This window comes from Mesorhizobium sp. L-2-11 (genome assembly GCF_016756595.1).
Taxonomy (GTDB): Bacteria; Pseudomonadota; Alphaproteobacteria; order Rhizobiales; family Rhizobiaceae; genus Mesorhizobium.
In genome coordinates this window covers 516,415-629,718 of record NZ_AP023257.1, presented here as the reverse complement: position 1 = coordinate 629,718, position 113,304 = coordinate 516,415, and the positions used below count along the sequence as shown (strand labels likewise).

The following is a 113,304-nucleotide window of genomic DNA, read 5'->3' as shown; positions in this document are numbered from 1 at the left end:
CGACCCCACCGTTGCGGCAGTGGGCACGCTGCTCTTCATCGTGACGTCGCTGGTGATCGGGGCGGGGCTGCTGATCGGTTCGAGACAGGGAAAACGTTGACATGGCCTCACCATCGACCCGCGGCGCAGCCATAGATCTCAAATCCGTCAGCAAGCACTATGGTGGCTTCATCGCCCTCGACAAGGTCTCGCTGCGCATCGAGCCGGGGGAGTTCATGACGCTGCTCGGACCCAGCGGTTCGGGCAAGACGACGACGCTCAACGTCATCGCCGGCTTCACCGAGGTCAGCTCGGGTTCGCTTGATGTCGGCGGCAAGAGCGTCATCGGCGTACCCGCGCACAAACGCAATATCGGCGTGGTCTTCCAGCACTACGCGCTGTTCCCGCACATGACGGTCAGCAGGAACGCCGCCTATCCACTGACCTTGCGCGGCATCGCCAATCCCGATCGCGCAGCCCGGGTGCGCAAGGCGCTGGAGATGGTGAAGATGGCCGATTTTGGCCACCGCTTCCCCAGCGAGCTCTCCGGCGGGCAGCAGCAGCGCGTCGCGCTGGCGCGTGCCATCGTATTCGACCCGCCGCTGCTCCTGATGGACGAGCCGCTCGGCGCACTCGACAAGAAGCTGCGTGAATGGCTGCAGCTCGAGATCAAACGGATCCACAGGGAATTGGGCACCACCTTCGTCTACGTCACGCACGATCAGGAGGAGGCGCTGGTCCTCTCGGACCGCATTGCCGTGTTCAACCAGGGACGCATCGAGCAGATCGGCAGCGGTCGCCAACTCTACGACGAGCCCGAGACGTTGTTCGTCGGAAAGTTCGTCGGCGACTCGACGATACTGCGTGGCACAGCCTCCACCTCCGGCAACGAAACCGCCATCGACGTAGCCGGACGGAAAGTGGCGGCCGCCAAACGCCTTACCAACGGCGCCAAGCCGGTGATGCTGCTGCGGCCGGAAAAGCTGAGCCTCGCCAGGCGGGGAAAGGGCGGACAAGATCGAAACACCCTGCCCGGGCGCATCGGCGAGGCCATCTACCTCGGATCTGGCTCCAAATACGAGGTCGTGCTGGCCGACACCTCGAAGGCGATCGTGCGCTCGACGCTGGACGCCGAGACCTTCGCCATCGGCGACGAGGTCGACCTCGTATTCGCGGGCAGCGATGTGAAGCTGCTGGCCGACGACGAGAATGCCGATTTCACGCTGACCTGAATCCTGGGAAAATCGCGACAATGGACGTGAAGAAGAACGGCGACGTTTCATTCTGGTATGCCGACATCGGCGGCGTGCCCGGCTATCGGCCGCCGCTGCAGGGCGATATCGTGGCCGACGTCTGCATCGTCGGGGCCGGCTACACCGGCCTTTGGACCGCCTATTACCTGAAGCAGGCAGCCCCTCACCTCAACATTGTCATCGTCGAGAAGGAGTTCGCCGGCTTCGGTGCTTCGGGGCGCAATGGCGGCTGGCTGTCCGGCGGGTTCTCATGGTCACGCGAGAAATATGAGAAGGCAACTTCGCGCGCTGGAGTCATTGCCATGCAGGCGGCAATGACGGGCACGGTGAACGAGGTCATATCGGTTGCGGAAACCGAAGGCATCGACGCCGACATTCGCCGTACCGACGAACTGCTGGTCGCAACCAACGAGGCGCAGGAGCAGCGCGCCAAGGCGATGTATGCCCATGCCAGATCCTGGGAACTGACCGACGAACGGGTGGGGTATATCGACGCTACGGAGATGCGCCAGCGCATAGCGGTACACAACGCGCGCGGCGCCTTCGTCATCAGGAAAGTAGCACGGGTTCAGCCCGCAAAGCTGGTGCAGGGGCTCGCCAGGGCAGTGGAGCGGCTCGGCGTCCCGATCTACGAACAGACCACCGTGCTGTCGATCGAGAAGGGCAAGGTCGCAACCAGCCGGGGCGTGGTGCGGGCCGAAAAGATCGTACGGGCGACCGAGGGTTTTACCGCGGGAATTGCCGGCCACGAGAGACTTTGGTTGGCGCTCAACAGCGCCATCGTGGTCACCGAGCCGTTGTCCGACAAGTTATGGGGCGAAATCGGCTGGGATGGTTACGAGGTGCTTGGCGACGCCGCGCACACCTACTGCTACGCCCAGCGCACCCGGGAAGGACGCATCGCCATGGGCGGACGCGGGGTGCCCTATCGGTTCGGCTCGAAGACCGATGTTCGAGGCGTCACCCAGCAGGCGACGATCGACAAGCTGCATAAAATCCTGACGACGCTTCTGCCGCAGAGCAAGGGGCTCATGCTCGACCACGCGTGGTGTGGAACGCTGGGCGTGCCGCGCGACTGGTGCACGACGGTGGGCTTTGACAGGCAGACCGGAATAGGCTGGGCAGGCGGTTATGTCGGCCTCGGCGTTTCCACCTCGAATCTCTCGGGGCGCACGCTGCGCGATCTGCTGCTGGGCAACGACACCGAGCTGACGCGGCTTCCCTGGGTCAATCGAACCGTGCGCAAGTGGGAGCCAGAGCCGCTGCGCTGGCTTGGCGTCCATTCGATGTATCAGCTCTATCGAATTGCCGACGAGCGGGAAGCAAAGGGGCTGCCGCGCACGTCGCGGCTCGCCGCCCTGGCCGATCGCATCACCGGACACTGACCCGCATCACTTCGAGGATTTAGCAATGATCGACTTCAAGACCTTCGCCCACCTGGCGCATATCGACCTCGGTGAGCCCCAGCCGAAACCCACCTCGCTGGAGGGCGATCAGCTGGAAGCAGCCAACACGCTTTGGACTTCGCAGGATGGCAAGATCGAAGTTGGTGTCTGGGAATGTTCGCGAGGCCGGTTCACCGCGCGCCGCGACAGGAATTCCGAGATTTGTCACATCGTGTCCGGCCGCGTGACGCTGCACGGTCCTGGTGGCGCAGCCAAAGATGTCGGACCCGGCGAATTGCTCGTCCTGCCGCTTGGCTGGGAGGGCGAATGGACCATCCACGAGAAAACGCGCAAGCTTTATATCCTGCATGCGGTCTGACCGACGCAGCGGGGCAAGTTAGCGACGTTTGCGATAAGGCCACGCACGCCACGGCGGTTGCCGCTGAGCTAAAGCCCCTCGACCAGCACGATCTCGCCGTCGGCTACCTTCTGGCGGATCGCGACCGCCCGCTGATACTCCGGCGAGTGATAGCAATCATGCGCCGCAGCCAATGACGGAAATTCGATGAGCACGTTGCGGTCGCGGCCCGGCCCTTCTGCTTTTTCATGCGCACCGCCTCGTGCCAGGAAAACGGCGCCGAAACGATCGAAAGCCGGTTTGGCGGCAGTGACATAGTCCTTGTAACCTTCCGCATCACGCACATCGACGCGGGCGATCCAGTATCCCTTGGGCATGCGTCTTCTCCGAATTGTTAGGCCGAGCGCATTTCGTCAAGGATGGCTTCCGCGATGGCCCGCCTGTCGGTGGCGCCGACGATCGGCCGGCCGACGACGAGATGGCTGGAGCCGTTGCGGATCGCCTGCGCCGGCGTGACCACGCGTTTCTGGTCGCCATGGTCGCTGCCCTTGGGCCGTATCCCCGGCGTGACGACCGCCATGTTGGGGCCGACGATCCGGCGCACCGCTTCCGCTTCCTCGGCCGAACAGACGATGCCGCCCATGCCAGCATGCAGCGCCTGTTCGGAGCGCCTCAGCACCAGCGTATGCGGGTCATGCTCATAGCCGGCGTCGATCACGTCCTGCTCGTCCATCGAGGTCAGCACGGTGACGCCAAGCAGGCAGAGATCGCTGCCCCTGGCGGCCTCGACCGCTGCCTTCATCGCCTTCGGATAGGCGTGCAGCGTCAGCATGGTCATGCCCATCCTGGCAATGGCCTCGACGCCCTTGGCCACCGTGTTGTCGATGTCGAGCAGCTTCATGTCGAGGAAGATCCTGGTGCCGCCGCTGGCGAGCTCGCGGGCGAAGTCGAGGCCGCCGGCGAAGGCGAGCTGATAGCCGATCTTGTAGAAGGAGACGACCCCATCGAGTTCGCGCACCACCTTCTCGGCATCCTTCAGCGTCGGCACGTCGAGGCCGACGATCAGCCTGTCTTGCATGGTGCTGGCGCGCTCCTGGATCACGCCTCGATCCGCGTCGACAGCAGGCGCGAGGTTTCGATCAGCGTGCGGCATAGGTGCTCCATCGATCTGTGCAGTCGCTCGTCCCTGAAATTCCCGTCCTCGTCGAAGGCGTTGCCGCCCTCCGGGACAGAACACTCCGGCGTCACCACCTCCATCTGGCAGCGCACCAGCACGGCGCGCAGATGGTTGATGCAGCGTACCCCGGCGAAATGTCCTTTGGAAGACGAACAAAGGCCGGCGGGCTTGCCGGTGAACGGCCTGAACGACCGCCCGTCATCCTTGCGCACCCGGCTCACCCAATCGATGCTATTCTTGAGCAGCGGCGGGATCGAGCCGTTATATTCGGGCGTCGCGATCAGCAGCCCGTCATGGGCCGCGATTAGCCGGGCAAGCCTGATGGCGTTCTCGGGAATGCCTTTCTCCTTTTCCAGATCCTCGTCGAGGATCGGCAGCGGATAGTCGGCAAGCGAGATGCGGGTCACCTCGGCGCCCTGCATGGCGAGTTCCTTCCGCGCCACATCGGCGGTCCTGCCGCTGTAGGCGCCAGAGCGAATCGAACCGGCGAAGACGAGAATTTTCGGGATCACTGCCATCGGCCCCCTTGTTCCCGGACAGGTACAGCCAAGGATCGGTTAAATCAACGCACCGGCCAAAAATCGAAAAGGGAATTGGGGGCACATGCGTGAAGGGTGTGATGAGATTCAGGTCAGGCCGGCTTCACCTGAATATCGGCACACCCTACTGCGCTCCGCGCCGATAGATCCACAGCTGCGTTGGCGGGATGTTGCGGATGACGAAATGGAAATGCTCGACCGTGTAGTCGCCGCGGCCGGGCGGGATCGGCGACAGCGGGCCGTAGGTCAACTGCACGACCGGGCGGCCTGTCGGGATGCAGTCGAGAAGGCTTTCGACGTAGGCGACGCGCTGTTCGACCGGGAAATTGAGCAATGGCACGCCGGAGATGACCGAATCGAAGGTCAGGCCGCTCTCATCGCCGAGCGTCGCATCGAGATTGAAGGCATCGCCCTCGATGACGTTGACGCCGGGATAGAGCTGGCGCAGATGGCGCACGAAATCGGGGGAGTATTCGACTGCGTAGAGATTTTCAGGCTTCACGCCCTGGGCGAGGATGGCTCGGGTAATGACCCCGGTGCCGGGCCCGACTTCGAGCACCGGCAGGCCCGACATCGGGTTGACGACGGAGGCCATCTTGCGGGCCGTGATGGAACTGGTCGGTACGATTGAACCGACTGCCTTCGGCTTATCGATCCAGCCCTTGAAGAACTTCAGTTCATCGTCGAACTTCTCTGCCAGCGTCTTTCGCAGTCCGGGACCATGTGCCATGCAAGTTCTCCTGAACGGTCCCCCGAGAGTGGCTACTTAGCAGCTACGGGCTTCAAGGCAAGGCGGACGCCGGTATAAGGTGTTGATGACGCTAGGGGAGCTTCCGCTCGCTTATATCCTACACCCGATCGGCGACAGTCGCCATCAGCGCTCGCCGAAGGTCTCGAAGAAGTCTTTCATCCGGGCGAAGAAGCCGCTCGACTGCGGCGAATTATCCTTCGAGGAAAGCTGCTCGAACTCCTCCAGCAGCTCGCGCTGGCGGCGGGACAGGTTCTGCGGCGTCTCGACCGCGGTCTGGATGTAGAGATCGCCGACATTGTGCTGGCGCAGCACCGGCATGCCCTTGCCCTTGAGGCGGAACTGGCGGCCGTTCTGGGTGCCTTCCGGCACCTTGACCTTCGTCTGGGTGCCATCCAGCGTCGTCACCTCGAAAGAACCGCCAAGGGCAGCCGTCGTCATTGAGATCGGCACCTTGCAGTAGAGATCGGCGCCGTCGCGCTGGAAGAATTCGTGCGGCTTGACCGCCAGGAAAATATAAAGATCTCCCGACGGGCCGCCGCGCAGGCCGGCTTCGCCCTCATTGGCAAGGCGGATGCGGGTGCCGTCCTCGATGCCGGCCGGGATGTTGACCGACAGCGAGCGCTCCTCGGTGACGCGGCCCTGGCCGGCGCATTTCGGGCACGGCTCCTTGATGGTCTGGCCACGTCCCTGGCATTGCGGGCAGGTGCGCTCGATCGAGAAGAAGCCTTGCGTGGCGCGCACCTTGCCGTGGCCGTTGCACATCGAGCAGGTGACGGGCTGGGTACCGGGCTTGGCGCCGCTGCCGGAGCATTCCATGCAGGAGATCGAGGCCGGCACGTGGATCTGCGCCGTCTTGCCGGTAAACGCCTCCTCCAGCGTAATTTCCATATTGTAGCGCAGGTCGGCGCCGCGCTCGCGTCCGCCTGACGAGCGGCGCTGGCGCCCGCCCATCATGTCGCCGAAAATATCCTCGAAAATGTCGGCGAAACCGCCGGCGCCGAAGCCGTGTGCGCCGCCGTTCATACCGCCCTGTTCGAAGGCGGCGTGGCCGAAACGGTCGTAGGCCGCGCGCTTCTGCGGGTCCTTCAACGTCTCGTAGGCTTCGTTGATTTCCTTGAACTTGTGCTCGCAGGCATGATCGCCAGGGTTGCGATCGGGGTGGAACTGCATGGCCAGCTTGCGGAAAGCGCTCTTGAGCTCCTTCTCGTCGGCCCCCTTTTGCACGCCCAGCGTTTCGTAGAAATCAGCTTTCATCTTTTCCCGCAGTCCGGATATTCAACGTCTTGAAGCATTTTGCGTCGTTCGCCGGCACGCTGTTCCGATTTAGGTGCGATGGAGCCGGGATGCCAGTGTTGACACGGGCTTGCCCTCACTTTTTCGATCAGGCGCGCACTTTTTCGGCCAGAGTTGCAAAAAAGCCCGGCTTTACGCCGGGCTTTACTACAGCGCCGCACATCTCGTTGGACACGCAAACGACGCTATAGCACTTTGATTTATGCGCATGATCCTTTCCGGAAATCGATTCCGATTTCGGGGTCATGCGCCTAACCCTGCCGTCAGGCCGCTCAGGCCGACTTTTTCTTGTCGTCGTCCTCGTTGATTTCCTCGAAGTCGGCATCGACCACGTCGCTGTCCTTGGCGGCGTCCGCCTTGGCGTCAGCTTCCGCGGCTTCCTTCTGCGAAGCCTCGTACATGGCCTGGCCGAGCTTCATCGAGGTTTCGGCGAGCGCCTGCGTCTTGGCTTCGATCTCGGCCGCGTCGTCGCCTTCGGCAGCGGTCTTCAGCGCCGCGATCGCATCGGCGATCGCCGTGCGGTCGGCCTCGGAAACCTTCTCGCCATATTCCTTCAGCGACTTCTCCGAGGAATGCACCAGCGCCTCGGCCTGGTTGCGGGCCTCGACCAGCGCGCGCCGCTTCTTGTCGGCCTCGGCATTGGCTTCGGCGTCCTTCACCATCTTCTCGATGTCGGCGTCCGAAAGGCCGCCAGACGCCTGGATACGGATCTGGTGCTCCTTGCCGGTGCCCTTGTCCTTGGCCGAGACGTTGACGATACCGTTGGCGTCGATGTCGAAAGTGACCTCGATCTGCGGCACGCCACGCGGCGCCGGCGGAATGCCGACCAGGTCGAACTGGCCGAGCGCCTTGTTGTCGGCGGCCATTTCACGCTCGCCCTGGAAGACGCGGATGGTCACGGCCGATTGTGAATCCTCGGCAGTCGAGAACACCTGACTCTTCTTGGTCGGGATCGTCGTGTTGCGCTCGATCAGCCGCGTGAACACGCCACCCAGCGTCTCGATGCCGAGCGACAGCGGCGTCACGTCGAGCAACAGCACGTCCTTGACGTCGCCCTGCAGCACGCCGGCCTGGATGGCGGCGCCCAATGCGACGACCTCATCCGGATTGACGCCCTTGTGCGGCTCCTTGCCGAAGAACTGCTTCACGATCTCCTGGATCTTGGGCATGCGGGTCATGCCGCCGACCAGGACGACCTCGTCGATTTCGCCGGCCTTCAAGCCGGCATCCTTGAGCGCCGCCTTGCAGGGTTCGATCGTGCGCTGGACGAGATCCTCGACCAGGCTCTCGAACTTCGCTCGCGTCAGCTTCAGCGTCAGGTGCTTGGGGCCGGTGGCATCGGCGGTGATGAAGGGCAGGTTGATCTCGGTCTGCGTCGTCGACGACAGCTCGATCTTGGCCTTTTCGGCCGCTTCCTTGAGGCGCTGAAGCGCGAGCTTGTCGCTGCGCAGGTCGATGCCCTGTTCCTTCTTGAACTCGGCCGCCAGATATTCGACCAGACGCATGTCGAAATCCTCGCCGCCGAGGAAGGTGTCGCCATTGGTCGACTTCACCTCGAAGACGCCGTCGCCGATTTCGAGCACCGAAATGTCGAACGTGCCGCCGCCAAGGTCATAGACGGCAATGGTCTTGCCCTCCTTCTTGTCGAGGCCGTAGGCAAGTGCGGCCGCGGTCGGCTCGTTGATGATGCGCAGCACTTCAAGGCCGGCGATCTTGCCGGCATCCTTGGTTGCCTGGCGCTGGGCGTCGTTGAAATAGGCCGGAACGGTGATCACCGCCTTCTCGACCTTCTCGCCGAGATAGGCTTCCGCCGTTTCCTTCATCTTCTGCAGGATCATTGCCGAGATCTGGCTGGGCGACTGCTTCTTGCCGCCGGCCTCGACCCAGGCGTCGCCATTGTCGCCCTTGACGATCTTGTAGGGGACAAGCTTCTTGTCCTTTTCGGTAACCGGATCGTCATAGCGGCGGCCGATCAGGCGCTTGACCGCGAAGATGGTGTTTTCAGGATTGGTGACCGCCTGGCGCTTGGCCGGCTGGCCGACGAGGCGCTCGCCGTCGCTGTTGATGGCGACGATGGATGGGGTCGTGCGCGCGCCTTCCGCATTCTCGATGACCTTCGATTCCTTGCCGTCCATGATGGCGACGCAGGAGTTGGTGGTCCCCAGATCGATACCGATTACTTTTGCCATTTTTCTAATCTCTCCGCTAAGCAGGCTCTCAGGACCCCTACAGGCGTTCCGATGAAAGCCCCTGTTCACAAGAAATTCCGCTTCGGCAACCGGCATTTCGGCGCCGAACGGCTTGGCGCGTATATAAGAACAGGCTACGCGGCGCGCAAGCATTCTGCGCAAGGCATCCAACACATCCTTTTCTCGGGCCGGCCAGGGTCCTCCGGGCCCATGAACCTTTCCGCGTCGGTTCGCGACTGACACCAGATGCGCCGCGTCGTGCGGCCCTGGAAAGGAAAGGCCATGACTGGAAATCCAGACTCAGTTCGACCACCGCTTTCGGGGTGGGTTCGCCATGCCGGGCGTTCCGCTGGTTCCGTTGACCCTGCCTGAGAGCCGGCATATCGTGAATACGAGGAAAGCAGACAATTCGATCAGGGAAAAACGTGCCGGAACGTCGCGCCTTGCCCTGACTCGCGCGGAAACGCCGGATGTTTCTCCCGTCGCCCGCTGGGGGAGCTCCATGTCATGCGACCACGGCGCGTTCGTGCGCTCTCGTGCTGGCCGTTTGCGCCGTGCGATGCAGTTAACCAATAGATTCCTGGCAACCGGCGGCTTTCCGACGTTGGCGCTCGCCATCATCCTGTGGCTTGGCGGTGCCGTGCAGGCGCAGGAAACGCAGATTATCTATCCAGGCTCGATGGCGGTGACCGGATTTTCCGGTACCGTCATTCGTGATTTTGAGGAGGGCCTGCCGCCCGGCGTCGACCCGGTCGATAAGACCTTTATCGACACGACGCGCGCAACCTTGCGCGTGTTTGACGTTTCAAGGCTGGGCGGGCGGGCCTCCGGCCAGCTCGTCTTCACGCCGCCGCCCTTCGAAGTGACGGCCGGGCAGATCGGCCAGGTGTTCGGCATCACCTATGACGACGGGGCTCCCTCGGGCATCGCGAACCTCTATGCCGGCGCCACCTCGCTGCATGGCGTCCGCATCGTCACATCAGACCAAGACGCGGACGGTCGTCCCAAGCGGCAGCGTCGCGGTGCTGCCGGCGCCACTTTCATGGACGGCCAGTTCGGCACCGAAAACGGTGGCGGACCGGGCACGATCTGGAAGATTGACGGCACCACCGGCCAGGTCAGCAAATTCGCCGACCTCGACACCAACAGCGGCCCTGGCATCGGCGACCTCACCTTCGACAATATCCGCCGCCAGTTCTTCGCCAGCGATCTCGACACCGGTCTCATCCATCGCATTGACGCCAATGGTACGCTGGTCGACACATTCGACCACGGCGTTGTCGGGCGCCCGGCGCACGGGGTGGCCCCGCTTGCCGACGATGGCTTGGCGATGGACATCGAGGGCGCTGCCTTCGACAGCGAGGACTCCGACAGCTGGGGTTATACGCAGGATGAGCGTCGCGTCTGGTCCGTCGCCTATCACGGCGGCCGCCTCTATTATTCAGTCGGTGAAAAGGCCGAGCTCTGGTCGGTGGGGGTTGCCCGCGACGGCAGCTTTGCTGGCGACGCGCGCTGGGAACTGACGGTCAAGGCCGACAACGACCACGCGGTCACTGACATCGCTTTCGACATCAGCGGCTTCATGTACCTGGCCCAGCGCGGCCCGGTGGAAAACCGCTACGACGACAGCCGGTTCGCCGATACCGGCACGGGCGAGGTCTTCCGCTACAGGCGCGAAAGCCCTGACGATCCGGCGACGGAATCAATCTGGGTGGAAAGGCCGCAGGACTATGCGGTCGGCTTCCCGCAAGACAACCGGCAGTCGGCTGGCGGCCTCGACCTGCAATATGGCTATGACGCCGATGGCAATCTCGACGCGAGCGCTTGCACCGAGACGCTGGTCAAGTCCGGCGACAAATTGCGTGATAACCCGGGGCTTGCCGAACAGCTTGCCGGCGGCGGGCCGCTCGCCGTGCACGGTGTGCAGATCACGCCGACGGCGCTGGTCAAGCCGGCCAACGCGCCGCCTTTCGGCGCGTGGTTCGTCGACTTTGACGGCTATTTCGGAGACCCCGAGGCAGACGGCCATGTCGGCGACGTCGAAGTGTGGCATCCCTGCGAAAGCCGTGCCGGTTATGACGAGCAGATGCCGGGCGGCGGCGTGCCTCCTTGCCTCGACCGCGGCTGCGCCTCGATCCCAAACTGCCGGCGCGGCGACCGGGACCGCGACTGCCGGTCGCCGGTCGAAAAGAAGGTCGATCTGATCCTGAAGAAGCGTACCCGCACGCCGGTCTGCACGGCAGATGGTGTCTGCACCTTCGTGCTCGACATCATCAACAACGGCAGCGTCCTCTACGACGGGCCGCTGACGGTCACCGATACCTATCCGTATGGCGCGCCGGCATCGTCGACCTTCGGCCCGACCCCGCCCTGGACATGCGGACCGAACGGCCCCGGCAAGTTCCGCTGCGACAATACCGGCATCGTGCTCTCGCCGGGCGCTTCGACGCCGATCTTCGTCAAGGCGGTGATGCCGGTCGGTTACCGGCCAAACACGGTCGAGAACTGCGCCGAGGTGAAAGCCGTCCCCGGCGAGAACGACCTCACCAACAACAGGGCCTGCGCCAGGCAACGCATCCGTCATTTCGACAGCGGCAAGCCGGCCATGCGCATCACCAAGATGTGCAGCGGAGCGCTGGCCGGTGCTGCGGCCGTCACCTGCCGCATCACGGTCGTCAGCATAGGCACCAGTGCCCCCACCGGCCCGATTTGGGTCAACGATGCCGCCACGCTGGTGGCCGGCGGCAGGCCCGTCCAGATCCAGACCGTCACTCCCGACGGCGTGGAATGGACGTGCGGACCGGTTCCGGCCAGTGCGTTATCGTGCCAGATTCCCGGCGCCGTCATGACGCCTGGAACCAGCCGCCAGTTCGACGTGACGGTTGCCGGCAATGGCGTGTTCGAGAACTGCGCACGCGGCTCCTACGGCCCGGCGCCAGGAGACGACGTCGTCCATCCCATCGGCAGGGTCTGCGCCCAGGGCGGCGGCGCCTCGACCATTCGTGTCGTTAAGACCGGCGATGCCGATTGCCGGATCGGCCAGCCCTGCTCGTTCGAGATCACCATCGCGAACGATGGGAAAAACGCCTTCTCCGGTCCGGTTCGCATTGGCGATGCGATCGGCGTCGAAGGTCCCGGCCGGCTGGAAGGCGTTGCGATTACCTCGATCAACCCGCCCTTCGGCTGTGCGCCGGAACCGGCGAACTTGCCTCTATCCTGCATCGCCAACCTGACGCTCGGCGCCGGGGAAAGCCACGTTCACCGGGTGACCGTGATCATACCCGACGCCGGCCGCCTGGCCGATCTGCAGGGCACCGTCGGCGGCCAGAACTGCGTCGGCGTGCTGTCCCCCGACACGCCGGTGCGAGGTGCGGGCAAAATGCTCTCCGGCGACCCGACCAGCGTGCAGGGCGATCGCGGCAAGGCCTATGCCTGCCATCCCTTCACGATCAAGAATGAGGCGAAGAAGGCGTGCTCGCGGGGCCTCGTCATGAACGACGCCGGCCGCTGCGTCTGCCCGCAAGGCACCACTTTCCGCAACGGCCAGTGCTCGTCGGATGGCGGCAAGGTCATCATAGCGAAGCCGAAGGAGCGCTGTGTGCTGCTCAAGGGCCAGATCCGTACCCAGGATGGCGATTGCATCTGCCCGAGAGGGACGGAACTAAGGGGCAATGCCTGCCGACCGATCCGAAAAAAGCCGCCGGTCGTGGAGCAGTGCAGGCTGCTGCCCGGTCAGATACGCACCAAGAACGGCGCCTGTGTCTGCCCGCGCGGGACCGAGCTGATCAGAGGCGCATGCCGCCGGGCGCAGCTGGAGTGCGCGCCTGGCTCACGGCTGATCAACGGCCGGTGCCTGCCGATCGTCAAGCGGCGCTGCCCGGTCGGGACAGTCGGACAATATCCGGACTGCACTCCGATTCGCAGGGCACCGACGCTGCAGATCAATCCGAACCTGCTGCTGAACCCGAACATCCTGCAGCAGCCGAGGCGCAGGCCGCGGGCTCTGCAGTAGTGACCCGTCAACGATCCTTCGCGCCCCCTCTGTCCTGCCGGACATCTCCCCCACACGGGGGGAGATCGGCAGCGTCGCCGACGGCGCCTGTTTGTCAACATTGAAGTGGCGAAAGCGGAGCCAATCTCCCCCCTAGGGCCCTAGGGGGAGATGTCCGGCAGGACAGAGGGGGGGCGCTGTCCCGCCGCTGTCTCGCAAGGCCACACAAACCGGCTTCCCCTTATCGGGATCATGGTCTAGCAGTCGATCCAGACGACGTGCTCGAAACCACGGGCGCCTGGAAAGGCCGCATCATGAGCAAAAAGACCCTGATCGCGCCATCTGTGCTGGCGTCGGATTTTTCGAAGCTGGGCGACGAGGTCGAGGCGGTGGTGGCGGCCGGCGCCGACTGGATCCATCTCGACGTCATGGACGGGCATTTCGTGCCCAACATCACCTTCGGCCCGCCGGTGATCAAGGCGATCCGCAACCGCACCAAGGCCTTCTTCGACTGCCATCTGATGATCGCGCCGGCCGATCCCTATCTGCAGGCGTTTGCCGAAGCCGGCTGCGACGGCATGACGGTGCATGCCGAGGCCGGGCCGCATCTCGACCGTTCGTTGCAGACGATCAGGGATCTCGGCAAGCAGGCCGGCGTGTCGCTCAACCCGGCGACACCGGAAACGGCGATCGAATACGTGCTCGACCGGCTCGATCTGATCCTGATCATGACTGTCAATCCGGGTTTTGGCGGCCAAGCCTTCATCCCGGAGGTCGTCGACAAGGTGAAGCGGGTGAAGGCGCTGATCGGCAGTCGGCCGATCCGGATCGAGATAGACGGCGGCATCTCGCCGCAAACAGCACCTTTGGTCACCGCCGCCGGCGCCAGCGTGCTGGTCGCCGGCGCGGCTATCTTCAAGGGCGGCAGCGTCGAAGCCTATCGGGCGAACATCGAGGCGATCAGGACAGCGGCCGACAGGGCGGCCGGCTGACGCTGCCGGCGCGACGTCACCGGCACGCGCTGTTCTCCCCAGCCGGTCAGGAGTTCGTTGGCCGAAGCCGGTGCGCTTGTGCTCGTGACATGCGATCCCCCCAGCCAAAAATGACCCTGTCCATTTTTGGCGATTTTATTGGTATATCCAAAACTACCATCCATATTCTCTGTCTCACCCTCATGCCTCTCCGGACCCTCCCGCAGGCTCCTCTTCGACGGTCGGATCGATGAACCGCAGCCCTTTCTTCGCTGACCTGCTGAACACCATCGCCGACCGCGGCCGGATGATGCTGAACCTCGTGCGCGGTGACGAGCCGGTTTCGGCCGACAGCCTGGCCCGTCTGTGCGTCCGTCTGCTTTCCAGCCAGGGCGAGGCATCGGGCGTCGCCTATGCAAGAGAAATACTCGATCGCTGGCGCAGCCTCGGCGCCGACGGCAGGCTGGCTTTCCTGCATGTGCTGCGCGATCGTTTCGGCACCGATCACGCCAGGCTTGCCGCTGCGGTGGATGCCTATCGCGCCACGCCGGACGATCGCTCGGCACTTGCCCTGCACGACGCCTCCGAGCCGGCCAGGCAGGAGCTGCTGCGCCGCCTGAACCTGGCGCCCGGCGGCATCGAGACGCTGGTGCGCATGCGCGAGGATCTGCTTGCCCGGCTGCCCACATCGCCCGATCTCGCCATCGTCGATGCCGACTTCACCCATCTCCTGTCGTCGTGGTTCAACCGCGGCTTCCTGGTGCTGCGGCGGATCGACTGGTCGACGCCGGCCAACATCCTGGAAAAAATCATCCGCTACGAGGCGGTGCATGCCATCCACACCTGGGACGATCTGCGCCGCCGGATCGAGCCCGCCGACCGGCTCTGCTATGCGTTCTTTCATCCGCAGCTCGGCGACGAGCCACTGATCTTCGTCGAAGTCGCGCTGACCCGGGCGATGCCGACGACGATCGCCGAGCTGCTCGCCGACGAGCGGCCGCCGGTGCCGCCGCGGCAGGCCACGACGGCGGTGTTCTATTCCATCTCCAATTGCCAGGAGGGCTTGCGCGGCATCTCCTTCGGCAATTTTCTGATCAAGCAGGTGGTCGAGGATCTGCGCCGCGACCTTCCCGGCCTGACCGATTTCGTCACCTTGTCGCCGGTCCCGGGCTTTGCTCGCTGGTTGGCCGAGCAGGCCGAAACCATCCCCTCCGCCGCCGATGTGTTGGACCTCGTTGCCGACGAGGGTTGGCATGCGGACGCTGCCGCTCGCGACCGCGTCGGCCCGGCGCTGCTGCCGCTCGCGGCACAGTATTTCCTCGAATCCCGCACCGCTTCCGGCAAAGTGATCGACCCGGTCGCCCGGTTCCATCTCGGCAATGGCGCGCGGCTGGAGCGCATCGACCTTTTCGGCGACCTGTCGCCCCGCGCCTTGCGTCAGGCGCATGGCCTGATGGTCAATTATCGCTACAAGCTCGACGACATCGAGAAAAACCACGAGCTGTTCGCCGCCAGGAACGATGTGGCGGCCGCCCCCGCCGTGCGCCGCCTGCTGCCGAAAATGGCGAGACCGTCTGCACCACGGCTTCCGGCGCCAGCCCAGGTGATTGGGGACAAGAGGGACAGTTGAGTCAACCACCCGCTTCAGGCTGCGGGCCGAGCGGCTGATATCTTAGGCGCCCTTTGCGACACCGGCCTCGAAAACCCTGTCGCCTTCTATCCAGACGCTCTTGACGTCCAATTCGTCCGACAGCGCAACGATGTCGGCGGCGGTGCCGTTGGCGAAGCGGCCGAGCCGGCGCGATTGGCCGATCGCCTGCGCCGGATAGAGCGAAGCCATGCGCAGCGCCTCCGACAGGTCCAGTCCGACGACGCGGTTGACGAAGCGGACGGCGGCGATCATGTCGAGATCGGCACCGGCCAGCGTCCCATCGGCAAGCCGCAGGCTGCCGTCCCTGCGGTAGATGGCGCGGCCGTTCAGCGTGAATGAGGTCATGCCGGTGCCGATCGTCGCCATGGCGTCGGTGACCAGGAAGATCTTTGCCGGGCCTTGCTTGGCGCGCAGCGCGATGGCCATGGTGGCGGGATCGACATGGATGCCGTCGGCGATGATGCCGGCAAACAATGTGCCGGTATCGATGGCTGCACCCGCCAGACCCGGCTCGCGGTTGCCGATCTGGCTCATGGCGTTGAACAGATGGGTGACCATTGTTGCGCCGGCATCGGCAAACGCGCGCGCCTTGGCATAGCCGGTGTCGGAATGGCCGAGGCTGACGACGATGCCGGCCCCGACCAGCGCTGAAACCCTCGCCGGCTCCACCGATTCCGGTGCTACAGTCGTCAGCAGCACCGGCAGGGTTTTCCGCGCCGCAATCAACATCGCCTGGTCGGCATCCAGCATCGGCCGGATCAGCGCCGGATCGTGCGCGCCCTTGCGGGCGATCGACAGATGCGGGCCTTCGAGATGCAGACCCAAAAAGCCCGGCACCTTCTGCTGCGCGGCCTCGGCCCCGGCGGCAACCGCCGCTGCGGTGATCTCAGGCGTGTCGGTGATCAGCGTCGGCAACAGTGCGGTCGTGCCGAAAGGCGCATGCGCCCGGCAGATGGTCTCGATCGAGGCGACATCGGGGTGGTCGTTGAGCATGACGCCGCCGCCGCCATTGACCTGCAGGTCGACGAAGCCCGGTGCCAGCATGCCGCCGCCGGCTTCGATCCGCTCGACGCCGGACGGAACGGCTCCGGCGGCGACGATGGCCTCGACAAGGCCGTCTCGCACGACAAGGGCAGCGTCGTCGTGCCAGTCGTCGCCGTCAAAAATCCGGGCGCCAGTCAGGGCAAAACGGTCGCTCATATGGTTTCCGTCACCTTGCGCAGATTGGGCGGCGTGTCCGGATCGAGACCGCGATGGCGGGCAAAGGCCTCGACGAAGCCATAGAACGACACGATCAGCGCAAGCGGGTCGGTCAGCGGATGGCCGGTGGCGACATGCGGCAGGTGCTGAGCGCTTGTCGCCTTGTCCGAAGTCACGAAGACCGCCGCGCCCTTGCCCGCTAGGCTGTCTGCGGCCTCTGCGACCGACGGCTCGGAAGCATCGCGGGCGGCGAGCGCCAGCACCGGAAAACCAGGCCCGACCAGCGCCAGCGGGCCATGCATGACTTCGGCTGCACTATAGGCCTCGGCGTGCATGGCGCAGGTCTCCTTGAATTTCAGCGCCGCCTCATTGGCGATCGCCGCGGACGGGCCACGACCGAGGATGAACAGAGAGTTCTGCGTCTCCAGCGCACCGGCCAGCGCCATCCAGTCGCAGGCGATCGCCTTGCGGAAATGCTCCGGCAAACGGGCGAGTGCCGCCAGCAAATTGTCGTCGCCGGTGCTATGCGCCATCAAGGCAAGGCCGGCGACGGCCGAATTGACGAAGGTCTTCGTCGCCGCGACGCTGCGCTCCGGGCCGGCCAGGATGTCGATCGCATAATCGCAGGCCCGCGCCAGCGGCGAATCGGCGGTGTTGATGATGGCGACGGTCAGCGAACCGCCGGCTCTCGCGGCTTGCGCCATGGCGACGATGTCCGGGCTCTTGCCCGACTGCGAGATCGCCAGGCAGGCCGAGCCGCCCAGCCTCAGCCTGGCGCCATAGATCGAAACGATCGACGGGCCGACCGACGCGACGGCAAGGCCGGCGGTCAGTTCCACCGCATACTTCATGAAGGTGGCGGCATGGTCGGAGGAGCCGCGCGCCACGGTGACGACGAAATGCGGATCGCGCTCGCGAATGCCGCGCCCTGCTTCTGTCAGCACCGCTGCCGAGCCGTCGAGCAGGCGCGCGGTGGCCTCCGGGATCTCCTCGATCTCACGCCGCATATGGGTGGTCCCCATTTGGCTGTTTACTGCGCTCATGGCCGGCCCTCTTCGCCCGGCCCGCTCAGCCGGAGCTCGGCGACGAAATCATAGGCGTCGCCCCTGTAGATCGAGCGGGTGAATTCGATCACCTTGCCGCTCGCCAGATAGGAAATACGCTCGATGTGCAGGCCGGCAATGCCTGGCGGCACTTCGAGCAGGCGCGCGTCGTCGTCGCCGAGATTGGCGGCGGAAATGCGCTGCACCGCCCGCACCGGCCGATGGCCGGTGGTTTCCAGCGCCGCGTAGAGCGACGACCCTATTCCCGCCGGGTCGGGCAGCACGCTGGCAGACAGTGCCGCGCGCTCGATCGCCAGCGGCGTGTCGTTGGCAATGCGCAGGCGCGCCACCCGCGCCACCAATTCGTTCGACGACAGGCCGAGCACCATCATCTCGTCCGGCGAGGGCGCATAGAGGCCGCGGTCGAGCCACGCCGAATGCACCGCCATGCCGCGCCGCGCCATGTCCTCGGTGAACGACGTCAGCCGCGACAGCGACTGCTCGACGCGCTCCATCCGCGGCGCGACGAAGGTGCCGGAGCCGTGGCGCTGGACAAGGATGCCGCCCTTGACCAGATCCTGCACCGCCTTGCGCACGGTGACCCGCGAAATGTCGGCCTTGCTGGCGATGTCGCGCTCGGACGGCAGCGCATCGCCCGGCCCGATCAGGCCGCGATTGACGGCATCCTCGATGCTCTTCCTGAGCTGCAGATAGAGCGGTGCGCCGCTTTGCGCCGACTGTTTCAGCATGGCGAAGATCTGGTCGGCGGCTTCGCTCATCGCGTTGCCTCCGCTGCTTTGGCGAAGACACGCACCGCCATCTGCACGGCGCCGCCAAGCGCATCGTCGAGCGGCGGCTTCAGCAGCGCCCGGTAACGCGCCGACAGCCGCGGCGCATAGAGCGGCGCCAGCCCGCCAAGCAGGCAGAGCGGAGCGTCGTCGCCGAGATCGAGCACGCCAAGTGCTGCCTCGACATCGGCGACCGCCTTGTCGAGGATCCAGTTGGCGACGGTGTCGCCCTTTTCGGCATGCTCGAAGACCTTTGGCGCGAAGCCGCCGAAATCGCCGGGTTTTGCGTTGGTGGTGAACTCGACCAGATCCTCGGGATTGTCGCGGAAGATGGCGAGCATGGCCTGCGTCAGCGGCGATCCCTGGCGGATGCCGTCATAGGCGAGCAGCGTCTGCTCGAGCAGGTCGCGGCCGATGCGGGCGCCGCTGCCCTGGTCGCCGACCTGGAATCCCCAGCCGCCGATGGCGCGCGACTTGCCGGCCTTGCGCGCCATATAGGCGGTGCCGGTGCCGAGGATGGCCATGGCGCCGTCACCGGAGCCGACTGCGCCCTCAAGCGCGATCTCGGCGTCGGTCTCGACACGGCTGATGCTGAACGGCAGGATGGCTTCGAGCTGCTGCCTGTAAGTGCCGACATTGGCGCCGGCGAGGCCGAGGACGGCCGGCGTCTGCGGGATCAGTTCGGGGTTTTGTCCGGCGGCGACAAAGGCCTGCCTTGCCGCCTCGACGATGTTGGGTCTGGCGCCGGTGAGATCGGTGCGGATGTTGGCCGCACCGCTCTTGGCGCGGCCGACGACAGTGCCGTCAACTGTTGCAAGAGCCGCCCTGCAGCTGGTGCCGCCGCCATCGATTCCAAGCACGAATTTCACGCGATGTCTCCTCCGGGCGGATAATACCAATAAAATACCAATAGCCAAGGATTAATTTCCGTTTCAAAAAGATTAAGGCGTATTTGATTGAAAAACCTATGCATTTTGTCGGAGCGGCGATTTCAGGGCAGAGAAGTCGCGAATGCGTGTGGACAAGTGGTATTTTTTTGGTATTGTTTTGCGGATTGGAGGGAAAGCGGATGGCGCGAAACGCGCACCGAAGCGCTTCACCAGAATGCCGAGGGGCTGGACATCCAGGCCCCGGACGCCATCCTTTCCTCTTTGGCCAACGCGCAGATCGAGGCCGCCAAGGCGGTGCGCGGCGCCATTCCCGCCATCGCCCAAGCCGCCGAGATCATCGCCAGCCGGTTGAACAGCGGCGGCAAGCTCGCTTACGCAGCAGCCGGCAGCTCGGGCCTGATGGCGCTGGCCGATGCGCTGGAACTGCCGGGCACTTTCGGTATCAAGCGCGACCGCATCGCCATCCTGATCGCCGGCGGCGACGATGCCTTCAAGACGCTGTCCGGCGGGCCGGAGGACGATACCGACGAAGCCTCTGCCGCGGTTGCCGCTGCCGGCATCGCGGAGGGCGACTGCCTGATCGCGGTCTCGGCCAGCGGCTCGACGCCCTATGCGGTCAGGGCGATCGAGGACGCCAAGCGCTGCGGTGCGGCGACCATCGCCATCGCCAACAACAAGGATGCGCCGCTGCTTCGGCTGGCCGACATCGCCATATTGCTCGAAACACCGCCGGAGCTGATCGCCGGCTCGACGCGCATGGGCGCCGGCACCGCCCAGAAGATCGCGCTAAACATGCTGTCGACGCTGGCCGCCATCCATCTTGGCCATGTCCATGACGGCTATATGGTCAATCTCATGGCCGACAACATCAAGCTGCGCGAGCGCGCCGCCCGCATCGTTGCCGCCATCAGCGGACGCGACAGGGACGATGCGGCACGCCTGCTCGAGAACAGCGGCGGCGCCGTCAAGACAGCCATTCTACTCGCCGCCGGCGCCGCCAGCGCCGATGCGGCGCAGAAGATACTGGAAGGCACCGGCCACAAGCTGCGCCCGGCGCTTTCCGCGATCGAGGGGAGCATGGGGCGCAAAACCTCTGTTCTCAAAACCGAACCTGAAAAAGGTCAACAGGGAGACTGAGCATGACAACCAAACTACTGACGGCACTGCTTCTCGGCACCAGCATTCTCGGCTCGGCCGGAATGGCCTATGCCCAGGACGTAACGCTCAACATCGAAAGCTGGCGCGGCGACGACCTTGCCATCTGGAAGGACAAGCTGATCCCGGCTTTTGAGGCCAAGAACCCGGGCATCAAGGTGGTGTTCGCGCCGTCGGCGCCGACCGAATATGACGCGGCACTCGGCGCCAAGCTCGCCGCCGGTTCGGCCGGCGACCTGATCACCTGCCGCCCGTTCGACAAGTCGCTGGAACTGTTCAAGAAGGGCAATCTTGCCGATATCTCGACGTTGCCCGGCATGGAGAATTTTTCCGACGTCGCCAAGGCCGCCTGGCAGACCGACGACGGCAAGGCGACCTTCTGCGTGCCGATGGCTTCGGTCATCCACGGCTTCATCTACAACAAGGACGCCTTCGACCAGCTCGGCATCAAGGTGCCGACCACCAATGAGGAGTTCTACGCCGCGCTCGACAAGATCAAGGCCGACGGCACCTACATCCCGATGGCGATGGGCACCAAGGATCTCTGGGAAGCCGCGACCATGGGCTACCAGAACATCGGCCCGAACTACTGGAAGGGCGAGGAAGGCCGCACCGCGCTGATCAAGGGCGAGCAAAAACTGACCGACCCGCAGTGGGTCGCGCCCTTTGCCGAACTCGCCAAATGGAAGCCCTATCTCGGCGACGGCTTTGAGGCACAGACCTATCCGGACAGCCAGAACCTGTTCACGCTTGGCCGCGCCGCCATCTACCCTGCCGGCTCGTGGGAGATCGCGCTGTTCAACACCCAGGCCCAGTTCAAGATGGGCGCCTTCCCGCCGCCGGTGCAGAAGGCCGGCGACACCTGCTACATCTCCGACCACACCGACATCGGCATGGGCCTCAATGCGGCGTCGAAGAATGCGGATGCGGCCAAGACCTTCCTGACCTGGGTCGCCTCGCCGGATTTCGCCACCATCTACGCCAACGCGCTGCCGGGCTTCTTCAGCCTGAACAACACGCCGGTGAAAATGGAAGACCCGCTGGCCCAGGAATTCGTCTCCTGGCGCGACAAGTGCAAGTCGACGATCCGCTCGACCTACCAGATCCTGGGGCGCGGCACGCCGAACCTCGAGAACGAGACCTGGGTTGAATCGGCCAACGTCATCAACGGCACCGTCACGCCGGAAGCTGCCGCCAAGAAGCTGCAGGACGGCCTCGACAGCTGGTATAAGCCGGCGAAGTAAGAACGAGCGCTATCTCCCCCCTCGAGGGGGAGATGTCGCCGAAGGCGACAGAGGGGGTCGGTGGAGACGGGCCGCAACCTGATCGTTGCCGGAAGGCGCGGTCGAAACGATGGCGCGCTGCCTTGACCGACCCCACCCGCCTCGCTTCGCGAGGCACCCTCCCCTCGAGGGGGAGGGAGGCGCCGCACCCTTTGGCGGCAAGACCTGATCAGCAGAGACCGAACGCATGGCCGCAGCACCGAAACGACCGTTCCGCTGGCATATCGGCGTCTTCCTGGCGCCGGCGGTGCTGGTCTATACGGCGATCATGATCCTGCCGCTGGCCGGCACGCTGCAGCTCTCGCTGTTCCGCAACATCGACCAGTCCCAGGTCTTCGTGGGACTGGCAAACTTCCGCACGCTGTTCGGCGATCCGAACTGGTCCGTGGGCTTCTGGAACGCGCTGAGGAACAATGTCTGGTTCTTCATCATCCACATGCTGGTGCAGAACCCGATCGGCGTGCTTTTGGCCGCACTTCTGTCCAGCCCACGGCTGAGATTCTCCGCCTTCTACCGCACAGCCATCTTCGTGCCGACGATCCTGTCCTTCGTCATCGTCGGCTTCGCCTGGAAGCTGATCCTGTCGCCGCTGTGGGGCGTGGCGCCGAACCTGATGGATCTCGTCGGCCTCAAAAGCCTGTTCACGCCGTGGCTCGGCAAGGAGCAATATGCGCTGACCACGCTCAGCCTGATCTCGGTGTGGCAGTTCGTCGGCATCCCGATGATGCTGATCTATGCCGCGCTGCTGTCGATCCCCGACGAGGTGATCGAAGCCGCCGAATGCGACGGCATCACCGGCATGTCGCAATTCTGGAAGATCAAGCTGCCGCTGATCCTGCCGTCGATCGGCATCATCTCGATCCTCACCTTCGTCGGCAATTTCAACGCCTTCGACCTGATCTACACCGCGCAGGGCGCGCTGGCCGGGCCGAATTATTCGACCGACATTCTCGGCACCTTCCTCTACCGCGCCTTCTTCGGTTTCCAGCTGCAAATCGGCGATCCCAACATGGGCGCGGCGATCGCCACGATGATGTTCCTGATCATCCTTGGCGGCGTCTGCGTCTACCTCTTCCTCGTCCAGACGCGCCTGCGTCGCTACCAGTTCTAGGGGGCGCGATGTCGAGCTTGAACACCCCCCTCTGGCCTGCCGGCCATCTCCCCCTCAAGGGGGGAGATTGGACTGCCGCATCGCTTTCGCTACTTTTCAACGTTGCAAGAGAAGTCGCCAGGCTGAAGCTGCCGATCTCCCCCCTTGAGGGGGAGATGTCCGGCAGGACAGAGGGGGGTGCCTTGGCGCCATCCATTGGAAATGCAGCTCGTCAGGAGACTTTCCAATGAGCACGGCCACCCATTCCCTGCCCCGCACCATCGGCGCCCATGCGGTGCTGTTGACCTACACGGTGATCGCGCTGTTTCCGGTGATCATCGTCATCATGAATTCGTTTAAATCCCGCGCCGGCATCTTCGGCGCGCCGCTGACGCCGCCGACCCCGAAAACCTTCGACCTGATCGGCTACACCACCGTCATCGGCCAGGGCGATTTCATTCACTATTTCCAGAACAGCCTTGTCGTCACCGTCGCCTCGCTGTTCTTCGTGCTGTTGTTCGGCGCGATGGCCGCCTTTGCGCTGTCGGAATACCGCTTTCGCGGCAATTCGCTGATGGGGCTTTATCTCGCCCTCGGCATCATGATCCCGATCCGCCTCGGCACCGTCGCCATCCTGCAATTGATGGTGGCGAGCGGGCTGGTCAACACGCTGACGGCGCTGATCCTGGTTTATACCGCGCAAGGCCTGCCGCTCGCCGTCTTCATCCTGTCGGAATTCATGAAGCAGGTCTCCGACGATCTGAAGAACGCCGGCCGCATCGACGGCCTGTCCGAATACACCATTTTCTTCCGGCTGGTGCTGCCGCTGGTGCGGCCGTCGATGGCGACGGTCGCCGTCTTCACTATGATCCCGATCTGGAACGATCTGTGGTTTCCGCTGATCCTGGCGCCGTCGGAAGAGACCAAGACGGTGACGCTCGGCGCCCAGCTGTTCCTCGGCCAGTTCGTCACCAACTGGAACGCCATCCTGGCGGCGCTGTCGCTGGCGATCATGCCGGTGCTGATCCTCTACGTCATCTTCTCGCGGCAGCTGATCCGCGGCATTACTTCGGGAGCGGTCAAGTGAGCTCGCAAAAACCTCTTCGCGTCGTCGTCGCCGGGCTCGGCAATATGGGCCGCAGCCATGCGCTGGCCTATCATATTAATCCGGGCTTCGAGATCGCCGCACTGGTCAACCGTTCGGACGTGCCGCTGCCGGCCGGGCTTTCCAGCTATGGCATCAGGCGCTCCTTCGACGAGGCGCTGCGCGACGAAAAACCAGATATCGCCTGCATTGCCACCTATTCCGACAGCCATGCCGACTATGCGGTCAAGGCGTTCGAGGCCGGCTGCCATGTCTTTGTCGAAAAGCCGCTGGCGACGACGGTGGCGGATGCCAAACGCGCCGTCGCGGCAGCCAGGGCCAACGGCAGAAAACTGGTGATCGGCTACATCCTGCGCCATCATCCGTCCTGGATCAGGCTGATCGCCGAGGCGCGCAAGCTCGGCGGCCCCTACGTGTTCCGCATGAACCTCAACCAGCAATCCTCAGGCCATAGCTGGGAGACGCACAAGCAGTTGATGCGCACGACGTCGCCGATCGTCGATTGCGGCGTGCACTATCTCGACGTCATGCTGCAGATCACCGACGCCAGGCCGGTCGAGGTGCGCGGCATGGGGCTGAGACTGAGCGACGAGATTGCGCCCACGATGTACAATTACGGCCACCTGCAGGTGCTGTTCGACGATGGCTCGGTCGGCTGGTACGAGGCCGGCTGGGGGCCGATGATCTCGGAGACGGCGTTCTTCGTGAAGGACGTGATATCGCCGAATGGCTGTGTGTCGATCGTCATGAAGGAGGGCGTCAAATCCGACGACATCGACACCCACACCAAGACCTCGACGCTGTGCCTGCACAGCGCGGCGACCGGCGCTGACGGAAAATTCGCCAAGCCGGATGAGATGCTGTCGATGGAGGGCGAGCCCGGCCATCAGGATCTCTGCGACCGCGAACAGGCTTTTCTGCTCAAGGCGATCCGCGAGGATATTGATCTCACCCGCCATATGGACGACGCGGTGAAGTCGCTCGCCGTCTGCCTTGCCGCCGACGAAAGCGTGCGCAGCGGGAAGGCGGTGCAATTGTGATAGGGGAATTTTTGCAAGTAGTGGCGCTCTACGGCGCCCCCCTCTGGCCTGCCGGCCATCTCCCCCTCCAGGGGGGAGATCAGATGTTGGTACTGCCTTCGCTAGCTATCAACGCCGCAAAGTGGCGCGCGGCCTCGAAGCTGCCAATCTCCCCCCTTGAGCAGGGCTGTCCGGGGAAAGTTATTCATAAATGAAGGCCATCTGATTGGGAGAGGCTCGGTCCCTTGGTCGGCTTGGATTGACCGGTGGCGGCTTATCGATGGTGTGCAGTTTCCGCCGCCCGAACAAGTATTGAGCGACCAGTTCTGTGAACCTCAAGATAGGAATAGTGACGCGGCGGGTGCGCGCGACAATGCGCAGCAGCGCAAAGGCGATCATTGCGGCAAAGAGTTGCAGGCGGATTGCATTGCCGTTGTTGCCGAGGAACTTGCGGATCTTGAGGTGCTGCTTGATCCATCGGAACAGAAGCTCGATGTGCCAGCGGCCTTTGTAAAGCCGTCCAATCTCGACGGCAGAGCGCTCCAGATCGTTGGTCAAAAGCGTGATGGTGTCGCCCGTTTCGCGCTGAACGCGCAGGCGACGCAGCCGCATCGGCAGCTTGCAAGCAGCCTTGCTGACCAAGCTTACCTCACTGTCTTCCACAACCAGGAAGCCGTCGCCCTGCGGCTCGGCTATAGGGCGATCACGCAGCAGCGCCAGCCTCATGTTGGATTTGGGCCGCGTCACGAAGATCGATCCGGCTTCGGCGATCGCCGTCCACCAGCCATAATGGCAGTAGCCCTTGTCGAACACGTAGGTCGCTCCAGCTTCGATCGTGATCTGGCGACCGACCTGGGCGTCGTTGACGTTGGCGTCGGTGATGTCGAGGATGCGCGGACAGTCGGTCTTCGGGTCATAGACGACATGCACCTTCATGCCGCGGATGCGCCCGTTCGACTTGGCCCAATCGCACAGTTTGCCGAGCGGAATGGGGGTCGAGTCGATCAGCCGCAGCATCGCTTCGCCCTCGCGCCGCATTTGCCTGTCGAGCAGGTTCGCCACCAGACCGAACGCCTCGGCAAAGATGGCGACCGGACGCCGTCTGTTGGCATCCGACAAGGTCGAACGCATCAACGGACCGCTGCCCAGGTGATAATGATGCTGGCTGTTGGCGTTCCAGCCGGCTTCCAGGCCACGCAAGCTGCTGCTGCCGCAGAACTGGGCATAGATCAGCGCCACCAGATGATCCCAGCTTCTGAACGATTTGTCGTACGCATCCCCGTCGTGGCGATCCACAATTGCTTGGAATTGACGCCGATCGATGGGTTCAAGAAGCTGCCCGAAGATGCTAGGTGCAAAGCGCATGCCCCGTTCCTTTTCTGAGTCTCGACAACCAGAGAAAAGACGGACAAACCCCGTTTTACGGGGCATGCACATGTGGCATTTCGATTCACTCAAAACTTTCCCCGGACAGCCCTGCCCCTTGAGGGGGAGATGCCAAGTTTTGGCAAAGAGGGCAGGACAGAGGGGGGTGCCTTGGCGCCCACATCCCAATCCGGAGGAACAAAGTGGGCGCACTGAACATCGAGAACGTGAAAAAAGCCTTTGGGCCGGTCGAGGTGCTGAAGGGCATCGACCTCGAAGTGACCGATGGCGAGTTCGTCGTCTTCGTCGGCCCCTCCGGCTGCGGAAAATCGACGCTGCTCAGGGTCATCGCCGGGCTGGAGGATTCGACCTCGGGCCGCGTGGTCATCGACGGCGCGGACGTCTCCGCCACCCCGCCGGCCAAGCGCGGCATCGCCATGGTGTTCCAGACCTACGCGCTCTACCCGCATCTGACGGTGAAGAACAATATGGGCCTCGGCCTCAAGCAGGCGGGCACGCCGGCGGCCGAGATCGACCGCCGCATCGGCATCGCCTCCTCGATGCTGTCGCTGGAGCCCTATCTCGCCAGGCGGCCGGCCGAGCTGTCCGGCGGCCAGCGCCAGCGCGTCGCCATCGGCCGCGCCGTGGTGCGCGAGCCCAAGCTTTTCCTGTTCGACGAGCCTTTGTCCAACCTCGATGCCGCACTGCGCGTCAACACCAGGCTCGAGATCGCGCAACTGCATCGCCGGCTGAAGGCGACGATGATCTATGTCACCCACGACCAGGTCGAGGCGATGACGCTGGCCGACAAGATCGTCGTGCTCAATGCCGGCAGGATCGAGCAGATCGGCGGACCGATGGAACTCTACAATGCGCCGGCGAATGAGTTCGTCGCCGGCTTCATCGGCTCGCCGAAAATGAATTTCGTCGACGGCGCCAGGCTTGGCGAAACGGCCAAGACCATCGGCGTCCGGCCCGAGCACCTGACCGTCGACGCGAAATCCGGCGCCTGGAAAGGCACGGTCGTCCATGCCGAGCACCTCGGCGCCGACACCAACCTCTATCTCGACTGCGAGAAGGCCGGGCTGATCACCGTGCGCATTTTCGGTGTCTACAACGCCGAACCTGGCGCCACGCTCTACGCGACGCCGGATCCGGCAAGGACCTATCGGTTTGGGACTGATGGCAAGGTGCTGAAGTAGCTGGTGCCGACTCCCCTTCTCCCCTTGTGGGAGAAGGTGGCCGAGCGAAGCTCGGTCGGATGAGGGGTGTTGGAAGGATTGCTACGCTGAAGGCATAAGCGACTAAAATCCTTCGATGTTTTCCCGCCGCGTTTCTTCCAGCACCCCTCATCCGTCTCGGCGCTGCGCGCCGATCCACCTTCTCCCACAAGGGGAGAAGGAAGAGCGCCTACGCGTCCGCCTTGAACGTCTGCTTCTGCATGCCCAGCCCTTCGATGCCGAGCTCGACGACGTCGCCGGGTTTTAGGAACACCGGCGGCTTCATGCCGAGCCCAACGCCGGGCGGCGTGCCGGTCGAGATGATGTCGCCCGGATGCAGCGACATGAACTGGCTGAGATAGGCGACGAGATAGGCGACGCCATAGACCATGGTCCTGGTCGAGCCGTTCTGCATCGTCTTGCCGTTGACCTTCAGCCACATCGGGATGTTCTGCGGGTCCTGGACCTCGTCCTTGGTCACCAGCCACGGGCCGATCGGCCCGAACGTGTCGCAGGACTTGCCCTTGGTCCACTGGCCCTGGCGCTCGGCCTGGAAGGCGCGCTCGGACACGTCGTGTGCGACGCAGTAGCCGGCGACATAATCCAGCGCCTCGGCCTCGGTGACGTATTTGGCTTTTCTGCCGATGACCACGCCAAGCTCGACTTCCCAGTCGGTCTTGACCGAGCCGCGCGGGATCAGCACGTCGTCGTTTGGCCCGACGATGGCCGAGCTTGCCTTCATGAAGATGATCGGCTCCGGCGGCACGGTGGCGCCGGTCTCGGCGGCGTGGTCGGAATAGTTGAGACCGATGCAGATGAATTTGCCGGTGCCGGCAACGCAGGCGCCGATGCGCGGATTGCCGGAAACCGCCGGCAGCGATTGCGGATCGAGCTTCGACAGTTTTTCGAGCGATGCCGGGTCGAGCGCCTCGCCGGCAATGTCGGTGACATGGGCGGAGAGGTCGCGGATCGTTCCATCCGCATCGAGCAGTCCGGGGCGTTCGCTCCCCGCTTCGCCATAGCGCAGCAGTTTCATTCTTTTTCTCCTGATTGCGGCCCAGGGGCCGTTTGCAGAGTTTTCAAATGGCCTCTTAGATCGACCAGCCACCGTCGATATTATAAGCCTGTCCCGACGTATAGGTGGCTCCAGCCAGATAGACGGCGAGATCGGCGATTTCCTCTGGTGTGCCGAGACGGCCCATCGGCTGGCGGGCGATGAAGGCGGCGCGCGCCGCCTCGTAGTCGCCCTGCGCATGCATGCGGTCCTCCAGCGACGGGCTTTCGACCGTGCCCGGGCAGATGGCGTTGCAGAGTATGCCCTTGCCGACATAGTCGGCGGCGACCGATTTGGTCAGGCCGATGACCGCCGCCTTGGTCAGCCCATAGACGAAGCGGTTGGGCACGCCCTTGGTCGAGCCGGCCAGCGACGCCATGTTGATGATCGAGCCGTCGCCGCGCTCCAGCATGCCGGGCAGCACGGCGCGGATGGTGCGGATCATCGAGCGGACGTTGAGATCCAAAGCGAAATCGAGATCGGCGTCCTTCATCTCGAGGATCGAGCCCGAATGGACGAAGCCGGCGCAGTTGAACAGCACGTCGACGGCGCCGATCTCGGCAAAGGCTTTTTCGACCGCCTCGTCGTTCAGCACGTCGAGCTTGCGGGTTTTGATGCCGGCCGTCTTGCCGAGTTCGGCGAGCAGCACCTCGTTGATGTCGGTGGCATGGACGACGGCGCCCGCCCTGGCGAAAGCCAGCGCGCTCGCCCGGCCGATGCCTTGCGCCGCCGCCGTGACGACAACGATCTTGCCCGCCAGATCCGCCATGATTTTTTCTCCCTCTGTCGCCGCCCGGGCGCTATTCTCCTAGGGGCCGGCAAATGTTTTTTCTCGGTAAAGAACATCTTTTGGCCCGTCAAGTCGGCTTCTTTCTCCCCGTCACTATACGGGGAGAAATGCCCGGCTGTCCGAACCGGATAGATAGGTAACAGAGTAGACCGATTGCATAGGTGACAGTTTTCTTGTCCGCCGGGAGGTACCGGCGATGGTTTGGCGAGAGACTGACATCATGGACGAGCGGTTGAGGTTTATAGTGGATTGCCTTTCGGGAGAGGAGACGATGACGGCTGTTTGCGAGCGGTACGGGATATCGCGCAAGATCGGCTACAAGTGGCTTGGTCGTTACCGGGAGTTCGGCCCGGAAGGTTTGCATGATCTGCCGCGAGCGCCGCTCAATCACGGCCGCGCGACCGCTGCCGATCTGGTTGAGCGGATCGTTGCGCTGAAGGAGGCGCATCCGGCATGGGGGCCCAAGAAGATCATCGGGCGGCTCAAGCGTGAGGCGCCGTCGCACCCGTGGCCGGCGATCTCGACGGCCGGCGAGATTCTGAAGCGCCACGGCCTTGTCGGCCGGCGGCGGGGGCGCTGGAGAGCTGTGGGCAACGGCCCCTGGCCAGATGCGCAAAGGCCGAATGCGGTGTGGACGGGCGACCACAAGGGCTGGTTCCGGACCCGTGACGGGTGGCGCTGCGAACCGTTGACAGTGCTGGATGCGTGGAGCCGCTACCTGTTGGCGCTCGAAGCGACGGGTTCGACGGCAGATGAGGAGGCCTGGCCGGTGTTCGAACGGCTGTTTGAGGAGCATGGTCTGCCGGATCGGTTCAGAAGCGACAATGGTTCACCCTTCGCGTCGGCCGGCGTCACCGGGCTGACGCCGCTTGCGGTGCGCTTCATCAAGCTCGGCATCGCGCTGGAGCGGATCGCGCCCGGCAAGCCTCAGCAGAACGGCTGCCACGAGCGCTTTCACCTGACCATGTTGCCGCTGGCCAAGGCGCCTGAGATCGACAGACAGGCGCAGAGCCAGGCTTTCGACGCCTTCCGTCGCGAGTACAATGAGGAGCGTCCGCATGAGGCGCTCGGCATGGACACGCCGGCCGAATACTACCGCGGTAGCGAGCGGCAAATGCCGGCCAACGTGCCCGAGCCCGACTATCCGGCCGAGGCCGCAGTCAGGCGCGTGCGCAACAATGGCGCGATCAAGTGGCAGGGCGGCGAGATCTATGTCTCGGCCTCGCTTGCCGGCGAGCCGGTCGCCGTCGAAGAAACCGAAACCGGCGAATGGGCCTTACGCTTCTACGCCCACCCGCTCGGCCACATCGATCTCAAGCGAATGCGCCTGGTCCGCCGCAGCGCCTTGCAACCCCGACCAGCCGGCGCTGCGGCGGACACCACTGCGCAGGAGAAGGGGGGAAAACTGTAACCTATGTATCCGGTTCAAACTGTTACCTATCTATCGGCTGGACACCCGGCAGGGCAATGAGGGGCGGCGCCGACGTCGACAATTGCAATCGACACGCTCAGTCGCCGTAGGGCACCCAGACGTTCTTGACCTCGACGGCACGGCGCAGCAACGCATCGCCGGCCGCCTCGGCCGACGTCCAGTCGAGGCTGCGGCCGTTGCCGGTCCAGACACGCTTGAGATTGCCGACGGAGTCGGCTTCGGCCCTGGCGCAGGTCTCGGCATCGGCGAACAGCCAGAGCCCGTCGACATCGTCATGCTTGGCCAGCACGCCGGCGAGCTCGGCGCTGCGGCCGGTGACGATGTTGATGGCGCCGGCCGGGACGTCGGAATATTCGATGATTTGGTAGAGATCGGTGGCAAGCAGCGGATATTTTTCCGACGGCACCGCGACCACCGTGTTGCCCATGGCCAGCGCCGGCGCCACCAGCGAGATCAGGCCGAGCAGCGGCGCATTGTCGGGCGCTATGATGCCGACGACGCCGACCGGCTCGTGCAGCGCCAGCGTGACGGCGCGGGCCGGTGGCTGGTGGACACGGCCTTCGAACTTGTCGGCCAGGCCGGCATAGAGGAACAGCCGCTCGATCGACATCTCGACCTCGTCACGCGCCGTCTTGCCAGTGGCGCCGGTAAGCTCCGTGAGGCGCGCGGCAAATTCATCGGCACGGCCGGACAGGTTTTCGGCCAGATAATACAGCACCTGGCTGCGGTTATAGGCGGTCGCCTCCGGCCAGGCCTTGCAGGCACGCGCAACCGCAACGGCATCGCGAACATCCTTGCGGCTGCCGAGGCCGACCTCGCCGGCAAGCTTGCCCTTGGCAGTGGCTATCGCCAGCGAATAATTGCCGTCCGGCCTGACCTGCTTGCCGCCGATGAACAGCTTTGCCGTGCGATCGATGGCATCGCCTTCCGCCCGCTCGATCGACCGGGCCGGTGCCGGTGCCGGCTTGATGGCCGGGCCGAGCGGCAGTTCTGCCGAAAAATATTCGAGCATGCCCTCGCGCCCGCCTTCCCTGCCAAAACCGCTCTCGCGATAACCGCCGAAGCCGCAGGCGGCGTCGAACATGTTGGTGCCGTTGACCCAGACGACGCCGGCCTTCAATTGCGGCGCGACGTGCAGCGCAAGGTTGACGTTCTCGCTCCACACCGAGGCGGCCAGGCCGTAGCGCGTGTTGTTGGCGAGTTCGATCGCTTCCTCGGTGTTGCGGAAGGTCATGGTCGCCAGCACCGGCCCGAACACCTCCTCCTGCGCCAGGATGTTGGCCGGCGAAACGCCTGTCGCCAGCGTCGGCAAATGGTAATAGCCGGAGGACGGCAGCGCCACGTCCGGCTGCCAGCAGACGGCGCCCTGTTTGGCGCCTGCGGCGACCAGCCCCTTGACGCGATCGAGCTGGGTCGGGTCGACCAGCGGGCCGATATCGGTGTTCTTGTCAAGCGGGCTGCCGACGCGCAGCCGGCTCATCCGCGTCTTGACCTTGGCGATGAAGGCATCAGTGATGCCTTCCTGCACCAAGAGGCGTGAGCCGGCACAGCAGACCTGGCCCTGGTTGAACCAGATGCCGTCGACCAGACCCTCGACGGCGCTGTCGAGGTCGGCGTCCTCGAAGACGACGAAAGCCGACTTGCCGCCAAGCTCCAGCGAGATTTTTTTCCCCGACCCGGCAGTCGCCTTCCTGATGATCTTGCCGACCTCGGACGAGCCGGTGAAGGCGATTTTTTGGACGCCGGGATGATTGACGATTGCCCCACCCGCCTCCGGCCCGCCCTGGACGATGTTGACGACACCTTTCGGTACGCCGGCGCGCTGACAAATCTCGGCGAACAGGATGGCAGTGAGCGGTGTGAATTCGGCCGGCTTCAGCACCACCGTGCAGCCGGCGGCAAGCGCCGGCGCGATCTTCCAGGCCAGCATCAACAGCGGAAAATTCCACGGGATGATCTGGCCGACGACACCGACGCCCTTATGGCCGGGGAAATCCTTATCCAGCGCCTGCGCCCAGCCGGCATGGTGGATGAAATGGCGGATGGCCAGCGGCACGTCGATGTCGCGGCTTTCGCGGATCGGCTTGCCGTTGTCGATCGATTCCAGCACCGCAAACAGCCGCTGGTGGCGCTGCATGGCGCGGCCGATGGCATAGAGCACTTTCGCGCGTTGGTAGCCGGTGGATTCGGCCCATTTCGGCAGCGCTTTTGTCGCGGCCGAAACCGCCGCGTCGATATCGGCAGCTCCGGCATCCGAGATTTTGGCCAGCAATTTTCCCGAAGACGGATCGCTGGTATCAAAAGTCTTGCCGCCGGCGGCTGCCTTCCAGTCGCCGCCGATGAACAGCGCTTTGGAAAAATCACGCGCGGCAAGCCAGGCATCCGCCTCGTTGCGGGCCTCCGGCGCCGGGCCGTAATCCATGGCATGATAGCGTTCGAGAATGTTCATGGGGCGCTCCCAAAAATCACGCCATCGCGTGGCGATGATTGGCCGAATAACGACCGGTCAAATGATGCTCCAGCTGGCGCTCGATGTCGGTCAGAAGGCTCGACGCACCGAAGCGGAACAGGTCCGGCTCCAGCCACCGCCGTCCCAACTCCTCCTTCATCAGCACCAGCCAGTCGAGCGATGCCTTTGCCGTCGAAATGCCGCCGGCCGGCTTGAAGCCGATGAGGGTGCCGGTCTCCTCGAAATAGGCGCGGATGGCGCGCACCATGGCAAGGCCGACCGGCAGCGTCGCGTTGACGCTTTCCTTGCCGGTCGACGTCTTGATGAAATCGGCGCCCGCCATCATCGCCACCATCGACGCCAGCATGACGTTTCGCAGCGTGGCGAGATCGCCGGTGCCGAGGATGACTTTCAGATGCGCCTCGCCGCAGGCGGCGCGCATCGCAACGATTTCGTTATAGAGCTCCTGCCATTTCGCGGCAAAAACCAGGCCGCGCGGAATGACGACGTCGATCTCGTCGGCGCCGTCGCTCACCGAGGCTTCGATCTCCTGCAGCCGCGTCGACAGTGGCGTCAGGCCGTGCGGGAACGCTGTGGAAACGGCGGCGACATGGATGCCGCTGCCGCGTAGCGCATCGACGGCGGTAGCGACGAAGGGATGATAGACGCAGACCGCCGCCGGGCGGATCTTTTCACCTGATATGCCAAGGCCTTCGACGATGTCGCGGCGCAACGGATTGACCGCCTTGGCGCACAGCCGGCGCACGCGCTCGTCGGTGTCGTTCGAGTTCAGCGTCGTCAGGTCCATGCAGGCGACGGCCCGCAGCAGCCAGGCGGCCTGGTTGTCGGCCTTGATCGAGCGCCGCTTGGTCAGGCTGGCGACACGCCGTTCCAGCGCCGAGCGGTTGACGCTGCGCATCGATCCCATGAAGCCGAGATCGAGCCTCATGCCGGGGTTGCGGGCAATGCCGTGCGCTTGCGGCGCCGGCGCATTGGCGGCGCTGCGCGCCGGCAGCGGCGTGATCTTGGAAGGTCCCAACCTGTCGACACCAGGATCGGCTTCGCGAAATGTGCTGCTCATCTCCTGCCCTTTCGTTCGACGATTTGCGACGAAGATAGCCCGTGAAGCAGCGCTTCACGAGTCCTTCAGGCGGTCATAACGGAAAAAGCCTGCCGTGCCATCAGCCGAACAGCGCGGTTCTTCCTTCTCCCCTTGTGGGAGAAGGTGGCCGCGAAGCGGCCGGATGAGGGGTGTTCCAGCTTGGCGCCGCCGCGCTCCGTCCAGCACCCCTCAACCGTCTTGGCGCTGCGCGCCAATCCACCTTCTCCCACAAGGGGAGAAGGAAAGACGCGCGATCACCAATCGAGAAAACTACCCGACAAACGCCCGCTCGACGACGAAGCTGGCTGGATGATGCAGCGAGCCTTCCTCGAAGCCGAGGCTTTCGGCCAGTTCCTTGACATCCCTGAGCATGTGCATCGAGCCGCAGATCATGATGCGGTCGGTCTCGGGATTGAGCTTGTCGATGCCGAGGTCGGCATAGAATTTTCCCGAGCCGATCAGCGCGGTGATGCGGCCCATGCGCTGCGAAATTTCGCGCGTCGTCGAATTGTAGAGCGTGACGCGGCCACTGGTCAGCTCGCCGATCAGCGGGTCGTTCTCCAGCTCTGCAACCAGCTCCTGGCCGTAGGTCAGTTCGGCATTGTCGCGGCAGGTGTGGGTCAGCACGACCTGCTCGAATTTCTCAAAAGTGTCGGGGTCGCGCAGCAGGCTGGCGAAGGGCGCGATGCCGGTGCCGGTCGAGATCATGAACAGGCGCTTGGCCGGAGTCAGCGCGTCGACCACCAGCGTGCCGGTCGATTTCTGCCGCATGATGACGGTGTCGCCAATCTCGATTTTTTGCAGCTGCGAGGTCAGCGGGCCGTCCGGCACCTTGATCGAAAAAAATTCCAGCTCGTCGTCCCAGGCCGGGCTGGCGATCGAATAGGCGCGGAACACCGGCTTCTCGGCATTGGGCAGGCCGATCATGACGAACTCGCCGGAGCGGAAGCGCAGCGACTGCGGCCGGGTGATGCGGAACGAAAACAGCCGGTCGGTATAGTGCTTCACCGAGACGACGGTTTCGGCATAGACATTGGCCGGAATCGGGAACTGCAGCGGCCGGGCGCCGGCGGTGTTGAGCGCGGATGTGGTGTTCATCAAATCTAACCTTCTGGCCAACCCGAGGGCGCTGGCACCAAATTCTCTGCTGCGCGCCCGAACCGATCAGGTTCCAGCGTGCCGTTCGCCCACGACGAAGCGGTAAGCTCTTGTCTCCGGAATTTATTAGTATACAAATGATATTTGCGTCAAGATGCTAGGCTGAAACACCTTTCCAAACTGAGACATATCTGTAGTCCTGACATTTCGGGTTTCGACAATGGAAGAGAATTTTTCGGCGCAGACGCTGGATTCCTCGGGCAGCGTCGTCGCCGGCATCGATGTCGGCGGAACCTTTACCGACCTGCTCCTGATCGACGGGCGTGACAGTGGCAAGGTTCATATCGCCAAGACCCCGACCACCATCGACAACCAGGCTTTTGGGGTCGTTTCGGCGCTCGACGCCACCGGTTTTCCCATCCGCGGCATCGACCTCATCGTGCACGGCACCACCACCACCACCAACGCAGTGCTCGAGCGCCGGCTGGCCAAGACCGGCATGATCACCACGCGCGGCTTTCGCGACGTCATCGAGCTGGGCCGGCGGACGCGGCCGCAGGCCTATGGCATGACCGGCAGCTTCGTTCCGATCATTCCGCGCAATCTGCGGCTTGAAGTATCGGAGCGCGTCGAAGCCTCGGGCGCGGTGCGCACCCCGCTCGATGAAGCCGAAATGCGCGCGGCGATCTCGCAGCTGATCGCGGCCGGCTGCGAATCCCTCGTCATCCATTTTTTGCATTCCTACGCCAATCCGGCGCATGAGCGGCGCGCCGCCGACATCGCCGCCGCGCTTTGGCCGAACGGCTATATCACCACGGGCCATGCGCTGCTGTCGGAAGCGCGCGAATTCGAGCGCGGAGTCACCGCTTCGGTCAACGCCTCGGTGCAGCCGATCCTCGAGCGCTATGTCGAGCGGCTGCGCAAGGAATTGGGGTCCAAAGGCTACGCCCGCGACTTCCTGATCATGAACGGCAATGGCGGCATGATCTCGGCCCGGTTTGTCACCCGAGAATCGGCCAAGACCGTCATGTCCGGCCCGGCCTCCGGCGTCATCGCCGCCGCCTATACCGGAAAACGCGCCGGCTTCGAAAACCTGGTCACCTACGACATGGGCGGCACCTCGACCGACGTGGCGCTGATCCGCAATGCCGAACCGGCTGTGTCGAACGAGATCGAGATCGAATATGCGATGCCGATCCATGTGCCGATGGTGGCGGTGCACACCGTCGGCGCCGGTGGCGGCTCGATCGCTCGCGTCGACGCGGCCGGTCTGATCCAGATCGGCCCGGAAAGCGCCGGCGCCAATCCCGGCCCGATCTGCTATGGACGCGGCGGCGTTGAACCAACCATCACCGATGCCAATCTAGTGCTCGGCCGGCTGGCGCCGAAAAAGCTGCTCGCCGTCGAAAACCCGGTCACCGTCGAACACGTCACCGGCATTTTTGAGGACAGGATCGGCCGCCCCACCGGCCTGTCCGGCGTCGAGGCGGCGGGCGCGGTGCTGCGGCTCGGCAACATCAAGATGGCCGGCGCCATCCGCATGGTCTCGGTGTCGCGTGGCCACGACCCGCGCGATTTCGCCCTGTTCGCCTTCGGCGGCGCCGGGCCGCTGCATGCCACCGCACTGGCGCGCGAACTTGGCCTGCCAAAAGTGCTGGTGCCGGCGCGGCCTGGCATCACCAATGCGCTCGGCTGCGTCGTCGCCGATCTCAGGCACGATTTCGTCAACACCGTCAACCAGCCGGTGGCGGGACTCGATGAAACCCGGCTTCACGCGATATTGGAACGGCACCGAAACGAAGGCGAGGAGCTGATCGGCAAGGAAGCGGTGAAACCGCAGACGATCCGCGTCACCCATTCCGCCGACATGCAGTTCGTCGGCCAGACCCATATCATCAACGTGCCGCTGCCGTCGTCCGCGGTGACGCGCGAGATCCTGCAGCAGCTGTTCGAAAAGGCCTATTTCGCCCGCTTCAAGGTCGAGCTGCCGGAAATCCGCGCCAATCTGGTCAACCTCAACACCTCGATCACCGGCGTGCGGCCGGCAATCGATCTTTCGCGGCTGATCGACCCGGCTGGCCGCGCCAAAACGCTCGATGACGCCCGCCGCGAAATCCGGCCGGTCTGGTACGGCGGACGCTGGCACGACACGCCGGTCTATAGCAGGGAAAAGCTGCCGCTCGACGCCATCGTTGAAGGGCCGGCGATCTTCGAACAGATGGACGCCACCACAGTGCTCGAGCCCGGCGACCGGGCGCGCTCGGACGCCGACGGCAACATCATCATCGACATCGGTGAGGCCTGAGATGCAAAAGCTCGACGCCATTACGCTTTCGGTCATCCAGGCGGCGCTGCAGCAGGTCTGCGACGAGATGGACCTGACGTTTTCGCGCGCTGCCTTCTCGCCGGTCATTGCCGAGGCCAATGACCGCTCCGACGGCATCTATTCGGCCGTCGATGGATCGCTGATCGCGCAGGGCAGCCAAGGCCTGCCGGTATTCGTCGGCGTCATGCAGTATTCGACCAGAACGGTGATCGAGATGATCGCCGACGGTCGCTGCTTGCCGCCCGAGCCAGGCGATATCTACATCGTCAACGACCCCTATCTCGGCGGCACTCACCTGATGGACGTACGCTTCGCCATGCCGGTCTACAGGGAAGAAAAAATCTTCTGCTGGCTGTCGAACACCGGCCACTGGCCGGATATCGGCGGTTCGGTGCCGGGTGGCTTTTCCGCCTCGGCGACGGCGGTCGAGCAGGAGGGCCTGCGGTTGCCGCCGGTAAAACTGTTCAAGCAGGGCGTACTCGATCGCGAGATCTACGCCATCATCTGTTCGAACATCAGGGTTGCCGACCAGCGCATCGGCGATATCCGCGCGCAGGCGGCGGCACTGCTGATCGGCCAGGACCGGCTCAACGGAATCCTGGATCGTTACGGAGATGAAACAGTCGTCGAGGCGATCGCCGAACTGCGTCGCCGCGCCGCCGAGCAGATGCGCGCCAACATATCGGCCATTCCCGACGGCATCTATCGCTCCAGGGCCTTCGTCGATTCCGACGGGGTGGTCAACGAGCCGCTGACCATCGCGCTTGCGGTGGAGAAACAGGGCGACACGCTCACTTTCGATTTTTCCGGCTCGTCAAAACCCTGCGCCGGGCCGATGAACAGCGTTCTGGCGACGACCTTGTCCTCGGTCTACCTCGCCATGCGCCATATTTTCCCTGACGTGCCGATCAGTGCCGGCGCCTTCGAGCCGCTGATCGTCAAGCGGCCGGAAGGCACTTTCCTCGACGCCAAATATCCGCGCCCGGTATCGGGCTGCGCGGCCGAGGTTTCGCAGCGCATCGCCGAGGCGGTGTTCGCGGCGATGGTGCAGGCGCTGCCGGACAAGGTGACGGCGGCGCCGGCCGGCTCCAGCGGCAATTTCGCCCTCGGCGGCAACGATCCGGCCCGCGGCCGCGATTACGTCATGTACCAGATCTCCGGCGGCGGCTATGGCGGCAACGCCGATCATGACGGCCTGAGCAATGGCTGCTCGACCATCGGCATTTCCAAATCGCCGCCGGTCGAGATCATGGAGCAGGCGTTTCCGGTGCTCTACCGTCATTACGCCTTGCGCGAAGGCTCGGGCGGCGCCGGCAGGCATCGCGGCGGTTTTGGCCTCGCCTATGAGGTCGAGATCCTGCGCGGCGACGCCCGCGCCTCCTTCGTCATGGACCACGGCCGTTTCGGCCCGCAGGGCGCGCTCGGCGGCAGCGACGGCGCGGTCAACACGGTGACCGTTTTTCGCGACGGCAGTGAACATGTGCCGCCGCACCTCTCCAAGGAGCAGGACATCGCGCTGAAGGCCGGCGACTGCGTGCGCGTCGGCACGCCGGGCGGCGGCGGCTATGGCGACCCCCTGCAGCGCGACCCGGAACTGGTGCTGCGGGATGTCAGGCTGGGGTACTATACGCCCGAGCAGGCCAGCGAGAAATTTGGCGTCGTTTTTTCCGCCGACGGGTCGGCAATCGACCGAGCCGCAACCGAGCGGGCACGAGCAGCCGGCTGACCGCCGAAGAGCGTCTTTCTCCCCGTCACTATACGGGGAGAAATGCCCGGCAGGGCAATGAGGGGCAGCGCCGACTTCGACAATTGGCGGCACCGACATCGACAATTGGTGAAGAAGCATCATGCCCGAAGGGCAATACCCTTTCTACAATAGCATCGTCGGGCTCGGCGCGACGATGGGTCGGGTCGGCGGCGATTTCATTTCGGCCAGATATTACTCCGGCATCGCCGACGAGCATCTGAACACCCACAAGAATGTCGGTGTCTCGTTTCGGCCACAGACATTCACGATTGACCGAAGCCTTCCTCCACTTCGTCATCCCAGGGCAAGCAAGGAGCGAAGCGACGCGCGCAGACCCTGGGATCCATATGTGGACGGCGCCCTGCCTGCAACGGTTGTCTTGCGTCGTTTTCGATCGCTTGCGTCCATATGTCCGGCCTTTGAGCGCGGTCCGTGCGGCCGCTGGCCAAGGTGGGGTTCGCGACGCCCGTTCCAATCATGCCAGCGGTTTCGTTGGCCAATGGATCCCTCGGCGTTTCGCGCGTCACGGATCGATCGATCACGTCCATCTTCCTTCCGTTGCAAGAGCTTGTGTTCGGTGTTCCTCCGTTGCGGCCTATCCGGGCATGTCAGCGCCGTGCTGAGCCGCGGTCAGGGCTGGCCGCAGGCCACCGCCGTAGGCGGCGCGAAGCGGCCTTGAGGGCGGCGAGGAGGCGTCAGGCTGCCCGGATGGGCCGCAACGGTACGGCTCGCCGGTGATCATCATCTTCCAGGCCATGCGGGCGGTCTTGTTGGCGAGCGCCACAGCCGCCAGCTTCGGCGGCTTGCGCGCAATCAACGCCGCCAGCCACGGCGAGGCCTTGGCGCGGCCGCGACGCACCTGCTGGATGTGGGCCGTCGCGCCCACCACCAGCGCCTGCCGCAGCATCTCGTCGCCGGCCCGCGTGATCACCCCCAGCCGGTTCTTGCCGGCGGTCGAATGGTTCTTCGGCGTCAGCCCCAGCCACGCCGCGAAGTCGCGTCCCGAGCCGAACGCTGTCGCATCAGTGACCTTGACGCCGAGCAGGCTCGCCACGACCGGCCCGACGCCGGGCATCGCAGCCAGTCGCTGTCCAGTCTCGTCCTTGCGGTGATGGGCCAACAGCTTCTTGTCGATTGCCGCGTATCGCGCGCACACCGCGCGGTATTCCTCGCCGAGCGTCTCAAACAGTTCCTTTGCCAGCGCCGGCACCGTCGCGTCGCCGGCAATGCGGGCCAGCAGTGGCTCGATGCGGGCAAGGCCTTGTGCGGCCACCAGGCCGAATTCGGCTGCGTAGCCGCGGATCGTGTTGGAAAGCTGCGTGCGCCGCCGCACCAGCTGCTCGCGCACCCCAAACAGCATCTGCGCCGCTTGCTGCTCGCCGCTCTTGACCCCAACAAAGCGTGTCCTGGGCCGGCTCATCGCCTCGCAGGTCGCCTCGGCGTCAGCCGCGTCATGCTTGCCGCGCCGCACATACGGCTTCACGTGCTGCGCCGCGATCAGCACCACCTCATGACCCAGCCCCGACAGCGTGCGCGCCCAGTAATGCGAGCCGCCGCACGCCTCCAACCCGATCCTCACTGGCGCAAGCTTGGCGAAGAACGGGACTACCGCCCGCCGTCGCAATTTACGCACCAGCACCGGACGCTCCGCAGCGTCGACACCATGCAGCTGAAAAACACTCTTGGACGTATCCATGCCAATACGGATAAGCTGTTCCACGGACGGCTCCCTTGTTTGAGATCTCAACGAACTCATTCTGGCACATCCGATGCCGTCGGGCGCCGTCCACCCCATCATGCCGTAACCTTAGCCGGCAGCGGAGCAGAATTCTGCACCGCAACAATGCTCTGAAGTCATGGCATGGATCCCGGGGTCTGCGCCGCGTCGCTTCGCTCCTTGCTCCGCCCCAGGATGACGAAGCGATGGGCGGTTCCGCCAATCGCCAAGGCATGCGTCCCTCAACGCAAGCGACCCGTCAAAACTTCTGCGCCGAGGAATAGCCCGCTCACTCATTACACTCGGCGGTCCAGCCTCGCGACCAGCCGGTCGCCGGCGCATTGGATGCCGCAGACCAGGATGATCATGACGATGACCAAGGCGACCATGACACTGGTCTCGAAGCGTTGGGAGCCGTAGCGGATGATGAGGTCGCCAAGCCCGCCGGCGCCGATAACCGGGCCGGGCTTCCGGCACCAGCACGAGACCCCTTCGCGCCAGCAGATGCAAACCGGGTCACTTTCCCGGCCCTCACTTTCCCGCTTGACTGACCCGCCGTACGGAATACGCTGATGGGGAAAATACCGGCTCCGACCGCCGGGCGGTAAAAATGCCTCGTATGCCTCGCCTTCCGCGGCGGCGGCTGCGGGGCATTGTTATTTTGGGGATCTGCTTGGGACGGCGTATCGAAATCGGCATCCTTTACTCGCGGTCGGGCAACTACCAACTGCTGTCCGAATCCTGCCGTTCGGGTGCGATGACGGCCATCGCCGATGTCAACGCCGATCCCGCCATCCCGATCGAATTCGTTCCGGTGGAGCGCGATCCTCAAGGCAACATCGACGGCTACGCGACGGGCTGCGCCGACATTCTCGCCAACAGCGGCGCGCGCCACATCATTGGCTGCATCACGTCATGGAGCCGCAAGGAGGTCATTCCGATCCTCGAGCGCGCCGGCGGCACGCTCTGGTACGCCTGCCCCTATGAGGGCTTCGAAGCGAACGAGCATGTCGTCTACATGCACGCTTGCCCGAACCAGCATCTCGTCCCGCTGCTGGCTCATGTCGTGCCGCGCTTCGGCGCTAATGGCTTCCTGCTCGGCTCCAACTATATCTGGGGCTGGGAGACCAACCGTGTCGCCCGCGACCTGATTGCCGACGCCGGCGGCAAGGTTTTGGGCGAGCGCTATCTGCCGCTCGGCGAGGCCGATGTCTCCAGGCTGATCGCCGAGATCCAGGCGACCCGGCCGGATTTCGTCCTGAACAACCTGATCGGCTCCTCGTCCTACGCCTTCATCGCTGCCTATGCCGAACTTGCCGCACGCGACCCGCACTTCAGCCCGGAGCGCTGCCCGATCCTGTCCTGCAATCTCACCGAATGCGAGTTGCCGGCGCTCAACGAGGCGGGCAATGGCCACCTTTCCGTCGGACCGTATTTTCACGACATCTCGGCTGCGGATCGCCAGGGCAATTCGGCGCCCTCCATCATGCCTGCCTCGTCCTTCGAGGCGGCGGCCTATGCCTCGGTGCGGACGCTTGCCGAAATCCTCGCTCGCAATCCCGGCGCACAATGGCCGGACCTTCCCCGGGCTTTTGCCGGAACCTCGTTTCGAACCCCGCTCGGCGACATCTCCATCGATCCACAAACCCAGCACGCCACCTTGCCGGTGCAGATCGGGCGCATCGAGGGGACCGCATTCAAGACCGTCACGGTGACCGAGGGTGTCGCGCCCGATCCTTATCTGTCCCGCTATGACCGGACCGAGACGTTCGGCCGCCCACGCTTGAGGGTGGTATCGTGAGCAAGGTCCCGCGCATCCCGAATCTCGGCGGCGCCAGGGCCTTTGTCCTGCATCGTCCGCATCCGACGGTGCAGGCGATCACGCGGCAACTGTCGGCAATCGGGCTCGAGACAGTCGGCTGCTGGCCGGAACTGCCGGCCGAGGCGCTCGCGGCGGATTTCGTCTTCTTCGATGCCGATCTCGGCTTCGACGAACAATTCCCCTGGGCGCCGGGTGAGGCGCCGATGCCGCTGGTCGCGCTGATCGGCTCCGAAGCGCCAGGCCGCATCGAGTGGGCGCTGTCGCACAAGGCCGACGCCCAGTTGCTGAAGCCGGTCGGCAATGCCGGCGTCTACAGCGCTCTTTTGATCGCGCGGCAGAGTTTCGACGCGCGAAAGCATTTGGCAAGCGAGATATCGTCGCTTCGCCTGCGCGTCGCGGAGCGCCAGACGATCGTGCGCGCGGTGGAGGCCTTGTCGAAAGGTGCTGAGGACGGCCGCGCCTATGCGCAACTGCGGTCGCTGGCGATGAGCTGGCAGATCAGCGTCGAGGAGGCCGCGCGCAGGATCGTGGCGATGACGGAAGAAGGCGGCGATGATCAATCCCATCGCGCCTGATCTCCCCGCAACCGGGCGCGTGCCGGCCAGGCCGCGCGCCGGCGTCTGGCGGCGTCTGGTCAAGCGTCCCCTGGCATTGATAGGCCTGGGGATCGTTGCCGTGGTCGTGGCCGGCGCCATCCTGGCGCCGTGGCTGACGGGCTACGATCCGAACGAGCAGATGTTCGACGGGCTGACGCTTGAGGGCGCGCCCTTGCCGCCGAACGCCACCTTCTGGCTGGGCACGGATCTGCTCGGTCGCGATCTGCTGACCCGCATCCTTTTCGGCGCGCGCACCTCGCTGATCATCGGCATCGTCGCCAACGGCGTGGCGCTTTTGATCGGTACGCTGGTTGGCGTCACCGCGGGCTATTTCCGCGGCTGGATCGGCAGCGCGCTGATGCGATTCACCGACCTGATGATGGCTTTTCCGGCGCTGCTGCTCGCCATCTGCCTGGCGGCGGTGCTCCAGCCGAGCCTTTGGATCGTCGCCATGGTGATCGCACTGGTGAACTGGGTTCAGACCGCGCGGGTCATCTACACCGAGACCAGCTCTTTGTCCGAGCGCGAGTTCATCGACGCCGAGCGCACCATCGGGGCTAGCGCGCCACGTATCCTGTTTCGCCATATCCTGCCGCATCTGCTGCCGACGATCATCGTCTGGGGGACGCTCGGCATCTCGACCACAGTGCTCCTGGAAGCGACGCTCAGCTATCTCGGCATCGGCGTGCAGCCGCCGACCGCATCCTGGGGCAACATCATTTTCGAAAACCAGACCTATTTCCAGGCAGCGCCCTGGCTGGTCTTCTTTCCGGGCGCGGCGATCCTGGCGCTGGCGCTGGCCTTCAACCTCATCGGCGATGCGCTGCGCGACATCCTCGACCCGACGCAAAGGGGTGGGGCATGATCGCCTATCTCGGCCGCCGCGTCATTCAGTCCGTGCTCATCCTGCTCGGCGTCTCGCTGATCACCTTTGCGCTGCTCTACCTGCTGCCCGCCGACCCCGTCCGCCAGATCGCGGGCCGCAGCGCCACACCCGAGACAGTCGAAAGCATCCGCCGGCAACTCGGCCTCGATCAGCCCTTCTTCATCCAGTACTGGCATTATCTGACGAGCCTGCTCAGCGGCGATCTCGGGCGCTCCTACATCCAGCGTTCCGAGGTCACGGAGCTTATCGTCTCGCGGCTGCCGGCAAGCCTGCTGCTGATGGTCGGCGCCATCCTTTGCGAGCTGGCGATTGGCCTGACGATGGGCCTGCTTGCCGCCGTCAGGCGCGGCACCGCCACCGACCAGACGCTGATGGTCGCGTCCTTTGTCGGCGTCTCGGCGCCGCAGTTCGTCGTCGGCCTGCTGCTCCTCTATGTATTCGCCGTGCGGCTCGGCTGGTTTCCGATCGGCGGCTACGGCACCTGGCGCCATTTGGTGCTGCCCTCGCTGACGATGGGGATCCTCGGCGCCGGCTGGTACGCCCGCATGATGCGCTCGTCGATGATCGACGTGCTGCGTCAGGACTATATGCGGACCGCGCGCGCCAAGGGCCTTGCGCGCGGCGCCATCATCTTCCGCCACGCGCTGCCCAACGCCATCCTGCCGGTCATCGCCATGATCGGCATCGACATCGGCATCTTCATGGGCGGAATCGTGGTGGTCGAGAGTGTGTTCGGCTGGCCCGGCATCGGCCAGCTTGCGTGGCAGGCCATCCAGCGCGTCGACATTCCGATCATCATGGGTGTGACCCTGGTTTCGGCCATCGCCATCGTGCTCGGCAATCTCCTGGCCGACACCGTCGCACCGTTCATCGACCCGCGCATCAAGCTCAGATGAAAGCAAAAAAAGACCGATAACAACCAGAGAAAGGGAACATGAGATGAAAAAAATCTTGACCTCCACCGTAGCGGTATCGGCGCTCGCGCTGATGCTCGGCATGACAAGCGTACGCGCCGAAGACGCCGTCGATCCGAACGCCAAGCAGGGCGGCGCGATCACCATCACCTACAAGGACGACGTCGCCACGCTCGATCCGGCCATCGGCTATGACTGGCAGAACTGGTCTATGATCAAGAGCCTGTTCGACGGGCTGATGGATTACGAGCCGGGCACCACCAATCTGCGGCCCGACCTTGCCGAGCGCTACGAGATCGCGCCCGACGGCAAGACCTTCACCTTCAAGCTGCGCCAAGGGGTGAAGTTCCACAATGGCCGTGAGATGACCGCCGATGATGTAAAATATTCGCTCGACCGCGTCACCAATCCGAAGACACAGAGCCCGGGCGCCGGCTTCTTCGGCTCCATCAAGGGCCATGACGATGTCGCTGCCGGCAAGACGGAAAGTTTGTCGGGCGTCACCGTCGTCGATCCCTACACGATCAAGTTCGAACTGACCCGGCCCGACGCCACCTTCCTGCATGTCATGGCCATCAACTTCTCGCATGTCGTGCCGAAGGAGGAGGTCGAGAAATACGGCGCGGACTTCGGCAAGCATCCGGTCGGCACCGGGGCTTTCAAGTTCGCCGAATGGACGCTCGGTCAGCGCGTCGTCTTTGAACGCAACCCGGATTACTGGCATAAGGGCCTGCCGTATCTCGACAGGATCAGCTTCGAGATCGGCCAGGAGCCGATCGTCGCCCTGCTACGGCTGCAGAAAGGCGAGATCGACATTCCCGGCGACGGCATTCCGCCGGCCAAGTTCCAGGAGGTGATGTCCGATCCCGAACAGAAGGCCCGTGTCGTCGAGGGCGGCCAGTTGCACACCGGCTACATCACCATGAACACCACCATGGCTCCCTTCGACAATGTGAAGGTGCGGCAAGCGGTCAACATGGCGATCAACAAGGACCGTATCGTTCAGTTGATCAACAACCGTGCGGTGCCGGCCAACCAGCCGCTGCCGCCGTCGATGCCCGGTTACGACAAGGAATTCAAGGGCTATCCCTATGACGTGGCCAAGGCCAAGGCTTTGCTTGCCGAGGCCGGTCATCCCGATGGTTTCGAAACGCAGCTGTTCGCCATGAACACCGATCCCAACCCGCGCATCGCCCAGGCGATCCAGCAGGATTTGGCGGCGGTCGGCATCAAGGCCGGCATCCAGTCGCTCGCGCAGGCCAACGTCATCGCCGCCGGCGGCGACAAGGCCGGCGCGCCGATGATCTGGTCCGGCGGCATGGCCTGGATCGCCGATTTCCCCGATCCGTCAAACTTCTACGGACCGATCCTCGGCTGCGCCGGCGCGGTTCCTGGCGGCTGGAACTGGTCGTGGTACTGCAACAAGGATCTCGACGCCAAGGCGGCGGAGGCCGACTCGATCGTCGATCCGGCCAAATCAGGCGAACGTGCCAAGATGTGGAGCGCGATCTACCGCAAGATCATGGAAGACGCGCCCTGGGTGCCGGTCTTCAACGAGCAGCGCTTCACCATGAAATCCCCCCGGATGGGCGGCGCCGACAATCTCTATGTCGACCCCGTCCATATCCCGATCAACTACGACTATGTGTATGTGACCGATGTGCAATAACTGCGACTACACCATCCACGGGCGCCATCATCATTTCGGCTGGGACAATTCCTTTGTCCCGACTGAGCGGGTGGCGCCCGGTTCGACGATCAAGTTCCAGTGCCTAGACTCGTCCGGAGGCCAGTTGACGCTGGACAGCACTGTGGACGACGTCGCTTTGCTCGACTTCGCCAAGGTGAACCCCGTCACCGGGCCCATCTATGTCGACGGGGCTGAGCCGGGCGACGCGCTGAAGATCACAGTTGAGGCGTTCAAGCCGTCGGGCTTCGGTTGGACGGCGAACATTCCGGGGTTCGGCCTGCTCGCCGACGACTTCCCGGAACCAGCGCTGAACATCTGGAAATACGACGCCGCCTCGCTCGAGCCGGCGCTGTTTGGCAGACAAGCTCGCGTGCCGCTGAAACCGTTTGCCGGCACCATCGGCAACGCGCCAGCCGAAATGGGCCTCCACTCGGTGGTGCCGCCAAGGCGCGTCGGCGGCAATCTCGACATCCGCGATCTCGCGGCCGGCACCACGCTCTATCTGCCGGTGGAGGTGGCGGGTGCGCTGTTTTCGGTCGGCGACACGCATGCCGCGCAGGGCGACGGCGAAGTGTGCGGCACGGCAATCGAAAGCCCGATGGATGTCGTGCTCAAGCTCGACCTGGTCAAGGATATCAGGCTGAAGATGCCGCGCTTCACCACGCCGGGTCCGGTGACGCGCCATCTCGACGCCAAGGGCTATGAGGTGACGACCGGCATCGGACCGGACCTGATGACCGGCGCCAGGGAAGCGGTCTCGCAGATGATCGACCTGCTTGCCGGCCGCTACGGAATGGACCCGGTGGACGCCTACATGCTGGTTTCGGTCTGCGGCGATCTCCGGATCAGCGAGATCGTCGACATGCCGAACTGGGTGGTGTCGTTCTACTTCCCGCTCTGCGTCTTCGAATGACGTCGGGTCGACGCCGCACCCCCCTCTGTCCTGCCGGACATCTCCCCCTCAAGGGGGGAGATCGGACTGCGCGCAGGATTTCGCCAACCCCCAGCTTTGCAATCAGCTTTGCAATGGGGAGAGCCGACCTTGGTAACGGCCAATCTCCCCCCTTGAGGGGGAGATGTCCGGCAGGACAGAGGGGGGCGCGACGGAATAAATCCCTCGCAGGGCTGCGCCTGCAATGACCAGCGAAACAAAACCTATCCTCGACATTGCCAACCTCTCCGTCAGTGTGCGTGGCGAGGATGGTGAGCGGGACGTTGTCTCCAATTTGTCGCTGACGCTTGCGCGCGGCGAGACGCTTTGCATTGCCGGTGAATCCGGTTCCGGCAAATCGATGACGGCACTGGCGATCATGCAGCTCTTGCCGCAGCCTGCCGCCCGCATATCGTCAGGCACGATCCGGCTTCGCGATATCGATCGGGGAGACATCGATCTGGCTGGGCTCGATGAGCGTCGGATGCGCCGCATTCGCGGCGACCGCATCGCGATGATCTTCCAGGAGCCGATGACCTCGCTCAATCCGGTGCTGTCGATCGGCCGGCAACTGGTCGAATCCATCGAGGCGCATACCAGTCTCTCCCGCACCGATGCGCGCCGGCGCGCCATCGAGGCGCTGAAGGCCGTCCGCATCTCGGAAGCCGAAAGCCGGCTAAAACAGTTTCCGCACGAACTGTCCGGCGGCATGCGCCAGCGCGTGATGATCGCCATGGCGCTGGCGCTGAAACCGGATGTGCTGATCGCCGACGAGCCGACGACGGCGCTCGACGTCACCGTGCAGGGCGAGGTGCTGGAATTGCTGCGCGATCTGCAGCGCGAGCATGGCACCAGCATCATCCTCATCACCCACGACATGGGCGTGGTCGCCGAAATGGCCGATCGTGTCGTCATCCTGCGGCACGGCCGCATGGTCGAGGAGGGAACAGCCGCCGACATTTTTGCTCGCCCGCAAGCCGACTACACACGCGAACTGCTCGCCGCCGTGCCGCGCATCGGAACCGGCGTCGGCCGCCAAAAATCCGCCGAACAAAAATTCGCCGAAGCGGAAATGCGCGGGAGTGTCGCTGTCGTCAACGGTCTGCATGTCCGCTTCGACCTGCGCGGCGGCTTCTTCGGCAGGGTGAACCGCCGTGTCCACGCCGTCGAAGGCGTCAGCTTTTCGATCGCGCCGCGCGAGACGCTGGCGCTGGTCGGCGAATCCGGCTGCGGCAAGTCGACCACCGCCAAGGCGTTGGCCGGGCTTGTCCCCTACCGCGGCGATGTCGTGATCGGCGGATGCAATCTGGCGGGTCTTGCCCGCGTCGAGCGCAAGGCGGTTCGCCGCGACGTGCAGATGATTTTCCAGGATCCCTATGCCTCGCTCGACCCGCGCATGCGCGTCGGCGACCTCGTTGCCGAGCCGCTGTTGATCCATGGCATCGCCTCCAAGGAAGAGCGCAGCCAGCGAGTGGCGGCGCTGTTCGAACGCGTCGGCCTCTCGGCCGATCAGATGGAGCTTTATCCGCACGAATTCTCGGGCGGCCAGCGCCAGCGCATCTGCATCGCCCGCGCTCTGGCGCTCAGGCCCAAGCTCATCATCGCCGACGAAAGCGTTTCGGCACTCGACGTGTCGGTGCAGGCCCGCGTGCTCGACCTGTTGAAGGAACTGCAGCGCGAATTCGGCATCGCCTATCTGTTCATCTCGCACGACATGGCGGTGGTCGAGAACATTTCCGACCGTGTCGCCGTCATGTACCTCGGCCAGATCGTCGAGATGGGCACTCGCGACCAGGTCTTTTCGAACCCGCGCCATCCCTACACGAAGCGGTTGATCGAGGCCGTGCCGGTGCCCGATCCGGCAAAGCGCCGGCCGCGTTTCGCACGTCTCGATCAGGAGATCCCGAGCCCGACTCGAAAAATCGGCGAAGAGCCGCCGAAACTGGCCCTTAGGGATGTGGGCAATGGTCATCTCGTTGCTGTTTCCTGACGCCGCTGTCGGCATTCTTGCGACGCTCAGAGCCACCGCCGCACCCGTTGCCTGTAGTCGCGATACCTATCGCCGAAACGCCGCTCGAGGTAGGCCTCCTCGCGGGCGACGACGCCGTAGCGGATCAGGATTGCAAGCGGCAGCGTGAGGACAAGGATCCAGATATTCTGCGCGGCCACGCCGATGCCGCCATAGATGAGGAACATGCCGAGGTAGATCGGATTGCGCGTCCAGCCGTGGATGCCGGTCGTCACCAGCACGCGCGTCGGCTCATTCGTCGGCACCGGCGTCTCCGCGCGCATGAAGTTGCGAATGCCCGCCGCGAAAAGCGCAAAACCGATCAGCATCAGCGAGCCGCCGATGATCCAGCTAACCAGCCCCGGACCGGGGAACGGCAAATGCAGCAGGCGATCCAGCACGAAGCCGATCAGGAAAGCAGCGAGAAAGAGCAGCGGCGGTCTCGCGACGACACCTGCCGTTCCGCTGTCGGTTTGCCCAGCCTGGTCCATTGCCATGTCTGCTCCCGCAGATGCCTAGGGGCCCGAAGCCCCATGCCGCCTAAAGATGACAACAAGGGTGTCATTCTAGAAGTTGACAACCGTGGTGTCAATCGCAGAAATTGGCACGAAAAAGGGGAAAGAAGGCGATGGCGTCGGCACGACACCGAACTGACCGAACGACGGGGACGGACCCCATCGCTGACGGCAAGGCCGAGGCGATCACCGAGCTGATGCTCGAAGTGGCCCAGTGCTTCTTCCGGATACGGGCTCTCGGCCAGAAGACCGGGCTCATCACCAGTTGGGGCGGCGGTGCGTTCGGCTTCATGCGCAGCCTGGCGCTGCTTGGTCCGCTCACCGTGCCGCAGATCGCCCAGATGCGGCCCACCAGCCGTCAGCGGATGCAGCGGCTGGCGGATGAGCTTGCGGCCGAGGGGCTGGTCGAATTCATCGACAATCCAAAGCACCGGCGCTCGAAGCTTGTGCAGCTGACGCGCAAAGGCGCCGCGCGCCACAGTGAGTTGAACGCCCGGCTCTTGGCGATCGCCTCGACCATGGGCGTCGCTCTCGACGAAGCCGACATCCGCAAGACCGCCGGGATCGTACGGCAGCTGAGCGACGATGTGAAAGTGCGCTCGGAGCGGCTGGGCTGACGCAAAGGCTGCGAGGGCGCCATTGAAGCAATCCCCGATGCTTGAGCGATGAGCTCGCCGGCCGTTTTGCCACTTCCGACCGCCCCGCCGGCGAACGATTGCCAACCGGAACCTCTGCGGAGCTGAGGCGTTCGAACCGCTGGAGTTGAGCTGCGCCACCGCAAAAGAGTACTGCAATGGCTCAGAAGATAACCACAGGCACGAACGACTGGCCGCGTAACGAAATCATAGGCCATTCCGGCGAACCTGATGATAGCAGCACGCCGCTTGAAGTCGACGAGGCCGCCGCCCGGGTGAAAAGGCAGCTGCAAGGCAAACCCGAGCAATTTGGCGAAGCCAATCCCGACGCGGCAGGCATTCCCGGCGCCGGCGTGATTATCTGCCACCGCTGCGCCGGGACAGGCATGATCGACGGCCGCACCTGCCCCGAATGCGGCGGAACCGGAAAGACGCCGATAGGCTGAGGCGGTCAGGACAGCGATCACGCTTCGCGAAAACCTCGATCACCGAAGCGCCAATGGGCCGATGGCAATCGTGCGGATCAGATCGCCGGCACCCATTTCCAGAACACGCCCTCCATCCGTTCGGGATAATGCTTGAACTCGCATTCGAAGCGCCAACCGTAAGCCTTGGCGGCTGCCAGCGCCTCCTTGCTGACCGGGTTCATGCCCGTTCCGGGCGCGAACCAGTCTTCCAGCAAGTCGTCCGGTATGTAGGCGCCGATCCTCAAGGGCAGCTTTTCGAGGACGACATCCATTTCCTCCGGTGCGGGCAACGGTCTCTCCCTTCGAGATCTATCCCCAAACAAGTCATTTGAGGCGGATGGGTTCCCGGCAGAGCTGAGGTGAAGGTGACTGTGACGGGCGGAACTGGATCCGACTTTACGAGATATGGCTGAAATGGGAGGAGTGCCGGATCGCGGGGTTGGCGCACATGATTCGAACCTCTGCGGGCTCGGGTGTGGATGATCTTGCGCACGGGTGCCTCGCTCATGACCGAGCCGTTCATAACAGAAACGGAACGAACGAAGAACCCCGGAGTGAAGGCGTACGTCCGCGAAACTGTGAAGGCGAGTAACGGGCGTTGCGACGTCTCGATGCTCCTTGGCAGTCAGGCGCTCTGAAATAGTAGACTCGCCATTTGCCCTAGAACCCTTGATGATGGCTGTTGAGGTTCGCCTGCTCGCAGCTAATAGTGAAATGGGTAGGCGATTCGCAGGGGGCTGTCGTGGTTAGTTCAGGAATCCATTCATTAATTGCTGTCGAGGATATCGAGCTCGACAGGTCCAACCCTAGAATTCGCAAGTTCCTCGAGATGTACGGTGATCAACCAACGCCGGAGCAAATCTTCTTGGCGCTGGGCGCAGGCAATGACGACGATGTTGGCAGCTCGACTAGTACGACCTTTGAAAAGCTGAAGCAGTCGATTATCACCAACGGCGGCATCATACAGCCGATCATCCTAAACCGGCGAGCGGATGGCTCGCTCATATGTGTCGAGGGCAATACCCGGGTCGCGCTATATAAGCATTTTCTCAAGACTGGCGTGAAAGGGACCTGGACTGACATTCCGGCTCTGGTTCACAACGAGATCGATGATGCTTCCGTGCACGCGATCCGACTGCAAATTCATTTGGTCGGCACTCGACCCTGGGATCCATATTCGAAAGCAAAGTACCTGTACGAACTTCGCACCCAGGAGCATCTGCCATTCGCTACGATCGTTGACTACTGTGGCGGTCGACAAACCGAGGTCGTCGAACACATCAATGCTTATGCCGACATGGAGGAGCACTACCGACCAGTCGTCGGCGACGATGGGTCGTTCGATACAACACGCTTTAGCGGCTTCATCGAGTTGCAGAAGCCGGGAATCAAGCAAGCGGTCACCGCAGCCGGCTTTACGCTGAGCGATTTCGCTCGCTGGATTCACGATGGAAAGCTGTACCCGTTGCAGAAGGTTCGGGTGCTGCCAAGAATCCTGCGTCACGAAAAGGCCCGCGACGTGTTTCTAAAGCAGGGTGCCCGCAAAGCTGAGGCGCTGCTGGAGAAACCCGATCTCAATAGTAAGCGCGTAGGCGTCCCCACGTAGCGTGCAGGCGGTTGATCGCTCATTTTCAGCATGAATCATGCGGAGAATCCTATGAGCGACAGTATGAGCCATCATCGAACATTCGAGATTTTGACGGCGGAGCCTGTGCCGTCCCGACGCAAGCCGCGCCATCGGTCGGACGAAGAGAAGGCACGGCTTGTCGCCGAAGCGTTCTCGCCAGGGGGCAATGTCTCGGCGGTTGCGCGTTCCGAGGGGCTGGACCCCTCGCAGCTCTATGCGTGGCGCCGCAAGGCGCTTTCGTCGGGCATGGTTGCGCCACTGACGGAGGGAGCGAGCAAGCCGGCGAAGTTCACGCGCTTTGAAGCGGTGGGCAGCGACACGGTGGAAATCGTCATTGGCGACGCAGTGGTGCGCGCCGGCGGCGATGTCGATCCCGATCGCCTGGCGAGGATCATCCGCGCGGTTCGTAAGGCATGATCGCTTCCGGTGTGGTGGTTTACGTGTCGTGCCAGCCGGTCGACTTCCGCAAGGGCGCGGCATCTTTGATGGCGCTGGTCAGGGATGGCGGCCTGGACCCATTCTCGGGGGCACTTCACGTATTCCGTTCGAAGCGTGCGGACCGGGTTCGCATCGTGTGGTGGGACGGCAGCGGGGTTTGTCTTTATTCGAAGACTCTGGAAGATCACAGCTTCTGCTGGCCGGGGATATCGGCCGCGCGCATGCGTCTCGACCACGCCCAGTTGATGGCGCTTCTGGCCGGACTGGACTGGAAAAAGATTCGTCCGGCCAGGGTCAGGCGGCCGTTATCGACGGGCTGAAACCGGCCTGCGGCAAGATGAATCATGCGGCTGGAACGGTTGGGAAAGCGGCTGTTTTTGTGCTCTGTTGCTTGCCATGGTTCTACCGGGTCTTGCCCTTCCCGACGACGTTGATGCGCTGAAGGCGATGATCCTTTCCATGGCTCGCGAGCAGGCTGCAAGCGAGGCCCGGATCGCAGTCGCCGACGCTCGGATCGCAGCATCTGAGGCGGAGGTCGCCCGGCTGAAAGCTGTCGAGAAAAGCGCCAGCGAGCGGATCGCCAATCTCACGTCAATCCTGAAAGTTTTACAGCGCACGCAACATGGCACGCGTTCCGAGCGGCTACGCCTGGCCATCGACGACGAGCAGGCCTCCTTTGCCTTCGAAGAGGTCGAGACCGGCCTTTCGGAAATCCGGAGCGAACTCGACCGCGCGGTCGGGAACAAGCCGAAGCGCGCCCCGCGTCCGCGCAAGGGCTTTGCTGCCCACCTCGAACGCATCGAGGAGGTCGTCGAGCCGGAAATCCCGGCCGACTGCGAGGGGCTTGAAAAGGTTCTGATCGGCGAGGATCGATCCGAGCGGCTGGACGTCGTGCCGCCGAAGTTCCAGGTCATCGTCACGCGCCGTCCCAAATACGCCTTCCGGGGCCGTGACGGCGTGGTCCAGGCTCTGGCGCCGGCGCACATCATCGAAAGCGGGCTGCCGACGGAGCGGCTGCTCGCCTATATCGCCGTCTCCAAATACGCCGACGGCCTCCCGCTTTATCGGCAGGAGGCGATCTATCTGCGCGACGGCGTCGAGATCAGCCGGTCGTTGATGGCGCAGTGGATGGGGCATCTGGGCTTCGAGCTGCAGATGCTTGCTGATTACATACTGGAGCGCATCAAGGAGGGCGAAAGGGTCTTCGCCGACGAGACGACCTTGCCCACCCTTGCCCCTGGTTCCGGGAAAACCACGAAAGCCTGGTTGTGGGCCTACGCACGGGATGACCGACCCTATGGCGGAACCAGTCCGCCAATGGTTGCCTATCGTTTTGAAGACAGCAGAGGTGCGGATTGCGTGGCGCGCCACCTCGCCGGATTCAGCGGTATCCTGCAAGTGGATGGCTACTCGGCCTATACCAACCTGGTCAAGGCACGGGCCAAAGCCGGCAGCAATGAAACAATCCGGCTCGCCGGGTGCTGGGCTCACCTGCGGCGCAAATTCTACGACCTGCACATCAGCGGGGTCTCGCAGGCCGCGACGGATTCGATCATCGCCATGACCGAATTGTGGAAGGTCGAGGACGAGGTCCGCGGCAAGGATGCCGGAAGCCGCGCCGCGCTACGTCAGGAAAAGTCCGTGGCCATTGTCGCGAGCCTCTTCGATCTATGGGAAGCGGAACTGGGCAAGGTCTCCGGAAAATCCAAGACCGCCGAGGCGATCCGCTACGCGCTCACCCGGCGGGAGGCGCTGGAACGCTTTCTGATGGACGGTCGCATCGAAATCGACTCCAATATCGTCGAGCGTGCAATCAGGCCCCAGACGATCACGCGAAAGAATAGTCTATTCGCCGGCAGCCACGGCGGTGGACGAACCTGGGCGACGGTAGCCACCTTGCTGCAAACCTGCAAAATGAACAGCGTCGATCCGCTCGACTGGCTCTCGCAGACCTTGACCCGCATCGCTCAAGGCTGGCCGGCATCCGAAATCGAAATGCTCATGCCTTGGAACTTTAGGCCTGACGTTATCGGCTGACCGCTTACTCTCAATAAGACGCTTCAGGAAGCTGAGATCGGCCAGATCGCACGGGCATTGATTACGCGCATTGCTGCACTGACCTGGTCGGAAAGTCAGCGGCTGAGTGCCGACCCAGGTTGCGATACAGCGCAAGCACTGATCGAAGCGCAGGGCGAACTTGCCCGCCTGAACAAGTCGCTCGGTTTGGTGAGTTGACGATGCCGGAATCGGTGACGCACGCGCGTCTGGTACGCGCGATCCTGGACTTTATTGATAGTGATTTCCGCGCATTGACCGATATTGCAATTCGCGATGACTCGAATGCGCCTGTCCGCGACGAGCGGCCGCCGGCTGTTGGCGGGTTTGTGCCCGACGTGTATGCGACAGACGTGCCAACCACAGTGACTCTGATCGGTGAGGCCAAAACGAAGCGTGACCTGGAAGCAATCCACTCACAGGAACAGATCACTGCGTTTCTTGAATATTTGAAGGTCACGGCAGGCGGAGTTTTTATTCTGAGTGTTCCGTTGACTGCGGGTGCAACGGCTCGGCGGATCGTAACGGAGACCACCCAACGGCTCGGCGGAGCACCAACGCGGCTGGTTGTTCTGGATGGGCTGGGATGATGATGGCAGCTTGCAGTGAATTTCCATGCTGAAAGTTCAGCGGGCTGCCAACTTGAGCGCGAAGCGGGATGCGTTCCCGCATCAACTCGAGGCTCTCGAGGCCATCAAAGATCTCACATACGCTGCCGTGTTCCATGAGCAAGGGCTGGGCAAGACCAAGATCGGACTAGATTTAGCACTCTCGTGGTTGGCGAGAGATGTCGCCGACTCGGCCATGATTGTCACAAAGAAGGGGTTGATTGAAAACTGGCGTGGCGAGATTGCCTCCCACAGCCACCTAACACCGCGCATCATCGGGCAAGACCGAATCGCCAATTTCTACGCCTTCAATAGCCCTGCACGGCTTTATCTGACCCACTACGAAGCGGTAGTGTCCGAACGAAGTCGACTTGACCTGTTTCTGAAGACCCGTCGGGTTGCTGTAGTTCTCGACGAGGCGCACAAGATCAAGAATCCCGAAGCTGAAATCGCGCAGGCGCTCCTCGGGCTCGCCGATGGCTTCGTTCGGCGAGTTATCATGACGGGCACCCCAGTCGCCAACCGGCCCTTTGATTTGTGGTCGCAAGTCCACTTTCTCGATGGCGGCAAGTCGCTCGGTGATGACTTCCCGAGCTTCCGCAGACAGCTCGATCTGGCGAACGACCTTGGCCGGGACGAGGAGCGGGCATCCCACTTCGCTGATGCGTTGGAAGAACTATTCGAGCGTATCCGAACCTTTTCGGTTCGTGAGACGAAGAAGTCTTCGGGACTCAAATTGCCCGACAAGACGATAAGCAACATCGAAGTCGCGCTTGAGCCACGCCAAGCCGAGATCTATGCCCAGTTCCGCGACGAACTGGCGGCCGTAGTCGTCCGAGGCGGCCAAGCCATACTCGATGACGCTGAAGGGCTTCTGAAGCGGCTTCTCCGTCTCGTGCAAGTCGCATCGAATCCGGCAATGGTTGATCAAGCCTATCGGGCTATGCCTGGAAAGTTGCCGGCTCTGGAGTCGCTTCTTCATGAGATCGTAGATTCTGGTGAGAAGGCGATCGTGTGGACGTCGTTCACAGACAACGCGGATATGCTCGCCTTTCACTTTGAAAATTTGGGTGTGGCCGTGGTTCACGGCGGCCTGTCGATGGCGAAACGCGAAGCGGCGCTGACCGCCTTTAAGACTGACCCTGAATGTCGGGTGCTGGTGGCGACGCCGGGCGCCGCAAAAGAGGGGCTGACGCTGACAGTCGCCAATCATGCCATCTTCTACGATCGGACCTTCAGCCTCGACGATTACCTTCAGGCACAGGATCGCATCCATCGCATCTCCCAGGAACGCGTATGCCACGTCCGCAATCTCATTGCGACGAACACCGTCGACGTTTGGGTGGACGCGCTGCTAACTGCCAAGCATCTTGCCGCTCAACTGGGTCAAGGTGATATAAACCGGACTGAATATGACGCACGTGCTGACTACCGCTTTGGCGAGATGGTTCGTGATGTGCTGCGCCTCGATGGGGATGGAGGGCAATGACAGCCACGAAAGCAACCAACGCCGCTTCAGACAACGTGGAGACACTTCTGATCCGTGGCGTGGAGGTGCCCGCCACCACCACCGTAATCGAGCAATCGCAGCTGCGGTTCTTCGCTGACAATCCGCGCGTTTACTCGATCCTGCGAATGGATGGTGGCGAGCCCAGCCAAGCCGACATCGAGCGAAAGCTTTTGGAAATGGATCACGTCAAGGCTTTGATCCAAGACATCAAGCGCGACGGCGGGCTAACTGACCCCGTGGTGGTCCGCGCCGGCAAACTCGAAGTCCTTGAGGGCAACAGCCGGCTTGCGGCCTATCGTGCACTTGCGCGCATCGATCCAGTCAAATGGGGTCGGATGAAATGTCGTCTGCTTCCAGGTGACCTTGAGGAAGGTCTGATCTTCGCGCTGCTTGGCCAGTACCACATCAAGGGCAAGAAGGATTGGGCGCCGTTTGAGCAGGCAGGCTTCCTGTACCGGAGACATAAGGCGCACGACGTCGATCCGGCCGAATTGGCGCTTGAGATAGGTCTTTCGAGGCGCAAGGTCGAGCACTTCATCGCGACCTATCAATTCATGCTCGACCATGGCGAAGTGGATACGGCGCGGTGGAGCTATTACGATGAATATCTAAAATCTTCGACGATCCGGAAGGCAAGGCTGAAGGTGAGCGGCTTTGATGCTCTCGTCGTTGAGAAAATCAAATCTGGTGAGATTGCGCGTGCCGTTGATGTGCGTGATCGTCTGCCGGTCATCTGCGGCGCGCCTAAAGCGCTCCAGAAATTTGGCAGCGGATCGTATGATTTCGACGACGCACACGAGCAGGCAGTCGAAGCCGGCGCCGACAGCACTCCCTATAAGAAGCTCGCGAAGTTCAGACAGTGGCTCGCAAAGCCCGACGTGGAGGCGGCGCTCGGTCGCGCGCAGGGCGAAACGCGCAAGAAAATTGTGTTCGAGTTCGACAAGCTGGCAGGTCGGGTTGACGTCATCCGCTCCAAACTCAAACCCAAGAACTGACAGCGACTGCAGAAGATTGTGACTGGCTTGCGCTGAAGCGCGTTGACCTGCACTCATATGCTCGCCAAAGTGCAGTCTGAAGCTGCACTTTGGCTTGGAGCGATTCGCTTTGGAACCCATCGTCATCGAATGCCTGCATGGGCGTTCAGCGCATAGACCTGTGTTGCTGGGCTTTGCCCCGGCTGATCTCCTTTACCGGTTGAGCTTCCCGGATATCCTCGATGAGGACAGCGGGCGCGGCTATCAGCGGCCCTTCAATGAACGCCACAGCCAGGATTTCCGGCGCTACATCAAGGAGCCCGACAGTTCGACGATTCCACTGACCCTCAACCTTCGCCCGTCAGCGAAGAATGATTGGAAGGTAGTCGAAGTGGCCGGCGGTGCAGTGAGGCTCGAAATCTCCGCTGCCGCTGGCAAGATCATGGCGCAGGTGGACTGCCAGCACCGCCTCGGTCACCTGGGGGATCTGCCTATTCTGCTGCCATTCATGTGCTTCATCGGTCTTTCTGAGCGGGAGGAGATGGACGTTTTCAGCGTCATTAACAGCAAAGCAAAGGGCTTAAGCACTAGCCTGCTGGACTATCATGAAGCGCAACTCTCCGAGGCGTTGGCGGAAGAGCGCCCTGAATTATACATCGCGCTCCAGCTGAACAGCACCGGAGACTCCCCTTGGCAGCGTCGTCTCAACCTGGGCGGCAAAACGACGTCTGGCCTGAAGCGGATTGTGTCCCTGCGGATGATGCAGCAGGCTATCCATGAGTTCTTGAAGGCGACCGAGATCCTTTCCTCGCATTCGCCCGATGAGACGGTGCGGGTCATCCTAGATTTTTGGAATGCTGTGGTCGCCACCCTGCCGCAGGAGTGGGCCGACACGCGTCGTCACATGCTGACAAAAGGTATCGGCGTGTACGCGCTGATGCGGATTGCCGCCGACATTTTCATCGAATGTCGCGACGCCGGTCGTGTTTGCGACAGGCGAGCGTTTACCTCTGCCCTAGCCGACTTCGCCAGGGCCATCGACTGGTCGACGACCGGTCCGCTGAAGGGGTTCGGCGGACAGGGCGGCGTGAAAGCCGCGGTCGATTTCATCCGCGATGCCCGCAAGCGTACTCGGTACAAGGTGGTCAATGGCTAACAAGAACATTTTGCTCATAGAGCCAGGATACAAGAACAAATATCCGCCCCTCGGCCTAATGAAAATCGCCCAATACCACGGTCCTCGCGGGAAGCGTGACCGTGTGCGATTCATAAAAGGCGAGGACAGATCGGCTCTTTCGCAGGCTTGGGATCGTATCTACGTCACGACGCTGTTTTCTTTCGAATACCCGAAAATTGCGCAAACAATCGACTTCGCTCTGGAAGTGGCGAACGGGCAAGCCGACAAGGTTTTTGTTGGAGGAATTGCTGCATCGCTCATGCACGACCGCTTTCTGACCGAGCGTCGTTGGCACGGCGTGCGCTTCATCAAGGGACTGCTGTCTGCTCCGCCAGCCGCGGCGCTCCAACTCGACGAGTTTTCAGAGGAGATCTATGCCGACGATGTTGACGGAAGGCCAATTGAGGATCTAGTGCCGGACTACGACATCCTTTCACAGATCGAATACCAGTATCCCGTTCGGGACGCCTATTTCGCCTACACATCACGCGGGTGCATTCGGAAATGTCACTTCTGCGGCGTTCCGAAGCTAGAAGGCGCGCAACGCGATACTGAATCATTGACGGATCTCATCCGCGCGATTGACGAGCACTACGGTCCGAAGAAGGATCTTATGCTCATGGACAACAACGTAGTTGCCTCACCGCGCTTCAAGGAGATCATCGCTGAAATCCGCGACCTTGGCTTCACACCAGGAGCAAAATTACAGCGCGCCGGTATGCGAACCCCTGTGCAGCGCCGAGTCGACTTCAACCAAGGAGTTGACGCCCGCATTCTCTGCAAGGATCGGATGTATTTGCGGGAGCTGGCAACGATTTGCCTTAAGCCGCTTCGCATCGCTTTCGACCATTTGGGTGTCCGGAAACCGTACGAGCAGGCTGTTCGGTATGCGGCAGAGTTCGGCTTGACCGAATTGTCAAATTATATGCTCTACAATTTCCATGACGGACCTGCCGACTTGTTTGAGCGCATGCGCTTGAACGTAGCGCTCAACGAAGAACTGGGCGTTCGAATTTGGTCATTTCCAATGCGCTATCAGCCGACAGATAGGCCGGATCGAGGGCATGTCGGGGACAAGTGGTCGCGCTACCAACTCCGGTCGATGCAAATAATCCTTCAGGCGACACACGGGATCGTCAGCGGCGAGCCAAGCTTCTTCAAGCGCGCCTTTGGCGACACGTTCGCGGACTATGAGCGCATTCTTCTCATGCCGCACGATTTTATTTTCAACCGTGACTGGTATGAGCGATCCGATCCGAAGGGGCGATTGGGAGATTATCAGGCCGAGGTGGCCAAGTTGGACGCCTTGGAGCGGGCCGAACTGGTCGAGTTGCTTTCCTCGTGTGATCCGCGCCAGTTTGCGATGCTTCCTGATCATGCCACAACTACAAGCCTAAAACGGGCCCTCCATTTCTACGTGCCCCTGCCTAAGGATGAGCTCCTTGCCATCTGGGCAGCGCAGAAGCAGCTCACGCGCGGAAAGGTTACTGCACACATGGGTCTTCCCGAGGATGAGCGCGTCGAAGATGCGGGTCTTGATCACGAGGAAATGTGGTCGCCGTCCGCGGCGAAATCGAAGGCGCGTGAAAGGGCCGCGGCGTGACGGTCAATCGGACAGCGAACGCAGAGCAACGTGGTGCGCAACTCCTGTCAACGGCAGGCAGCGTTGCGATAGACGACATCGTGATCGGCAACGATGTCCTCGAACTCGTGTCGAGCGCAATGTATGTCGACCCGATGACTGTCTATCGTGAGTATGTGCAGAATTCCGCCGACGCGATCGATGAAGCTCGACGTCAAGGCGTTCTCTCCCCTGACGAAGCCGGACGGGTCGAAATCGCCATCGACTCTGCGGCCCGCAGCGTACGCATTCGCGACAATGGCAGCGGCGTCCCTTGGCCAGAATTTGGACGCAAGCTGACAGCGCTTGGTGGAAGTGCTAAGCGCGGAACGTCCGCCAGGGGGTTTCGCGGGGTGGGGCGCCTCGCTGGCCTAGGATATACGCAGGAATTGATTTTTCGGTCTCGAACTGCCGACGAAAACTTCGTCTCGGAACTTCGCTGGGATTGTCTCCGTCTGAAGGCGGCGTTGCGCGCAACGCCCTTGGATAGTGGTGTGGCCGGCCTCATCCACAGTATTGTCAGTATCGAGCGTATCGATGCCGGCGAGTACCCAGAGCGCTTCTTCGAAGTTGAGCTTAAGGGAATCCTGCGTTTGCGCAGCGACCGCCTGATGAATCCAGTCGCCGTCGCGGAGTATCTGGGTCAGGTGGCCCCAGTCCCCTTTGCACCCGAGTTCAAGTTCGGCGCAGAGATCACATCCGCGCTTCGGCCTTTAGTCGAACTTGGCGAGCTCGATATTCGAGTCGAAGGACTTGTGACCCCTGTCTACAGACCTCACCGCGATCATTTCATCGATGAAAAGCACGCTATCGCTTTCGAAAGCGTGGAGATCATCAAGATTCCAGGCATCGACAACGAAATTGCTGCAGTCGCTTGGATACTGCACCATGAATATGAGGGAGCCATTCCAACCGGGGCGTTGATCAAAGGTCTCAGGCTTCGGTCTGGCAACGTGCAAGTGGGCGACCACTCACTTCTGGAAGATCTTTATCCGGAGCCGCGATTCAACGTCTGGTCAGTGGGTGAAGTTCACGTCATCGACAGAAGGATCGTACCGAATGGTCGCCGCGACCACTTCGAGCAAAATGCGCATTTCCACAATTTGACAAATCATCTGACGCCGACAGCGCGCGACATAGCACGACGGTGCCGGACGAGTTCGATAAAACGCAAATGGCTCCGCGAGTTCGAGATGCATTGCGAGAGTATTGCCCAAAAGATTGGCATTATAGCTCAGGGCAGCTTGTCACCAGCCGATTGCGAAGCACTCGTCGTTTCCGCAGAATCCACGCTTCTCCAAATGGAGAGAATCGCAGGAATGAAATTGCTGGCTGACGAAAAACCGGAGGAGCTCCTACTTCGGGTGACGGATTTGCGTGCCGAGATCGCCGCGCTGATGAGCGACGGTGTGCCTGATGCATCTCCGCTCGCGCGCCTGCCTCCTCATCAGCGATCGATGTACGAACATATGTTCAAGCTCGTTTATGAATGCTCGTCCAATCGCATCGCTGCGAAAGCCCTCGTTGACAGGATATTGGATAGACTTCGAGCAGACGGTGAAACTGGCTAGTGCGTCAGTCGATACTCAAGCACATCCGCGCCTGCCAACTCAGATACGGCGCTGCGGCGTCGGGCTGATGCGTCTAGGCCCTTGCACTTAGTCTCGGGGCCAATCGTATTCGTCCCTTATTACATTGCGGACCGCCGAGAGACATGGCGCTTCAAGGTGGCTTTCGAACAGAACCAGCAACTCGGTCAGAAGAGTATCGCGCGCTTGGGCTTCAACGGCTTCAGCGTCGACGGCGGGCGACCCAGCAATTTGGGAAACCGCTTCTGTCTTGATATCGATTAGTTGAGAATTGAGGTGCTGAAGGGCAGCGAGCGTCGTCGGCTCCGCATTTTTTGAAGCACGCGCGACCTCGCCTTGAAGCTTGGTAACATCCGCGGAGAGGGTGAGGGTGCGATCCTTATTTCGGAAATCGGTTCGGCGGAGGGCCTCCAGGCCGACTGCGAATTTCTCTTTCTTTTCGGTCAATGTCTGAAGCGTCAATTGTCCCTTGTTGGAGACTTCTTGTGCCCAGCTACCGACGTCCTTGCATACCGTGTCGGCGATTTCTTTGCGCACTTCCTTCCACGCTTTAGTATCTTCAAAACCGTCACGCCTGGCATTCGGAACGACTGCCTTAAGATCTACAAAGATCTCGCCTATGGTCCAGTCTTGATATCGCGCATTGGATTTTGCCTGTCGCTGAAATATTTCTCTAACGACGTCGGTGCCGTCGATCTGAATGTTCTTCGCGCGAACTCGGATTCCGCGCACATCCGCATCAACATAGGAGCCGGGCACATCTTTCCGCCCGACCCATCCCCACCAGCGCTTCGTTGCCGAGACGAAGGGCTCGACACCAGTGAGCTCTACCAAACGCTCTGCGTCTTGAACCTCATATCGCGCCGTGTAAGGCTTGCTAACCTCGACTGGATCTTTTCCATACTCCTCGACCAATACGCGAACTGAATCGATGCGTATGTTGGATTGCGCGGCGAAATCTTGGATTGCCTGTCGATATGGGAACGCGGTATTGTAGGGCACTGGTGCAACCTGAGAGATGAATCTGACCATCGCCGAAGGCAATTTCACCTCTTCAGGCTGCTCGGTGAACCCGCGCAGGGAAACTTCGAAATATGGAGCTTCCTCAGCTTTTGCTTCAATGATTGTTGCACTAACGCATCGCTCCAAAAGCGCCTGAGCGCTTAATTCGCTTCCTCGGGCCGGCGACATCAAGTGCCGCATTTCCTTTGCATCAAATACTACTTTTGTCGCTTCGGATTCACCGGCGGCCTTTGTGGTGAAGGCGACTATATCACTGAAGACGATACCCGCTAAACGACCAATGCCCCGAAATCCTGCGTCCGTCGTATAGTCCTTGTTGGATGCCCCGATCGAGGCCAGCGTGCGCACTGCCTGCTTAGTGGAAAGCCCGGCTCCGTTGTCGCGTATCCTTAGCCCGTCGGCGTCAGCGTCAAAGATAATCTGGATCAGCCCCTCGCCCGGCTGCAATATTTTGAGCTCCTCGATAGCCCGTTGGATAGAGTCGAATCCAATCTGCACATATTCACGGATGGCGTTCTTGGATTCACCGTACATACCGACAGTGAGCGTCTCGAGAATGAACCCGCCGAAATACGGCTGAACTGATACACGTCGAGGTTCTGCCATCAGTTTTTCTCCTGCGTCGGATCTACCCACACGTCCTGGGGAGGCTTGAAGCCCAATAGCGGGTCGAGGTTGAAAGGCCCTTCCACATCCGTCTCCGCCATGAGCTGACCTCGCGGCAGGACATACAAGTCAGCCAGGTGGTCTAAGATAAGATCGAGTGTCGCCGAGTGTCCTGCGAAGCGATGCTGGAGTTGAAGATCGTGATCCCCTTGCGCCCCTGTTAGGATCTGTTGGTCACCGATCCAAATGGCCCGCAGGACGTTAGGTTGCTCAAGATCAGTATCGGTTCGCAGGCGCACCGCAACTGAAACGGGGTTGGCGGTGGGTAGGTACAGAGGGAGGCGCTCGCCTTTCATTGCGCGAATACGGAGCTCCTCGAGGGGAAGTCTGGCGAACGGTGCGGTCTGAAGCGACAGCAGTCGCTGGGCGGCCGGCGACCCCGGGATGGTACGGAGATTATTGTCGGTTTCCCCGAAGTACATCGCAGCGAGTAGCCCGAAATATATATAGCCACCGACCGCCGGCGGGAGGCTTTCTAGCATAGTCGCTAGATCCATCGTGGCTGTGCTTCGGGAGGAATCCCGGCGCGCGGCCTGACCCAATCGACGCGCAAAAGCTACGAGGCCAACGTCGGTAAGGGGACGGAGATGGTCCTCCGAGATCACAACCTCGATCCCTTGATCATGCTGAAGCGACTGCGCGAGAGCTGCTTCCAAAGATAGCAAGGCGGGATCTAGCATCGCGCCGGCATCGCGTGTTTCAAATAGCGCCCGTTTGAGCTTCGCTGGTGTTAAGGTGACGCCGGGCGGATCCAGGAATCGGACACCCGCGGCATGTGCCTGCGACGTTCGCAGAGTGTCACGCAACGCGGTTTGACGTTCAATCTCCTCTGCACGATGCTCATCGCGAGACTTTGGGGGCGGCAATGCTGGTGGGCGCGCAACCGTCACGAAGGCAGTAGTAGTCGAGGGCGCGGACGCGGACATTACGCCGGCCAGCCGTCGTTGATCGAGCAACAGAACCTCTCGAACACCCGCCCGTCGAGCCGCTTCGAAACTTAGCATTGGGTGGGCAGGCTGAGCACCGATTCGATGCTGCTTTGGATTTTCCTCCGTCGCAACCGAGAGCGGAAGAGTTCCTCCCATGCGCCAGTCATTCTTAATGTCCTTCGTGAGTAGCACCACTGCGTCGGCGCGGTAGAGGCGCGCGTCCTCTACAATCTCGCGCCACAACATCAGGTCGCCCCATCGGTTGCTTCCGACACTCTCGTCGGCGTCATTCTCTTCCGATTCCCCGGTGCTCTCCTTCTTGTTTCGGTCTTGAAAGCCAGGGGGCATCCGTCCGGTAAACCGCGCGGCAGCCATCACGTCGATATCATTGAAATATTCAAAGATGGCGCTTCCTTCGAGCGCGTGCTCATTGACGAATGAAATGACCTCGCCAGCATGGCGGTCGTAGTTTTGCTCCCAGTCAGCGGCTCGGGCCGTAAGGGTACGAACAGCCCTCAAGGTATCTCGCGCTTCAACGCGTTGCGCATGCGCGCTCGGTGATCCTGCAAGCGGCTCATCCAAGAACGGCCACAGTACATCAAAACTGGCCTTGGCGACGTTCTCCAGCTCGGTAAGCTGTTTTTGCAAATCGATGCAAATCTTCCGTTTGATATGGTGGCGATACAGTTCGTGCGATGCCCACGCCGGAACCCGAACTCGCTGCCCGCAGGCATCATCGAGCCAGGTGACGAACTCCCTCCTTGCTGTGCTTCCGATGCGGATCATCCACATCAAGAGTGAAGTATCGACATAGACCCGGGTCTTGGTAGCGCGTAGCAAGCTGTCAGCTCGCACGGCGAAGGCTTCGATATCCTCGGCCTGACGCGGCAGTTGCAGTGCGGCAGAGGGCGCTGTTTGGCGCCGCCGCCCTATGCGGTTTTCAGTAGAAAAGCTTTCGCCCTTCTGACGCAGCAGCGCTTCTACCAAAGCGCGGAGGTTTTGACGGATGTGCAGTGGATTCCCCCTCACCCATACCCACAAAGAACCCATTACCGCAATGAATCGATGGTGAGAGGGCCCTCATCTCCAGTTACATTAACAAGAGCGAAGCGTGCAACGAAATTAGGCTCCTTGCGGCGTCCAAAGGAGGTTTGTACGAGAGAGCACCGCTAGCCGATGAGGATTGGATCACTTTCGACGGCTGAATGGCACGAAACGCGACAATGGCGAACGCCATGTGCGGCTGGCACCATGGCAAGTCGACACTGCATACCGCGGGACAAGCCATATCGGCCTGGTTGCCCTTTGAAGAGTGGCCTAACAGCCAATGGGGCTCTCCCAGATCGCCAAACCGAAAATCTTACCACCTGTCATGCTTCCCGCGGTGCTTCCGAACAAAACGGGCGATGAGGCGCGGTCGATCCGTGTTCATTAAATTTGGCGCACCCGACAGGATTCGAACCTGTGACCTCTGCCTTCGGAGGGCAGCGCTCTATCCAGCTGAGCTACGGGTGCTTTCAGGATCGACAATCCGGAAAACGAACCAGCCGGTAAACCGGCCAGCCACGGCTTCTTATCTGATGCCGGGTCGGGCTTCAACGGGCAAGTGGCCGGTGGCAGGGCTGCGAACTCGGAATAACGCATTTTCCGGATTCCACGGAGGTACACGATCTGGAGCCTGCCTTGACCCTCGAAGGTGCGAGAAGCACGCCCGCAGGCCGGCAAACCTTCGGTTTATCGGACCTATGAAGAATGGCGCCGAAGCCTGAAATGAAAAACCCGCCTCGGCGGCGGGCGCAAATTAGCACCATGAATAAATTCCTAGCATAATAGCCGTCATCTGTCAAGTTGAAACCACCGATCAAGAGCTCGCCCCCCGCCCCCCGCCGCCCCCGTCACTGCTCACCGGCGTACAGCAACCTCGTCGTCGTGTTCGACGCCGGCGACAGGTTGCGCTGGATCAGTGCTTCGACGTGGTCGTTGCGCTGCCGCGCGCTGTCGGCGCCCATCACCACCAGGATGAGCCGGCGGCCGTCGGCGTCGTAGGAGGTGACGATGTTGAAGCCTGAGGCTCTGATATAGCCTGTCTTGATGCCGTTGACGCCGCGGACGCGGCCGAGCATGTCGTTGTGGCCGCGCACCAGCCTGCCGCGGAACATAAAATCGCTTTCCGAGAAATAGTGGAAATGCTGCGGGAAGCGGGCGCGCAGCGCCGTGCCGAGCACCGCCATGTCACGCGCCGTCGTCAGCTGGCCGGCGTCCGGCAGGCCCGAAGCGTTGCGGAAGACAGTGCTGCGCATGCCGATCTGGCGCGCTTTGGCGGTCATCATTGCGGCAAACGTCTGTTCGCTGCCGCCGAGATATTCGGCGACGGCGACCGCCACGTCATTGGCCGATTTGACGGTAATCGCCCGGATCGCCGAATCGACGTCGATCGTCTCGCCGCGCATGAAGCGCAGCTTGGTCGGCGGCTGCCTGGCAGCGTTGGCGGAAACCGGGATCGGCGTCGTCTTGCTGATGCGGCCCTGCTCCAGCGCCTCGAACAGCAGGTAGAGCGTCATCATCTTGGTCAGCGACGCCGGATAGCGCGGCGCCGTCGAGTTGGCCTCGAACAGCGTCCTGCCGCTGCCATCGATGACCATAGCCGCATATTTCTGCGCCGGCGCTGGCACCGCCAGCATGGTCTCCGTCGGCGTCGTCGTGCAGCCGGCGACGAGCACCAGCAGCGCAAACGCCGCGACAAATTTCTGGATGAGCGGAAAGAGGCGCGGTCTGGACATTCTGAAGGTAAGCTGTTGCTGAAACGAGTGGGAAACTAGCCTAACCCAATGGTGCCGTCCATTTGGTTAACCGATGTCGCATGCGATCGCCACAAGTTTGAATTCACCGGGCGTTGGGGCCGCCCCTCACCTGCCTGCCGGCATCCTCGCAAGACCTAGGTTCCTCTCCCCACTTCGTGGGGCGAGGAACCCAAGTCCTGCAACCGGCATCCGCAGGGCGATGAGGGGCAGCGCCGCCAGCCGGCAATGATCGCTCCCACAGCGTGCTCCGGCGTCTCCGATGTGAAATGCCCATCACCCAGCTTGCGCAGCCGGCGTCGAGCGGGTTTGCTGGCGCCGGCAGAATCAGCAGGTGCGCCATGGATACGCTCACGATCAGGGCAAAGGGCATTTCGGTAACGGTCGATCTCACCGTCGGCCATCTCGCCGACATGACGGTCGATATCGACGGGCGCCGGCTAAAACCGCTGCATCGCGCGCCGTGGATCGACGCGCCGCGCGAGACGCTGCCGCCAGACCTGCCCGAGGGCACCGTTCGCCTGTCCGGCGATTTTTTATGCGCGCCGTTTTCGCGCAGCGATGTCGAGGAAGCGCCCTTGCACGGCTGGCCGGCCAACAGCCGCTGGGATGTCGTCGCCTCCGCGGCGACTGCCGAGGGCTGGCGGGCCGTTTTCAGGCTGCAGCACAAGGTTTTGGGCGCGACGGTCGACAAGATCCTGATCCTGCGCGACGACCATGCCTTTCTCTACCAGGAGCATGTCTTTTCCGGCGGTTCCGGCGGCATTTCCGTCGCCCATCATCCGATGACGGTGATGACGGACGGCGGCAGGCTGGCTTTTTCGCCGAAGCGATTTGCGGCGACGCCGGACGACCCGCTCGAGCCCGATCCGGCCCGCGGGCGGTTTCGCTTCGCCTATCCCGGGCGTTCCACCGACCTGACGCGTTTTCCCGCCGCCGATGGCGGCACGCTCGACCTGACCGACTATCGCATCGACCTCGAGCGCGAGGACTTTGTCACGCTGGTCGAGGCCGACCATGGCGGGCCGGGCTGGACCGCGCTGGCGCGAAAGGCGGAAGCCGATCTCGTTCTGGTGCTAAAAAACCCGGCCGAGCTGCCGGTCACCATGTTTTGGGTCAGCAATGGCGGGCGCGACTACGCGCCGTGGAGCGGCCGCCATCGCGGCGTGCTCGGCATCGAGGACGGCCGCACCGCGCTCGGCCATGCCGCGTCGCTGGGCGACAACTGGCTGAAGCGAGAAGGGGTGGCGACCGCTTTTGCCCTTGGCGGCACCGTCTCGTTCCGCCACGTCATCGGCGCCCTGCCCCTCAGTCAAGAAGCCGGCGAGCCGCCGCGCGACATCACAACCGAGCAGCGGCATATGCGGATTGCGGCGGCTGACGGTTCGACGCGGGATGTTGCTTTCGACGGCGATTTTCTGCGGATTGGTCGATCGGTTTCTGGTTAACTGGGGCGAGCGGCCACGTGCTGCTTCCCCTTCTCCCCTTGTGGGAGAAGGTGGCCGAGCGAAGCTCGGTCGGATGAGGGGTGCTCCAGCTTGCCACCGACGGCGATCCTTCCAACACCCCTCAACCGTCTTGGCGCTGCGCGCCAATCCACCTTCTCCCACAAGGGGAGAAGGGAAAGGCGGCGGCGACCTCGACAATGGGCGATCTTCAATCCCGCGTTTGAAATTCCCGCGAACTATCGCCAAGATGCGATCCAAAACACTTAGGCCAGAAAAGCTCCGATGTCCGAGATTGCCCACCTCGCCGCCACCATCTTCAAGCGCGCCGGCAAGGCGCGGCGCTTTGTCGTTGCCATCGCCGGTCCTCCGGGCGCCGGCAAGTCGACGCTGTCTGCCCGCCTGCATGAGCTGCTGCCGGAAGGCACGGCCGAAATCGTGCCTATGGATGGCTTCCATTACGACGATACCGTGCTCGAGCGGCGCGGCCTGCGCGCGCGAAAAGGCGCTCCGGAAACCTTTGACTTTGCCGGCTTCGAAACCTTGCTGAAGCGCATCCGCGCCGTCGAGCCCGACATCGCCATTCCGGTGTTCGACCGCAGCATGGAGCTGTCTCGCGCCGCTGCTTCGATCATCGCTGCCGACACCAAATTCATCCTGGTCGAAGGCAATTATCTCTTGCTTGACGAGGAACCCTGGTCGCGACTGGCGCCGCTGTTCGATTTCTCGATCTTCGTCGATGTGCCGCGCGCCGAGCTCGAGCGCCGGCTGCTCGAGCGATGGCATGAGCATGGCCGCTCCGACGACGACGCCCGCGCCTGGATCGCCTCCAACGACATGCCCAACATCGACCGCGTGCTTGCCCGCCGCCGCCCCGCCGACCTGGTGCTCGGCGCTCAGGCCTGATTCGCAGGCACGGCCCGCGCCGGGAACCTTAGGAGTTTCCGGCCGTTATGTCAGATACGGCAATGATGCTGACATGAGGAAAACTGTCCCATGGCTACTCCGATGGCAACCAAGGCAAGAAAGCCTGCGTCCGGCAAGGGCAGGGCAACGCGATCCAGGGCAGCTGGATCAAAGGCAACTGAATCCAAGGCAACCGAATCGAAGACCGGCGCTGGCCCGGCCGTCGCCGCCCGTTCCAAGGATGCAAAACCCAGTTTTGGCAAGGCAGCACCGAAGAAAGTGACGCCGACGGCAGCCAAGGCCACAGCAAAACCGGCCAGGTCGAGGAAGTCGACAAGCGGCGGCTCGATGGCAGGCAGCGCAATGCGCACCGTCAAAACGACGGCCAATGTCGCGGCCGGCGCGGTTGTCGCCACCGCCAAGAGCGCTGCATCCCTTGCCGCTTCCGTCATGGGCAAGGGCGGCTCAAAATCCAAAGCCAAGACAAAGTAGCCCAGCCTCTTCTCGGCGCCTGCGGTTGAGCTAGCCCCGGGCGGGGATAGCTAGACCCCTTTGCACCGCCGGTCGGGCGAGGCCGCGCTCCAGCCATGCCGCGACATGGGAAAAATCGTCGAAGCCGACAAGTTCCCTTGCCTCGTAAAAACCGATCAGATTGCGCACCCAGCCCAGCATCGAGATATCGGCGATGGTGTAATCGTCGTCCATGATCCAGCTGCGGCCCTTCAGCCTCGTCTCGAGCACACCGATCAGCCGCCGCGATTCGTCGCGATAGCGCGCCAGCGGCCGCTTGTCGGCGATCTCGCGTCCGGCGAATTTGTGGAAAAAACCGACCTGCCCGAAGATCGGCCCGATCGAGGCCATCTGGAAGAACACCCACTGGATGGTTTCGTAACGCCGCGCCGGGTCGGCCGGGATCAGACGGCCGGTCTTGTCGGTGAGGTAGAGCAGGATGGCGCCGGATTCGAACAGCCCGATCGGCTTGCCGCCCGGGCCGTCCGGATCGATCATCGCCGGGATCTTGCCGTTCGGGTTCAGCGACAGGAATTCCGGCGTCGAGTTCTCGTCCTTGCCGATGTGCACCGCATGGGCCTCGTAAGGCAGGCCGAGTTCCTCCAGCGCGATCGACACTTTTACCCCGTTCGGCGTCGGGTACGAATAGAGCTGGAGGCGGTCGGGATGGCTGGCCGGCCAGCGCGTGGCGATCGGAAAGGCGGACAGGTCGGTCATCGAAACTCCTGGGCGGGGATTTTTTTCGCGCGGTAGCGGGCAGTCGTGGCGCATGGCGAGAAGTCTCGCCGTATCTGGATGAACCGGATGCGGTCAGACCGCCTTGAACGCCAGCACCGCATTGGTGCCGCCGAAGGCGAAGCCGTTGCTGATCGCCGCGCGCACCTTGCGCTCGCGCGCCACGTTGGGCGTGATGTCGAGATCGCAATCGGCGTCGGTTTCGCGAAAATTGGCGGTGGGCGACACGATGCCTTCGCGGATCGCCATCACGCAGGCGATCAGCTCGAGCGCGCCCGATGCGCCGAGGCAGTGGGCATGCATCGACTTGGTCGAGGAGATCGAAAGCCTTTGGGCATGATCGCCGAAGACCCGCTTGATCGCCGCCGTCTCGATCTGGTCGTTGGCCTTGGTGCCGGTGCCATGCGCATTGATGTAGTCGATGTCTTCCGGGTTGAGCCTGGCATCGACGAGGCAGAAGCGCATCGCCGCCTCCGGCCCTTCGATGGTCGGCGCGACGATGTCGGAGGCATCGCCGGAAAGGCCGGCGCCGGCGATTTCGGCGAGTATAGTGGCGCCGCGCGCCATGGCATGCTCGTAGGTTTCCAGCACGACCATGCCGGCGCCTTCGCCGAGCACCAGGCCCTGGCGATCGGCCGAAAACGGCCGGCAGGTGTCGGGCGCCAGCACCCGCAGCGCCTCCCAGCCCTTCAGGATGCCCCAGACCAGCGGCGCATCGGTGCCGCCGGCGAGCATGACGTCGGCGCGGCCGAGCCTGATCTGGTCTACCGCCGAGGCAATGGCGTGGTTGGACGAGGAGCAGGCCGAGGTGACGCCGAAGACCGGTCCGCGCAGGCCGAGATTCATGCTGACATGGCCGGCCGCAGCGCCCGGCATCACTTTCGGCACGGTGAAGATGCCGGTGCGGTTCCTGCCTTCGAGCAGGATGGCGCGATAGCTCTCTTCGATCGCCTCCCAGCCGCAGACGCCGACGCCGACGACGGCGCCCATCCGGTAGGTGTTGGCCGCGTGCGAAGTTAGCCCGGCCTGCTGCGCGGCCTCCCGCGCGGCGATCGTCGCCAACAGGCTGAAGCGATCCATCGAGACGACCTGCTTGCGATCGATGCCGTGCTCGGGAAGCGTTCTGATTTCGCAGCCGACCCTGATTTTCAGGTCATGCAGCTCCGAATTGACGATCGGGCCGATGGCCGAGCGGCCGGCGCGCATCTCGTCCCAGATCGCCGGCACATTGGTGCCGAGCCCGCAGATGCCGCCGATGCCGGTAATGACGACGCGCTTGTGCATTCAGTCAGGCTTTTTTCGCGATCAGCGCGCGAACCGCCTCGACCATGTCGCCGACGTTCTTCAAATTGCTCCAGGCATCGACCGTGTTCATTTCGATCTCGATGCCATACTGTTCCTCGAGGTCGAAGATGATCTCCGTCAGTTCCAGCGAATGGATGCCAAGCGAGGTCAGTTCGGTGCTGGTGGTGATTTCTTCGCCACCCGGCTCGGCATGAGCCTTGATCTTCGCGATGATGTCCGTTGCCAGCTGGTCAGCCATTCGGTTCCTTCCCCAACCCTTGTCGTTCCCGGCGCCAACTGATCGGCGCCTGTTTTTTCCCAGGTTCAGATCGTCACCGTCGCCTTTTTCCCCTCCAGGCGCTGTGTGACCGTACCAAGACGGCTCCTCTATAGAAACCGAAACGTTGTCAAGCAACAAGCTATATGTCGACAAAGCCGCCGGTGTGGTCTGGATTTGAGGTTCCTACGAATTGATCGCACCACTGGTTAGGAACCTCAAATCCAGACCACACCAGAATCCTACAAGTTGCTCATATGGCTTTGAATCCGAAATTCGTTCATTACGCTGCTCCAAAGTGATGCGAATTTCGGATTCAAATCATATGAGTGTGCTTAAGTTGGCGCCGTGGATATGATCGGACATGACCTGACCTTTGTGGCGCCGGCCCAGCGCGTCGCCGGAACGGCGCGGCTTGCCTGTGAAAGGAATGGCGGCCGCACGCGGCTTCGGCGGCTTTATCAGGATGGGTCCGCCAAGATCCGCATGCCGGCCGTGTCGGCCGATCCGCTCGAGGCCGTGCTGATCAACACCGCCGGCGGGCTGACCGGCGGCGACCGCCTCGGCTGGGAGGTCGATGTCGGCCCCGGCGCCTGCGCCAGCATAACCACCCAGGCCTGCGAGAAAATCTACCGCGCCGCAGCCGATCGCGCCGAGGTGCGGGTGAAGCTGACCGTCGGCGCTGGCGGCCGCATCGCCTGGCTGCCGCAGGAAACCATCGTCTTCGATCGATCGGCCTTCGCCCGCAGGCTCGAGCTGGAGCTTGCCGCCGGCGCCGAGGCGCTGGTGCTCGAGGCGACCGTCTTCGGCCGCCTCGCCATGGGCGAATGTGCGGCGCACGGCAGCTTCCACGACCGCTGGCGCGTCAGTCAGCACGGAGCGCTCGTTCATGCCGAGGATTTCCGCATCGGGCCGGACATTGCGACCATTCTTGGCCGTTCCGCCGTGGCCGGCGGCGCCATCGCCATGGCGACGATGCTGATGATCTCGCCGCGGGTCGAGGCTTTGCTCGATCCGGCCCGGGACATCATCGGTGGCCAGGGCGACGCCAGCGTCTGGAGCGTGAAGAAATCTGGCAAGCTTCTTGCGAGGCTGTTTGCCGAGGACGGTTACCAGCTGCGCAAGCGGCTGGTTCCGCTCGTCGAATTGCTCAACGGACGGGCGGGTCTGCCCAAATTATGGTCACTCTGATTCCGATTACACCGCTCCTGTCTACGCCATCCTGGGAAAACGCATGAACCTGACGCCAAGGGAAAAGGACAAGCTGCTCATCGCGATGGCAGCGATGGTGGCGCGCAAGCGGCTCGAACGCGGCGTCAAGCTCAATCACCCGGAGGCGATCGCGCTGATCACCGACTTCGTCGTCGAGGGTGCCCGCGACGGCCGCCAGGTCGCCGAGCTGATGGAGGCCGGCGCCCACGTCGTCACCCGCGCGCAGGTGATGGAGGGCATCGCCGAGATGATCCACGACGTCCAGGTCGAGGCGACGTTTCCCGACGGCACCAAGCTGGTGACCGTGCACGAGCCAATAAGGTGAGGGACGATAGGAGAGAAAAATGCTTGAGCTGCGCCCCAACTGCGAATGCTGCGACAAGGACCTGCCGCCCGAGGCGACGGATGCGCTGATCTGCACCTTCGAGTGCACCTTCTGCGCCGAGTGCGTGGACCGTGTGCTGGGCGGCATCTGCCCGAATTGCGGCGGCAATTTTTCAGCGCGCCCGATCCGGCCGGCAGCGATGCTGAACAAATATCCCGCCTCGACAAAGCGCGTCCTCAAGGCCGAAGGCTGCGGCCCGGCCCGCAACGCCGCGTGACGGCACGATCCTGACAGCGAAAAGGCATATCGATGGTCCCGATCAAACGCACGTCCCTCTCGGCGATCCTGCTTGTCGCCGCCGGCCTCGTCTTCGGCGTCCTGTGAGGCTGGCGATGATCCCCGGCGAAATCATCACGGCAGGCGGCGAGATCGAACTCAACAAGGGCCGGCCGACAATCACCATGAAAGTGGCCAACAGCGGCGACCGGCCGATCCAGGTCGGCAGCCACTATCATTTCTTCGAGACCAATGAGGGGCTGAAATTCGACCGCGACAGAGCGCGCGGCATGCGCCTCGACATTGCCGCCGGCACCGCGATGCGCTTCGAGCCCGGCCAGGAGCGCGACGTCACCTTGGTGCCGCTCGGCGGCAAGCGCGAGGTCTACGGGTTCCAGCAAAAAATCATGGGCGCGCTGTGAGATCCCATGGGCGCGTTGTGCGACCAGAAGCGTCGAGCAGTTTCGGCTCAGTCGGGCGGCTTGGCCGCGGCGTAGATGACGACCTTGCCGGGATCGTCGAATTCGACGGCGAGAACGTCTTCGGTCTGCACGCGCCGAGAGTCGATGGCGTTGAACAGCAATGCGTTCGCCTCGATCTCGTCGCGCAGTTCCGCAATATCCTCCTGATGCTGCTCGACCTTGCTTTCGATCGCCGGCGGCAGCCCGCCTTCCGTGCGCGCCGCGTCGGTAAGGAACACGATATCGACCTTGTCGAGCTTGGATGTCTTGCGCACCGCGCCGATGTTTTCACGCGTCCGCTCGATCGCGGTAGTGACTTTACCGGCCTCGACCGCCGTGTGGGTCTCTTCCTGGCCGACCTCCGAGCCGATGATCTTGTTCTGGGTCTCAGGGCCTTCAAGGCCCTGCGCATTCAGCTCGGCCTGGGGAACGCTCGCCGCAAGAAACGCAGTTGCGGCCATCATATGCAGCCATCTCGTGTCAGGGAAGGTGGTGATCGCCATCGCTCGCTCTCAAAGCCTCTTTCGAGACTCGGTTTCAGGCCAAAAAGTCGAAACGTATTCCGCCCTGCGAAGGTTCCCTCCCTGATGCGGCAGGCCGGCCTTGTGCCGGCCCGCCACAGCGCATCGTCAGCTGGCTTTCTTGGTGATCAAGGTCAGCGAGCCGTTGGCGTCCATGCTGGCGGCGATGACTTGCGCCGAGGTGAGCCCCTTGGCTTCGAGCGCGGATTTGACCTGTGGCGTCGCGTCGATCGAGCTGCGCAATTTCTGCAGCCCGTCCTCGCCGCGCTTGGCGATCACTTCGTTGACCTTGGTCTGCGTTTCCTTGGGCAGTTCCTCGATGTCGACGACGTTGACGGTCTGAATCGCCGGCGCTTGCGGCTGAGCCGGCTGAGCGCCGGGCGCCGCGGGAGCGGGCGAAGCCGGCGGCTCGCCGGGTTGCGGCGCAGGCTGTTGCTGGGCGCTGGCAGCGGTCGCCAGCAGCAGGGTGGCGGCGGCTGCGAGAGAAATCGTTTTGCGCATAAATCTTCCTTTCCATCGATTGGCAAACGGTCGTTTTGGGGTGACCTCGCCACCTCAAACGTTAAATGGGATCGGAAGGTGTCGCCCAGCAGGTCATTGCGTGACCATAGGATGGCGACAATGTGGGGCCGGGCTTTGACCGGTTGTATTTGGGGCCGTATTTCGGGAGCAATTGCTGATGGCTAGAATCACCCGCGCCGCCTATGCGCAGATGTACGGCCCGACCGTCGGCGACAAGGTACGGCTTGCCGATACCGAGTTGTTCATCGAGGTCGAGAAGGATTTTACCCTGCATGGCGAAGAGGTAAAATTCGGCGGCGGCAAGGTCATCCGCGACGGCATGGGCCAGAGCCAGGTGTCCCGCGCCCAAGGCGCGGTCGACACCGTCATCACCAATGCGCTGGTCGTCGATGCCTCGGGCGGCATCTTCAAGGCCGATATCGGCCTTCTGGATGGCCGCATCGCCGCGATCGGCAAGGCCGGCAATCCGGACATGCAAGACGGCGTCACCATCATCATCGGTCCCGGCACCGAAATCATCGCCGGCGAGGGCAAAATCCTCACCGCCGGCGGCTTCGACGCGCATATCCACTTCATCTGCCCGCAGCAGATCGAGGAGGCGCTGATGTCAGGCATCACCACCATGCTCGGCGGCGGCACCGGACCGGCGCATGGCACGCTGGCGACCACCTGCACGCCTGGGCCGTGGCATCTGGCGCGCATGATCCAGTCCTTCGACGCCTTCCCAATGAACATCGGCCTGTCCGGCAAGGGCAACGCCTCGTTGCCGGCCGCGCTTGAAGAGATGGTGCTGGGCGGCGCCTGCTCGCTTAAGTTGCACGAGGACTGGGGCACGACGCCGGCGGCGATCGACTGCTGCCTGTCGGTCGCCGACAACTATGACGTGCAGGTGATGATCCACACCGACACGCTGAACGAGTCCGGCTTTGTCGAGAACACGGTGGCGGCGATCAAGGGCCGCACCATCCACGCCTTCCACACCGAAGGCGCCGGCGGCGGCCATGCGCCCGACATCATTAAGGTTTGCGGCCTGCCCAACGTCATCCCGTCGTCGACCAATCCGACCCGGCCCTACACCGTCAACACGCTGGCCGAGCATCTCGACATGCTGATGGTCTGCCATCATCTGTCGCCGTCGATCCCCGAAGACATCGCCTTTGCCGAAAGCCGTATCCGCAAGGAAACCATCGCCGCCGAAGACATTTTGCACGACATCGGCGCCTTCTCGATCATCTCGTCGGACAGCCAGGCGATGGGCCGCGTCGGCGAAGTGGCGATCCGCACCTGGCAGACCGCCGACAAGATGAAGCGCCAGCGCGGTTCGCTGCCGCAGGAGACCGGCGACAACGACAATTTCCGCGTCCGCCGCTACATCGCCAAATACACGATCAACCCGGCCATCGCGCATGGCCTGTCGAACGAGATCGGCTCGGTGGCGGTCGGCAAGCGCGCCGATCTGGTGCTGTGGAACCCGGCCTTCTTCGGCGTCAAGCCCGACATGGTGCTGATCGGCGGCATGATCGCCGCCGCCCCGATGGGCGATCCCAACGCCTCGATCCCGACGCCGCAGCCGATGCACTACCGGCCGATGTTCGGCGCCTATGGCAAGGCGATGACCAATTCGTCGGTGACTTTTGTCTCACGGGCGGCGCTCGATGCCGGCCTGCGCGCCCGGCTCGGCGTCGACAAGCAGATGGTCGCCGTCGCCAACACCCGCGGCGGCATCGGCAAGCATTCGATGGTGCTCAACGACGCCACCCCGCATGTCGAGGTCGACCCCGAAACCTACGAAGTCCGCGCCGACGGCGAACTCTTGACCTGCGAGCCGGCCACCGTGCTGCCGATGGCGCAGAGGTACTTTTTGTTTTGATACCGACCATCGCCTTGGCAGCTGAGCGCCATGGTGCAGAACCTTTTAAATGCCGAGGGATAGCGCCCCCCTCTGTCCTGCCGGACATCTCCCCCACTTGGGGGGAGATTGGCAGCTTTGGCGCTCCGCTCACTCCTGCGACAGTGGCGATTGGCGAAGGCGGTGGTGACGGCCGATCTCCCCCCAAGTGGGGGAGATGTCCGGCAGGACAGAGGGGGCGCGAAGGATCGCTACAGATGGCAATCCTAGAGGTCAGCGATCGTCGCTTTCACATCGGCTTTGTCGCCGCCGCAGTTGTCTACCGGATATCGTTCATCCTGCGGCTCTTCGACACGATCGTTTGAGCACCATTGGGGCGGCGGACGCGATAGGCTACACTTGTTGGGAGAGGCCGTTTCACATGAAGCTCGACATCCGCACCGATTTCACCAAATTCCCGCGTGCCGTCTCGGTGCTCACCGCCGGCGAAGCCGGAACTGTCACCCCGTATGATCGTGCCGTTTTGGCCCATGACGAGCGGCATTTGCGTCGCCGCGCCATCGAAACGGTCCGTAGCGATAGAGTGCTGGTCGACCTGCCCGAACCGGTGGCCCTGAACCACGGCGACCGGCTGGTGCTGGAGGATGGCCGCCACATCGAGATCGTCGCGGCCGAAGAACCGCTCTACGACATCCGTGCCGAGAGCGCCGTGCACCTGGCCGAGCTTGCCTGGCATATCGGCAACCGCCACCTGGCTGCTGCCATCGAGGCTGACCGCATCCTCATCCTGCGCGATCATGTCATCAAGGCGATGCTGGAAGGGTTGGGCGCCACGGTGAGCGACGTCTCCGAACCGTTCAAGCCGCTGCGCGGCGCCTATTCCGGGCACAGTCACGCTCATGCCCATGCCGAGGCGCATGCGCACAGCGAGCCGCATTCCCATACCCATAGCGAATCGCATACCCACAGCCATGCGCACGACCATGACCATTCGCACGATCATGACTGACCAGCCTTCCAACGTCGCTTTGTTGCGGCTGATGGCGTGGCTGTCGCCCGCCTTCCCGGTCGGCGGTTTTTCCTACAGCCATGGCCTCGAACAAGCCGTGCATGCCGGGCTGGTTGCCGACAGCAAAGACCTCGCCGCATGGCTGGAGACGCTGGTCGAGATCGGCTCGGGCTGGAACGATGCCGTGCTGTTTGCCGAAAGCTGGCGGCGTGCGAGGCAAGCCGGCGATCTCGCCGAAATCGCAGCCCTCGCCGAGGCCCTTGCCGGCTCGCGCGAGCGCCATGCCGAGACCATGCTGCAGGGCGCCGCCTTCCTGAAGGCGGCATCGGCCTGGCCGTGTCAGGTGCTGGACCGTCTGCCGGCCGAGTGCGCCTATTGCGTCGCAGTCGGCGCAACTGCCGGCGGCAACGGCATTGCCCTGCAGGACGCGCTGTCGGCCTTCTTGCAGGCCTTCTTCTCCAACCTCGTACAGGCCGCGATCCGGCTCGGCGTCGTCGGCCAGACCGGCGCCACCGCGCTGCTCGCCGGCTTCGAACCGCTGGCGCTTGGCGTCGCCGCTCGTGCTGCCGGCTCGACGCTGGATGATCTCGGCGGCTGCGCGTTCGTCTCGGATGTCATGGCGATGAAGCACGAGACGCAATATTCCAGGCTGTTCCGCTCATGATCGTCCTCGCCTTAGCGCTCTCGCTGGTCCTGCTGCTGATCACCGCGCTGCATGTCTATTGGGGCATTGGCGGCATCTGGCCGGGCAGGGACGCTGCCTCCTGCGCCCGCGCGGTGGTTGGCTTCCGCGGCGTCGACGAAATGCCGGCGCCTTTCGCCAGCTTCGCCGTTGCCGCCTGCCTCGGCCTGGCGACGCTGTGGCCAATGGCGCTGGAAGGCGTGTTTGCCACGCCCTTTCCCAAGGCCGGGCTCGCCGCGACAGCGCTGCTCATCGCGCTGGTCTTCCTGGGGCGCGGCATTGCCGGCTTCACGCCGTGGTGGCGCCGTCTGGCGCCCGAACAGCCTTTCGCGCGGCTTGATGTCAGCTATTATTCGCCGCTCTGCCTCGTTGTCGGGCTCGGCTTTGCAGTACTGGCCATTACGGAGTTCCCTCGATGACACAAGCCAATGGTCCTCTTCGCGTCGGCATCGGCGGCCCCGTCGGCTCCGGCAAGACGACGCTCACTGAAAAGCTCTGCAAGGCGCTGCGCGACGAGTTCTCCATCGCCGTCGTCACCAACGACATCTATACCAGGGAAGACGCCATGATGCTGGCCCGGCTTCAGGCGCTGCCCGAGGATCGCATCATCGGCGTCGAGACCGGCGGCTGCCCGCACACCGCCATCCGCGAAGACGCCTCGATCAATCTGCAGGCGATCGCCGAGATGACCAGGAAATTTCCCGATCTCGACATCGTCTTCATCGAATCCGGCGGCGACAATCTTGCCGCCACGTTTTCCCCAGACCTTGCCGATCTGACGCTCTATGTCATCTCGGTCTGCCAGGGCGAGGAAATCCCGCGCAAGGGCGGACCGGCGATCACGCGGTCCGACTTCCTGGTCATCAACAAGAGCGATCTCGCTCCCTATGTGAACGTCAATCTCTACGTCATGGAGAGCGATGCCGCCCGCATGCGCGGCAAGCGGCCGTTCGGCTTCACCGATCTGTCGCGCGGCAAGGGTCTGCAGGAGGTGATCGATTTCATCGTCGAGAATGGCGGGTTGCGCATCGACGCCGCCAGAAGCACTGCGGCGTAGGCAAAGCGCTCGCCTGCACCAAACGAAACCGGTTGCGCGCATCTGCTGCGCGCGGCATGCTCGCTTCTTTCACGGAGGTTTTCGATGAGCATCGCCCGGCTGCAGAAGGAAATGCTGACCAACCTGCCCTTCTACGAGGAGCGCGTCGATCTGGCTTGCGCCTTCCGCTGGACGGCGCGGCTCAACATGCACGAGGCGGTCGCCAATCATTTCTCGCTCGCCGTCAACGATGACGGCTCGCAATTCCTGATGAATCCCAACCAGGTGCATTTCTCGCGCATCAAGGCGAGCGACCTGCTGCTGATCGACGCCAACGACCCCGATACGCTGTCCGGCCCGAATGCACCCGACCCGACGGCATGGGGCCTGCATGGCGCCATCCATCGCAATGTGCGTCATGCGCGCTGCGTCATGCATGTGCACTCGACCCACGCCACGGTGCTCGCTTCGCTCGCCGATTCGACGCTGCCGCCGGTCGACCAGAACTCGGCGATCTTCTTCAACCGACACGTCGTCGACGGCCAGTACGGCGGGCTCGCCTTCGAGGAGGAGGGCGAACGCTGCTCCAAGCTGCTCACCGATCCGAAGGTCAAGGTGATGGTCATGGGCAACCATGGCGTGCTGGTCATCGGCGATAGCGTCGCCGACACCTTCAACCGTATGTTCTATTTCGAACGCGCCGCCGAGACCTACATCAAGGCGCTGTGGACCGGCCGTCCGCTGCGGGTCCTGTCGGACGAGATCGCCGAGAAGGCAGCAGCGGAGCAGGAAGATTATCCCGGCCAGGCCGAACGGCACCTGTCCGAACTGAAGGCGATCCTCGACAAGCAGGAGCCGGTTTACCGGAACTGATGCCTAAAGCCCCAGCTCAGCCCGCAATTCGTCGGCGCTGTTGACGACGGTCGCGCCGGGCGGCCCTGCCATTGGCGCCTCCGGCCAGAAGATCGTCCTCAATCCCGCCGCCAATCCTGCCGTGGCGCCGGTCACGCTGTCCTCGACGGCCACGGCATCGGCTGGATCGACACCGGCCAGCCATGCGGCGCGCAAAAAAGGTTCGGCGTGCGGCTTGCCTTCGCGCACGTCGTTGCGGCTGACCGTCTTCATGCCGGGATAGAAAAGACCGACCATGCGCAGATTGGCGTCGACGACCAGCCGGTCGGAATTTGACACCACCGCTTGCGCCACGCCAAGCGCGCGCAGTTCGTTGTAGATCTCGATGGCGCCGGGGCGCGGCTTCAGCGTCTCGGTCATCGGCAGATAGTGGTCGTATTTGCGCACGATCCAGTCGTCGAACGGCAGGTCGAGGCCGAACTCGTCGCGCAGCATCTCGTAGACCGGCCAGGCGGCGATGCCGAGCACCCGCTCATGCAGGTTGGTTGGCGCCGCGATGCCGACGCTGTGCAGCGCCGCTATCAGCGCCGCCTCGTGCAACGGTTCGCTGTCGACCAGCGTGCCGTCCATGTCCCAGAAAACCGCTTTCGGCATCATGCAAGGCTCCTTTGCCCGAATCCCTTAAAGGGTTTGCCTCGGGAGATAAACCGCCGCGCCTGCCTGCATTGCGGCATCCACTCGAAACACCACCAAGTCCGCGGCAGCTTACTTAAGCAATTGCTCTGGCGGCAGGCAATTGCGCACAAGCGCATTCCAGCTTAAAAGTACAGCGCTCCCGCTTGGTTCTTGGGGGCAGGGAGGCAGCAAGTTGAATTCCCGGCAGGACAGCGGCAGCAACAGGCTGGACGACGCGGCGCGCGCCGGCTGGCTCTATTATGTCGCCGGCAACACCCAGGACCAGATCGCCTCGACGCTCGGCATCTCGCGGCAGACGGCGCAGCGGCTGGTGTCGCTGGCGGTGTCGGAAGGGCTGATCAAGGTGCGGGTCGACCACCCAATCGCCAATTGCCTCGACCTCGCGGCCCGGCTGAAATCGCGCTTCGCCCTCGATCTGGTCGAGGTGGTGCCGAGCGATCCCGCTTCCTCCTCGACCATCGGCGTCGCCGTGGCGGCGGCCGCCGAGATCGAGCGGCGGCTGCGCTCGCCGACGCCGATGGTCATGGCGATCGGCACCGGCCGCACGCTGAAGGCGGCGATCGAGCAGCTGCCGCCGATGGAATGCCCGCAGCACAAGGTGGTGTCGCTGACCGGCAACATCTCGCCCGACGGCTCGGCCGCCTTCTACAACGTCATCTTCACCATGGCCGACAGGGTCAAGGCACGCTCGTTTCCGATGCCGCTGCCGGTCATCGCCTCCTCGCCGCAGGAGCGCGAGATGCTGCTCAGCCAGCCGATGATCCAGCCGACGCTGGCGCTTGCCGCGGAGGCCGACGTCACCTTCGTCGGCATCGGCGATCTCGGCCCCAAGGCGCCGCTCTACGAGGACGGCTTCATTTCGGAGAGCGAGTTGAAAGCGCTGCAAAAGGCCGGCGGCGTCGCCGAGATCGTCGGCTGGGTGTTCGATCGCGAAGGCCGGATGATCGAGGGCATCACCAATGACAGGGTGTCTTCGGCACCGTTGCCGTCGCGTGAAAAGTCGCTGGTGATCGCACTCGCCATGGGCGAGCGAAAACTGCCGGGCATCCTTGCGGCTGTCAATCGGCGGCTGGTCAACGGCCTCATCACCGACGAGCGCACCGCTGCCGCCTTGCTGGCGGCCAGCTGATCAGCCCGGCAAGGCTATTCGCGCCAGCATAAGGATCGCTATCCGCCGGGCGCGCGACATGCCGAAGATCCGCGCTTTTCGCAAATGGCTCCTGGCTGAAATTGCCGGCCAATAGTTGATAATCCATCCGATCAGGCGGGGCGCCGATATCCGGCATTTTCGCGCGCCCAAATCCTCCGGAGCAAGATCCGCGCGGCTGACGTGCTGCACTGCAGCAACGAATCCGGCTTGACATAAATCACGCAAGGTGAGTAATTGCTCACAGCCAAAGCAAATGCTCAGCTTGGTCTATGGGAGGAATTTGATGAAACTTCGCACGCTCACCTTGGGTCTGTTGTCGGCCAGCACCCTCGCGTTCGCCGCGCATGCCGAATCCATCACCATCGCCACCGTCAACAATGGCGATATGGTCCGCATGCAGACGCTGACCGACGATTTCACCGCAAAAAATCCCGATATCCAGCTGCAGTGGGTCACGCTCGAGGAGAACGTGCTGCGCGAGCGCGTCACCACCGACATCGCAACCAAGGGCGGCCAGTACGACGTGATGACCATCGGCACTTACGAGGTTCCGATCTGGGCCAAGCAGAGCTGGCTGCTGCCGCTCGACAAGCTCGGCGACGACTATGACGTCAAGGACATCATCCCGGCCATCGCCAACGGCCTGACGGTCGACGGCAAGCTTTATGCAGCACCGTTCTATGGCGAAAGCTCGTTCGTCATGTACCGCAAGGACCTGATGGAGAAGGCCGGGCTGACCATGCCCGACGCGCCGACCTGGGACTTCGTCAAGCAGGCCGCCGAGAAGATGACCGATCGCGCCAATGGCGTGAACGGCGTCTGCCTGCGCGGCAAGGCCGGCTGGGGCGAGAACATGGCCTTCCTGACCGCCATGTCGAACTCTTTCGGCGCACGCTGGTTCGATGAGAACTGGAAGCCGCAGTTCGACCAGCCCGAGTGGAAGAACACGCTGCAGTTCTATGTCGACCTGATGAAGGCCAATGGCCCGGAGGGCGCATCTTCGAACGGCTTCAACGAAAACCTGGCGCTGTTCCAGCAGGGCAAGTGCGGCATGTGGATCGACGCCACCGTCGCTGCCTCCTTCGTCTCAGACCCGAAGAGCTCCACGGTCGCCGACAAGGTCGGCTATGCGCTGGCGCCCGACAATGGCCTGGGCAAGCGCGGCAACTGGCTGTGGGCCTGGTCGCTGGCCATTCCCGCCGGCACGCAAAAGGCCGACGCCGCTCAGAAGTTCGTAGCCTGGGCAACCAGCAAGGACTATCTCGAGCTCGTCGCATCGAAGGAAGGCTGGGCCAATGTTCCGCCGGGAACGCGCACCTCGCTCTACGCCAACCCCGAATACCAGAAGGCGGCCCCGTTCGCCAAGATGACGCTGGACTCGATCAACGCGGCCGATCCGACGCATCCGACCGTCAAGCCGGTGCCCTATGTCGGCGTTCAGTTCGTCGCCATTCCTGAGTTCCAGGGCCTTGGCACCACCGTCGGCCAGCTGTTCTCGGCGGCACTCGCCGGCCAGACCAGCGTCGACGACGCTCTGAAGCAGGCCCAGGACGCTGCCACCGCAACGATGACCGAAGGCGGTTATATCCAGTAGGCTCCTCCCGGTGCCGAATGCCGGTTGCCGATCATGGCCGGCAACAGGGGCCGCCCGAATCCCAGTTCGGGCGGCCACCTTCACAAAACTGAAAAATCTGGCTGACCGTTGAAGGGTGACCGTCATGGCTACTCAACAGACCCGTTCGCTTGCCCGCTTCATGATGGCGCCATCCGTGGTGCTGCTGTTCGTCTGGATGATCGTTCCGCTGGCATTCACCCTGTGGTTCTCGTTCCAGCAGTACAATCCGCTCAACCCGATCCGCGACGGCTTTGTCGGCTTCTCGAACTACGCCCTATTCTATTCCAACCCGGCATTCCTGCAGTCGATCCTCAACACGCTTATCCTGGTTGGCAGCGTACTTCTGATTACGGTGATCGGCGGTATCCTGCTGGCGCTGCTGATCGATCAGCCGATGTGGGGACAGGGCATCGTCCGCATCCTCGTCATCTCGCCGTTCTTCGTCATGCCACCGGTCGCCGCGCTGGTCTGGAAGAACATGATCATGCATCCGCAATACGGCGTCTTTGCCGACATTGCGCGCTTCTTCGGCGGACAGCCGATCGACTGGTTTGGCCAATATCCGATGCTGGCGATCATCATCATCGTCGCCTGGCAATGGCTGCCGTTTGCGACGCTGATCCTGTTGACGTCCCTGCAATCGCTCGACGGCGAGCAGAAGGAAGCCGCCGAGATGGACGGCGCCGGTTTCGTCAGCCGCTTCATCCATCTGACGCTGCCGCATATGTCGCGTGCCATCACCGTGGTCCTCCTGATCCAGACGATCTTCCTTCTGTCGGTCTATGCCGAGATCCTCGTCACCACCAATGGCGGCCCGGGCTACGCCTCCACCAACCTGCCCTTCCTTGTCTACCAAAAGGCATTGCTGGAGTTCAAAATCGGCCAGGCATCCGCCGGCGGCATCATCGCCGTCATATTAGCCAACATCGTCGCCTTCTTCGCCATGCGCGCGGTCGGCAGGAACCTCGACAAATAAGGGAGGAAACGATGGCACGTGCGCTGAACCACTCCGTCCCGCTGCGCGGGACACCTCTCCCCATGCCCAGGGGAGAGGAAACGCCTGCGTCCAAGCCGCGCCTTTCCTCTACCCCGTCGATCGGGGGAGAGGCGGTTTGCGCAGCAAACCGGACTGGGGGTCGACCCTGCCGCCAACATCGCCGATACGGGAGGACCTGACCATGGCACGTGCAGTCACCACCCAGCACAAGACGATAGCGACCGCGGCCGCCTGGATCGTCGCCCTGCTGATCTTCTTTCCGATCCTTTATACGATCATCACCTCGTTCAAGTCGGAGCAGGAGGCCATCCAGGGCTTCAACCTGTTTCCGTCGGGAACCACGGAAAGCTACACCGCGGTCGAGGCGCAGAGCGGCTACTTCAAGTTCTTCCTCAACTCGGTGTTCCTGTCGGTCGGCTCGACCATCCTGGCCTTGCTCGTCGCCATACCGGCGGCCTGGTCGATGGCGTTCTCGCCGGGCAAGTGGACCAAGGACATCCTGATGTGGATGCTTTCGACCAAGATGATGCCGGCGGTCGCCGTGCTGTTCCCGATCTACCTGATCTTCCGCGATACCGGATTGCTCGACAGCCGCATCGGCCTGACGATCATGCTGATGCTGATCAACCTGCCGATCGTGGTGTGGATGCTCTACACCTATTTTCGCGAGATCCCCGGGGAGATCCTGGAAGCGGCGCGCATGGATGGGGCATCGCTGTGGAACGAGATCGTCTATGTGCTGACGCCGATGGCGGTGCCGGGCATCGCCTCGACAATGCTGCTCAACATCATCCTGGCATGGAACGAGGCGTTCTGGACGATCCGGCTGACCACCACCGAGGCCGCGCCGCTCACCGCCTTCATCAGTTCCTTTTCCAGCCCGCAAGGGTTGTTCTGGGCCAAGCTGTCGGCGGCCTCGACACTGGCTATCGCGCCGATCCTGATCATGGGCTGGTTCAGCCAGAAGCAGCTGGTGCGCGGCCTGACTTTTGGCGCCGTGAAGTAACACCGCCGCAAGCGATGAACGACGGACAATAACCCCTCGGGGAGGAAACCATGGGAAACATCACGCTCAAGCACGTCTCCAAGTCGTTCGGGTCGACGGTCATCATTCCGGGCATCGACCTGGTGATCGAGAACGGCGAGTTCGTCGTCTTCGTCGGCCCGTCGGGCTGCGGCAAGTCCACGCTGCTGCGGCTGATCGCCGGACTGGAGGACACCACCGCCGGCACCATCAACATCGACGGCCGCGACGTCACCGGCGAGGCGCCGGCCAAGCGCAAGCTGGCCATGGTGTTCCAGTCCTATGCGCTCTACCCGCATATGACTGTGGCCAAGAACATCGCCTTCCCGCTGAAGATGGCGGGCGAGGACCAGGCGACCATCGATCGGAAGGTCAAGGACGCGGCGCGCATCCTGAACCTCACCAACTATCTCGATCGCCGTCCCGGCCAGCTCTCCGGCGGTCAGCGCCAGCGCGTCGCCATTGGCCGCGCCATCGTGCGCCAGCCATCGGCTTTCCTGTTCGACGAACCCTTGTCCAACCTCGATGCAGCACTGCGCGGCACCATGCGGCTGGAGATCAGCGAGCTGCATCATCAGCTCAAGACGACGATGATCTACGTCACCCACGACCAGGTCGAGGCGATGACCATGGCCGACAAGATCGTCGTGCTCAACGCCGGCAACATCGAGCAGGTCGGCTCGCCGATGGAGCTCTACAAGACGCCGAAGAACCTGTTCGTAGCCGGCTTCATCGGTTCGCCCAGGATGAACCTGATCGAAGGCGCGCCGGCGGCCAAACATGGGGCCAAGACCGTCGGCATCCGTCCCGAACATATGAACATCTCGAAGACTTCAGGCGAATGGAAAGCCACAGTCGGCGTCGCCGAGCATCTCGGCTCCGACACGTTCCTGCACGTTCAAGCCGACGGTGTCGGGCCGTTGACGGTGCGCGCCGACGGCGAACTGGCTGCCCATCACGGCGACACGATCTATCTGACGCCGGACCAGACCAAGCTGCACCGCTTCGGCGCCGACGGAAAGGCGATGATGCAATGAGGCTCGAGGGTAAATCGGCGCTGATCACCGGATCGGCGCGCGGCATCGGCAGGGCGTTCGCCGAAGCCTATGTCCGCGAGGGCGCCACGGTCGCCATCGGCGACATCAATCTCGAAGCCGCCGAAAAGACAGCTTCGGAGATCGGCGGCAACGCTTATGCCGTGAAACTGGACGTCACCGATCTCGCTTCGATCGAGGCGGCGGTCAAAGCGGTCGAGACAAGGGCCGGCGGACTGGACATTCTGATCAACAACGCCGCTTTGTTCGACCTGGCGCCGATCGTCGAGATATCGAAGGCGAGCTACGACAGGCTGTTCTCCGTCAACGTCGCCGGCACGCTGTTCATGCTGCAGGCAGCCGCCCGCTCGATGATCGCGGCTGGCCGAGGCGGCAAGATCATCAACATGGCGAGCCAGGCCGGCCGCCGCGGCGAGGCGCTGGTCGCCGTCTATTGCGCCAGCAAAGCAGCCGTTATCTCGCTCACCCAGTCGGCCGGGCTCGACCTGATCAAGCACCGCATCAACGTCAACGCCATCGCGCCCGGCGTCGTCGACGGCGAGCACTGGGACCATGTCGATGCCCTGTTCGCCAAATACGAAAACCGGCCGAAGGGCGAGAAGAAGAGGCTGGTCGGCGAGGCCGTGCCCTATGGCCGCATGGGCACGGCGCAAGACCTCACCGGCATGGCGGTGTTTCTGGCCAGCGATGACGCCGAATACATCGTCGCCCAGACCTACAATGTCGATGGCGGCCAGTGGATGAGTTGAGGGGGCGAAGGCGCTCTTCTCCCGTCTCCTCCGCGGGGGGAAGAGCCGTCCCGCCAAAGGATAAATCGAGATGACCGTGAAACTCTCTTCTTCCACCCTCGCCAAGCTTCCGCCTGAGGTCGCCGGCCCGAAATACGATCGCGCCGCGCTCAGGGCCGGCATCGTCCATTTCGGCGTCGGCAATTTCCACCGCTCGCACCAGGCCGTCTATCTCGACGACCTGTTCAATGCGGGCGTCGGCCACGACTGGGCACTGGTCGGCGCCGGCGTCTTCGACGGCGAGAAGGTCGGCCGCGGCAAGTTGCAGGAGCAGGACTGGCTGACCACCGTGGTCGAGCAGGATTCTGGCCACATGAGCGCCCGCGTCACCGGCGCCATGATCGACTTTCTGATGCCGGGCGACGCAGCCGCGATCATAGAACGGCTTGCCGATCCGGCGATAAGGATCGTTTCGCTGACCATCACCGAGGGCGGCTACTTCATCGACCCGGCATCTGGCGTGTTCAACCCGACCCATCCCGACATCGTCGCCGATGCGCAGCCGGGAGCAACACCGAAGACCGTCTTCGGCATCATTCTTGCCGGGCTGATGCGCCGCCGCGACGAAGGCGTTGTGCCGTTCACGATCATGTCCTGCGACAACATCCCCCACAACGGCCATGTCACCGCCGATGGCGTCATCGGCCTCGCGCGGCTGATCGATGAAAAACTGGCGAACTGGGTGAGCGCGAACGTCGCCTTTCCCAACGGCATGGTCGACCGCATCACGCCGGCCACCACCGACCGCGAGCGCGAAATCCTGTCGAGCGAGTTCGGCCTCGACGACAACTGGCCGGTGTTCTGCGAGCCGTTCAAGCAGTGGGTGCTTGAGGATCGTTTCACCGACGGCCGCCCGCCGCTGGAAAAGGTCGGCGTGCAGTTCGTCAGCGATGTCGCGCCCTATGAGCTGATGAAGATCCGCATCCTCAATGGCGGCCATGCGACCATCGCCTATCCGGCCGGGCTGATGGATATCCATTTCGTCCACGAGGCGATGCAGGAGCCGCTGGTGCGCGGTTTTCTCGACAGGCTGGAGCACGACGAGATCATCCCGACGGTGCCGCCGGTGCCGGACACCGTGCTGGAGGATTATTATCAGCTCATCGAGCACCGCTTCTCCAATCCGAAGATCGGCGACACCATCCGCAGGCTTTGCCTCGACGGCTCCAACCGGCAGCCGAAATTCATCATCCCGACCATCGCCGACCGGCTGAGGGCCGGCAAGAGCGTCGCCGGCCTGGCGCTAGAATCGGCGCTCTGGTGCCGTTATTGCTTCGGCACGACCGATAGCGGCGCCGTCATCGAACCCAACGATCCAAGCTGGGACCGGCTGCAGACGACCGCCAGGGCGGCGAAGGATGCGCCTGCCGCCTGGCTGGCCATGGAGGACATCTATGGCGAGGTCGGCCGCTCGGCGCCGTTCGTCGAAGGCTTTTCCAAGGCGCTCGAGGCGCTCTGGGCCGATGGCGCACGTACGACGCTGACGCGCTACCTCGCCGGCAATCTCTAAGATCGGCTCAATGCATGTCTCTGCCGATGAGGGCCCTGCAATGACGCCTGACCTGGTCATTTTCGACTGCGACGGCGTGCTGGTCGACAGCGAGGGGCTGTCCGTTTCGGCGCTGCTTGGCATGATCACGCTTGCCGGCGGCAGCGTCAGCGAAGACGCCGCCTATGAGCATTTCCTCGGCAAGAGCATGAAAAGTGTCCGCGAAATCCTCGGCAGCGACTTCGGGCTAGAAATCAGCGACCAGCAGCTGAGCGAGATGCGCGTCGAGCTGATGCGCAAATTTCGTGACGAGCTGAAACCGATACCTGGCATCGGGCAGGTCCTGCCGAGGCTTACCGTGCCATGCTGCGTTGCTTCCTCCGGCACACTGGATCGCATCCGCTATGCGCTCGACGTCACCGGGCTGCTCGGGCTGCTCGAGCCGCATCTATTCAGCGCCGCCATGGTGGCGCGGGGCAAGCCGGCGCCGGATCTTTTTCTCCATGCCGCCGCCAGAATGGGAGCGATCCCGCAAAATTGTCTGGTCGTCGAGGACAGCCCCGTTGGCGTCGCCGCGGCACGAGCGGCGGGAATGCGCGTCCTCGCCTTCACCGGCGGCTCGCATGCCGGTAATCCGGCACTGAAAGCGCGGCTTGCGTTGAGTGAGCCGGACTTTATATTCGCTGACATGCTGCAATTGCCCGATCTGATTGCAGGCCTGGGAGCGAGAGCAAGAATACCTTGACGAACAGTTTCGTTTGCGCGGTCGATGTCGGCACCGGGAGCGCCCGTGCGGGCATTCTCGACACCAGAGGCACCTTGCTCGGCCGCGCCGAGCATCTGATCGTCATGAACCGGCCGAAGGCCGATCACGCAGAGCACGATTCGCAGGATATCTGGTGGGCAGTCTGCATTGCGGTGCGCGCCGCCCGCGAAAAAGCCGGCGTGGCAGCGCAGGACATCGTCGGCGTCTCCTTCGACGCCACCTGCTCGCTGGTAGTGCGGGGCAAGGATGGTGGCCAGCTCAGCGTCTCGGTATCAGGTGAAAGGCGCTGGGATACCATCGTCTGGCTCGATCACCGCGCCATTGCCGAGGCCGATGAATGCACCGAAAGCCGCCATGCCGTGCTCGACTATATCGGCGGCGTCATGTCGCCGGAAATGGAGACGCCGAAGCTGATGTGGCTGAAGCGCAACCTGCCCGGAACATGGAACGAAGCCGGCTATCTATTCGACCTCACCGACTTTCTGACATGGAAGGCGACCGGTTCGCTCGCCCGCTCGCAATGTACGCTGACCGCCAAATGGACCTATCTGGCGCATGAAGAGGCCGGCTGGCGGCACGACTTCTTCCAAGCCGTTGGGCTCGGTGATCTTTTCGAGCATGGCAATCTGCCTGACAAGGCCAGCCCGGTCGGCGCCGATATCGGCCGGCTGAGCGCGGAAGCTGCGGCTGAACTTGGCCTGACCGAAAAATGCCGGGTCGGCGCCGGCGTCATCGACGCCTATGCCGGCGCCCTCGGCGTGCTCGGCGGCTTCGCCGGCGATGAAACCAACATCGGCCGGCATCTGGCGCTGATCGCCGGAACTTCGAGCTGCGTCATGGCGATGTCGCCCGACCCGCAACCCTTTGCCGGCGTCTGGGGCCCGTATTATGGCGCGGCGCTTCCCGGCCTGTGGCTGTCGGAAGGCGGCCAATCGGCCACCGGCGCGCTGCTCGATCACGTCATCCGCTGGCATGGCGCCGGCGGCGAGCCGGATACCGCCATGCACGCCAGGATCGCCCGGCGCGTTGCCGAATTGCGCGCCGTCGAGGGCGAGAATCTTGCGGCAAGGCTGCATGTGCTGCCGGATTTCCACGGCAACCGCTCGCCGCTCGCCGATCCGCATGCGGTCGGCGTCATCAGCGGGCTGACGCTGGATTCCTCCTTCGACAGCCTGTGCAAGCTCTATTGGCGCACCGCCGTCAGCATCGCGCTTGGCGTGCGCCACGTGCTGGAAGCCCTGAACGAGAACGGCTATCTGATCGACACGCTGCATGTCACTGGCGGCCACACCAAGAACCCGCTGCTGATGGAGCTCTATGCCGACGCCACCGGCTGTACGGTGGTCGAGCCGCTGGCCGACGAGGCGGTGCTGCTCGGCACCGGCATGATCGCCGCGACCGCCGCCGGGCTTTTTCCCGATTTGAACGCCGCCTGCGTCGCCATGCAGCAAGGCGGCAGGACGCGAGAGCCCAATTCGGCGGCCGCCGGCCGGTTCGACCGCGACTACCGGGTGTTTTTGGAGATGCACCGGCAGAGGCAGGCGCTGGACGAAATCCGGTAGGCGCGGCGCGAACAACCCTGCAATGCGTCTGCTATCTCTGGTTCCACCGCCGGATAACTGGCTCGCCAAGGTCATGATCATAGCCGAGTACGCTGGTGCTGGCGGTATCCAGCACGAACAGGGCGCCATCCTGCGGCGGCAGGCCGAGCCAGCGCGCCGCCAGCACCCGCAGGAAATGCGAGCTTGAAAACACCAGGACATTGCCGTTGACGTCGCGCAATTCGTCGACGATCCGATCCGCCCTCGCACCGACATCCTCTGCCGCCTCGCCGTCAGGGCAGCCGTCGCGAAACAGACGCCAGCCGGGGCGCTCGATGCGGATCTGCTTGGTGGTCAGCCCCTCGTAGGCGCCGTAATCCCATTCCGCCAGATCGGCCTTCTTGACGCCGGCCGAACCGAAGCCGGCTAGCCTACAGGTCTTGAAGGCGCGCTGCGACGGGCTCGACCAGACAGCTTTGAACGAGAGGTCCTGCAACCGCTCGGCGACCCGCCCGGCAGCCGCCTCGCCGGCCGGCGTCAACGGTATGTCGGTCCGCCCGGTATGCTTCCCGGAGGCGCTCCATTCCGTCTCGCCATGCCGAACCAGGTAGATTTCAGGAAACGCGCTCATCCCCATGCCTTTCGATGGACTTCAAAATGACGCCCGCTCGTGTGATCGGGCAACGACGCGATCATAGCGGCTTCTGCGCTCTCTGGCTCAACTCTTCCCCGGAGCCAGCCTCTTGCCATAGCTGCCCATTTCATGGACAAGCTGGGCGGTAAATGCGGAATCCGGGCCGATCACGGCCATTTTCCGCGCTGAGACGCGGCTTCCGGCCCTTTCTGCCGATGCGCCGCAATCGGATAGGCGAAAAAATGTCTGCGATCGAAGCTGGCGCGCGCGCGCCGGAAAATCTTTGGCGTCAGGAAATCAGGGCGACGCTGGCGCTCGCCTGGCCGATGGTGCTGACCAATCTTGGCCAGACGGCGATGACCGCCACCGACGTCATGATGATGGGGCGGCTGGGTCCGGACACGCTGGCCAGCGGCGCGCTCGGCGCCAACCTCTATTTCATGCCGCTGATCTTCGGGCTGGGCCTGATGCTGGCGACCTCGCCGATGATCGCCACGGAACTCGGCCGCCGTCGCCATTCGGTGCGCGATCTGCGCCGCACCGTGCGGCAGGGGCTGTGGCTGGCGATCCTCATCTCAATCCCGATCTGGATATTTCTCTGGTACGGCGAGGCCGTGTTGCTGGCCATGGGCCAGGAACCGGCGCTGGCGCATCAGGCCGGCATCTACCTGCGCTGGCTCGAATGGGCGGTGCTGCCCTTCTACGGCTATATCGTCCTGCGCTCGTTCATCTCGGCGCTGGAGCGGCCGGGTTGGGCGCTGGTCATCGTCTTCGTTGCCGTCGCCTGCAATGTCTTCTTCAACTGGGTGTTCATGTTCGGCAATCTCGGCGCTCCTTCGATGGGCATCGCCGGCTCCGGCCTCGCCACCACGCTGTCCAGCATGCTGATGTTCGCCGGCATGGCGGCGGTGGTGATGCTTGAGCCGAAGTTTCGCCGCTATCAGCTGTTCGGGCGCTTCTGGCGGGCCGACTGGCCGCGCTTCAAGGGCCTGCTGCGGCTCGGCCTGCCGATCGCCGGCCTGCTCGCCTTCGAGGTGACGATCTTCAACGCGGCGGCCCTTCTCATGGGCCTGATCGACGCCGCCTCGCTCGCCGCGCATGCCATCGCCATCCAGATCGCTTCGATCAGCTTCATGGTGCCGCTTGGCCTCAACCAGGCGGCGACGGTGCGCGTCGGGCTCGCCCATGGCGCCGGCAATCCGGAAGGGGTTTCCCGCGCCGGCTGGACCGCTTTTGTCATCGGCGTCTCGTTCATGGCGCTGATGGGCCTGGTGATGATCCTGTGGCCGCAACTGCTGATCAGCGCCTTCATCGATCTCGGCGACCCGGCCAATGCCACTGTGATCGGGCTTGCCGTGTCGTTCCTGGCCTTTGCCGCGCTGTTCCAGATTTTCGATGGCGCGCAGGCCGTGGCCGCCGGTATGCTGCGCGGCCTGCACGACACCCAGGTGCCGATGATCTATGCGGCGATCGGCTATTGGGGCATCGGCTTGCCGCTCGGCGTGCTGCTCGCCTTCCATTCCGGGCTCGACGGCATCGGCATCTGGATCGGCCTGTCGTTGGGGCTGGCGGTGGTGGCGGCGCTGCTCCTGGCGCGCTGGCTGCGGCGGGATCGTATCGCTCCGCCGCTCACCTTCGGGCATTGATAAAAGCGGCTTCGTCACGCGTAGGGCGGCGTCGTGAGGTCTATGGATATTTCGTCCGATTTGCACGCGCGGCCTGTGCGCTTAAGTCGCCTTGCAACTCCTTTGGCAGTGGAAGGCTTGAGCACCGCAAGTGCACCGCGCGAGCGAACAATTTTCGTTGCTTCTGCTGGTGCTCCTTGATGGCTGCTGCCAGCCCCAATCCGTACGGACCAAGAAAGACGCCGGTTCCCCAGCCCGGCTGCTTCTTTTCGCGAGCGTCGTAGTCCGAAGCCTCCATGCGGGCTTGCTGGCATTCCGGCGACGCCCATTTCCGGTCTTGCTTCGAAAGCGACGCTCCATAGTCGACCGGAGAGGTCGCGCATCCGGCTACTGTCGCGGCCAACGCGACCAACATTGCGATTCTCATCCCCAAGCCCTTGATTTAGCATTGTGAGAGTACACAGAACTCTTCTTCCAACAAGGAGATAGCTCGGAAGCAGCCGAAACACGGTTACCGTCACCTGCAGGCCGGCCGGCAGGCACCATCTCTGACGCTGGGGATTAGCCACAGGCCACGATGCCTTCGTTATCCAAAGGGCGGAGCAAGGAGCGAAGAGACGCGGCGCAGACCTTGGGATCCCTGCCGAGGGGGAGATTGGCAGCTTTGGCGCACGTTCGCCCCTGCAACAGTGGCGGTTCGCGAAGGCGGTGATGACGGCCGATCTCCCCCCAAGTGGGGGAGATACCAAGTTTTGGCAAAGAGGGCAGGACAGAGGGGGCGCCTCCCTCCGCCATCAAAGGTTCTGCACCGTCGTGACACACTGAGGTAGCGGAATGGATCCCAGGGTCTGCGCCGCGTCGCTTCGCTCCTTGCTTCGCCCAGGGATGACGAAGTGGAGGGGTGCTACGGCCAATCCTAGAGGTTTGCGATTTGCCACTGAGGGAATTATCGACGTTCGCTGCCGGTCGCCGATCTGTCAAAATCACTTTGTCGAGGGCATCACTTTGTCGTTGCCCGTCGTTCAAGCGAACGTGCGTACTGCGTGAGCGGGAAGCACATGACGAAGAAGATCAGCGCCACCAGCCCATAGACGGTGAATGGCTCGAAGGTCGCATTGTTGATGGCGTTCGACGTCCTGACCAGTTCCTCGAAACCGATGATCGAGGTCAGCGCGGTCGACTTGATCAGCTGCACCAGGAAACCGACGGTCGGCGCGCGGGTGATCGAAAACGCCTGCGGCAGGATGATCAGCCTCAGTTCCTGCATGTAGTGGAGGCCGAGGCTGGCACCGGCATCCCACTGGCCACGTGGCAGAGCATCGACACCGCCGCGCCAGATCTCGGCGAGATAGGCGCTGGCGAAGAAGGTCAGGCCAAGTGCTGCGGCGGTCCACGGTTCTATGCGCAAGCCCAGCATCGGCAGGCCGAAGAACATCAGGAAGAGCTGCATGAGCAGCGGCGTTCCCTGGAAAAGCGCAATGTAGCCAGAGGCCAGGCGCCGCGCCCATTTATTCTTGGCGATGCGGAAGAACAGCACGACCAACCCGACCACGCCGCCGCCGACGAAAGCCGCCAGCGACAGAAGCACCGTCCATCGCGCGGCGAGCAGAAGGTTGCGGACAATATCCCAGAAGGTGAATTCGATCATGACACGCCGGCTCCCAGAGCGCGGCGGCCGCCGCTGACCAGCAGCCGACGCAACCCCATCGACAGGAGGAGATAAACGATGGTCACCACGAAATAGGTTTCGAAAGCACGGAAGGTGCGAGCCTGCAGCATGTCGGCCTCGTAGGTCAGTTCGCGCACCGCGATCTGCGACACCACGGCTGACTCCAGCATCATGATGATGATCTGGCTGGTCAGCGCCGGAAAGATCACCCTGAGCGCCTGCGGCAGCACGATCTTGACGAACACCTGACGTGGCCTGAGCCCAAGCGCCAGTGCTGCTTCCGTCTGTCCGCGCGGCACCGCATCGAGCCCGGCGCCGACGATCTCGATCGTGTAGGCCGCCATGTTGAGCGTCATCGCCAGCATGGCGGCCAGGATCGGATCGAGCCTTATGCCGATGCTGGGAAGCCCGAAGAAGATGAAGAACAGCTGCACCAGGAACGGTGTGTTGCGCATCACCTCGACATAGACGCCGATCGCCCGCTTGAGCAGCAAGGGGCCGTTTCGCCGCCCTGCCGCACCGAGGATGCTGAGGAATGTTCCCGCGAGCGTGGTCACGGCGATCAACAGGATCGTCATGGCCGCCCCGCGCGCGATCGCACCTGTCGCATCGGCAAGCCAGCCGAAGTCGAGGCTGTAGGCCATGATAGGTCCTTACCCCGGAGATCAATCCTTGAGGTTGTCGGGATTGAGCGGTGTTTTGAGCCAGGCTTTCGAGCTTTCGTCCAGCTTGCCGTCGGCCAGCATCTTGGCGACCGCGTCGTTGACCGCTTGCTTCAGGCGGTCCTCGTTCTTGTTGAGGCCGATATGTGAGGGCGAGGTGAGAAGCTGGAACTTCTGTTCCGGCTTCAGTGCATCCTGGCGGGCAAGCACCTGGGCGCCGACATCGTTGCCGACGACCATCAGTTGGGTCTGACCCGAGATGAAGGCCTGGATGACGGAGTTGTAGTTGTCGAAACGGCGGATGTCGGCCGAGGCGGGTGCTGCCTCGGTCAGCGACGTATCTTCCAGCGTGCCGCGGTTGACGGCGATCGACTTGTCGGCGAGGTCGTCCTTGCCTTCGACCTTGAGCGCGGCCGGGCCGATGACGGCGATATAGTAGGGTGCGTAGGCGGCGGCGAAATCGATTACCTGCTCGCGTTCCTTGGAGTAGCCGACGCTCATCAGGATATCGACGCGCTTGTCGGTAAGATACGGGATGCGGTTCTGCCCGGTCACGCTGACCAGGTTGAGCTTGACCTTGAGCTGGTCGGCGATGAACTGCGCCACGTCGATGTCATAGCCCTTGATGCTCATATCGGCACTGGCCGAGGAGAAGGGCGGAAAGTCGGAGAAAATGCCGACATTGATCGCGCCGGCCTTGGTGATGTCGTCGAGCGCGTCGGCATTGGCGGCCTGGGTGGCAAGACCGAGGCCGGCGAGCATCAGCACGGCGGCGATGGATGATTTCATGTGAAATGTCATTGTCGTTCCCCTGCTGGAAGCTTGTTTGTTTGAATGCGGCCGCCGGCTCCAGCGCGACGGCCGCCTTGGAAGTTCTTGTTGGGCCATGATCTGTTCCGAACCGAAGGTCAGCGGAGCAAAAACCGGTTTCCAGTTTTCGGGATCATGGTCTGATGCGTCAGGCTCGCTTGCCTGAGAGCGCCGGGCTGAAGACCATCAGGCTGAGGATCTCGAACAGCACCTGCGCGCCGGCATGGGCCGTGTTGGTCGTCGTGTCATACTGCGGCGCCACCTCGACGACGTCGCCGCCGACGATATTGAGGCCTTTCAGGCCGCGCAGCAGTTCAAGCACCTCCCGCGTCGTCAGCCCGCCGACTTCCGGCGTGCCGGTGCCGGGCGCGAATGCCGGGTCGATGCTGTCGATGTCGAAGGACACATAGGTCGGGCCATCGCCAACGATCTGGCGCGCCTTCGCGATGATGGCCGGGATGCCGAGGCCGGTCACCTCTTCGGCATGCACCACGGTCATGCCGGATTCGTAGGTGAACTCCCACAGATACTCGGCCGAGCCGCGGATGCCGATCTGGATGGTGCGCGACGGATCCAGCACGCCGTCGAGCACCGCGTTGCGGAACGGCCCGCCATGGTGGAACTTGGTCATGTCGAACAGGCCGCTGGTGTCGCAGTGGGCATCGATATGGATCATGCCGACCGGCGCCTTTTTGCCGACAGCCTTCAGGATCGGATGGCTGATCGAATGGTCGCCGCCGACCGAAAGCGGGACGACGCCGGCATCGACGATCTGGTTGGTGCGGCGCTCGATGTCGTCATGGCTGGTTTCCAGCCGGTAGCGGCTCTGGAACGGCACGTCGCCAATGTCGGCCACCTTCAGCTCATGCGTCGGTGCGCATTCCAGTACATGATTGTAGGGGCCGATGCGCTCGATGGCGCGCAGCGCCCTTGGCCCGAAGCGGGCGCCAGGCCGGTTGGTCACGCCGAGATCCATCGGCACGCCGATCATCGCCACCTGCAGATCGCCGAAATCAGGATTGTCGGCGGCGATTTCCCGGTAGGGCGCGCTGAGGAAGGTCGGGATGCCGGAATAGGGCGCCAGCCGCGTGCCGCTCTTGGAAAAGATCTTGTCGGCGACGCGCCGGAATTTCGGGTCGAACATCTCGCCGCCATGGCTTTCGCCATATTTGCGGCGCAACGCTTCGAGCTTGCCGCGATCATAACCCATGTCGGTCCTCCATGGCTGGTGCAGTGCGGCCATCAATGACGGTCGCGCCGGCTGCCTGCGGATTTCATGTCCTGATGCTGTATGGCCCAAAGTGTCGTGCAGCTGCTTTGAAAAATCAATTGATATTGTTAGGGTCTTTGCTGTGAGAAAATCTCACATTAACGTCGAGCACGATCTTATCCAGAAACCCGGGTTCCAGTTCTGGGATCGTGCTCCTTTGAGGTTCCGATGGCCAAGCGTCTGCCTCCCCTGAATCCATTGCGGGCCTTCGAGGCGACGGCACGCCATGCCTCGCTGACCAAGGCTGCGGCTGAGCTCAACGTCACCCACGGCGCCGTCAGCCATCAGATCAAGGCGCTCGAACAGTCGCTGGGCGTCAAGCTGTTCGAACGCGCCGGTCAGCGGGTGAAGCTGACGCCGCACGGCGCCGAATTGCTGCCGGCGGTGTCGATCGCTTTCGACGGCATCGCCGCCGCCACGCAGCGCATGACGAGGCCGGCGAGCACCGGCGCACTCTCGGTCTCCTGCGTGCCGGCACTGCTGCTGTTGTGGATGATCCCGCGGCTCGGCAGCTTCACCTCGCAGTATCCCGATATCAGGCTGACACTGATCCCGTCCAATGACGCCAGGGACGTCCGCGCACCGCATATCGATATCTGCGTGCACTATGGCGACGGCAGCTGGACCGATTGCTGGATGCGCAAATGGTCGGGTCTCGAACTGTTCCCGGTGGTCAGTCCGACGCTGATCAACAACCGTCCGATCCGCACCGTGCGCGATCTCGCCGATCACGTCTTCCTGCATGGCGACGACGGCCGCGAATGGCACACCTGGCTGGCCGCCGCCGACGCGCTGGATCTGGAGCGCGGCCGCCGCCATCACCTCGGCGACGCGCGCATGGCGAGCGAGGCGGCAGTCCACGGCCATGGCGTGGCGCTGGGCGATACGGTGACAGCAAGCGGACTGCTCGCCAGGGGACTGCTGGTCGCGCCGTTCAGCCTGTCGGTGCCGGCGGTCGACGATTTCTATGTCGTCTGCCGTAACGAGATGAGGTCGGCGCCGATCGTGCAGCTGTTCATCGACTGGCTGTTTGCCGAAAAGGAGCAGGCCGACGGTCGCGCCGATGCGCCGGTGGCGGGCCGCATCGGCATCCGCAGGAAGCGTCCGGCGCTGAGAGTGATCGGCGCCAAGACCGCGTCCTGAGGCTGCAGCAGTCGACGCGGCGCGCTTGCCGCAGCGTTTTCTTTTTGTCGGGCCAGCCCGCAAAGCGGGAGGCGCTTTCAAAAATTCAATGCTAAGAGGCATTTGAAGCAATTTCGGGAAAACTGCGCAGCGGTTTTCCCGGGAAAAGCGCTAAATAAAAAGCTAGGGCGAGCAGCGAAGGCGGCATCGAGACATGACCAAGACCGATATAGCGCGGCGCGTCTACAACCACACCTGGAAGCTCGACCCGATTATCCGCAGCCTGCTCGACACCGATTTCTACAAGCTGCTGATGCTGCAGATGATCTGGGGCATGTATCCCAACATCGACACCACTTTCTCGCTGCTCAACCGGACCACCTCGGTTCGCCTTGCCGAGGAGATCGACGAAGCAGAACTGCGCGATCAGCTCGACCATGCCCGCACCTTGCGCTTCTCCAAGAAAGAGATGATCTGGCTTGGCGGCAACACTTTCTATGGCCGCAAGCAGATATTTGAACCGGAGTTCCTCGCCTGGCTCGAGAATTTCCAATTGCCGGAATACGAGCTTTCCAAACGCGATGGCCAGTACGAGCTCACTTTCAGCGGTCCGTGGATGTACACGACGCTGTGGGAGATCCCGGCGCTGGCAATTATCAATGAACTTCGATCTCGCGCCGCCATGCGGGCGTTCGGGCCGTTCGCGCTCGACGTGCTCTATGCTCGCGCCAAGGCCAAGATGTGGGCCAAGACCGAGCGGCTGAAAGCGCTGCCGGATATCCGCATTTCCGATTTCGGCACCCGCCGCCGCCATTCCTTCCTGTGGCAGCGCTGGTGCGTCGAAGCGCTGAAGGAAGGCATCGGCGAGGCGTTCACCGGCACCTCCAACGTGCTTTTGGCCATGGACAACGACCTCGAGGCGCTCGGCACCAACGCGCATGAACTGCCGATGGTGTTTGCCGCGCTCGCCAATTCGGAAAAAGAACTGAAGCAGTCGCCGTATAAGGTGCTGCAGGACTGGCAGCGCTACTATGGCGGCAATCTGCTGATCGTGCTGCCGGACACTTTTGGCACCGCGGCGTTCCTGCGTGACGCGCCGGACTGGATCGCCGACTGGACCGGCTTTCGCCCCGACAGCGCGCCGCCGATCGAAGGCGGCGAAAAGATCCTTTCCTGGTGGCGTGAAAAGGGCAAGGACCCCAGACAGAAGCTGCTGATTTTCTCCGACGGGCTCGAAGTCGAGACCATCGAGGAAACCTACCGCCATTTTCACGGCAAAGTGCGCATGTCGTTCGGTTGGGGCACCAACCTGACCAATGATTTCGAGGGCTGCGCCCCGACCAAAACCAACCGGCTCGACGCCATCTCGCTGGTCTGCAAGGTCACCGAGGCCAATGGCCGCCCGGCGGTCAAGCTCTCCGACAATCCCGCCAAAGCCACCGGCGACGAGAAGGAGATCGAGCGGTATCTGAGGATCTTCGGCGAAAAGGACCGCGTGGAGCAGCTGGTCAAGGTGTGAGGGTGAGGGAACTCTTGGGATAGGATGAGTTCCGTCGCGCCCCCCTCTGTCCTGCCGGACATCTCCCCCACGAGGGGGGAGATTGGCCGTCATCTACAGCTTCGCCAATCTCCAACGTTGCATGGAAGGCGCCGATCGAGCGAACTGCCGATCTCCCCCCAAGTGGGGGAGATGTCCGGCAGGACAGAGGGGGGCGCCGTAGAGCGCCGTCTTTGCTGGCTGGCTATTCTCGCTCCTGGCCTCGCATTCCTTCCCACCCCCGCCTTCGCACATGCCTCCGATCGCGGCCACGTCCTGCTCCTGCCGACCGGCTACTACGTCGCCGGCGGTGCGCTCGCGGTCGCTGCCAGCTTTCTTGTCCTGGCGCTGCTGCCGCCAGACTTTCCTGCCCGCTTCTGGCGGCGGCGCCTGCCGCTGTTCGCGTTCGGCGACGGCGCACGGGCGATCGTCAGCCTGGCATCGTTTGCCGGATTTGCAATCCTGGTTGCGGCCGGCCTGTTCGGCAGCCGCGATCCGCTTTCCAACCCGCTGCCCCTGGCGATCTGGACGCTGCTCTGGGTTGGCCTGGTTTTGCTGCAGGGGCTGTTCGGCAATCTCTGGTCATGGCTCAGCCCCTGGTACGGGCCCTGGCGTGTCGTTTCCCGCCTGTTCGGCAAACGCGAGATCGTCAATCGCAAGACATGGCGCCCGCCTCCATGGCTCGGCTGCTGGCCGGCCGTGGTGCTGTTTTTCGCCTTCGCCTGGTTCGAGTTGATCGACCCGGCGCCCGACGACCCGGCGCGGCTCGCCTGGGCCGCCGGCCTTTATTGGTTGCTGAGTTTTGCCGCCATGCTGGTGTTTGGCTACCGCGACTGGAGCCGGCGCGGTGAGTTCCTGACTGTCTTCCTCGCCATGGTGGCGCGATTCGCCCTGCTTGAGCGCAATGAAGGCGGGCGCAATGAAGGTGGCCGGCTCAGTCTGTGCTGGCCGGGCGCCAAGCTCAGCGATGCTGCGCCGCTGTCGCTCAGCGGCATTGCTTTCCTGCTGCTGGCGCTGTCGTCGGTGTCCTTCGATGGACTGTCCAAAACCTTTTTCTGGCTCGGCCTGTTCGGCATCAATCCGCTGGAAGTCCCGGGCCGCACGGCGGTGATCGGCATCGGCACGTTCGGGCTCGTGCTGACGTTCGTCCTGCTTGCGGCCGCGTTCATCCTTGCCATTGTCCTTGGCCAGCATCTTGCCGGCAGCCCGCATTCCCTCAGGCAGGCCGCAGGGCTGCTGGTCTGGTCGATCGTGCCGATCGCGCTCGCCTATCATGTTGCGCACTATCTGACGGCGCTGCTTGTCGACGGCCAATATGCGGTGACTGCGCTTTCCGACCCGTTCGCGCTGGGCTGGGATCTGTTCGGCACCGCCGACATCCGGATCGAAGCCGGCGTCGCTGCCGGCGCCGGCTCGGCTTGGTGGCTGTGGAATATCCAGGCCGGCGTCATCATCATTGGCCACATGCTCGCCGTGCTCGTCGCGCATGGCCTCGCCTGGCGATTGCACCCGATTCCCGCCCGCGCCGCGCTCAGCCAGTTGCCGCTCACCGTGCTGATGATCGCCTATACGGTCTTCGGCCTGTGGCTGCTTGCCACGCCTTCGGCCGGGTGAGACAAAACCCCGCTTCCACGGCGTCGGTTGACCGTTGGGGAAAGCCCGCTTGCCACATCAGGGCTTTGATGATTTAGTTTGTACACATGCAATTTCGGCGCTCTCACCAGGAGTGGCCCGTCTCGCTACAGCCATTGGTCAAAACTCAAAAACAAGGGGAACTGCCGTGACTGACAAGAATGGGTTTTTCGATCTCTCCAAGACCGGTCTCACCCGCCGCACCGCGCTCAAGGGGTTGGCCGCGGGCGCCGGTCTCGCCGTCGCGCCCGGGTTCGTGCGCTACAGCCAGGCACAGAGCTCGGCGCCGATAAAGATCGGCTTCCAGTGCCACCGCACCGGCATCGGCGCTGCCTATGGCCGCTGGTACGACAGGACCACCGCCGCCGCGGTCAAGGCGATCAACCAAGCCGGCGGCATCAACGGCCGGCCGGTCGAGGTGATCATCGAGGATGACGGCACCGATCCCGGCCGTGGCGCCGAAGTGGTCGGCAAGTTCGCCACCCAGCACAAGACCGACATCGTCTACGGCACGCTGTTTTCGCATGTCGTCATCGGCTCGGCGCCCGCCGCCGGTGAGGCCAAGATGCCCTATTTTGTCGTCAGCGAAGGCCACCACGTCGCCTCGACCAAGCTCAACCGCTACGTCTTCCAGCCCGGCATCACCGACGTCAAAAGCCAGATCCAGGCGATGGCGCCGTGGATCGCGGCGAATGCCGGCAAGAAGGTGACGCAGATTTTTCCCGATTTCGCCTTCGGCTACGACCATCGCGACTACCTGCCGCCGGCGCTGAAGGCGCAGGGCGGCGAGGTCATCGCGCAGATCGCCATCCCGCCGACGGAATCGTCCTTCACCAAATATTTCCCGCAGATCCCGGCCGAAACCGAGGTGATCTACCACGTCATGGTCGGGCCGGCGGTGCTCACCTTCGTCAAGGAACTCGGCGAGTTCTACGGCTCCAGCCGGCCGCAGCTGTTCGGCTTCATCGATTCGCTCGAAGCCACCGACATCAACAGTCCCGGCCTCGAATTCCTCGACGGCAGCCATTTCTGGGAAGGCTCGCCACGCTACGCGCAATCAGATGATTCCGCCGCGCAGAAGGCCTATCGCGCCGCCGTCGGCATCGACGACAACGGCGCCGCCGTCGGCGATCCCAAGGACGTCTCCACCGCCGCGCACATGTTCGGCTGCTGGGAAACGCTCTATGTCGTCAAGAAGGCGATGGAGGATGCCGGCTACAAGGGCCCGGAAGACCGCGCCAAGCTGGTCGAGGCGACCGAGGCCTTGACAGAGTTCGCCGAGGGCCCCGAGCATCCGCAAGGGCCGAAGACCTTCAACGGCAAGATCCACCAGTGTTTTGGCATCCAGAACATCTCCAAGGTCGAAGGCGGCCGGTTGAACGTCGTCCACAAGACCAAGATCGAGGACGGCCTCTACGAGCCGGAAGGGGATTACACGACGCAGCCGCTGTGAGCTTAGCTGTTTTAGCGATCTTGCGGTTCGAGCGACCCCCCTCTGTCCTGCTGGACATCTCCCCCTCAAGGGGGGAGATTACTTTTTCATCGACGCTCTGCTTCGATCGTCGACGTTGCAAAAAGAAACGCAAGGTCAGTGACAGCCAATCTCCCCCCTTGAGGGGGAGATGGCCGGCAGGCCAGAGGGGGGTGCTTCACGCATCCGCTGGTGCTTGACCGATGCACTTCGGACCTCATCTTCTCCTCGCCGCCCTCGAAGGCCTCGTCACCGCCGCCGTGCTGGCGCTGACGGCGCTTGGCCTGTCGCTGGTGTTCGGCGTCATGCGCGTCGTCAATGTCGCCCATGGCGAGTTCTTCATGCTCGGCGCGGTGCTTGCCTGGGCGATCTCCACGGCGATATCAGGCCATCCGGCGCTCGGCTTCCTGGCAGCCCTGGTGCTGGCGCCGCTGATCGTCAGCCTGATCGCGCTGGTCTCCGAACGGCTGGTGCTGCGCCGGCTGAATTACAATCCGGAAGCCACCATCGTCGCCACCATCGGCATGCTCTACATCATCCAGCAACTGGCTCTGACCTTTTATGGTCCGGAGGCACGGCCGGTGGAGCCGCCCTTCAGCTACCGCATCCTTTTGCCGTGGTTCGGCTACTCCGGCTACAAGCTGTCGATCATCGCCGCATCCGCGCTTCTGCTGGCGGCGACCTGGTTCGTGCTGACGCGTACGAAAATCGGCCTCGTCATGCGCGCCACGCGATATGACAGCGAAACGGCGCAGGCCTTCGGCATTCCGGTCGACCGCGTCTATGCCGGCGTCTTCGCACTCGGCGCCATGCTGGCGGCGGTGGCCGCGGTGCTGATCGTGCCGATCAGCCAGGCGCATTACCTGATGGGACAGGACCCGCTGCTCTTGTCCTTCATCGTCGTCATCATCGGCGGTCTCGGCTCGCTGCGCGGCACCCTCGTCGCTGCCGTGCTCATCGGCCTGTCGGACGGCATCATCTCGGTGTTCTTCTCGCCGACGCTGGCCAAGATCATCGCTACGCTGCTGGTGGCCATGGTGCTGGTGTTCCGGCCGCAAGGCCTGTTCGGGACGGCATCGCGATGAAGGAGGCTTCACCGTCAAAGGCCTATGCGTTGCATCTGGGCGTCATCGTCCTGCTGTTCGCCCTGAGCTTCGTCCTGCCGGAATATCACCATGGGCTGCTCGCCCGCATCATGGTGCTGGCGGTCTTCGCCATGGGCTACAACATGCTGTTCGGCTATGTCGGGCTGCTCAGCCTCGGCCACGCCATGTTCTTTTCGGCTGGGCTCTATGGCGCCGGCCTTGCCGTCATCCATCTCGGCTGGAGCGTGCCGGCCGCCTTCGCCGCCGGCCTTGCCTGCGGCGCGCTTCTCGCGCTGGTGATCGGGGTGCTGGCGCTGCGCACTTCCGGCGTCGCCTTCATGATCGTTACCATGATGTTCGCGCAGGTGTTCTATCTCATAATCCTCTATCTCGCGGCCTGGACCGGCGGCGATCAGGGCCTGGTCGTGCCGCAGTCGGCGCGTGTTCTTGTTTTGGGCGACACCTCGCTCGGCCTCACCAATCCAACCGTGCGCTACATGAGCGCGCTGGTCCTGTTCTCGATCGTGCTGCTGGTGACGCTCGCCGTTGTCCGCTCCAGGTATGGCCGGGTGCTGGTCGCCATTCGCGAGAACGAGGAGCGGACCAAGATGCTCGGCTACGACAGTTTTTCCAACAAGCTTGCCGCGGTCGTCGTCTCCGGCACCATCTGCGCGGCATCGGGCGCTGCCTATGCGCTGCTGTTCGGTTATGTCGGCTCGACCTTCGCCTCGGTGCAATATTCCATCCTGCCGCTGCTCTGGGTGCTGCTCGGCGGTGCTGCGACCACGCTCGGTCCGCTGATCGGCACGCTGTTCATGTACTATGTCGTCGACGTCACCAGCGGCTACACCTCGGCCTATCTGCTGATCGTCGGCATCGCCCTCATCGCGCTGGTGCTGTTCTTTCCCAAGGGGATTCTCGGCACCATCCGCCAGCGCTGGCTCGGATGGCTGCCATGATGCCGCTGCTGACGACCAAAGGCCTGTCCCGCAATTTCGGCGGCCTGCGCGCTGTCGATGGTGTCGATTTCGCCCTCATGCCGGGCGAGATCCGCGCCGTCATCGGCCCCAATGGCGCCGGCAAGACCACCTTTGTCAGCCTGGTCAGCGGCCGCATCCAGCCGTCGTCGGGCATGATCGTCTTCGACGGCGCCGACATCACCAGCCTGCCGGCTTACGCCAGGGTTCGCCTCGGCATCGCCTACACCTTCCAGATCACCAGCGTCTTTGCCAACCTCACCGCCTACGACAACGTTGCGCTGCCGGTGCAGCGCACGCTGACCGATGGCCGCTCGAAAGGTGCCGTGCATGCCGGCGTCATGGCGGCGCTGGAACGCACCGGCCTTGCCGAGCGCGCCCACATGCCGGCCGGGCAATTGTCCTATGGCCATCAGCGCCTGCTCGAAGTGGCGATGGGGCTGGCGCTGAAACCGCGCCTGCTGATCCTCGACGAGCCGACCCAGGGGCTGGCCGACAGCGAGATCGACAATTTCATCGGGCTGGTGCGCGAGATCGCCAAAAGCGCCACCGTGCTTCTGATCGAACACAACATGCCGGTGGTCATGCAGCTTGCCGACCGCATCACCGTCTTCAACGCCGGCAAGATCCTGGCCGAAGGCACGCCCGAGCAGGTCCGCGCCAACGCCGAGGTGCAGGACGCCTACCTGGGGACCACCCCATGACCGAAACACGGGCTGAAGCTCTGACCATCTCCGGGCTCGACTGCTTCTACGGCGAGGTCCAGGTGCTCTACGGCCTCGGCCTCGTGCTGAACAAGGGCGAGGTGCTTTGCCTGTTCGGCCGCAACGGCGCCGGCAAGACGACGACGCTGAAGGCGATCATGGGCCTGGTTCCCTCACGCGCCGGATCGATCAGGCTCGACGGCAGGGAGTTGAGCGGCCTGCCGGCGCACGACGTGCCGAAAGCCGGCGTCGCCTATGTGCCGCAGGGCCGGCGGCTGTTCGCCGAGATGACGGTGGCCGAAAACATCGAGATCGGCCTGATGACCCGCGGCAAGGGCAAGGCGACGCGCGAAAACGTGCTCGACCTTTTCCCGCTGCTGCGCCAGCGGCTGAGGCAACGCTCCGGCACGCTGTCGGGCGGCGAGCAGCAAATGCTGGCCATGGCGCGGGCCCTGTGTCTCGAGCCGCAGGTGCTTCTGCTCGACGAGCCGACCGAAGGGCTGATGCCGTCGATGATCGCAAAAATCCGCGAGACGGTAGCGAAGCTGCGCGAGCTTGGCGTCTCGACGATTCTGGTCGAGCAGCGCGTCGATGCTGTGCTGTCCGTCGCCGACCGGGTCTCGTTCATCGAAAACGGCCGCAACCGCGAAACCGTCGATGTCGAGGAGCTTCGCGCCGATCCGTCGGCGGTCCGCCGCTATGTCGGAGTAGGGTAGTCACCCGAAGAACAAAAAGCCGGCAAGCAAAAATATCGGGATCAGCACCGCGCACGACCATGCCATGTAGCCGAAGAAGCCCGGCATCTTCACGCCGCGATGCCTGGCGATGGCGTAAACCATGAAATTCGGCGCATTGCCGATATAGGTGTTGGCGCCCATGAACACCGCGCCGGCCGAGATCGCCGCCAGCGTCGAGGCAAAGGTGGTCATCAGATGCTGCGGATCGCCGCCGGCGAGCTCGAAGAACACCAGATAGGTCGGCGCATTGTCGAGGAAGGATGACAGCGCTCCGGTCATCCAGAAATACGCCAGGTCGTTGGGCTCGCCCGTTGGCGAACTGACCAGCGAAACCAGCGGCGCTAGCGCGCCGTCGGCACCGGCCCTGAGAATGGCTATGACCGGCACGATGCAGATGAAGATGCCGGCGAACAGTTTCGCCACCTCGGCGATCGGTTCCCAGTGGAAGTTGTTCGCCTGCCTGTGGCTCTTTTGCGAGACGCCGAGCGAAAGGAAGGCGAGCGCCAGGATGATGGCATCGCGCACCAGGTTCTGCAATTCAAGGCTTACGCCCTGGACGGAGAAAGCCACGCCCGGGTTCCAGGTCGCGGAAAGCAGGATCGCGCCGATCACCCCGGCCAGCAGCGGGACGTTGGCCAGGCCTCGGATGCGCACCTTCGTGTCCGGTGTGGGATCCTTGATCTTCGGTGCGCCGGCCTCGCGGTGATGCAGGATGATGTCCATGGCCAGGAAGACGGCCAGCACCAGGCCGCCGACGAACAGTGTCTCCTGATAGAGATTGGCAGCGGTCCAGAAGAAATCGACGCCGCGCAGGAAGCCGACAAACAGCGGCGGATCGCCTAGCGGCGTCAGCGAGCCGCCGATGTTCGACACCAGGAAAATGAAGAAGATGACGACATGGGCGTTGAACGGCCGGTTGTCGTTGGCGCGCAGGATCGGCCGGATCAGGATCATCGAGGCGCCGGTCGTGCCGATGACCGAGGCGAGCATCGCCCCGATCAGCAGCAGTCCGGCATTCACCAGCGGCGTGCCGTGGATGTTGCCGGCGACGAGGATGCCGCCCGAAATGGTGAACAGCGCAAACAGAAGAATGATGAACGACGTGTATTCGGTGAGCAACGCATGCAGCACCGCCTCTGTAGCCGAAGCCATGCCGAACGCCAGCGCCAGCGGCACGACCGCAAGCGCCGCCCAGAACAAGGTGATCTTGCCGTAGTGGTGCTCCCAGACATGGTGGAAGAGCAATGGCCCGGTGGCGATCGACAGAAGCAGGCCGGCAAAGGGCAGCGCCCACCACAGCGACATTGTTTCGCCCGGCAGCTCGTGGGCCTCGGCTGCAAGCGCCATTCCCGGAAACAGGGTTGCGATTGCCACCACAGCGCCCGCCGTCAAAGCCGCCGCAAACCGCATAGTGCCCCCTCTGGAATTGTGTCGAATGCGATCGGTGATGTTCAAGCCAGCGTCACGCCGGCATCGCGCATTCGGTTCAGCATCGTCTCGAGTGAGCCATTGAGATTGATGCCGCGGCAGGCGTCGAGCCGCACTGTCGTGTGAAAGCCGTGCTTGACCGCATCGAGCGCGGAAAAGGCGACGCAGTAATCGGTCGCCAGGCCGACCAGGGTCAGCCTGTCGATGCCGCGCTCCTTGAGATAGCCGGCAAGGCCGGTCGGCGTCGCATGGTCGTTCTCGAAGAAAGCCGAATAGCTGTCGATCTCCGGACGGAAACCCTTGCGGATCACCAGTTCGGCCCTGGTCCACGCAAGACCCGAATGGAAATCCGAACCCAGGCTGCCCTGGATGCAGTGGTCGGGCCACAGCGTCTGCGGGCCGTACGGCATCTCAATCGTTTCGAACGGCTGCTTGCCGGGATGACTGGAGGCAAAGCTCGAATGGCCGGCGGGATGCCAGTCCTGCGTCAGCACGACATGTTCGGTCCGCCGGATCAGGTCGTTGACCAGCGGCACGATCTCGTCGCCGCCGGCCACCGCCAGCGCGCCGCCCGGGCAGAAATCGTTCTGCAGGTCGATAATAATAAGCGCTTCGTCGGCCATGGAGCCTCCCTCTTGTTTGTCCCGGAGGCGTGAAGTCTGCCGAAACGTGGAATCCGGTGTTCGAACCCGCCGAAAATGCCGCTGACGCAACGGATGCAGAAACTTGACCAGATGGCCGGCTGCGTCAACCTCTACAGTGCCGCACGTCCTTTGGACGCGCAAAGGACGCTGTAGCACTTTGAGTTGCGCATGATCCTTTCCGAAAATCGGTTCCGATTTTCGGGGTCATGCGCAGGCATAACAAATACGTGCCGCCGTGCCGATGCGGATAGCGGCTCGAAACTCTGGCTTTGACAATTCCTGCCGGCTTGATATCATTTGCATACGAATGAATTTGACCGGCTCGGACGCCGGCAGGTTCCGTCGGGAACCCTTTTCTTGGAAGACCCATTTTTTGGGAAGGCCATTTTTTTGGAAGGCCCATTTTTGGGAAGGCAGGCGTGATCCGTTACGCGAAACCCACCACCATGGACGAGGCGCTGGCTTTGCTTGGCGAGGCTCGGTGGCGCATCCTTGCCGGCGGCACCGATTTCTATCCGGCGCAAGGAGCCAGGCCTTTCCGCGAAAACGTCCTCGACATCAACGGTCTCGCAATGCTGCGCGGGATCGCCCAGACCGAGGACCATTGGCTCATCGGTGCGCGCACCACCTGGACCGATCTTGTCCATCATCCGCTGCCGGCGGCTTTCGACGCGCTGAAGCAGGCGGCGCGGGAAGTCGGCTCCGTGCAGATCCAGAACGTCGCCTCGGTCGCCGGCAATCTCTGCAATGCCTCTCCGGCGGCCGACGGCGTGCCGGCGCTGCTGGTTCTCGACGCCGAGGTCGAGTTGCGCTCGGTGGCGATGGTCCGCCATCTGCCGCTGCAAAAATTCATTCTGGGAAACCGCCGCACGGACCTGCAGCCGGGCGAAATGGTCACCGCCATCCGCGTGCCGAAAGAAGCGGCCACCGGCACGTCGGCTTTCGAAAAACTCGGCGCGCGTCGCTATCTCGTCATTTCGATAGCCATGGCGGCGGCTCGCTTGACCGTTGAGGATGGCATGGTCGCCAACGCCGCCGTCGCCGTCGGCTCCTGTTCGGCGGTCGCCAGGCGTCTTGCAAGCGTCGAAGCAGCCTTGCGCGGCCTCCCGGTCGACGATGCTCTCGTCGCTGCGATCCAGTCCGCAGCGATGGACGAGCTTTCGCCGATCGACGACGTGCGCGGCAGCGCCGAATACCGGCTCGACGCCGCGCGCGAGATCGTCGTCCGAGCCGTGCTTTGTGCCGCGGGCCACGCGTCGGATGACAAGGCGGTGGCCGCATGAGCAAAGCTCAGCCTGTCATGACCAAAGCTCAGCCTGGCATGACCAAAGCTCAGCCTGGCATGAGCATGGAGTGCGCCGACATCGCCTTCGAGGTCAACGGCG

The 113,304-nt window shown here is 63.1% G+C and carries 107 protein-coding genes, 1 tRNA gene and 1 pseudogene (2 of these 109 cut by a window edge); 68 read left to right on the top strand and 41 right to left on the bottom strand.

Annotated elements, in window-relative coordinates:
* The 4 genes in view from JG739_RS02955 to JG739_RS02940 are tightly spaced (at most 25 nt apart) and all read left to right on the top strand, a layout consistent with a single transcriptional unit that may run on beyond the window.
* Positions 1 to 100, top strand: the end of a protein-coding gene (locus JG739_RS02955) for an ABC transporter permease (protein WP_202365169.1). Its footprint begins 686 nt before the window's first position; 100 of the gene's 786 nt are visible here — the last part of the coding sequence; the start codon falls outside the window, past its left edge; the stop codon is at positions 98 to 100.
* Between the two features lies 1 nt (position 101).
* Positions 102 to 1,211 carry an ABC transporter ATP-binding protein gene (locus tag JG739_RS02950; RefSeq protein ID WP_202365168.1) on the top strand — a complete coding sequence of 370 codons (1,110 nt, stop codon included), beginning with the start codon at positions 102 to 104 and terminating at the stop codon, positions 1,209 to 1,211.
* A gap of 20 nt (positions 1,212 to 1,231) precedes the next feature.
* On the top strand, positions 1,232 to 2,617 hold the full coding sequence (locus JG739_RS02945) for an NAD(P)/FAD-dependent oxidoreductase (protein WP_202365167.1): 1,386 nt from the start codon (positions 1,232 to 1,234) through the stop codon (positions 2,615 to 2,617).
* A 25-nt stretch (positions 2,618 to 2,642) separates the two neighbouring features.
* Positions 2,643 to 2,996, top strand: coding sequence for a cupin domain-containing protein (locus JG739_RS02940; RefSeq protein ID WP_202365166.1), 354 nt, complete (start codon positions 2,643 to 2,645; stop codon positions 2,994 to 2,996).
* A gap of 68 nt (positions 2,997 to 3,064) precedes the next feature.
* On the opposite strand, the gene JG739_RS02935 is transcribed toward JG739_RS02940, so the two are convergent.
* The 6 genes from JG739_RS02935 to dnaK all read right to left on the bottom strand — a co-directional run bounded on the left by JG739_RS02935 (position 3,065) and on the right by dnaK (position 8,924).
* Positions 3,065 to 3,352: a DUF1330 domain-containing protein gene (locus JG739_RS02935; protein WP_202365165.1), complete on the bottom strand. Its 288-nt coding sequence runs from the start codon at positions 3,350 to 3,352 to the stop codon at positions 3,065 to 3,067.
* A 17-nt stretch (positions 3,353 to 3,369) separates the two neighbouring features.
* Positions 3,370 to 4,053: an orotidine-5'-phosphate decarboxylase gene (gene pyrF / locus JG739_RS02930; RefSeq protein ID WP_202367316.1), complete on the bottom strand. Its 684-nt coding sequence runs from the start codon at positions 4,051 to 4,053 to the stop codon at positions 3,370 to 3,372.
* Between the two features lie 20 nt (positions 4,054 to 4,073).
* Positions 4,074 to 4,670, bottom strand: a complete 597-nt coding sequence (locus tag JG739_RS02925) for an NADPH-dependent FMN reductase (RefSeq protein WP_202365164.1) — start codon at positions 4,668 to 4,670, stop codon at positions 4,074 to 4,076.
* A gap of 145 nt (positions 4,671 to 4,815) precedes the next feature.
* The gene (gene pmtA, locus JG739_RS02920; protein WP_202365163.1) at positions 4,816 to 5,421 is read right to left on the bottom strand and encodes a phospholipid N-methyltransferase PmtA; all 606 of its coding nucleotides are present in this window, start codon (positions 5,419 to 5,421) and stop codon (positions 4,816 to 4,818) included.
* Between the two features lie 144 nt (positions 5,422 to 5,565).
* Positions 5,566 to 6,696, bottom strand: a complete 1,131-nt coding sequence (gene dnaJ, locus JG739_RS02915; protein ID WP_202365162.1) for a molecular chaperone DnaJ — start codon at positions 6,694 to 6,696, stop codon at positions 5,566 to 5,568.
* Between the two features lie 311 nt (positions 6,697 to 7,007).
* Positions 7,008 to 8,924, bottom strand: a complete 1,917-nt coding sequence (gene dnaK, locus JG739_RS02910; protein WP_027154686.1) for a molecular chaperone DnaK — start codon at positions 8,922 to 8,924, stop codon at positions 7,008 to 7,010.
* Positions 8,925 to 9,483: 559 nt separating this feature from the next.
* On the opposite strand from dnaK, the gene JG739_RS35200 reads away from it, so the two are divergent.
* The 3 genes from JG739_RS35200 (at position 9,484) to JG739_RS02890 (ending at position 15,516) form a co-directional block, all read left to right on the top strand.
* Positions 9,484 to 12,936 (top strand): hypothetical protein, encoded by a 3,453-nt coding sequence (locus tag JG739_RS35200; RefSeq protein WP_244749673.1) that lies wholly within the window; start codon positions 9,484 to 9,486, stop codon positions 12,934 to 12,936.
* 293 nt (positions 12,937 to 13,229) lie between these two features.
* A complete protein-coding gene (gene rpe, locus JG739_RS02895; RefSeq protein ID WP_202365161.1) occupies positions 13,230 to 13,907 on the top strand; it encodes a ribulose-phosphate 3-epimerase in 678 nt (225 codons plus the stop codon).
* Between the two features lie 229 nt (positions 13,908 to 14,136).
* The gene (locus tag JG739_RS02890; protein ID WP_202365160.1) at positions 14,137 to 15,516 is read left to right on the top strand and encodes a malonyl-CoA decarboxylase; all 1,380 of its coding nucleotides are present in this window, start codon (positions 14,137 to 14,139) and stop codon (positions 15,514 to 15,516) included.
* A gap of 42 nt (positions 15,517 to 15,558) precedes the next feature.
* Here the strand turns inward: JG739_RS02890 and nagA are convergent, their stop codons facing one another.
* The 4 genes from nagA to JG739_RS02870 are packed head-to-tail and all read right to left on the bottom strand — an operon-like array spanning position 15,559 to position 19,437.
* The gene (nagA, locus tag JG739_RS02885; protein WP_202365159.1) at positions 15,559 to 16,737 is read right to left on the bottom strand and encodes an N-acetylglucosamine-6-phosphate deacetylase; all 1,179 of its coding nucleotides are present in this window, start codon (positions 16,735 to 16,737) and stop codon (positions 15,559 to 15,561) included.
* Positions 16,734 to 17,744: an SIS domain-containing protein gene (locus JG739_RS02880; RefSeq protein ID WP_202367315.1), complete on the bottom strand. Its 1,011-nt coding sequence runs from the start codon at positions 17,742 to 17,744 to the stop codon at positions 16,734 to 16,736. The genes nagA and JG739_RS02880 overlap by 4 nt, the downstream gene beginning before the upstream one ends.
* Positions 17,745 to 17,776: 32 nt before the next feature.
* Positions 17,777 to 18,559 (bottom strand): GntR family transcriptional regulator, encoded by a 783-nt coding sequence (locus JG739_RS02875; protein WP_202365158.1) that lies wholly within the window; start codon positions 18,557 to 18,559, stop codon positions 17,777 to 17,779.
* Entirely contained in the window at positions 18,556 to 19,437 is an 882-nt protein-coding gene (locus JG739_RS02870) for an N-acetylglucosamine kinase (protein ID WP_202365157.1), read from the bottom strand. The genes JG739_RS02875 and JG739_RS02870 overlap by 4 nt, the downstream gene beginning before the upstream one ends.
* A 156-nt stretch (positions 19,438 to 19,593) precedes the next feature.
* Here JG739_RS02870 and JG739_RS02865 point away from each other — a divergent pair, with 156 nt between their 5' ends.
* From JG739_RS02865 to JG739_RS02845, 5 genes are all read left to right on the top strand, one after another.
* Positions 19,594 to 20,595 (top strand): N-acetylmuramic acid 6-phosphate etherase, encoded by a 1,002-nt coding sequence (locus tag JG739_RS02865; protein ID WP_202365156.1) that lies wholly within the window; start codon positions 19,594 to 19,596, stop codon positions 20,593 to 20,595.
* A 2-nt stretch (positions 20,596 to 20,597) separates the two neighbouring features.
* A complete protein-coding gene (locus JG739_RS02860) occupies positions 20,598 to 21,857 on the top strand; it encodes an ABC transporter substrate-binding protein (RefSeq protein WP_202365155.1) in 1,260 nt (419 codons plus the stop codon).
* Positions 21,858 to 22,083: 226 nt separating this feature from the next.
* Positions 22,084 to 23,007, top strand: coding sequence for a carbohydrate ABC transporter permease (locus tag JG739_RS02855; RefSeq protein ID WP_202365154.1), 924 nt, complete (start codon positions 22,084 to 22,086; stop codon positions 23,005 to 23,007).
* A gap of 226 nt (positions 23,008 to 23,233) precedes the next feature.
* Positions 23,234 to 24,073: a carbohydrate ABC transporter permease gene (locus JG739_RS02850; RefSeq protein ID WP_023801468.1), complete on the top strand. Its 840-nt coding sequence runs from the start codon at positions 23,234 to 23,236 to the stop codon at positions 24,071 to 24,073.
* On the top strand, positions 24,070 to 25,131 hold the full coding sequence (locus JG739_RS02845; protein WP_202365153.1) for a Gfo/Idh/MocA family protein: 1,062 nt from the start codon (positions 24,070 to 24,072) through the stop codon (positions 25,129 to 25,131). The genes JG739_RS02850 and JG739_RS02845 overlap by 4 nt, the downstream gene beginning before the upstream one ends.
* A gap of 180 nt (positions 25,132 to 25,311) precedes the next feature.
* On the opposite strand, the gene JG739_RS02840 is transcribed toward JG739_RS02845, so the two are convergent.
* Positions 25,312 to 26,475, bottom strand: coding sequence for an IS4 family transposase (locus JG739_RS02840; RefSeq protein ID WP_202362951.1), 1,164 nt, complete (start codon positions 26,473 to 26,475; stop codon positions 25,312 to 25,314).
* A gap of 203 nt (positions 26,476 to 26,678) precedes the next feature.
* Between JG739_RS02840 and JG739_RS02835 the strand changes: the two genes are divergently transcribed.
* Positions 26,679 to 27,677: an ABC transporter ATP-binding protein gene (locus JG739_RS02835; RefSeq protein WP_202365152.1), complete on the top strand. Its 999-nt coding sequence runs from the start codon at positions 26,679 to 26,681 to the stop codon at positions 27,675 to 27,677.
* Positions 27,678 to 27,885: 208 nt separating this feature from the next.
* Here JG739_RS02835 and JG739_RS02830 read toward each other — a convergent pair whose 3' ends face one another.
* On the bottom strand, positions 27,886 to 28,731 hold the full coding sequence (locus JG739_RS02830; RefSeq protein WP_202365151.1) for a fumarylacetoacetate hydrolase family protein: 846 nt from the start codon (positions 28,729 to 28,731) through the stop codon (positions 27,886 to 27,888).
* A gap of 55 nt (positions 28,732 to 28,786) precedes the next feature.
* Complete coding sequence (locus tag JG739_RS02825) at positions 28,787 to 29,518, bottom strand: SDR family oxidoreductase (protein ID WP_446720532.1); 732 nt, start codon at positions 29,516 to 29,518, stop codon at positions 28,787 to 28,789.
* Between the two features lie 217 nt (positions 29,519 to 29,735).
* Here JG739_RS02825 and JG739_RS02820 point away from each other — a divergent pair, with 217 nt between their 5' ends.
* On the top strand, positions 29,736 to 30,950 hold the full coding sequence (locus tag JG739_RS02820; protein ID WP_202362542.1) for an integrase core domain-containing protein: 1,215 nt from the start codon (positions 29,736 to 29,738) through the stop codon (positions 30,948 to 30,950).
* A 97-nt stretch (positions 30,951 to 31,047) separates the two neighbouring features.
* Here JG739_RS02820 and JG739_RS02815 read toward each other — a convergent pair whose 3' ends face one another.
* The 4 genes from JG739_RS02815 to JG739_RS02800 all read right to left on the bottom strand — a co-directional run bounded on the left by JG739_RS02815 (position 31,048) and on the right by JG739_RS02800 (position 35,620).
* Positions 31,048 to 33,420, bottom strand: coding sequence for an aldehyde dehydrogenase family protein (locus JG739_RS02815; protein WP_202365150.1), 2,373 nt, complete (start codon positions 33,418 to 33,420; stop codon positions 31,048 to 31,050).
* Positions 33,421 to 33,436: 16 nt separating this feature from the next.
* Entirely contained in the window at positions 33,437 to 34,501 is a 1,065-nt protein-coding gene (gene deoC, locus JG739_RS02810; RefSeq protein WP_202365149.1) for a deoxyribose-phosphate aldolase, read from the bottom strand.
* 65 nt (positions 34,502 to 34,566) lie between these two features.
* A complete protein-coding gene (locus JG739_RS02805; protein ID WP_202365148.1) occupies positions 34,567 to 34,737 on the bottom strand; it encodes a hypothetical protein in 171 nt (56 codons plus the stop codon).
* A gap of 55 nt (positions 34,738 to 34,792) precedes the next feature.
* Positions 34,793 to 35,620, bottom strand: a complete 828-nt coding sequence (locus JG739_RS02800) for a ferredoxin--NADP reductase (protein ID WP_202365147.1) — start codon at positions 35,618 to 35,620, stop codon at positions 34,793 to 34,795.
* A gap of 220 nt (positions 35,621 to 35,840) precedes the next feature.
* On the opposite strand from JG739_RS02800, the gene JG739_RS02795 reads away from it, so the two are divergent.
* The gene (locus JG739_RS02795; protein WP_202365146.1) at positions 35,841 to 37,925 is read left to right on the top strand and encodes a hydantoinase/oxoprolinase family protein; all 2,085 of its coding nucleotides are present in this window, start codon (positions 35,841 to 35,843) and stop codon (positions 37,923 to 37,925) included.
* A 1-nt stretch (position 37,926) separates the two neighbouring features.
* A complete protein-coding gene (locus JG739_RS02790) occupies positions 37,927 to 39,672 on the top strand; it encodes a hydantoinase B/oxoprolinase family protein (RefSeq protein ID WP_202365145.1) in 1,746 nt (581 codons plus the stop codon).
* A gap of 284 nt (positions 39,673 to 39,956) precedes the next feature.
* On the opposite strand, the gene JG739_RS02785 is transcribed toward JG739_RS02790, so the two are convergent.
* The 3 genes and pseudogenes from JG739_RS02785 to JG739_RS02775 all read right to left on the bottom strand — a co-directional run.
* Positions 39,957 to 40,241 (bottom strand): hypothetical protein, encoded by a 285-nt coding sequence (locus tag JG739_RS02785; RefSeq protein ID WP_202365144.1) that lies wholly within the window; start codon positions 40,239 to 40,241, stop codon positions 39,957 to 39,959.
* A 47-nt stretch (positions 40,242 to 40,288) separates the two neighbouring features.
* A complete protein-coding gene (locus JG739_RS02780) occupies positions 40,289 to 41,413 on the bottom strand; it encodes an IS110 family transposase (protein ID WP_446720531.1) in 1,125 nt (374 codons plus the stop codon).
* 293 nt (positions 41,414 to 41,706) lie between these two features.
* A pseudogene (locus JG739_RS02775) lies at positions 41,707 to 41,865 on the bottom strand (ABC transporter permease); the annotation flags it as partial.
* 218 nt (positions 41,866 to 42,083) lie between these two features.
* On the opposite strand from JG739_RS02775, the gene JG739_RS02770 reads away from it, so the two are divergent.
* The 7 genes from JG739_RS02770 to JG739_RS02740 all read left to right on the top strand — a co-directional run bounded on the left by JG739_RS02770 (position 42,084) and on the right by JG739_RS02740 (position 50,239).
* A complete protein-coding gene (locus JG739_RS02770) occupies positions 42,084 to 43,211 on the top strand; it encodes a transporter substrate-binding protein (protein ID WP_202365143.1) in 1,128 nt (375 codons plus the stop codon).
* Positions 43,208 to 43,807: an ANTAR domain-containing response regulator gene (locus JG739_RS02765; protein WP_202365142.1), complete on the top strand. Its 600-nt coding sequence runs from the start codon at positions 43,208 to 43,210 to the stop codon at positions 43,805 to 43,807. The genes JG739_RS02770 and JG739_RS02765 overlap by 4 nt, the downstream gene beginning before the upstream one ends.
* Positions 43,785 to 44,693: an ABC transporter permease gene (locus JG739_RS02760; RefSeq protein WP_244749672.1), complete on the top strand. Its 909-nt coding sequence runs from the start codon at positions 43,785 to 43,787 to the stop codon at positions 44,691 to 44,693. Before JG739_RS02765 ends, JG739_RS02760 begins: the two co-directional genes overlap by 23 nt.
* Positions 44,690 to 45,610, top strand: coding sequence for an ABC transporter permease (locus JG739_RS02755; protein WP_202365141.1), 921 nt, complete (start codon positions 44,690 to 44,692; stop codon positions 45,608 to 45,610). The genes JG739_RS02760 and JG739_RS02755 overlap by 4 nt, the downstream gene beginning before the upstream one ends.
* A gap of 91 nt (positions 45,611 to 45,701) precedes the next feature.
* Positions 45,702 to 47,297 carry an ABC transporter substrate-binding protein gene (locus JG739_RS02750; protein ID WP_446720557.1) on the top strand — a complete coding sequence of 532 codons (1,596 nt, stop codon included), beginning with the start codon at positions 45,702 to 45,704 and terminating at the stop codon, positions 47,295 to 47,297.
* Entirely contained in the window at positions 47,287 to 48,231 is a 945-nt protein-coding gene (locus JG739_RS02745) for an acetamidase/formamidase family protein (protein WP_202365139.1), read from the top strand. Before JG739_RS02750 ends, JG739_RS02745 begins: the two co-directional genes overlap by 11 nt.
* 223 nt (positions 48,232 to 48,454) lie before the next feature.
* On the top strand, positions 48,455 to 50,239 hold the full coding sequence (locus JG739_RS02740; protein ID WP_202365138.1) for an ABC transporter ATP-binding protein: 1,785 nt from the start codon (positions 48,455 to 48,457) through the stop codon (positions 50,237 to 50,239).
* A 26-nt stretch (positions 50,240 to 50,265) separates the two neighbouring features.
* Here the strand turns inward: JG739_RS02740 and JG739_RS02735 are convergent, their stop codons facing one another.
* A complete protein-coding gene (locus JG739_RS02735) occupies positions 50,266 to 50,754 on the bottom strand; it encodes a methyltransferase family protein (protein ID WP_202365137.1) in 489 nt (162 codons plus the stop codon).
* Between the two features lie 131 nt (positions 50,755 to 50,885).
* Here JG739_RS02735 and JG739_RS02730 point away from each other — a divergent pair, with 131 nt between their 5' ends.
* Positions 50,886 to 51,389: a MarR family winged helix-turn-helix transcriptional regulator gene (locus JG739_RS02730; RefSeq protein ID WP_202365136.1), complete on the top strand. Its 504-nt coding sequence runs from the start codon at positions 50,886 to 50,888 to the stop codon at positions 51,387 to 51,389.
* Between the two features lie 176 nt (positions 51,390 to 51,565).
* Positions 51,566 to 51,853 (top strand): hypothetical protein, encoded by a 288-nt coding sequence (locus tag JG739_RS02725; RefSeq protein WP_202367729.1) that lies wholly within the window; start codon positions 51,566 to 51,568, stop codon positions 51,851 to 51,853.
* Positions 51,854 to 51,930: 77 nt separating this feature from the next.
* Here the strand turns inward: JG739_RS02725 and JG739_RS02720 are convergent, their stop codons facing one another.
* A complete protein-coding gene (locus tag JG739_RS02720) occupies positions 51,931 to 52,164 on the bottom strand; it encodes a hypothetical protein (RefSeq protein WP_202365135.1) in 234 nt (77 codons plus the stop codon).
* 452 nt (positions 52,165 to 52,616) lie between these two features.
* Here JG739_RS02720 and JG739_RS02715 point away from each other — a divergent pair, with 452 nt between their 5' ends.
* The 10 genes from JG739_RS02715 to JG739_RS02670 all read left to right on the top strand — a co-directional run bounded on the left by JG739_RS02715 (position 52,617) and on the right by JG739_RS02670 (position 63,455).
* Entirely contained in the window at positions 52,617 to 53,480 is an 864-nt protein-coding gene (locus JG739_RS02715; RefSeq protein WP_244749671.1) for a hypothetical protein, read from the top strand.
* Positions 53,481 to 53,531: 51 nt separating this feature from the next.
* On the top strand, positions 53,532 to 53,918 hold the full coding sequence (locus JG739_RS02710; RefSeq protein ID WP_183445375.1) for a transposase: 387 nt from the start codon (positions 53,532 to 53,534) through the stop codon (positions 53,916 to 53,918).
* Positions 53,915 to 54,259: an IS66 family insertion sequence element accessory protein TnpB gene (tnpB, locus tag JG739_RS02705; RefSeq protein ID WP_183445374.1), complete on the top strand. Its 345-nt coding sequence runs from the start codon at positions 53,915 to 53,917 to the stop codon at positions 54,257 to 54,259. The genes JG739_RS02710 and tnpB overlap by 4 nt, the downstream gene beginning before the upstream one ends.
* 76 nt (positions 54,260 to 54,335) lie before the next feature.
* On the top strand, positions 54,336 to 55,976 hold the full coding sequence (tnpC, locus tag JG739_RS02700) for an IS66 family transposase (protein WP_183445373.1): 1,641 nt from the start codon (positions 54,336 to 54,338) through the stop codon (positions 55,974 to 55,976).
* A gap of 200 nt (positions 55,977 to 56,176) precedes the next feature.
* Positions 56,177 to 56,584 (top strand): hypothetical protein, encoded by a 408-nt coding sequence (locus JG739_RS02695; protein WP_202365134.1) that lies wholly within the window; start codon positions 56,177 to 56,179, stop codon positions 56,582 to 56,584.
* Between the two features lie 25 nt (positions 56,585 to 56,609).
* Positions 56,610 to 58,091, top strand: coding sequence for a DEAD/DEAH box helicase (locus JG739_RS02690; RefSeq protein ID WP_202365133.1), 1,482 nt, complete (start codon positions 56,610 to 56,612; stop codon positions 58,089 to 58,091).
* Positions 58,088 to 59,107 carry a ParB N-terminal domain-containing protein gene (locus JG739_RS02685; RefSeq protein WP_202365132.1) on the top strand — a complete coding sequence of 340 codons (1,020 nt, stop codon included), beginning with the start codon at positions 58,088 to 58,090 and terminating at the stop codon, positions 59,105 to 59,107. The genes JG739_RS02690 and JG739_RS02685 overlap by 4 nt, the downstream gene beginning before the upstream one ends.
* 109 nt (positions 59,108 to 59,216) lie before the next feature.
* On the top strand, positions 59,217 to 60,242 hold the full coding sequence (locus JG739_RS02680) for a DGQHR domain-containing protein (RefSeq protein ID WP_202365131.1): 1,026 nt from the start codon (positions 59,217 to 59,219) through the stop codon (positions 60,240 to 60,242).
* On the top strand, positions 60,235 to 61,866 hold the full coding sequence (locus JG739_RS02675) for a radical SAM protein (RefSeq protein ID WP_202365130.1): 1,632 nt from the start codon (positions 60,235 to 60,237) through the stop codon (positions 61,864 to 61,866). Before JG739_RS02680 ends, JG739_RS02675 begins: the two co-directional genes overlap by 8 nt.
* Entirely contained in the window at positions 61,863 to 63,455 is a 1,593-nt protein-coding gene (locus JG739_RS02670) for an ATP-binding protein (RefSeq protein WP_202365129.1), read from the top strand. The genes JG739_RS02675 and JG739_RS02670 overlap by 4 nt, the downstream gene beginning before the upstream one ends.
* 87 nt (positions 63,456 to 63,542) lie before the next feature.
* Here JG739_RS02670 and JG739_RS02665 read toward each other — a convergent pair whose 3' ends face one another.
* The 4 genes from JG739_RS02665 to JG739_RS02650 all read right to left on the bottom strand — a co-directional run bounded on the left by JG739_RS02665 (position 63,543) and on the right by JG739_RS02650 (position 68,871).
* Entirely contained in the window at positions 63,543 to 65,102 is a 1,560-nt protein-coding gene (locus JG739_RS02665) for an ATP-binding protein (RefSeq protein ID WP_202365128.1), read from the bottom strand.
* Positions 65,102 to 67,141 (bottom strand): PIN-like domain-containing protein, encoded by a 2,040-nt coding sequence (locus JG739_RS02660; protein WP_202365127.1) that lies wholly within the window; start codon positions 67,139 to 67,141, stop codon positions 65,102 to 65,104. Before JG739_RS02660 ends, JG739_RS02665 begins: the two co-directional genes overlap by 1 nt.
* Before the next feature lie 388 nt (positions 67,142 to 67,529).
* A tRNA-Arg gene (locus JG739_RS02655) sits at positions 67,530 to 67,606 on the bottom strand.
* Between the two features lie 380 nt (positions 67,607 to 67,986).
* A complete protein-coding gene (locus JG739_RS02650; RefSeq protein ID WP_202365126.1) occupies positions 67,987 to 68,871 on the bottom strand; it encodes a D-alanyl-D-alanine carboxypeptidase family protein in 885 nt (294 codons plus the stop codon).
* A gap of 359 nt (positions 68,872 to 69,230) precedes the next feature.
* Here JG739_RS02650 and JG739_RS02645 point away from each other — a divergent pair, with 359 nt between their 5' ends.
* Entirely contained in the window at positions 69,231 to 70,337 is a 1,107-nt protein-coding gene (locus tag JG739_RS02645; RefSeq protein ID WP_202365125.1) for a hypothetical protein, read from the top strand.
* A 282-nt stretch (positions 70,338 to 70,619) separates the two neighbouring features.
* Positions 70,620 to 71,240 carry a nucleoside triphosphate hydrolase gene (locus JG739_RS02640; protein WP_202365124.1) on the top strand — a complete coding sequence of 207 codons (621 nt, stop codon included), beginning with the start codon at positions 70,620 to 70,622 and terminating at the stop codon, positions 71,238 to 71,240.
* A gap of 50 nt (positions 71,241 to 71,290) precedes the next feature.
* Here the strand turns inward: JG739_RS02640 and JG739_RS35195 are convergent, their stop codons facing one another.
* Complete coding sequence (locus tag JG739_RS35195) at positions 71,291 to 71,617, bottom strand: hypothetical protein (RefSeq protein WP_244749670.1); 327 nt, start codon at positions 71,615 to 71,617, stop codon at positions 71,291 to 71,293.
* Between JG739_RS35195 and JG739_RS35985 the strand changes: the two genes are divergently transcribed.
* Positions 71,604 to 71,732, top strand: a complete 129-nt coding sequence (locus tag JG739_RS35985; protein ID WP_274609420.1) for a hypothetical protein — start codon at positions 71,604 to 71,606, stop codon at positions 71,730 to 71,732. The genes JG739_RS35195 and JG739_RS35985 overlap by 14 nt on opposite strands.
* A 30-nt stretch (positions 71,733 to 71,762) precedes the next feature.
* Here the strand turns inward: JG739_RS35985 and JG739_RS02630 are convergent, their stop codons facing one another.
* The 3 genes from JG739_RS02630 to JG739_RS02620 form a co-directional block, all read right to left on the bottom strand.
* A complete protein-coding gene (locus JG739_RS02630) occupies positions 71,763 to 72,467 on the bottom strand; it encodes a glutathione S-transferase family protein (RefSeq protein WP_202365123.1) in 705 nt (234 codons plus the stop codon).
* A gap of 93 nt (positions 72,468 to 72,560) precedes the next feature.
* The gene (locus JG739_RS02625; RefSeq protein WP_202365122.1) at positions 72,561 to 73,769 is read right to left on the bottom strand and encodes a beta-ketoacyl-[acyl-carrier-protein] synthase family protein; all 1,209 of its coding nucleotides are present in this window, start codon (positions 73,767 to 73,769) and stop codon (positions 72,561 to 72,563) included.
* Positions 73,770 to 73,773: 4 nt separating this feature from the next.
* Complete coding sequence (locus JG739_RS02620) at positions 73,774 to 74,028, bottom strand: acyl carrier protein (protein ID WP_095491223.1); 255 nt, start codon at positions 74,026 to 74,028, stop codon at positions 73,774 to 73,776.
* Positions 74,029 to 74,400: 372 nt separating this feature from the next.
* Here JG739_RS02620 and JG739_RS02615 point away from each other — a divergent pair, with 372 nt between their 5' ends.
* The 4 genes from JG739_RS02615 to JG739_RS02600 all read left to right on the top strand — a co-directional run bounded on the left by JG739_RS02615 (position 74,401) and on the right by JG739_RS02600 (position 76,281).
* Complete coding sequence (locus tag JG739_RS02615) at positions 74,401 to 75,237, top strand: urease accessory protein UreD (RefSeq protein WP_202365121.1); 837 nt, start codon at positions 74,401 to 74,403, stop codon at positions 75,235 to 75,237.
* A 43-nt stretch (positions 75,238 to 75,280) separates the two neighbouring features.
* The gene (locus JG739_RS02610; RefSeq protein ID WP_202365120.1) at positions 75,281 to 75,583 is read left to right on the top strand and encodes an urease subunit gamma; all 303 of its coding nucleotides are present in this window, start codon (positions 75,281 to 75,283) and stop codon (positions 75,581 to 75,583) included.
* A gap of 19 nt (positions 75,584 to 75,602) precedes the next feature.
* On the top strand, positions 75,603 to 75,860 hold the full coding sequence (locus tag JG739_RS02605; protein ID WP_202365119.1) for a DUF1272 domain-containing protein: 258 nt from the start codon (positions 75,603 to 75,605) through the stop codon (positions 75,858 to 75,860).
* Positions 75,861 to 75,975: 115 nt separating this feature from the next.
* A complete protein-coding gene (locus JG739_RS02600) occupies positions 75,976 to 76,281 on the top strand; it encodes an urease subunit beta (protein WP_202365118.1) in 306 nt (101 codons plus the stop codon).
* A gap of 47 nt (positions 76,282 to 76,328) precedes the next feature.
* Here JG739_RS02600 and JG739_RS02595 read toward each other — a convergent pair whose 3' ends face one another.
* The gene (locus JG739_RS02595) at positions 76,329 to 76,823 is read right to left on the bottom strand and encodes a hypothetical protein (RefSeq protein WP_202365117.1); all 495 of its coding nucleotides are present in this window, start codon (positions 76,821 to 76,823) and stop codon (positions 76,329 to 76,331) included.
* 126 nt (positions 76,824 to 76,949) lie between these two features.
* Entirely contained in the window at positions 76,950 to 77,342 is a 393-nt protein-coding gene (locus tag JG739_RS02590; protein ID WP_077374466.1) for a hypothetical protein, read from the bottom strand.
* 178 nt (positions 77,343 to 77,520) lie between these two features.
* Between JG739_RS02590 and ureC the strand changes: the two genes are divergently transcribed.
* From ureC to JG739_RS02560, 6 genes are all read left to right on the top strand, one after another.
* A complete protein-coding gene (ureC, locus tag JG739_RS02585; protein WP_446720530.1) occupies positions 77,521 to 79,233 on the top strand; it encodes an urease subunit alpha in 1,713 nt (570 codons plus the stop codon).
* A 400-nt stretch (positions 79,234 to 79,633) separates the two neighbouring features.
* Entirely contained in the window at positions 79,634 to 80,221 is a 588-nt protein-coding gene (ureE, locus tag JG739_RS02580) for an urease accessory protein UreE (protein WP_202365116.1), read from the top strand.
* Entirely contained in the window at positions 80,196 to 80,885 is a 690-nt protein-coding gene (locus tag JG739_RS02575) for an urease accessory protein UreF (protein WP_202365115.1), read from the top strand. The genes ureE and JG739_RS02575 overlap by 26 nt, the downstream gene beginning before the upstream one ends.
* Positions 80,882 to 81,322: a DUF3995 domain-containing protein gene (locus JG739_RS02570; RefSeq protein WP_202365114.1), complete on the top strand. Its 441-nt coding sequence runs from the start codon at positions 80,882 to 80,884 to the stop codon at positions 81,320 to 81,322. The genes JG739_RS02575 and JG739_RS02570 overlap by 4 nt, the downstream gene beginning before the upstream one ends.
* Positions 81,319 to 81,960 carry an urease accessory protein UreG gene (gene ureG / locus JG739_RS02565; protein WP_202365113.1) on the top strand — a complete coding sequence of 214 codons (642 nt, stop codon included), beginning with the start codon at positions 81,319 to 81,321 and terminating at the stop codon, positions 81,958 to 81,960. The genes JG739_RS02570 and ureG overlap by 4 nt, the downstream gene beginning before the upstream one ends.
* A gap of 84 nt (positions 81,961 to 82,044) precedes the next feature.
* A complete protein-coding gene (locus tag JG739_RS02560) occupies positions 82,045 to 82,812 on the top strand; it encodes a class II aldolase and adducin N-terminal domain-containing protein (protein WP_202365112.1) in 768 nt (255 codons plus the stop codon).
* A 3-nt stretch (positions 82,813 to 82,815) separates the two neighbouring features.
* Here JG739_RS02560 and JG739_RS02555 read toward each other — a convergent pair whose 3' ends face one another.
* The gene (locus tag JG739_RS02555; RefSeq protein ID WP_202365111.1) at positions 82,816 to 83,448 is read right to left on the bottom strand and encodes an HAD family hydrolase; all 633 of its coding nucleotides are present in this window, start codon (positions 83,446 to 83,448) and stop codon (positions 82,816 to 82,818) included.
* A 211-nt stretch (positions 83,449 to 83,659) separates the two neighbouring features.
* Here JG739_RS02555 and JG739_RS02550 point away from each other — a divergent pair, with 211 nt between their 5' ends.
* The 9 genes from JG739_RS02550 to JG739_RS02510 all read left to right on the top strand — a co-directional run bounded on the left by JG739_RS02550 (position 83,660) and on the right by JG739_RS02510 (position 93,933).
* Positions 83,660 to 84,616, top strand: a complete 957-nt coding sequence (locus tag JG739_RS02550; protein ID WP_202365110.1) for a sugar-binding transcriptional regulator — start codon at positions 83,660 to 83,662, stop codon at positions 84,614 to 84,616.
* Between the two features lie 304 nt (positions 84,617 to 84,920).
* Entirely contained in the window at positions 84,921 to 86,231 is a 1,311-nt protein-coding gene (locus JG739_RS02545; protein WP_202365109.1) for an ABC transporter substrate-binding protein, read from the top strand.
* Between the two features lie 124 nt (positions 86,232 to 86,355).
* Positions 86,356 to 87,228: a carbohydrate ABC transporter permease gene (locus JG739_RS02540; protein WP_202365108.1), complete on the top strand. Its 873-nt coding sequence runs from the start codon at positions 86,356 to 86,358 to the stop codon at positions 87,226 to 87,228.
* 202 nt (positions 87,229 to 87,430) lie between these two features.
* Positions 87,431 to 88,255: a carbohydrate ABC transporter permease gene (locus JG739_RS02535; RefSeq protein ID WP_202365107.1), complete on the top strand. Its 825-nt coding sequence runs from the start codon at positions 87,431 to 87,433 to the stop codon at positions 88,253 to 88,255.
* Between the two features lie 50 nt (positions 88,256 to 88,305).
* Positions 88,306 to 89,310 carry an ABC transporter ATP-binding protein gene (locus tag JG739_RS02530; RefSeq protein ID WP_202365106.1) on the top strand — a complete coding sequence of 335 codons (1,005 nt, stop codon included), beginning with the start codon at positions 88,306 to 88,308 and terminating at the stop codon, positions 89,308 to 89,310.
* Positions 89,307 to 90,077, top strand: coding sequence for an L-iditol 2-dehydrogenase (locus tag JG739_RS02525; protein ID WP_202365105.1), 771 nt, complete (start codon positions 89,307 to 89,309; stop codon positions 90,075 to 90,077). The genes JG739_RS02530 and JG739_RS02525 overlap by 4 nt, the downstream gene beginning before the upstream one ends.
* 70 nt (positions 90,078 to 90,147) lie before the next feature.
* Positions 90,148 to 91,626, top strand: a complete 1,479-nt coding sequence (locus JG739_RS02520; protein WP_202365104.1) for a mannitol dehydrogenase family protein — start codon at positions 90,148 to 90,150, stop codon at positions 91,624 to 91,626.
* A gap of 40 nt (positions 91,627 to 91,666) precedes the next feature.
* Positions 91,667 to 92,350, top strand: coding sequence for an HAD-IA family hydrolase (locus JG739_RS02515; protein WP_202365103.1), 684 nt, complete (start codon positions 91,667 to 91,669; stop codon positions 92,348 to 92,350).
* Complete coding sequence (locus JG739_RS02510) at positions 92,347 to 93,933, top strand: FGGY-family carbohydrate kinase (RefSeq protein ID WP_202365102.1); 1,587 nt, start codon at positions 92,347 to 92,349, stop codon at positions 93,931 to 93,933. Before JG739_RS02515 ends, JG739_RS02510 begins: the two co-directional genes overlap by 4 nt.
* Positions 93,934 to 93,964: 31 nt before the next feature.
* Here JG739_RS02510 and JG739_RS02505 read toward each other — a convergent pair whose 3' ends face one another.
* Positions 93,965 to 94,543, bottom strand: coding sequence for a histidine phosphatase family protein (locus JG739_RS02505; protein ID WP_202365101.1), 579 nt, complete (start codon positions 94,541 to 94,543; stop codon positions 93,965 to 93,967).
* A gap of 245 nt (positions 94,544 to 94,788) precedes the next feature.
* On the opposite strand from JG739_RS02505, the gene JG739_RS02500 reads away from it, so the two are divergent.
* Positions 94,789 to 96,192, top strand: coding sequence for an MATE family efflux transporter (locus JG739_RS02500; RefSeq protein ID WP_202365100.1), 1,404 nt, complete (start codon positions 94,789 to 94,791; stop codon positions 96,190 to 96,192).
* 40 nt (positions 96,193 to 96,232) lie between these two features.
* Here JG739_RS02500 and JG739_RS35190 read toward each other — a convergent pair whose 3' ends face one another.
* From JG739_RS35190 to speB, 5 genes are all read right to left on the bottom strand, one after another.
* Positions 96,233 to 96,598 (bottom strand): hypothetical protein, encoded by a 366-nt coding sequence (locus JG739_RS35190; protein WP_244749669.1) that lies wholly within the window; start codon positions 96,596 to 96,598, stop codon positions 96,233 to 96,235.
* Between the two features lie 573 nt (positions 96,599 to 97,171).
* Complete coding sequence (locus JG739_RS02495) at positions 97,172 to 97,819, bottom strand: amino acid ABC transporter permease (protein ID WP_202365099.1); 648 nt, start codon at positions 97,817 to 97,819, stop codon at positions 97,172 to 97,174.
* Entirely contained in the window at positions 97,816 to 98,484 is a 669-nt protein-coding gene (locus JG739_RS02490) for an amino acid ABC transporter permease (RefSeq protein ID WP_202365098.1), read from the bottom strand. The genes JG739_RS02495 and JG739_RS02490 overlap by 4 nt, the downstream gene beginning before the upstream one ends.
* A gap of 21 nt (positions 98,485 to 98,505) precedes the next feature.
* Positions 98,506 to 99,303 (bottom strand): transporter substrate-binding domain-containing protein, encoded by a 798-nt coding sequence (locus JG739_RS02485; RefSeq protein ID WP_202365097.1) that lies wholly within the window; start codon positions 99,301 to 99,303, stop codon positions 98,506 to 98,508.
* Positions 99,304 to 99,460: 157 nt separating this feature from the next.
* Positions 99,461 to 100,522: an agmatinase gene (speB, locus tag JG739_RS02480; RefSeq protein ID WP_202365096.1), complete on the bottom strand. Its 1,062-nt coding sequence runs from the start codon at positions 100,520 to 100,522 to the stop codon at positions 99,461 to 99,463.
* 228 nt (positions 100,523 to 100,750) lie between these two features.
* On the opposite strand from speB, the gene gcvA reads away from it, so the two are divergent.
* The 8 genes from gcvA (at position 100,751) to JG739_RS02440 (ending at position 109,826) form a co-directional block, all read left to right on the top strand.
* Complete coding sequence (gene gcvA, locus JG739_RS02475; protein ID WP_202365095.1) at positions 100,751 to 101,725, top strand: transcriptional regulator GcvA; 975 nt, start codon at positions 100,751 to 100,753, stop codon at positions 101,723 to 101,725.
* A 193-nt stretch (positions 101,726 to 101,918) separates the two neighbouring features.
* Positions 101,919 to 103,223 carry a nicotinate phosphoribosyltransferase gene (gene pncB / locus JG739_RS02470; protein WP_202365094.1) on the top strand — a complete coding sequence of 435 codons (1,305 nt, stop codon included), beginning with the start codon at positions 101,919 to 101,921 and terminating at the stop codon, positions 103,221 to 103,223.
* A 171-nt stretch (positions 103,224 to 103,394) separates the two neighbouring features.
* Complete coding sequence (locus JG739_RS02465) at positions 103,395 to 104,855, top strand: hypothetical protein (protein WP_202365093.1); 1,461 nt, start codon at positions 103,395 to 103,397, stop codon at positions 104,853 to 104,855.
* A gap of 166 nt (positions 104,856 to 105,021) precedes the next feature.
* Positions 105,022 to 106,326 carry an ABC transporter substrate-binding protein gene (locus JG739_RS02460; protein ID WP_202365092.1) on the top strand — a complete coding sequence of 435 codons (1,305 nt, stop codon included), beginning with the start codon at positions 105,022 to 105,024 and terminating at the stop codon, positions 106,324 to 106,326.
* 221 nt (positions 106,327 to 106,547) lie between these two features.
* Entirely contained in the window at positions 106,548 to 107,429 is an 882-nt protein-coding gene (locus tag JG739_RS02455; protein ID WP_202365091.1) for a branched-chain amino acid ABC transporter permease, read from the top strand.
* The gene (locus JG739_RS02450) at positions 107,426 to 108,388 is read left to right on the top strand and encodes a branched-chain amino acid ABC transporter permease (protein WP_202365090.1); all 963 of its coding nucleotides are present in this window, start codon (positions 107,426 to 107,428) and stop codon (positions 108,386 to 108,388) included. Before JG739_RS02455 ends, JG739_RS02450 begins: the two co-directional genes overlap by 4 nt.
* Entirely contained in the window at positions 108,385 to 109,110 is a 726-nt protein-coding gene (locus JG739_RS02445) for an ABC transporter ATP-binding protein (protein WP_202365089.1), read from the top strand. The genes JG739_RS02450 and JG739_RS02445 overlap by 4 nt, the downstream gene beginning before the upstream one ends.
* Complete coding sequence (locus tag JG739_RS02440) at positions 109,107 to 109,826, top strand: ABC transporter ATP-binding protein (RefSeq protein ID WP_202365088.1); 720 nt, start codon at positions 109,107 to 109,109, stop codon at positions 109,824 to 109,826. The genes JG739_RS02445 and JG739_RS02440 overlap by 4 nt, the downstream gene beginning before the upstream one ends.
* Here the strand turns inward: JG739_RS02440 and JG739_RS02435 are convergent, their stop codons facing one another.
* Both JG739_RS02435 and pncA read right to left on the bottom strand, forming a co-directional pair.
* Positions 109,827 to 111,257, bottom strand: a complete 1,431-nt coding sequence (locus JG739_RS02435; protein ID WP_202365087.1) for a sodium:proton antiporter — start codon at positions 111,255 to 111,257, stop codon at positions 109,827 to 109,829. It abuts the gene before it with no gap.
* Between the two features lie 41 nt (positions 111,258 to 111,298).
* Positions 111,299 to 111,898, bottom strand: coding sequence for a bifunctional nicotinamidase/pyrazinamidase (gene pncA, locus JG739_RS02430; protein WP_202365086.1), 600 nt, complete (start codon positions 111,896 to 111,898; stop codon positions 111,299 to 111,301).
* Positions 111,899 to 112,338: 440 nt separating this feature from the next.
* On the opposite strand from pncA, the gene JG739_RS02425 reads away from it, so the two are divergent.
* On the top strand, positions 112,339 to 113,202 hold the full coding sequence (locus JG739_RS02425; RefSeq protein WP_202365085.1) for an FAD binding domain-containing protein: 864 nt from the start codon (positions 112,339 to 112,341) through the stop codon (positions 113,200 to 113,202).
* Positions 113,203 to 113,240: 38 nt separating this feature from the next.
* A protein-coding gene (locus JG739_RS02420; RefSeq protein ID WP_202367310.1) for a molybdopterin-dependent oxidoreductase crosses the window boundary here: on the top strand, positions 113,241 to 113,304 show its start. The gene runs 2,825 nt beyond the window's last position; only the first 64 of its 2,889 coding nucleotides appear in the window; the start codon lies at positions 113,241 to 113,243; its stop codon lies off the right edge, out of view.

What these genes read in the sequence shown, in the direction of transcription:
- JG739_RS02950 (WP_202365168.1), top strand. Translation starts at nt 102, where the DNA reads ATGGCCTCACCATCGACCCGCGGCGCAGCCATAGATCTCAAATCCGTC.
- JG739_RS02945 (WP_202365167.1), top strand. Translation starts at nt 1,232, where the DNA reads ATGGACGTGAAGAAGAACGGCGACGTTTCATTCTGGTATGCCGACATC.
- JG739_RS02940 (WP_202365166.1), top strand. Translation starts at nt 2,643, where the DNA reads ATGATCGACTTCAAGACCTTCGCCCACCTGGCGCATATCGACCTCGGT.
- JG739_RS02935 (WP_202365165.1), bottom strand. Translation starts at nt 3,352, where the DNA reads ATGCCCAAGGGATACTGGATCGCCCGCGTCGATGTGCGTGATGCGGAA.
- pyrF (WP_202367316.1), bottom strand. Translation starts at nt 4,053, where the DNA reads ATGCAAGACAGGCTGATCGTCGGCCTCGACGTGCCGACGCTGAAGGAT.
- JG739_RS02925 (WP_202365164.1), bottom strand. Translation starts at nt 4,670, where the DNA reads ATGGCAGTGATCCCGAAAATTCTCGTCTTCGCCGGTTCGATTCGCTCT.
- pmtA (WP_202365163.1), bottom strand. Translation starts at nt 5,421, where the DNA reads ATGGCACATGGTCCCGGACTGCGAAAGACGCTGGCAGAGAAGTTCGAC.
- dnaJ (WP_202365162.1), bottom strand. Translation starts at nt 6,696, where the DNA reads ATGAAAGCTGATTTCTACGAAACGCTGGGCGTGCAAAAGGGGGCCGAC.
- dnaK (WP_027154686.1), bottom strand. Translation starts at nt 8,924, where the DNA reads ATGGCAAAAGTAATCGGTATCGATCTGGGGACCACCAACTCCTGCGTC.
- JG739_RS35200 (WP_244749673.1), top strand. Translation starts at nt 9,484, where the DNA reads ATGCAGTTAACCAATAGATTCCTGGCAACCGGCGGCTTTCCGACGTTG.
- rpe (WP_202365161.1), top strand. Translation starts at nt 13,230, where the DNA reads ATGAGCAAAAAGACCCTGATCGCGCCATCTGTGCTGGCGTCGGATTTT.
- JG739_RS02890 (WP_202365160.1), top strand. Translation starts at nt 14,137, where the DNA reads ATGAACCGCAGCCCTTTCTTCGCTGACCTGCTGAACACCATCGCCGAC.
- nagA (WP_202365159.1), bottom strand. Translation starts at nt 16,737, where the DNA reads ATGAGCGACCGTTTTGCCCTGACTGGCGCCCGGATTTTTGACGGCGAC.
- JG739_RS02880 (WP_202367315.1), bottom strand. Translation starts at nt 17,744, where the DNA reads ATGCGGCGTGAGATCGAGGAGATCCCGGAGGCCACCGCGCGCCTGCTC.
- JG739_RS02875 (WP_202365158.1), bottom strand. Translation starts at nt 18,559, where the DNA reads ATGAGCGAAGCCGCCGACCAGATCTTCGCCATGCTGAAACAGTCGGCG.
- JG739_RS02860 (WP_202365155.1), top strand. Translation starts at nt 20,598, where the DNA reads ATGACAACCAAACTACTGACGGCACTGCTTCTCGGCACCAGCATTCTC.
- JG739_RS02855 (WP_202365154.1), top strand. Translation starts at nt 22,084, where the DNA reads ATGGCCGCAGCACCGAAACGACCGTTCCGCTGGCATATCGGCGTCTTC.
- JG739_RS02850 (WP_023801468.1), top strand. Translation starts at nt 23,234, where the DNA reads ATGAGCACGGCCACCCATTCCCTGCCCCGCACCATCGGCGCCCATGCG.
- JG739_RS02840 (WP_202362951.1), bottom strand. Translation starts at nt 26,475, where the DNA reads ATGCGCTTTGCACCTAGCATCTTCGGGCAGCTTCTTGAACCCATCGAT.
- JG739_RS02830 (WP_202365151.1), bottom strand. Translation starts at nt 28,731, where the DNA reads ATGAAACTGCTGCGCTATGGCGAAGCGGGGAGCGAACGCCCCGGACTG.
- JG739_RS02825 (WP_446720532.1), bottom strand. Translation starts at nt 29,518, where the DNA reads ATGGCGGATCTGGCGGGCAAGATCGTTGTCGTCACGGCGGCGGCGCAA.
- JG739_RS02820 (WP_202362542.1), top strand. Translation starts at nt 29,736, where the DNA reads ATGGTTTGGCGAGAGACTGACATCATGGACGAGCGGTTGAGGTTTATA.
- JG739_RS02815 (WP_202365150.1), bottom strand. Translation starts at nt 33,420, where the DNA reads ATGAACATTCTCGAACGCTATCATGCCATGGATTACGGCCCGGCGCCG.
- deoC (WP_202365149.1), bottom strand. Translation starts at nt 34,501, where the DNA reads ATGAGCAGCACATTTCGCGAAGCCGATCCTGGTGTCGACAGGTTGGGA.
- JG739_RS02800 (WP_202365147.1), bottom strand. Translation starts at nt 35,620, where the DNA reads ATGAACACCACATCCGCGCTCAACACCGCCGGCGCCCGGCCGCTGCAG.
- JG739_RS02795 (WP_202365146.1), top strand. Translation starts at nt 35,841, where the DNA reads ATGGAAGAGAATTTTTCGGCGCAGACGCTGGATTCCTCGGGCAGCGTC.
- JG739_RS02790 (WP_202365145.1), top strand. Translation starts at nt 37,927, where the DNA reads ATGCAAAAGCTCGACGCCATTACGCTTTCGGTCATCCAGGCGGCGCTG.
- JG739_RS02785 (WP_202365144.1), bottom strand. Translation starts at nt 40,241, where the DNA reads ATGGACGTGATCGATCGATCCGTGACGCGCGAAACGCCGAGGGATCCA.
- JG739_RS02760 (WP_244749672.1), top strand. Translation starts at nt 43,785, where the DNA reads ATGATCAATCCCATCGCGCCTGATCTCCCCGCAACCGGGCGCGTGCCG.
- JG739_RS02755 (WP_202365141.1), top strand. Translation starts at nt 44,690, where the DNA reads ATGATCGCCTATCTCGGCCGCCGCGTCATTCAGTCCGTGCTCATCCTG.
- JG739_RS02750 (WP_446720557.1), top strand. Translation starts at nt 45,702, where the DNA reads ATGCTCGGCATGACAAGCGTACGCGCCGAAGACGCCGTCGATCCGAAC.
- JG739_RS02745 (WP_202365139.1), top strand. Translation starts at nt 47,287, where the DNA reads ATGTGCAATAACTGCGACTACACCATCCACGGGCGCCATCATCATTTC.
- JG739_RS02740 (WP_202365138.1), top strand. Translation starts at nt 48,455, where the DNA reads ATGACCAGCGAAACAAAACCTATCCTCGACATTGCCAACCTCTCCGTC.
- JG739_RS02735 (WP_202365137.1), bottom strand. Translation starts at nt 50,754, where the DNA reads ATGGCAATGGACCAGGCTGGGCAAACCGACAGCGGAACGGCAGGTGTC.
- JG739_RS02730 (WP_202365136.1), top strand. Translation starts at nt 50,886, where the DNA reads ATGGCGTCGGCACGACACCGAACTGACCGAACGACGGGGACGGACCCC.
- JG739_RS02725 (WP_202367729.1), top strand. Translation starts at nt 51,566, where the DNA reads ATGGCTCAGAAGATAACCACAGGCACGAACGACTGGCCGCGTAACGAA.
- JG739_RS02710 (WP_183445375.1), top strand. Translation starts at nt 53,532, where the DNA reads ATGAGCGACAGTATGAGCCATCATCGAACATTCGAGATTTTGACGGCG.
- tnpB (WP_183445374.1), top strand. Translation starts at nt 53,915, where the DNA reads ATGATCGCTTCCGGTGTGGTGGTTTACGTGTCGTGCCAGCCGGTCGAC.
- tnpC (WP_183445373.1), top strand. Translation starts at nt 54,336, where the DNA reads ATGGTTCTACCGGGTCTTGCCCTTCCCGACGACGTTGATGCGCTGAAG.
- JG739_RS02695 (WP_202365134.1), top strand. Translation starts at nt 56,177, where the DNA reads ATGCCGGAATCGGTGACGCACGCGCGTCTGGTACGCGCGATCCTGGAC.
- JG739_RS02690 (WP_202365133.1), top strand. Translation starts at nt 56,610, where the DNA reads ATGCTGAAAGTTCAGCGGGCTGCCAACTTGAGCGCGAAGCGGGATGCG.
- JG739_RS02685 (WP_202365132.1), top strand. Translation starts at nt 58,088, where the DNA reads ATGACAGCCACGAAAGCAACCAACGCCGCTTCAGACAACGTGGAGACA.
- JG739_RS02675 (WP_202365130.1), top strand. Translation starts at nt 60,235, where the DNA reads ATGGCTAACAAGAACATTTTGCTCATAGAGCCAGGATACAAGAACAAA.
- JG739_RS02665 (WP_202365128.1), bottom strand. Translation starts at nt 65,102, where the DNA reads ATGGCAGAACCTCGACGTGTATCAGTTCAGCCGTATTTCGGCGGGTTC.
- JG739_RS02660 (WP_202365127.1), bottom strand. Translation starts at nt 67,141, where the DNA reads ATGGGTTCTTTGTGGGTATGGGTGAGGGGGAATCCACTGCACATCCGT.
- JG739_RS02650 (WP_202365126.1), bottom strand. Translation starts at nt 68,871, where the DNA reads ATGTCCAGACCGCGCCTCTTTCCGCTCATCCAGAAATTTGTCGCGGCG.
- JG739_RS02645 (WP_202365125.1), top strand. Translation starts at nt 69,231, where the DNA reads ATGGATACGCTCACGATCAGGGCAAAGGGCATTTCGGTAACGGTCGAT.
- JG739_RS02640 (WP_202365124.1), top strand. Translation starts at nt 70,620, where the DNA reads ATGTCCGAGATTGCCCACCTCGCCGCCACCATCTTCAAGCGCGCCGGC.
- JG739_RS35985 (WP_274609420.1), top strand. Translation starts at nt 71,604, where the DNA reads ATGCGCACCGTCAAAACGACGGCCAATGTCGCGGCCGGCGCGGTTGTC.
- JG739_RS02630 (WP_202365123.1), bottom strand. Translation starts at nt 72,467, where the DNA reads ATGACCGACCTGTCCGCCTTTCCGATCGCCACGCGCTGGCCGGCCAGC.
- JG739_RS02625 (WP_202365122.1), bottom strand. Translation starts at nt 73,769, where the DNA reads ATGCACAAGCGCGTCGTCATTACCGGCATCGGCGGCATCTGCGGGCTC.
- JG739_RS02620 (WP_095491223.1), bottom strand. Translation starts at nt 74,028, where the DNA reads ATGGCTGACCAGCTGGCAACGGACATCATCGCGAAGATCAAGGCTCAT.
- JG739_RS02615 (WP_202365121.1), top strand. Translation starts at nt 74,401, where the DNA reads ATGATCGGACATGACCTGACCTTTGTGGCGCCGGCCCAGCGCGTCGCC.
- JG739_RS02610 (WP_202365120.1), top strand. Translation starts at nt 75,281, where the DNA reads ATGAACCTGACGCCAAGGGAAAAGGACAAGCTGCTCATCGCGATGGCA.
- JG739_RS02605 (WP_202365119.1), top strand. Translation starts at nt 75,603, where the DNA reads ATGCTTGAGCTGCGCCCCAACTGCGAATGCTGCGACAAGGACCTGCCG.
- JG739_RS02600 (WP_202365118.1), top strand. Translation starts at nt 75,976, where the DNA reads ATGATCCCCGGCGAAATCATCACGGCAGGCGGCGAGATCGAACTCAAC.
- JG739_RS02595 (WP_202365117.1), bottom strand. Translation starts at nt 76,823, where the DNA reads ATGGCGATCACCACCTTCCCTGACACGAGATGGCTGCATATGATGGCC.
- JG739_RS02590 (WP_077374466.1), bottom strand. Translation starts at nt 77,342, where the DNA reads ATGCGCAAAACGATTTCTCTCGCAGCCGCCGCCACCCTGCTGCTGGCG.
- ureC (WP_446720530.1), top strand. Translation starts at nt 77,521, where the DNA reads ATGGCTAGAATCACCCGCGCCGCCTATGCGCAGATGTACGGCCCGACC.
- ureE (WP_202365116.1), top strand. Translation starts at nt 79,634, where the DNA reads ATGAAGCTCGACATCCGCACCGATTTCACCAAATTCCCGCGTGCCGTC.
- JG739_RS02575 (WP_202365115.1), top strand. Translation starts at nt 80,196, where the DNA reads ATGACCATTCGCACGATCATGACTGACCAGCCTTCCAACGTCGCTTTG.
- JG739_RS02570 (WP_202365114.1), top strand. Translation starts at nt 80,882, where the DNA reads ATGATCGTCCTCGCCTTAGCGCTCTCGCTGGTCCTGCTGCTGATCACC.
- ureG (WP_202365113.1), top strand. Translation starts at nt 81,319, where the DNA reads ATGACACAAGCCAATGGTCCTCTTCGCGTCGGCATCGGCGGCCCCGTC.
- JG739_RS02560 (WP_202365112.1), top strand. Translation starts at nt 82,045, where the DNA reads ATGAGCATCGCCCGGCTGCAGAAGGAAATGCTGACCAACCTGCCCTTC.
- JG739_RS02555 (WP_202365111.1), bottom strand. Translation starts at nt 83,448, where the DNA reads ATGATGCCGAAAGCGGTTTTCTGGGACATGGACGGCACGCTGGTCGAC.
- JG739_RS02545 (WP_202365109.1), top strand. Translation starts at nt 84,921, where the DNA reads ATGAAACTTCGCACGCTCACCTTGGGTCTGTTGTCGGCCAGCACCCTC.
- JG739_RS02540 (WP_202365108.1), top strand. Translation starts at nt 86,356, where the DNA reads ATGGCTACTCAACAGACCCGTTCGCTTGCCCGCTTCATGATGGCGCCA.
- JG739_RS02535 (WP_202365107.1), top strand. Translation starts at nt 87,431, where the DNA reads ATGGCACGTGCAGTCACCACCCAGCACAAGACGATAGCGACCGCGGCC.
- JG739_RS02530 (WP_202365106.1), top strand. Translation starts at nt 88,306, where the DNA reads ATGGGAAACATCACGCTCAAGCACGTCTCCAAGTCGTTCGGGTCGACG.
- JG739_RS02525 (WP_202365105.1), top strand. Translation starts at nt 89,307, where the DNA reads ATGAGGCTCGAGGGTAAATCGGCGCTGATCACCGGATCGGCGCGCGGC.
- JG739_RS02520 (WP_202365104.1), top strand. Translation starts at nt 90,148, where the DNA reads ATGACCGTGAAACTCTCTTCTTCCACCCTCGCCAAGCTTCCGCCTGAG.
- JG739_RS02515 (WP_202365103.1), top strand. Translation starts at nt 91,667, where the DNA reads ATGACGCCTGACCTGGTCATTTTCGACTGCGACGGCGTGCTGGTCGAC.
- JG739_RS02505 (WP_202365101.1), bottom strand. Translation starts at nt 94,543, where the DNA reads ATGAGCGCGTTTCCTGAAATCTACCTGGTTCGGCATGGCGAGACGGAA.
- JG739_RS02500 (WP_202365100.1), top strand. Translation starts at nt 94,789, where the DNA reads ATGTCTGCGATCGAAGCTGGCGCGCGCGCGCCGGAAAATCTTTGGCGT.
- JG739_RS35190 (WP_244749669.1), bottom strand. Translation starts at nt 96,598, where the DNA reads ATGAGAATCGCAATGTTGGTCGCGTTGGCCGCGACAGTAGCCGGATGC.
- JG739_RS02495 (WP_202365099.1), bottom strand. Translation starts at nt 97,819, where the DNA reads ATGATCGAATTCACCTTCTGGGATATTGTCCGCAACCTTCTGCTCGCC.
- JG739_RS02490 (WP_202365098.1), bottom strand. Translation starts at nt 98,484, where the DNA reads ATGGCCTACAGCCTCGACTTCGGCTGGCTTGCCGATGCGACAGGTGCG.
- JG739_RS02485 (WP_202365097.1), bottom strand. Translation starts at nt 99,303, where the DNA reads ATGACATTTCACATGAAATCATCCATCGCCGCCGTGCTGATGCTCGCC.
- speB (WP_202365096.1), bottom strand. Translation starts at nt 100,522, where the DNA reads ATGGGTTATGATCGCGGCAAGCTCGAAGCGTTGCGCCGCAAATATGGC.
- gcvA (WP_202365095.1), top strand. Translation starts at nt 100,751, where the DNA reads ATGGCCAAGCGTCTGCCTCCCCTGAATCCATTGCGGGCCTTCGAGGCG.
- pncB (WP_202365094.1), top strand. Translation starts at nt 101,919, where the DNA reads ATGACCAAGACCGATATAGCGCGGCGCGTCTACAACCACACCTGGAAG.
- JG739_RS02465 (WP_202365093.1), top strand. Translation starts at nt 103,395, where the DNA reads ATGTCCGGCAGGACAGAGGGGGGCGCCGTAGAGCGCCGTCTTTGCTGG.
- JG739_RS02455 (WP_202365091.1), top strand. Translation starts at nt 106,548, where the DNA reads ATGCACTTCGGACCTCATCTTCTCCTCGCCGCCCTCGAAGGCCTCGTC.
- JG739_RS02450 (WP_202365090.1), top strand. Translation starts at nt 107,426, where the DNA reads ATGAAGGAGGCTTCACCGTCAAAGGCCTATGCGTTGCATCTGGGCGTC.
- JG739_RS02445 (WP_202365089.1), top strand. Translation starts at nt 108,385, where the DNA reads ATGATGCCGCTGCTGACGACCAAAGGCCTGTCCCGCAATTTCGGCGGC.
- JG739_RS02440 (WP_202365088.1), top strand. Translation starts at nt 109,107, where the DNA reads ATGACCGAAACACGGGCTGAAGCTCTGACCATCTCCGGGCTCGACTGC.
- JG739_RS02435 (WP_202365087.1), bottom strand. Translation starts at nt 111,257, where the DNA reads ATGCGGTTTGCGGCGGCTTTGACGGCGGGCGCTGTGGTGGCAATCGCA.
- pncA (WP_202365086.1), bottom strand. Translation starts at nt 111,898, where the DNA reads ATGGCCGACGAAGCGCTTATTATTATCGACCTGCAGAACGATTTCTGC.